This is a genomic window from Microbacterium sp. GCS4, from assembly GCF_001262495.1.
In the GTDB taxonomy this organism is placed as follows: Bacteria; Actinomycetota; Actinomycetes; order Actinomycetales; family Microbacteriaceae; genus Microbacterium.
Map to the genome: position 1 here is coordinate 1 of NZ_LGYE01000001.1, position 111,943 is coordinate 111,943.

Below are 111,943 nucleotides of genomic sequence, written 5' to 3' on the forward strand. Positions count from 1 at the left end.
ATGTGCGGACTCCCACCCCAGATGACCAAAGCCCACCACCTGCGATGGTGGCACCGCGACACCGGACCCACAGACCTCGACAACGGGGTACTGCTGTGCGAATCGTGTCACCACCGCATACACGACAACGGATGGGACATCCGCACCGACGGCACCGGAATCCGGGCGCGGGTGTGGCTCATCCCACCCGCCACGATCGACCCCACCCGCACCCCACGCCTCGGCGGACGCGCCCGCTACGACATCGCCGCCTGACCGCGCGCGGGAAGCCGCGCTGCCTGTCCGACGCCCCGGGTAGGCTGAGAGCATGGCTGCTCCGCGTTCTTCGTCCCGAGGAGGAGCCGCGTCGTCCAAGATCCCGCAGGTGTCCTGGCGCGACCCTCGTCCCGCACCGCTCGTGCTCGTCTCCGGTCCCGAAGAGGTCTGCGCCGAGCGGGCCATCGCGGGAGTCCGCGACTATCTTCGCGCCGAAGACCCGGCGCTCGAGGTGACCGACGTCCGGGCCGACGACTACGCCCCGGGCACACTGCTGTCGCTCACCTCGCCCTCCCTGTTCGGCGAGCCCCGCCTCGTCCGGGTCTCCGGGGTCGAGAAATGCTCGGACGCGTTCCTCCAAGAGGCGGTCTCCTACCTGGAGCACCCACAAGAGGGGGCGACCGTCATCCTCCGGCATACCGGCGCGAGCGTCCGCGGCAAGAAGCTGCTCGACGCTCTGCGGTCCGGCACCGGCGAAGGGATCGAGATCGCCTGCCCGGCGATCAAACGCGACGGTGACCGGGTCGATTTCGCCGCCGGAGAGTTCAAGGCCGCGAAGAAGCGCATCGCCCCGCCGGCCCTCCGCGCACTCGTCTCCGCCTTCGCTGACGACCTCACCGAGCTCGCCGCGGCGTGCCAGCAGCTCATCGGCGACGTCGAAGGCGACGTGACCGAAGAACTCATCACCAAGTACTACGGCGGCCGTGTCGAGGTCTCCGCCTTCGTGGTTGCCGACACCGCGATCGCGGGACGCTACGGAGAAGCCCTCGTCGCGCTGCGCCACGCCCTCGCCTCCGGCGCGGACCCCGTGCCGATGGTCGCCGCCTTCGCGATGAAGCTGCGTACCATGGCGCGCGTCGCCGGCAACCGCGAACCCAGCCGCCAGCTCGCTCAGCGGCTCGGCATGAAGGACTGGCAGGTCGACCGCGCGCGCCGCGACCTCGCAGGCTGGAACGAGTACTCCCTCGGCCTCGCCATCCAGGCCACCGCCCGCGCCGACGCCGAGGTCAAGGGCGCAGCACGCGACCCCATCTTCGCCCTCGAGCGGATGCTCACGGTCATCGCCACCCGCCAGCCCTTCGGAAGGGAACCATGAAGCTGCTGCTCATCCGCCACGGCCAGACCCCGAGCAACGTGATCGGCGCGCTCGACACGGCGCGCCCCGGACCTGGTCTCACCGGCCTCGGACACGCGCAGGCCGCTGCGATTCCAGCGGCGCTGCAGGGGGAGCGCATCGACGCGATCTACGCCTCGCCTCTTGTGCGCACGCAGCTCACCGCCGCCCCGCTCGCCGAGGACCGCTCTCTCGACGTCCAGGTGGTCGAAGGGCTGGAGGAGATCTCCGCCGGCGACTGGGAGATGCACAGCGATCGTGAAGCGGTCGAGGGCTACGTCCGCACGGCACGCCGATGGCTCACAGGCGACGTCGACGTCACGATCGAAGGCGGCGAGAGCGGTACGGAGTTCTTCGCACGCTACGACGCGGCGATCGACGCCATCGCCTCGAACCACCAGGACGGCGCAGTCGTGGTCGTCAGCCACGGCGCGGCGATCCGAGTGTGGGCGGCAGCCCGCCTGCAGGGGATCGACCTCGACGACGCCGCGCACTGGCGGCTGTACAACACCGGTATGGCCGTGCTCGACGGCGACCCGGACGCCGGCTGGCAGCTCGTGTCGTGGCACCAGGACCCGCTGGGAGGGGCTGATCTCGAAGACCCCGAGGCACTCGACGTTCCCGCCGAGCCCGTCGGTGAGCCCGGCGACCCCGTCGAGACTCCGACCGGCTGAGAAGCCGCGCAGGCGGCAGCCCGCATACCGCCAGAACGAAGACAGAAACAGGAAGGGCCCGTCTCGACGAGACGGGCCCTTCCTGTGTGATCTGAGCTCAGAGAGCGGCGACCTGCTTGGCGATGGCCGACTTGCGGTTCGCTGCCTGGTTCTGGTGGATGACGCCCTTGCTGACGGCCTTGTCGAGCTTGCGGGACGCGGTCTTCAGTGCGGCCTCGGCTGCGGCCTTGTCGCCCGAGGCGACGGCGGTGCGGGCGGCGCGGACGTGCGTCTTGAGCTCGCTCTTCACGGCCTTGTTGCGCTCGTGAGCCTTCTCGTTGGTCTTGTTGCGCTTGATCTGCGACTTGATGTTTGCCACGTGTGGACGCTTTCTGTACAGGGATTGTTCGGAATGCCGGCAGAAGAAGAGGGCTTCCGCACGGCGGTCGTGAGGGAAGAACCCACACGCAAGCCAAGAGTCGAGTCTACCAGCAGACGAGCCGTTCCCCCTAAACGGGGACCGACGGGTGCACAATCGACCTTATCCGCACCCCGCCGCGCCGCCCGCACGGCCCGATTCTCACGACGCCGATGTCAAGGAGTGCCATGACCGATCGCCCTGCAACGAGCGCGCACGACACCGCCTCCGCGCGCGTGGGCGCCCGATGGATGGCGGTGTTCACCCTCGCCTGGCTCGCCATCTGGACGGTCCAGCTCACCCCCGTGCAGCTGCTTCTCCCGCTGCAGCTCGACACCCCCGAGGACGACTGGATCCGCGGGGTCGTGTCCTCGGGGTTCGTCCTCGGACTCGGCGGGCTCGCCGGCATCGTCGCGGGCCCCGTCGCCGGGGCGCTGTCCGATCGCGCAGGTGCAGGCAGGCGACGTCGACGCCCCTGGGCGCTCGGAGGCGTGCTGCTCACCGCAGCATGCCTGGTCGTCACGGGGTTCTCGGAGGGACCGTGGGGCGTGGGACTCGCATGGCTCGGCGTCTCGGTGGGCGTCGCGGTCTCCTCCGCCGCGTTCACCGCGCTCATCGCCGACCAGCTCCCCGTGACGCAGCGTGGCGCCGCGTCCGCCGCGGTCGGATCGAGCCAGGCCGTCGGCATCGTGCTCGGCGTGGGGCTGGTCGTGCTCCTCGGTCTCGGCATCCGCGAGGGATACATCCTGCTGGCGCTGGTCATCGCCGTCGTCGGCGCGGCCGCCGCCCTGCTGCTGCCCGACCCGCCCGCGGAGGCCCGACTCGTGCCGGAGCGCCGACGCTCCCGGCATCCGCTCGCCTCTCTGCGCGACCGCGACTTCGCCTGGATGCTGTCGGGGCGACTGGTCACGAACATCGGCAACGCGCTCGGCACCGCGCTCTTCCTCTTCTACCTCCTGCACGGGCTCGACCAGGATTCGTCGACCGCACAGGACAACCTGCTCCTGCTGATCGTGGTCTACACGGTGTTCGTCGTGCTCGCGTCGGTCGTCACGGGGATCGTGTCGGATCGGACCGGGAACCGTCGCACGCTCACGGTCGCCGCGACGCTCGTGCAGGCTGCGTCCGGCGTCGTCATCGCCGTCATCCCGTCGTTCGAGGCGACGCTGATCGCCGCCGCACTGATGGGCCTCGGCTATGGAGCATTCTCGACCGTGGGGCTCGCGTTCGCCGCCGACCTGCTTCCCGACGAGAAGGATCACGCCCGAGATCTCGGCGTCGTCACGGTGACGGCCGCGTTGGGACAGCTGATCGGTCCGGTACTGGGAGCCGGGCTCGTCGCCCTCGCCGGCGGGTTCTGGCTCGTGTTCGTCGCTGCGGCCGTGCTCTCGGTCGTCGGAGGAGTCCTCACGTCGCGGGCGCGCCAGCGACGCTGACCCCACCGGCCTCGACCGTCGCGATGCCGAGCCGCAGTACGGAGTTGAACACGTCCGGCCGCATGGCGGTGACGAGGTGCGAGGTGCGCGGCACGACGATGAGCTCGGCGTGCGGCGCGAGCCGCTGGAACAGCGCCTCGTTGATGCGCAGCTGGTCGTACTGCCCGTTCACGAACCAGAGGGGGATCTCGATCCGCGCCACGGCGGTCGCGAGGTCGAGCGCCGAGAGCGCGGCGAGGGCGATGTCCTGCGTGTCGAGCGCATAGCCTCCGGCGGCGAAGTCGGGTCGGGTCTCGAGCGGGATCGTCGCCTCGAGGATGCGCTCGGTCAGCCACAGTCCGCGGTCCGGCAGTCGGTCGACCAGGCGGGCGATCGTCCGATAGGCGCGGAGACCGGCGCCGTGGGGGAGCGCGGTGCAGGAGGCCGCGATCAGCGCGGCGACCGGGGGCTTCTGCGCACCGCCCACATACGCGAGTGTGAGGAGACCGCCCATCGAGTGCCCGACGAGCAGCACCGGTCCCCGCGAGGCGGCGTCGCGGACGGCGGCGTCGATCGTGTGCAGCGCCTCGTGCAGTGTGAAGTCCTCCGCCATGCGCGTGCCGTGCCCAGGCAGGTCGACTGCGGCGACGGGGATACCGGCGGCTTCGAGGAACGCGACCTGAGACCGCCACATCGTCGCGGACGTGCGGATGCCGTGCACGAGGACGACCTGGACTGTCACGACTTCAGCCTAGAAGTGTCGAAGCTGAAAGCGGCGAGACGTGCAGGAATCTCGGAGCACCGGTATTCAGCTGAGTGATGCATTGTCGCAGCGAGCTGTGCCCAGAAGAATCGGATCTCAAGTCCCATCTGAACGACAAAACGCCGCATATGACTATTGCAGCGCGACCAGGGACAAACCGCTCCGGAGGCGAATCATGCGCGAGCGGTTGAGTGAACGGAGACGATCTGTGACCGAGTCGACACCTGTGGGCCCGGCCGCGGACGACGGGCAGAACGCCGAATCACGTCGGCGCCTGTGGGGCTCCCGCGAGTATCGGGCCTGGTTCGCCAGTGACTCTCTGAGCCAGATCGGGACGTTCGTGGGCGGCTTCGCCTTCACACTGCTGGGGTTCCACGTGACCGGCGACGTTCTCCTCGCGGGTGTCGTCGGGTCGATCGCCGCGCTTGCTCAGTGCCTCGCGCTGCTCCCCGGCGGCGTCCTCATCGACCGCGTCGACCGTCGGCGTCTGCTGCTCGTCTCCGGTGCGGTGGCCGCCGCCGTGTGGGCGATGACAGCGGCGCTGCTCCTCACGGGCGCCATGACCGCGGCCGTGCTCATGGTCCTGGCCGCGGCGTCCGGCCTAGTCACCGGAGCGTTGGAGAACCTCAGCGACGCCATGCTGCCGCAGGTCGTCCCCGGCGACCTGCTCCCCGCGGCGACGGCGGCGAACGAGGGCAGGGATGCCGGGCTCCAGCTCGGCGCCGCGCCCCTGTCCGGCCTGCTCTTCGGCGTGCATCCGGTCCTGCCGTTTGTGGTGTCCGCGGTCGCGCGCGTCGGGCAGTTCTTCGCCGCGTTGTCGCTGCGGGGCGACTACGCCGCGGAGCGCGGGCTGGACGGAACCCGCCGCTGGACGGCAGGGATCCGCTGGCTGATCCGCTGGGGTCAGCCGCGCACCCTCGTGCTGCTCGTCGCCGGAGTGAACGTCGCCCTGGCGATGTGCGGTACCGCGATCATCCTCAGCCAGCAGGCTCGCGGCACCGCGGCCTGGCAGATCGGCCTGATCCAGACCTTCCAGGGAGTCGGTGTGCTGCTCGGCGCGGTGCTGCTGATGGGAGTGATGCCGCGTCTCAGCGGAGCGTGGATCATCCGCTGTGCGGTCGTGGCCATGGGGATCGCGGTGGGAGCCGCGGCCTTCACACAGGACATGTGGACCATCGCCGTCATCGGGTTGCTCGCGTCGCTGCCCATAATCCCGCTCAACGCCGTGCAGGGGGCCTACGTCTCCCTACTGATACCCAACCGTCTGCGTGGTCGTGTGCTCGCCGCGACCGCGCTCGTGACCGCGGTGCTCGCAGCGCCCGCGTCAGCCCTCGCCGGCATCCTGCTGGAACTCTTCGGCTATCCGGCTGCGATCGTCACGGCTGCGGCGATACTCCTCGGCGTCGGGGCGATCGCGATCTGCTCCCGGTCGGTGGGCTCGGTTCCCCGTGCAAGCGACTTCGACGATTGCGTGCCCCTCGAAGAGACCGGCACCAAAGCCGATCCGTCCTGACATACGAAGCGGGGCCGGTGGTTGCCCACCGACCCCGCTCCCGTACTCAGGACGAGTGCTTACTTCTCGTAGCCCACGTTCTCCACCGGCGTGATGCCGAAGAGGTCGAGACCCACGTAGGGCTCGGGCGTGAGGTTGGCGAGGCCTTCCTTGACGGTCCAGATCTCCGGGCCGTTGAGGACCGGGATGATGCCCCAGGTCTTCGCGAAGATCTCGGACTCCATCTCCATGGCCTTCTTGGTCTGCTCCACGGGGTCGGAGATGGTCTCCAGCTCCTCGTGGATCATCTTGTCGATCTCCTCGGTGCCGGTGCCCGACAGGTTCAGGCCGCTGTCCGAGCAGTACAGCTGGCAGAACCAGGCAGCACCGAACGGGTCGGACGACGTGAAGTTCAGGAAGAAGATGTCACCGTTCTGCGTGGTGTAGTCCTCAGCGAAGTCGGCAGACGGACGGGTGTCGATCGTGACCTCCACGCCGACCTCCTTGAGCTGCGCCTGCACGGCCAACGAACGGGCGCGAGCGGTCTCCGTGTCGGAGTGCACCGGGAAGACGAGCGACAGGCGCACGCCGTCCTTCTCACGGATGCCGTCGGAACCGGGAACCCAGCCGGCCTCATCGAGGAGCTTGTTGGCGCCCTCGGTGTCGCCGTCCTTGCGGCCGGCCTCTTCCAGCGCGTTCACGTAGTTCGGCTGGAACGAGAACAGCGTGAGGGACCCGGCGGGCTCCTCGGTGTAGTTCAGGCCGTTGAAGACGATGTCCTTGACCTGCTCGATGCTGATCGCCTCGAAGACGGCCTTGCGGACCTCGAGCTCCGACAGGGCCGGGTTCGTCGAGTTCAGCGTGAAGATCGCGTTCGCGGTCGCCTGGCCCTTGTAGGTCTTGACGCCGTCGAGGCCCTCGACCTGGGCGAGCAGCTCGGCGCTGCCGGTCTCGGCCATGTCGACCTCGCCGTTGCGCAGAGCGTTGACCGCGGCGGTCGGCTCCATCTGGATGAAGGTCACCTTGTCGAGGAGCGGAGCGTTGCCCCACCACTTCTCGTTCGGGACCAGGGTGACGACGCCACCGGTCTTGTCGTAGTCCTCGACCGTGTAGGGGCCGGCTGCCCACTCCGGGTGCCAGTCACCGAGGAACGCGGTGTTGAAGAGCTCCGGGGTGTTGACGGCCGGGTGCAGAAGCTGCGAGTAGACCATCTCGGGCCAGGCGAACTCGCCCTTGAAGGTGACGATGACGTCGCGGTCGTTCTCGCCGGCCTCGACGGACTCGATCTCCTTCCAGCCGTCGGTCGCGTTCGGCTGGTACTCCTCGTTGGTGCCGTTGTTGGCTTCCCACGTGGCCTTGAACGCGGTGACGTCGATCGGCGTCCCGTCGTTCCAGACGGCCTTCTCGTTGACCTTGAAATGCAGGACGGTCTTGCCCTCCTCGACACCGAAGGAGTAGTCGTCGAGGTACGCGTCGTTCTTCTTGACAGTGCCGTCCGGATCCATGAGCAGGATCTGCGGGCGGAACCACGTGCCGATCTGCGTGACGCGCGCGTCGCCATCGCTGTGGAAGTAGTTCAGCTGCTCGGCGATGTTCGAGACGGGGATGCGGAGTTCCCCGCCCTCTGCGAGGTTCTCGCGCGGCTGCGGGTTGTAGTCCGCGCCTTCGACGGTCTGGGCCTCGCCCTGGTCGCCTGTGCTGCCACCGTTGCCTGCCGGCGCACAACCGCTCATGACGAGTGCGAAGGCGGCGCCGAGAGCAGCGATGCCCATCAGCTTCTGATGCCGTTTCATGGTACTCCTTAGTGCCTGTCGGCCTTACTTGGGATGAGGGCAGAATAACTCCGCGCCTCGCGGGCGAAAGCACTTGTGCACAGATTCGTTACCGGACTGTGCACAAGTGATTCATCGTTAACTGGCAGGGACGGCCTGCGCATCGAAGCCTTCGACGGGCAGGATGATCCGCTCGCGTGTGCGCTCGATGTCGGGGTCGGGGATCGGGATCGCCGACAGCAGCGCCTTCGTGTACGGATGCTGAGGGGCGTCGAACACCTGGTCCACGTCGCCGTGCTCCACGAATTCGCCCTTGTACATGACGGCGACGCGGTCGGCGATGTGCCGGACGACCGCGAGGTCGTGCGCGACGAAGAGGTACGACAGGCCCATCTTCGCCTTGAGTTCGTCGAGCAGGTTGATGACGCCGGCCTGGATCGACACGTCGAGCGCCGAGACGGGCTCGTCGAGCACGACGACCTTCGGGTTGGTCGACAGAGCGCGGGCGATGCCGATGCGCTGACGCTGACCGCCCGAGAACGCCTGGGGGAAGCGGTCGCTGTGCGCCGGATCGAGACCGACCAGGCCCATGAGCTCCTCGACCCGGTCGAACACGTCGTCGCGGCTCATTCCGATCGCGAACATGGGCTCGGCGATGATGTCCCACACGGTCATGCGCGGGTCAAGAGCGCCCATGGGGTCCTGGAACACGATCTGGAGGTCACGACGGAGCTTGCGCTCCTCGGCGCGGCTCTTGATGTCGGAGACGCTGGTCCCGCCGATGCGGATGTCACCGTCCTCCTGCTTCACGAGATCCATGATCTGCAGCAGCGTGGTCGTCTTGCCGCTGCCGGACTCGCCGACGATCGCGAGGGTCTCTCCCTGCCGCACGTCGAAGCTGATGCCCTTGACGGCGTGCACTTCCCCGACCTTGCGCTTGAACAGCGCACCCTTCATGAGGGGGAAGGTCTTGTTGAGGTTGATCGCCTGCAGCGTGATCGGGCGCTCCTCGCGGGGCACCTTGGTGAGACTGCTCTCGGGCACCTCGGGGGCGGGGAACACCGGCAGGCCGCCGATCGTGCCGTCGTCGTCGATGTCCTCGGCGCGGATGCACGCCACGGTGTGGTTCGCGTGACCCTCGGTCGAGATCGGGAGCAGCTCGGGCTCGCCCTGCCGGCACGCGTCGATCGCGATCGGGCACCGTGCCGCGAACGGGCACGCGTCCGGGAGGTTGATCAGCAGCGGGGGATTGCCCTTGATCGGGATCAGCGGCACCTTCTCCGTCTTGTCGACGCGAGGGATCGCGCCGAGCAGACCGATCGAGTACGGCATCCGCGTCCGGTAGAAGAGCTCGCGCACCGGCGCGTGCTCGACGGGCTTGCCCGCGTACATCACCAGCACGTCGTCGGCGGTCTTCGCGACCACGCCCATGTCGTGCGTGATCATGATCATGGCGGCGCCGGTCTCCTTCTGCGCCGTCGCCATCAGCTCGAGGATCTGCGCCTGGATCGTCACGTCGAGCGCCGTGGTGGGCTCGTCGGCGATGATCAGCTTGGGGTCGTTCGCCATCGCGATCGCGATCACGACACGCTGGCGCATGCCCCCGGAGAACTCGTGCGGGAAGGACTTCATGCGCCGCTCGGGCTCGGGGATGCCGACGAGCTTCAAGAGCTCGACGGAGCGGTCCCAGGCATCCTTGTTCGACAGCCGCCGGTGCACCGTGAGCGCTTCGATGAGCTGGTCGCCCACCGTGAAGACCGGGGTGAGGGAGGTCAGCGGGTCCTGGAAGACCATCGCCATGCCGTTGCCGCGGATGACGGAGAGCTGCTTGTCCGACTTGCCGATGAGCTCCTGGCCGTCGTAGACGATCGACCCGGTGACCTTGGCGTTCTCGTCGAGCAGGCCCATGATCGCGAGCGAGGTGACGGACTTGCCCGAGCCGGACTCGCCGACGATGCCGAGCGTCTTGCCGGCCTCGAGGTCGAAGGAGACGCCACGGACGGCATCCACTCGACCGGCCTCGGACGGGAAGCTGACCTTGAGGTCGCGGACGGAGAGGACAGTACTCATGCGCGACCTCCAGCCGCGGAGGTCGGGTCGAGGGCGTCGCGCAGACCGTCGGCGATGAGCGCCATCGACACGGTGAGCAGCGTGAGCGCCGCAGCGGGGAAGTAGAACAGCCAGGGCGCGCTCACGAGAGTGCTGGAGCCGTAGCCGATCAGCGCACCCAGGGACACGTCCGGCAGCTTCACACCGAAGCCGAGGAACGACAGTGCGGTCTCGGTCAGAACGGCCGACACGACGCCGAGGGTGAAGTTGATGACCAGCAGCGAGCCGATGTTCGGCAGCATATGCCGGATGACGACGCGCATGCCGGAGAGCCCCGCGTAACGAGCCGCGTGCACGTACTCACGCTCGCGGATCGACAGCGACAGCGTCCAGATGATGCGAGCGGGGAAGAACCACCCCACGATGAAGATCATCACGAGCGAGATCACGAGCCAGTTTCCGCCGGCGTCGTTCGAGATCATCGCGAGGATCAGGAAGTTCGGAACCACCATCATGAAGTGGATGATCGCGAGCATGATGCGCTCGTAGGCTCCGCCGAAGTAGGCGGCCGTGGTTCCGACGATGGCCGAGACCACGGTGGTCCCTACCGCGACGAGTGCGGCGATCATCATGGATCGCTGCAGCCCCACGGCGACCTGGGCGAAGTTGTCGTTGCCGGACCCGTTCGTACCGAACCAGTGCTCCGCCGACGGTCCCTTGCGCAGAGCCAGGAAGTCGAGGTCGGTGTGGCTGTACGGCGCGATCAGCGGACCGATCACGGCGAACAGCACAAGAAGGGCCAGGATGACGATGCCGATGACGGCGCCGCGGTTGCGCATGAAGCGTCGCGTGTAGAGCGACAGCATCGTGGTCCGCTTGCGGCTCCTCGGCTTCTCCGGCTTCTCCGCGATTTCGGGGGATACCCCGATGGTTTCCAGGGACATCAGCTCACCCGCACTCTCGGATCGAGGACGACGACGGCGACATCGGCGAGGATCGCGCCGATCGCGGTCATCAGGGCGCCGAAGGCCGCGACCGCGACGACGCCGTGAATGTCGTTGTTGTTGAGGGTCGTGATGAAGTACCGACCCATGCCGTTCCAGTTGAAGATCGTCTCCGTCAGGACCGCGCCCGTGAATACGGCCGGGATCGTGAAGGCGACCTGCGTCGTGACGGGGATGAGCGACGTGCGCAGTGCGTGCTTGCGGATCGCCTGCTGCTTCGTGAGGCCCTTCGCGCGCGCGGTGCGCACGTAGTCGGCCTTGATGTTGTCGAGCAGCAGCGACCGCTGCAGGAAGTGGATCTGCGCGTAGCCCGTGATCACGAGGCCCAAGGTCGGCAGGGCCAGATGCTGAAGCGCGTCGAGGAGAACGGGGAAGAAGCCTTGGACACCCGGACTGGACGACCCTGTCACGTAGAACACCGTGGTGCCCACGGCATTGTTGAACCCGATCGCGAGCAGCACGAGCGCGAAGCCCGCCACGACCGTCGGGATGTTCATCGTGATGATGCTCGTGCCCTGGCCGATGCGGTCCGCGAGCTTGTACTGCCGTGACGCCGTGTACACACCGAGCGCGATGCCGAGGACCGTCGTGAGGATCGTGGCACCGAGCACCAGCTCGGCACTGACCCAGACGCGGTAGGCGACCTGCTCGTTGACCGACTCGCCGGTCGGGCCCAGACCCCAGTCCCAGCGGAACAGGATGCCCGAGAACCAGGTCCACCAGCGCTCGATGAGCGGTACGGACTCGCTGAGGTTGCGCGGGCGCAGGAGGTTGTCGATCTGATCGGCGGAGAGCGGGGGCCGCCGTCCGACGTAGTTGTTCTCCGGATCGAGATACAGCCAGGCGAGGAAGTAGGTGATATTCGTCGCGATGACGATCATCATCAACCACCCCAGCAGGCGGCGCACGAGATACTTGATCAAGGTGTTGATTCTTTCTCTTTTACAGACGCGCGCGGGATCTGCCGACGCAACGCTGAGCCGGAAAGACAGTCAATCACCATCTGCCGATCTGCGCGACACGACACCTGCACCTTGTCTGTGACGGAGTCTTATCGCTCACGGGATCCGGTGTCACGGATTGCTCCCGGGCAACTTCGCGAGAATATCACCGGATCCGCCGAATCGGGCATTAGCCTCCCCTCACCGTAGAATCGTCGGGACATGTCACCACGCGCTCTCACTCCGCTTCAGCCTGCCGCGACGCCTGCGACGCAGATCCGCAACTTCTGCATCATCGCGCACATCGACCACGGCAAGTCGACCCTGGCCGACCGCATGCTCCAGATCACCGGCGTGGTCTCCGATCGCGACATGAGGGCCCAGTATCTGGACCGCATGGACATCGAGCGCGAGCGCGGTATCACCATCAAGAGCCAGGCCGTGCGGATGCCGTGGGAGCTGGAGGGTGAGACCTTCGCGCTCAACATGATCGACACCCCGGGGCACGTCGACTTCACGTACGAGGTGTCCCGCTCGCTCGCCGCATGCGAGGGCGCGATTCTGCTCGTCGATGCGGCGCAGGGCATCGAGGCCCAGACCCTCGCGAACCTCTACCTCGCTCTCGAGAACGATCTGCACATCATCCCCGTGCTCAACAAGATCGACCTCCCGGCGGCCGACCCCGACAAGTACGCCAAGGAGCTCGCCTCGCTGATCGGCGGCAAGCCGGAGGACGTCCTGCGCGTCTCCGGCAAGACCGGCGTCGGTGTGGAGGAGCTCCTCGACCGGCTCGTGCAGGAGATCCCCGCCCCGGTCGGCGATGCGGATGCTCCGGCCCGTGCCATGATCTTCGACTCGGTGTACGACGCCTACCGCGGTGTCGTCACCTACGTGCGCATGGTCGACGGCAGCCTGTCGCCGCGCGAGCGCATCCAGATGATGTCGACCGGCGCGAACCACGACGCTCTGGAGGTCGGCGTGTCGAGCCCCGAACCGATTCCCACGAAGGGGCTCGGCGTCGGCGAGGTGGGCTACCTCATCACCGGTGTGAAGGACGTGCGCCTGTCGAAGGTCGGCGACACCGTCACTGCAGCGCGCAAGCCGGCGACCGAGGCCCTCGCCGGTTACACCGACCCGAAGCCGATGGTGTTCTCGGGCATCTACCCGATCGACGGCAGCGACTACGCCGAGCTCCGTGAAGCGCTCGACAAGCTCAAGCTCTCCGACGCCTCGCTGCAGTACGAGCCCGAGACCTCGGTCGCCCTCGGCTTCGGCTTCCGCTGCGGCTTCCTGGGGCTCCTCCACCTGGAGATCATCACCGAGCGCCTGTCGCGCGAGTTCGGGCTCGACCTGATCACCACCGCGCCCAGCGTGATCTACGAGGTCCTCACGTCCGACACGGGTGAGACCGTCACCGTCACGAACCCCAGCGAGTACCCCGACGGCCGCATCGGCTCCGTCGCCGAGCCCATGGTGAAGACAGCGATCCTGCTGCCCAAGGACTACGTGGGCACGGTCATGGAGCTGTGCCAGTCTCGCCGTGGCTCTCTGCTCGGCATGGAGTACTTCTCCGAGGAGCGGGTCGAGCTGCGGTACATGATGCCGCTCGGTGAGATCGTGTTCGACTTCTTCGACCAGCTGAAGTCCAAGACCCAGGGCTACGCCTCGCTCGACTACGAGCCCGCAGGCCAGCAGGAGGCCGACCTCGTGAAGGTCGACATCCTGCTGCAGGGCGAGAAGGTCGACGCGTTCAGCTCGATCGTGCACCGCGACAAGGCCTACGCCTACGGCACGATGATGGCCGAGCGGCTGCGCAAGCTCATCCCTCGCCAGCAGTTCGAGGTGCCGATCCAGGCGGCCATCGGCGCGCGGATCATCGCGCGCGAGACCATCCGCGCGATCCGCAAGGACGTCCTCGCGAAGTGCTACGGCGGTGACATCACCCGCAAGCGAAAGCTCCTCGAGAAGCAGAAGGAGGGCAAGAAGCGCATGAAGATGGTGGGTCGCGTCGAGGTCCCCCAGGAGGCGTTCATCGCGGCGCTCTCCGGAGACGTCGAGGGCAAGGACAAGAAGTAGGTGGTCGGTCGACCGGGTGATCGTCCAGGCGACCACGGGTAGGCTGGACGGCATGCGGCGCGGGACTTTCCGAGACGACACGGTTGACTATGCGGCTGTGGGTGCGACCCATGCGCCCGACCTCATGCAGTATCCGCCGGAGCACAGCATCCCGGCGGAGAGTTCGTGGCGCATCGGCAGCGGATCCGAGCGCTTCGAGACCGCGGGCGAGTCGCTGCTCACGTGGACCGCGCAGCGCGCGTCCGGACTCGCCGTCGAGGACGTCCGTCCTGCGCCCGGCCCCGCCTATGCGGGCGTGAGCTTCGACGCGGAGGGCACCCCGATCGCGCCGAGCAAGAACGAGGTCGAGCAGCGCTTCGACGCCGAGGGCACGCCGTTCGCCGGCCCCGGGATGACCCTGCGGGTGCGCGGACGGGTCGGCAGCATGAGCGCCGATGCCGAGCTCCGCGTGATCTCCGTGACCGAGGAGAAGCGACGGGTCGGACTCGTGCTGGGAACGGTCGGCGGATCGGTCGTGCGCGGTGAGGAGTCCTTCGACGTGGAGTGGCGCGAGGACAACGACGAGGTGTGGTTCACGGTGCGCGCCTTCGACGCCCCGAACTCCCTGCTCTACCGCACGATCCCCGCGCTCGTGAAGCGTCGGCGGCGGGAGCTGTTCGCACGCTACCTCCGCGCGATCTCCCCGATGTACGCGACTCCCGTCTGAGATGGCGGGACCCCTTCCCCTCGGCGATCCGGCTCCGGCCGACGGACGGCTCCCCGGAGATCTGCCGATCGACGCGAACGCGCCGTTCTCGGCATACCTGCACGTCCCGTTCTGCAGCGTGCGCTGCGGATACTGCGACTTCAACACCTACACCTCGAACGAGCTGCGGGGCGCGAAGCAGGAGGACTACGCGTCGACGCTGATCACCGAGATCGACCTGGCTCGCCGTGTGCTGACGGATGCCGGGGCGCTGCGCCCCATGGACACGGTGTTCTTCGGCGGGGGCACCCCCACGCTGCTGCCCGCGGGCGACCTGGCCCGCATGCTGGCCGCCGCGACCGACGCGTTCGGCCTGGTGGACGGAGCCGAGGTCACCGTCGAGGCGAACCCCGACACGGTCACGCCCGAGGTCGCCCGAACACTCGCCGACGCGGGTGTGACGCGTCTGTCGATCGGCATGCAGTCGGCCGTGCCGCACGTCCTCGCCGCGCTCGACCGCACGCACCGTCCCGAGAACGTGCGCACCGCGGTGGCCGCGGCGAAGGATGCCGGGCTCGCCGTGAGCGTCGACCTGATCTACGGTGCGCCGAGGGAGTCCCTCGCCGACTGGGAGGCGTCTCTCGACGCCGCGCTCGCGCTGGACTCCGACCACATCTCCGCGTACGCGCTGATCATCGAGGACGGCACGAAGCTCGCGAGACAGATCCGTCGCGGAGAGGTCCCGACCCCCGACGACGACCTGCAGGCGGACATGTACGAGCTGGCGGACGCGCGACTGGCGGCCGCCGGGTACGAGTGGTACGAGGTCAGCAACTGGTCGAAGACCCTCGAGCAGCGGTCACAGCACAACCTCGCGTACTGGCGGGGGAGTGACTGGTGGGGCTTCGGCCCCGGGGCTCACAGCCACGTCGCGGGGCTGCGCTGGTGGAACGTCAAGCATCCGGCGGCGTACGCGCAACGACTTGCGGCCTCCGAGTCCCCGGCCGCGGGCACGGAGCGTCCCGACGAGGAATCGCGGATGCTGGAGCGCATCCTGCTGCTGAGTCGGATCCGCGAGGGCATCGTGACATCCGACCTGCCGGCGGACAAGCGCGGCCGCGTGGCCGGACTCATCGCCGACGGTCTCGTGGAGGGACAGGCCGCGATGCGCGGGCGGGTGCAGCTCACGCTCCGAGGTCGCCTGCTCGCCGACGCGGTCGTGCGCGAGCTCACCGACTGAGAGCGCGCCTCAGCGGCTCCGCGGCTTACGCTCTCGCAGGGACTCAGGGGAGCAGGTCGAGAGCTTCGGTGCGACGCTGCGGACCCGTGGAGCTCTCGGCGTCGAACACCCGGGTCGTGTGCTCCGGGCCGTAGGCCGGCCATCCCGGATCACCCGTCATGATGAACGAGATCCACGCCCGATGCATCTCGTCGGCGAGACGCTGAGGGGCCTCGGCACCGGCGAGACGTGTCGTCTCGGGGTCGTCGAGCCGGTCGAACACGAACCCCAGCTCGAGCGCGTGGGCCGCGCGGAGATCGCGGATCGGACTCGGCCACGCGAACTCGTACACGTAGGTCGGAGCGCGCCGCGCCCGCGCGACACGGGTCAGCGGCGCACGCAGCATGACGTCGGTCGCGAGCTGGCCGAAGATCTCGCCCGTCGACGCACCGGGGAAGGCCCTGCGGTAGGCCGCGACGGCTCGCGCCGGGATCCGCAGCGCCGACCGGGCGAGCAGGAGCTTCAGCCGACCGATGCCGGCGAGCGCATCCGGGGTGAACCACAGCCGATACTCGTCGGTGTTGCTGCCGATGAGCAGCGGTACGTCGATCTCCGGGATCACCACGTGCGGAGAGCGCGGGAGCGAGTCCTCGTCGATCGCGAACTGGAATCCGGGTGCGCCCCCGATCGGAGAGGACCCGGATGCCTGCTCCCGTCGTGCGTTGAGCAGTTGATCGGGGCTCACCCCGAGGAACGACGCGCGGTCCGGGGCGATGCCGAGACGTTTCGCGAGCTGTGCGGTGACGCGTCCCGCCTTCGATGGAGTCTGCGCTGCCAGCGGTCCCGACTCGATGATCGCGCGGGCGACCAACGCACGCGAGTCCGCCCGCGCGAGCAGACCGGCGACGATCGCGCCGCCCGCCGATTCGCCCATCAGGGTGATCTGCGACGGATCGCCGCCGAACGCGGCGATCTCGCGGTGCACCCACTCGAGGCCGGCCGCGGCGTCGAGCAGTCCGAGATTGCTCGGTGCTCCGTCGAGCACCGAGAAGCCCTCCGAACCCAGTCGGTAGTTGATCGAGGCGAACACGACCCCCGCGCGGGCGAACCTGGCCCCGTCGTAGAGCGACAGAGCCGCGGTACCGCGTTCGAGCGCACCGCCGTGGATCCAGAGGACGACCGGCGCTCCTGCAGCGCCCCTCGGCGCCCACACGTTCACGGAGAGGATGTCGTCGCCGGGGATCGCGACCGATCCCAGCAGCTCGCCGATCGCGGCGGGGTACGGATGCTGCGGAGCGGTGGGCCCGAAAGCGGTCGCCTCCCGCACACCGGACCAGGGCTCGCGGGATGCGGCGCCCGGAAGCGGAGATCGCCGAAGGGAGCAGCAGCGTAGGGGATGCCGAGGAAGCGGCGGACACCGTCCACGACTTCCCCGCGCACGATCCCGCTGGACAGGGTGGTGTCGGTGGCATCGCTCATGCTCGTCATCGTAGAGGCGTTCCGCGCATCCGCTCCGAGGGCGGGTAGAATTGGCACTCGAAGCCGGTGAGTGCCAGACCAAGGGTGCCCCGGCACGACGAGTTCAGACGAGGGGAGAGGCGATGGTCAGCGAGCGAGGCCTCCAGGTGCTGCGCGCGATCGTGCAGGACTACGTGGAGACCCACGAGCCCGTCGGCAGCCGCTCCATCGTCGACCGCTACTCGTTCGGCGTGTCGGCTGCCACGATCCGCAACGACATGGCGCTGCTCGAGGACGAGGAGCTGATCGCGGCACCGCACACCTCTTCGGGGCGCGTGCCCACCGACAAGGGCTACCGCGTGTTCGTCGACCACCTCGCCCAGCTGCGCCCGCTCTCGGTGGCGCAGCGCTCGGCGATCGAGTCCTTCCTCACGGACCCCGCGGATCTCGACGACCTCATGGCCCGGACGGTCCGCGTGCTCACGCAGCTCACGGGTCAGGTCGCTCTCGCGCAGTACCCCTCTTTCGCCCGCGCGCAGCTCACCCACATCGAGCTCGTCGCCCTCGCCCCGAACCGCCTGCTGATCGTGCTCGTCACGGACGCCGGCGGCGTGTCGCAGCGCATGGCGCAGCTGCCGTCCGACATCGACGAGGCCGACATGGGGCTGCTCCGGGCGCGCCTCTCAGCCCTGCTCACCGGCCGGGCCGTGAGCGATGCGGCCGAGCGGGTCCGGGCACTGCTCGACGGCGACGACCACGCGAACGACGCGGTGCTGCGCACGCTCGCGACCGTGATCGTGGAGGAGCTCGGCACCTTCCGGCAGGAGCGCCTGGTGATGGCGGGCGCGGCGACGCTCGCACGTCGTGAGCACGACTTCCGCGGCAGCATCCATCCGCTCCTGGAGGCGATCGAGGAGCAGGTGACCCTCATCCGCCTCATGAGCGAGATGGAGACCGACGCGCACGGTCTCGCGGCGAGCATCGGCGCTGAGAACGCGTCGTTCGGTCTCGACGAGGCGTCGATCGTCGCGAGCAACTACGCCGCGCGCAGCGGTACGGCGCGCGTCGGGGTCATGGGGCCGACGCGCATGGACTATCCGAGCAACCTCGCGGCGGCACGGGCCGTGGCCCGCTACCTGTCGCGGATGCTCGACGAGGACGAGGTGTCCCGCTGACGCGGACGCCCAGAGAACACACGCAGAAGGGCCATTTGTGGCGGACCACTACGAGGTACTGGGCGTCTCCCGCGACGCCTCCACCGACGAGATCAAGAAGGCGTACCGGCGACTCGCCCGGCAGCTGCACCCGGATGTGAACCCGGGTGAGGAGGCTGCCGAGAAGTTCAAGCTCGTGACGCATGCCTACGACGTGCTGAGCGATGACGACTCGCGCCGCCGCTACGACATGGGCGGCGGTGACGGCGCGTCGGGCAACTTCCAGGGCTTCGGCGGCTTCGGGGACATCTTCGAGACGTTCTTCGGCGCGGCCCAGGGCGGCGGACGCGGGGCCAGGCCCCGGTCGCGACGGGAGCGCGGACAGGATGCTCTCGTGCGCGTCACGCTCGACCTCGGGGATGTCGTCTTCGGCGCGCACCGCGACATCGAGGTCGACACGGCCGTGCTGTGCGAGACCTGCAACGGCTCCTGCTGCCAGGAGGGCACCTCGCCCGTCACCTGCGACATCTGCGGCGGCTCCGGGCACGTCCAGCGCCAGGTGCGCAGCCTCCTCGGCAACGTCGTCACCTCGCAGCCGTGCGGCACGTGCGAGGGCTACGGCACGACCATCCCGTACCCGTGCGGCACGTGCGGCGGCCAGGGCCGTGTGCGATCGCGTCGCACCGTGTCGCTGGACATCCCCGCGGGGGTCGAGACGGGTCTTCGTCTGCAGCTCCCCGGATCGGGCGAGGTCGGCAAGGCGGGCGGCCCGAACGGCGACCTGTACGTCGAGGTCACGGTGAACCCGCATCCCGCGTTCAGCCGCGACGGCGACGACCTGCTCGCGACGCTCGAGGTCGCGATGACCGATGCGATCCTCGGCACTGAGACGAAGATCCAGGGGCTGGACGGCGAGGTCGACCTCGAGATCCGGGCGGGAGTGCAGTCCGGCGACGTGCTCACGATCAAGGGTCGGGGGATCACCCCGCTGCGCGGCACCCAGCGCGGCGACCTGCGGGTCGGCGTGCAGGTTCTGACGCCGACGAAGATCGACTCCGCGCAGCGCGCGCTGATCGAGGACTTCGCGAAGAAGACCAAGGCGCCGGCTCCGCAGCTCGCCCAGTTCCAGCAGGGACTGTTCTCGAAGCTCCGCGACCGGTTCCGCTCGCACTGACCCGAAGGACGCCGTGGCCCTGCATTTCCTCGTCGAGACGTCCTCGGACGCCGTCGCCGGCGACCTCGTGTCGCTGACCGGTGCCGAGGCCAAGCACGCTGCCGTCGTGCGTCGCCTCCGTGTCGGCGAAGCGGTCACCGTCGGCGACGGTTCCGGGGTCTGGCTGACCGCGACGGCGGAGCACGTGTCGCCGTCGCTCGTCGACGTCCGGGTGTCGGACAGGCGGGTCGACCCGGCGCCGAGTCCGCGGCTCGTGCTCGTTCAGGCCCTCGCGAAAGGCGACCGCGACGAGCTCGCCGTGCAGGCCGCGTGCGAGCTCGGCGTGGACGAGATCGTGCCCTGGCAGGCGAGCCGCAGCGTGTCGCGCTGGGAGGGCCCGAAAGCCGTCAAGGGGCGGGAGCGCTGGGCGACCATCGTCCGCGAGGCGGCCAAGCAGGCCCACCGGTCCTGGGTACCCGAGGTCGCGGCTCCGGCATCCACCAAGGATCTCGCTGCCCGCGCGGCCACGCAGCGCGTGCTGCTGCTCGATCCGACTGCTCCTGACCGGTTGTCCGCGCTCGTGCCGGACGGACGCGACATCGTGCTCGTCGTCGGCCCGGAGGGCGGGATCGCGGATGCCGAGATCGAGGCGCTCGTCGCGGCGGGAGCGGAGCGCGTCCTGCTGGGCGACACCGTTCTGCGGACCTCGACCGCCGGGCCCGCCGCCGTCGCCGTGCTCTCGACCGCGCTGGGGCGCTGGTGACGGCTCTCCCGGCCCGGTCGGTGGACGATCGGTAGACTGGCAGCATGTCCGAACCCTCGATCTTCACGCGCATCCTCGACGGCGTCATCCCGGGTGAGATCCTGCTGGACACCGGCCGGGTGTTCGCGATCCGGGACATCGATCCGCAGGCGCCGCTGCATGCGCTCGTGATCCCCAAGACCGCGGAGTACCGCGACGTCACGGAGCTCGCCGCCGGCGACCCCGGTCTCCTGGCCGAGATGGTCGCCGCCGCGAAGCAGCTCGCGACCGAGCACGCCAACGGCGAGTACCGCCTGATCTTCAACAACGGCGCGAGCGCCGCCCAATCCGTCTTCCACGTGCACGCCCATGTGCTCGGCAACATCGAGGAGAACAAGCTCGTTGGCTTCTGACCACGACAACACACCCACCGACGGCGACGTCACCGAGCGGTTCTATGCCGACGGCGTCGCGATGGTGCAGCTGCTCGGTCCGCAGGATCGCCTGCTCCGGATGCTCGAGAAGGAGCACCCGGACGTCCAGGTGCTCGTGCGCGGCAACGAGATCACGCTCAGCGGCGCGGCGGATGCCGTGGCGCGGGCGAAGAACCTCGTCGACGAGCTGCTCACCATGACGAAGGCCGGGCACGACCTCGCTCCGAGCGACGTGTCCAGCTCTGCGCGGATGCTGCGCGCCGACGGCGGACCGCGGCCGAGCGAGGTGCTCGGCGAGGCGATCCTGTCGACCCGCGGCAAGGTCATCCGACCCAAGACGCTCGGGCAGAAGGAGTACGTCGACGCGATCGAGGAGAACACGATCGTGTTCGGCATCGGTCCCGCCGGTACCGGAAAGACCTACCTTGCGATGGCCAAGGCCGTCCAGGCGCTGCAGCGCAAGGAGGTCACCCGGATCATCCTCACGCGGCCCGCCGTGGAGGCGGGGGAGCGTCTGGGGTTCCTCCCCGGCACGTTGACCGACAAGATCGACCCGTACCTGCGACCGCTGTACGACGCGCTGAACGAGATGATGGACCCCGAGATCGTGCCGCGCCTGATGGCCACCGGCACGATCGAGGTGGCACCGCTGGCGTACATGCGCGGTCGGACGCTCAACGACTCCTTCGTCGTGCTCGACGAGGCGCAGAACACGACGCCCGAGCAGATGAAGATGTTCCTGACGCGTCTGGGCTTCGGAACGCGCATGGTGGTCACCGGCGACATCACGCAGGTCGACCTGCCGCAGGGGGCGTCGGGCCTGCGACTCGTCACGCGCGTGCTCGACGGCATCGACGACATCCACTTCTCCCGTCTCACGAGCGACGACGTCGTGCGCCATTCGCTCGTCGGCCGCATCGTCGACGCGTACAGCGAGTACGACGAGCGCCGCACGGCGCAGCGGCACGAGCGGGAGCAGGCGGCCGAGTTCGCCAACCGCGCCGAGCGCCGTGGCGCTCAGCGACCCGGACCTCGAGACCGGATGCCGAAGCGAGGCCTCTCCTGATGAAACGACCCCAGGTCCTGATGAAACGAGCCCACTCATGATCGAGATCAACAACGAGTCGGTCATCGACGTCGACGAGACGGTGCTGCAGCGACTCACCGACTTCAACCTCGCCCAGCTCCATGTGAGCCCGGACGCCGAGGTGGCGATCGTGCTCGTCGACGAGGGCGCGATGGAGGCTCTGCACGTGCAGTGGATGGATGAGCCGGGACCCACCGACGTCCTGAGCTTCCCCATGGACGAGCTCCGCCCCGGCACGGAGGACCGGCCCACGGCACCGGGACTGCTCGGCGACATCGTGCTCTGCCCGCAGGTGGCCGAGACGCAGGCGCAGGCCGCAGGGCACACCCTGATGGACGAGCTGATCCTGCTCACGACCCACGGGCTGCTGCATCTCCTCGGCTTCGACCACGCCGAGCCCGACGAGGAGCGTGAGATGTTCGGCCTGCAGAAGGAGCTCATCCAAGGCTTCGCGGCGGCCGAACGTCGGCGATGACCGCGGGTCTCCTGCTGGCGGGCGCCGTCCTGCTGGTCGCCTTCGGCGGCCTCATGGCGGCGATCGACGCCGCTTTCGGCGTCACCTCGCGCTCCGACATCGAGGAGATGTCCGCAGAGGGCCGCAACGCGCCTCAGCTCGCCCGCATCGCCGCCGACCCCGACGCGCACGTCAACTCGGTCGCCTTCATCCGCGTGCTCGCCGAAGTCACGGCCGCCGTGCTCGTCACGGTCGCGTTCACGATCCTGATCGAGAACAACTGGCTCGCGATGCTCGCGGCCGCGGTGCTCATGACCGGAATCACCTTCGTGCTCGTGGGGGCGAGTCCGCGGTCCTTCGGACGTCACCATGCCGACGGCATCCTCCGGGCCAACGCGCCCGTCGTGCGCGGCCTGCGCATCATCCTCGGCCCGCTCGCGCAGGGGCTCGTCCTGCTCGGCAACAAGGTGACCCCCGGCACGGGCCGCAGCTCGTTCACATCCGAGGAGCAGCTGCTCAGCATGGTCGACGAGGCCGCATCGAACGACCTCATCGAGGCCGACGACCGCGACCTCATCCACTCGGTCTTCGACTTCACCGACCAGTTCGTGCGCGCGGTGATGGTGCCGCGCACCGAGCTGGTGACAGTCGACGCCACGGCGACGACGGACGAGGCGATGACGCTGTTCCTGCAGCGCGGGGTCTCGCGTATGCCGGTGGTCGACGACGAGGCCGACGACGTCGTGGGGGTGCTCTACCTCAAAGACCTGGTGCAGTTCGCGTACCGCGACGACAACGCCTGGCGCGCGGCATCCATCCGTCCGATCTCGAGGCCGGCGACCTTCGTGCCCGAGTCCATGCGCGCCGAGACGCTGCTGCAGCAGATGAAGCGCGACGCGGTGCACGTGTGCCTGGTCATCGACGAGCACGGCGGGATCTCGGGCCTGGTCACGCTCGAGGACCTCATCGAGGAGCTCGTGGGCGAGATCGCCGACGAGTACGATCAGGTCTCGACGGAGGTCGTCGAGCTCGGCGAGGGAAAATTCCGCGTCAGCTCGCGACTGTCGTTGGAGGACGTGGGGGACCTGTTCGGTCTCGAGCTCGAGGACGAGGACGTCGATTCGATCGGCGGGCTCCTCGGGAAGACCCTCGGCCAGGTGCCGCAGCCGGGGGCCACAGCCACTGTCCACGGCCTCGCCCTCACTGGAGGAGCGTCCCGAGGACGCGGACGAGGGATCGCGACGGTGTTCGTCGAGAGGGCGGCACCGGAGCAGACAGCAGACCACGACAGGGAGCGGAACGATGACTGAGAACACGCGGAGCGGCTTCGTGACCTTCGTCGGACGGCCGAACGTCGGCAAGTCCACCCTGACGAACGCCCTGGTCGGCGAGAAGATCGCCATCACGAGCGAGAAGCCGCAGACGACTCGTCGGGCGATCCGCGGGATCGTCAACCGCCCGGACGGTCAGCTCGTGATCGTCGACACCCCCGGGATCCACAAGCCGCGCACGCTGCTCGGCGAGCGTCTGAACGACCTGGTGGAGCAGGTGCTGGGCGACGTCGACGTGATCGGATTCTGCGTGCCCGCGACCGAGAAAGTCGGCCCCGGCGACCGACGGATCGCCGCGTCGCTCGACGGCTACCCCCGAGCGAAGAAGATCGCGATCGTGACGAAGACGGATGCCGCGTCGCGCGACGAGATCACGGAGCGCCTCATGGAAGCGGATGCGCTGCGCGAGGACTGGGCCGCGGTGATCCCGTTGTCCGCCCTGACCCGCGACCAGCTCGAGGTGCTCACGGACGAGATCCTCACGCTGATGCCGAAAGGCCCCGCTCTGTACCCGGACGACGTGAAGACCGACGAGTCCGTGGAGGACCGCATCGCCGAGATGATCCGCGAGGCGGCGCTGCACGGGGTGCGCGATGAGCTGCCGCACTCGATCGCCGTGGTCGTCGACGACATCGCCCCCCGCGAGGACAGCGACCTCACCGACGTGCACGCCTCGATCGTCGTCGAGCGCGACAGTCAGAAGGCGATCATCATCGGACACAAGGGCAGTCGCCTGCGCGACGTCGGAGCCCGAGCGCGTTCAGGCATCGAGGAGCTCCTCGGCACCCGCGTGTTCCTCGGACTCCACGTGAAGGTCGCGAAGGAGTGGCAGCGCGACCCCAAGCAGCTCGGGCGTCTGGGGTTCTGAACCGATGCGCGCGCGGCAGTGGATCGCACCCACCGAGGGAACGCCGGAGACCTGGCGACTCGTCGAAGTCGAGGTGCCGGATCCCGGTGTCGGCGAGATCACGGTGCGGGTCCGGGCCGCGGGGGTGAACCCTGCGGATGCCAAGCACGTCGCGAACTCTCGTCCGGGCGTGAGCTTTCCCGTCCCGATCGGCTACGAGATCTCCGGCGAGGTCGTCGCGGTCGGCCCCGACACGCGCATCGGTTCCGGCGACGTCGCGATCGGCGACGAGGTCCTCGCGTTCCGGGTGCAGGGCGGCTACGCGACCGCGCTGACGTTTCCCGCGGAGAAGGCGTTCCACAAGCCCGATGCGCTGAGCCACGCCGAAGCGGCGAACCTTCTGCTTGCCGGCACGACGGCAGCCGAGATGCTCGCGGTCACGGGTGCATCCTCGGGGGAGACGATCCTGCTGCACGGCGCCTCCGGAGCGGTCGGCGTGAGCGTGCTGCAGCAGGCGGCGCTGCGCGGCATCCGTGTGATCGGCACGGCCAGCGAGGAGCGAGCCGAGGTCGTGCGCGAGTACGGCGGCGTGCCGGTGCGCTACGGCGCGGGACTCGTCGAGCGTGTCGAGCAGATCGCGGGCGGGTCGATCGCCGCCGCTCTGGATGCTGTCGGCACGGATGAAGCGGTCGATGCGTCGCTCGCCCTTGTGGCGGATCGCCGACGTATCGTGACGATCGCCGCCTTCGGACGAGCGTCTGCCGACGGCATCCTCGCGATCGCCGGATCCATGCCCGACAGCGCGCGATTCCGCGACGGCATCCGCGGCGAGCTCGTGGAATCGGCCGCGCGCGGTGATCTCGTGGTGCCCATGGCGCGCACGTTCCCGCTGGAAGAGGCGCCCGCGGCGCTCGACCTCGTGCTCGGCGGGCATCCCGGCGGCAAGGTCGCGCTGATCCCCTGAACTACGGACCGTTCTCGATCAGGTTCAGCTGCGTCCCGTCGGGGTCGATGAGGAATCCTGCGCGCTGCCCCCAGGGCTGATCTCGTACGGGGTGCAGTCGGGGACGGCCCACGGTCTTCTCGGCGACCCCGGTCGCACTGATCTGCCGATACAGCTCGTCGACATCGTCGACACGCACACTGCACATGGCGTCGCTCTCCTCGGGCACGAGGTCCGGGAACTCGAAGAACTCCAGCACGAGTTCTCCCCGCCGCAGGATCAGCCACCCCTCGTCCCGGTATACCTGCGCGAACCCGAATCCGCCGTAGAAGGCGATCGTCACCTCGAAGTCACGGGACGGGAGATTCGGCACCGCGTGATCGGTCATGCCGGAAGCATAGTCAGCCGGCCCTCTGCTTCCGTACGCCTCAGTCGACCTCGCGCAGCGCGGAGGTGACGATCACGACGTCGTCCCCGTAGACGCTGTCGATGGCATCCTGCAGCGTGCCGTCGTCCCAGACGACCTGAGACCAGACATACCCGCGGTTGGTGAAGATCGCGGAGACCCTGTCGCCGAGTGCCGTCGAGAGCTCGTCCTGGATGCGAGTCAGGTCGTCTGCCGGCGTCGAACCATCCACACCGCCGGTCGGATCCTCGGGGGCGACAGGGTCGAACAGAGCGAGCATGATCGGCGGTTCCGTCACGGTGAGATGCTCTCCGTCGTACATGCCGTAGACGGCATAGAATCCCCATGTCGTGTCGCCGCTGCGCTCGTACCCGTCGACGCCGTCCCAGATCCAGCCGACGAGGGGGAGGCCCGCGCACTGCGGCGGATACGACTCCATGATGGCACCGTCGCACAACCGCGCCTCGCCCGCGTCGTCGATCACCATGCCCACGCCGATCACTCGTCCGTCGGGCGGAGCCACATCGACCTCTCCCAGGGTGGGCGTGGAGGTGCTCGTCGGTGCGGGTGACGAGCCGGGTCCGGTCGCGCACGCCGACAGGACGAGGAGACCTGCCGTCAGACCGGCGGCGAAAGACGTGCGACGCTGCAGGGTGCTCATGACAGAGAGTGTCGGAGCCCCGCCGATCGTCTCAGATCCGGTCGAACCGCTCCGAGCATCCTGCTACCATGGCCGCATGCCTTTCGGCGGTCTGCTTCTTCTTAGCTGCCGCGACGAGTCCTGAGAGCTAGGGCCTTCCTCGTCGCGGCGCTCGTGTTGGCCCGAACACATTCCTGACGAGAGAAGAAGCCCCTCATGAAGAACACTCAGCGCCCGTCGGCGATGCCGATCCACAAGTACCGGCCTTTCCACGAGCAGATCTCGGTGCACCTGCCCGACCGCACCTGGCCCGAGGCCCGCATCACCGAGGCTCCGCGCTGGTGCGCGGTCGACCTCCGCGACGGCAACCAGGCTCTCATCGACCCCATGTCTCCCGAGCGCAAGCGCGTCATGTTCGAGCTGCTCGTCAGCATGGGCTACAAGGAGATCGAGGTCGGGTTCCCGTCGGCGAGCCAGACCGACTTCGACTTCGTGCGCCAGCTCATCGAGGAGAACCTGATCCCCGACGACGTCACGATCCAGGTCCTGACCCAGGCGCGTGAGCACCTGATCGAGCGCACCTACGAGTCGATCGCCGGCGCGAAGCAGGCCATCGTGCACCTGTACAACTCGACGAGCGTCCTGCAGCGCGAGGTCGTCTTCCGCACCGACAAGCAGGGCATCATCGACATCGCGCTCGAGGGTGCCCGCCTGTGCCGGAAGTTCGAGAAGACCATCCCCGACACGCAGGTGTACTACGAGTACTCGCCGGAGAGCTACACCGGCACCGAGCTCGAGTTCGCTGTCGACATCTGCAACCAGGTGATCGAGGTCTTCGAGCCGACCCCCGACCGCAAGGTCATCATCAACCTGCCGGCCACGGTCGAGATGGCCTCACCGAACGTCTACGCCGACTCGATCGAGTGGATGAGCCGTCACCTGGCGCACCGAGAGAACGTCATCCTGTCGCTGCACCCGCACAACGACCGCGGCACCGCGATCGCGGCAGCCGAGCTGGGCTACATGGCGGGCGCCGACCGCATCGAGGGATGCCTGTTCGGCAACGGCGAGCGCACGGGAAACGTCGACCTCGTCGCGCTGGGCATCAACATGTTCACGCAGGGCATCGACCCGCAGATCGACTTCAGCGACATCGACCAGGTGAAGCGCACGGTCGAGTATTGCAACCAGCTGCCGGTGCCCGAGCGCAGTCCCTGGGCAGGAGACCTCGTCTTCACCGCGTTCAGCGGCTCGCACCAGGACGCGATCAAGAAGGGCTTCGAGGCCATGGCGGCCACGGCCGAGGCCAAGGGCGTCACGGTCGACGAGATCGAATGGGCCGTGCCGTACCTGCCCGTCGACCCGAAGGACCTCGGACGTTCGTACGAGGCCGTCATCCGCGTGAACTCGCAGTCGGGCAAGGGCGGGGTCGCCTACCTGCTGAAGGCCGACCACGCGATCGACCTCCCGCGCAAGCTGCAGATCGAATTCTCCGGCGTCGTGCAGGCGAAGACGGATGCCGAGGGCGGAGAGGTCACGAGCGAGCAGATCTGGTCGGTCTTCAACGACGAGTACCTGCCCGCCGACGACTCGGCCGCCAAGTGGGGTCGTTTCGAGCTGCTGGCGACGCAGACCCGCAGCGACATGTCGGGCGACGTGGTGCTCGACGTCACGCTGCGAGACGACGACGAGCAGGTGTCGGTCACGGGCAACGGAAACGGACCGATCGCCGCGTTCATCGAGGTGCTGCGCGCGCAGGGCTTCGACATCACGCTGTACGACTACGTCGAGCACGCCCTCAGCTCGGGCGGCGACGCGCAGGCCGCGGCGTACGTCGAACTGCAGATCGGCGACCAGCGCCTGTGGGGCGTCGGCATCGACGGCGACATCTCGACGGCCTCGCTCAAGGCGATCGTCTCGGGTGTGAACCGCTCGATCCGCACGCGTCAGCACGAGCTCGCCGCCGTCTGACGCCGACGCGAGGCAACGCCTGCGCTCGGCGACGACTCGCCAGACGCTGACGCCCCCGCTGCGCTACGAGGCCCCTGCCCAGTCACGCAACTGAGCAGGGGCCTCGTAGCGCAACAGGGGCGTCGACGGGGCGGCGGGCATCGACGAGTGCGATGCCGAGCAGTGGGGCGAGGCGCGGTTGGCGCTGCGCCTCAGTCGAGGCCGGGCTTGACGATCGGGATGACCCCGGTCTCGGCGGCGACCTTGCGGCGGTAGAGGCGGCGCTGCTCGGGGAGCGACACGTCGAAGCTCACGGCGAGCACGCGGATGACGGCCGTCACGGCGATCCCGAGCACTGCCGCGAGCGGAATCCCCATGCCGAGGGCGTGCGCGATCACGATGAACGCCGACCCACCCCCGGCGGCCACCGCGTAGAGCGACCCCACGTGCATGATGGCCGTCGGCAGGCCCATGAGCATGTCGCGCAGGACGCTGCCGCCGACAGCGGCGCACACGCCGATGAACACCGCCGGAACCTCGGGGATGCCGAGCGCGAGCGCCTTGCTCGTGCCGAAGGCGCCGAACATGCCGATCACGATCGCGTCGAGCCCGACGATCACCTTGTTCAACCGCGTGAAGAGTCCGGCGAGCAGCATCCCGAACAGCGCGGCGCCGGTCGCGGTGACGAGATACCACTGGTTCTGCAGCGTCGCCGGGGTCTGGCCGAGCAGGATGTCGCGGATGAGACCGCCACCCATCCCGATCATGATCCCGATGATCGCGACGCCCAGCCAGTCGAGGCGGCGCTGCCCCTGGAATCCCGAGGCGAACAGTGCGCCCTGGACCCCGCCGAGTCCCACGCCGAGGAGATCCGCCCAGAACGGAATGATGAAGAGCGGTTCGGTCACCCGTCCATTGTCGCGCACGGAGGATAATCGAGGGGTGCCCACGTATCGAGACGAAGCAGTGATCCTGCGCACCCACAAACTGGGTGAGGCCGATCGCATCGTCACGATGCTGTCCCGGCGTCATGGCAAGGTGCGCGCGGTCGCGAAAGGCGTGCGACGGACCTCGTCGAAGTTCGGCTCGCGGCTCGAGCCGTTCATGGTCGCCGACGTGCAGCTGTATCAGGGTCGCTCGCTCGACATCGTGCAGCAGGCCGAGTCGCTCGGTGCGTACGGCGCCGATATCGCCTCGCACTACGACCGGTTCACCTCGGCGAGTGCGATGGTCGAGACGGCCGATCGGCTCAGCGACTCGGAGGCCACACCCGAGCAGTACCTCCTCCTGGTGGGCGGGCTGCGAGCGCTGTCCCGCGGAGAGCACGCGCCGCGCAGCATCCTCGACTCGTACCTTCTGCGCGTCATGGCGCTGTCGGGCTGGGCGCCCTCGCTCGGAGACTGCGCCCGCTGCGGAGCTCCGGGACCGCACACGACGTTCGTCGCCCAGCTGGGCGGCCTGGTGTGCCGTAACGACGCCCCGGCCGGCAGCCCGCGCATCGCCGACCGCACGCTCGAACTCCTCCGCTCGCTCATGGCGGGGGAGTGGGACGTGATCGACTCCGCATCCGTCGCCGAGACCTCCGCGGCCTCGGGCCTCATCGCCGCCTACGTCCAGTGGCACCTGGAGCGCGGCATCCGCTCGCTCGCGCATGTGAAAGACGACCCTCGAGAAGGAGCACGGTGAGTCCCAAGCCGTACACGCACAAGGATGCCGTGGCCTACCGCCCGCTCGACTGGACGGGCGTGTACCCGCCGACCTTCCCCGCCGTGCCCGAGCACGTCGCGATCGTCATGGACGGCAACGGCCGGTGGGCGAACCGCCGGGGACTCACCCGCATCGAGGGGCACAAGGCGGGCGAGGAGGTGCTGCTCGACGTCGTCGCGGGCGCCATCCAGGCCGGGGTGAAACATCTGTCGGTCTACGCGTTCTCGACCGAGAACTGGGCGCGGTCGCCCGAGGAGGTCCGCTTCCTCATGGGCTACAACCGCGACGTGCTGCACCGCCGCCGCGATCAGCTCAACGAGTGGAATGTGCGCATCCGCTGGGCCGGCCGCAAGCCGCGTCTGTGGGGCAGCGTGATCACCGAGCTGCAGCGCGCCGAGGAGCTGACGAAGAAGAACACCGGGCTGACGCTCACGATGTGCGTGAACTACGGCGGGCGGGTCGAGATCGTCGACGCGGTGCGCTCTATCGCCGCCGACGTGGCCGCGGGACGGGTCAGGCCGAACGCGATCACCGAGAAGATGATCCGCCGCCACCTCTACGTGCCGGACATGCCCGATGTCGACCTGTTCCTGCGCAGCTCCGGGGAGCAGCGCACCTCGAACTTCCTGCTCTGGGAGTCGGCCTACGCGGAGATGGTGTTCCTCGAGACCCTGTGGCCGGACTTCTCGCGAGAGGAGCTGTGGCGGGCGATCGGGATCTACCTGTCTCGCGACCGGCGGTTCGGCGGCGCGATCGACACCCCCGACGCCCCGGCCTGAGCCCGCAGCCACCGCTCGGTCTCGCGGGGGTGGCGCAGGCGCACGATCGTCAGGTGCGGGAACTCGACCTCGGCCTCCGGCATCCGCTCGGTCCATTTGTGGAGCGTCTTCGTCTGCCAGGCGAGGATGTTCTCCTCGGGGGCACCGCGGAACATCCTCCAGATCGGCTTCTCGACGTTGCCGTTGTACATCCTCGTGCGCAGGATGCTGCGGCTCAGCGTCCGCCGCAGCAGGCGGGAGCGCACCACCCGGTACGGGTAGTCGAGCCAGATCACCAGGTGCGCCCGGGGCGTGAGGATCAGATCGGTGCCCTTGCTCGTGTACTGCCACTCGGTGACCCAGCGGTCCTCGGCGGCGAACGCGCGCACGTCGTCGATGAACGTCGGCCGCGGCGTCCAGCCCTCCCCGTGGAACAGTCCGTCGATCTCGGTGTGGCGGAGACCCCACAGCGCGGCGATGCGACGCGAGAGCGTCGTCTTTCCGGAGCCGGTCACGCCCGCGACCAGCACGCGCTCGGGCACGCGCGGGAGCGGATCGTCGGCGGAGAGCATCCGAGAATCCTACCGACCGGAATAGGCCGGTCGGAGATGCGGTTGGATGACAGTGTGACTGACGCCATCTCCATCGACATCTGGTCCGACATCGCCTGCCCCTGGTGCTACATCGGCAAGCGCAACCTCGAGAAGGGCCTGGAAGCCGTCGCCGGCGACGATGACGCCCCTCAGGTGAACATCACCTTCCACTCGTTCGAGCTCTCTCCCGACACCCCCGTCGACTTCGACGGCGACGAGGTCGACTTCCTCGCCGGTCACAAGGGCATGCCGCGCGAGCAGGTCGAGCAGATGCTGTCGCACGTCACCGGCGTGGCCGAGAACGCCGGCCTGCAGTACCGTTTCGACCTGCTGCAGCACACGAACACGGTCAAGGCGCACGAGCTTCTGCACTTCGCGAAGGCGAACGACCTGCAGCACGAGATGGAGGAGCGGCTGATGTCCGCATACTTCACCGAGGGCAAGCACGTCGGTCGGGTCGACGACCTCGTGGAGCTCGCCGTCGAGGTGGGTCTGGATGCCGACGCAGCCCGCGAGGCCCTCGAGTCCTCCCGTCACCTGCAGGACGTCCGTCAGGATCAGGCGCAGGCTCAGGCCTACGGCATCCAGGGCGTCCCGTTCTTCGTGATCGACGGCCAGTACGGCATCAGCGGCGCCCAGCCGCCCGCCGCCTTCGAGAACGTCCTGCGCGACCTCTGGGCCAAGCGCGGCGCTCCCGAGGCCGAGCCGGAGACCGCCTCGGCCTGAGGACTGTTCACGCAGAGGGGCGTCGGGACTTCAGCTCCCGACGCCCCTCTGCTCGTCCGAGCGTCAGATCCTCTCCTGCTTCGGAGCCAGCGAAAGCGGCTCCATCGGCTGGTCGTCCGCGGTGAGGTCGATCCCGAGATCGCGGGCGTACACGACCCGCGTCGCGATCGCCACCGCGTCACCCGTCTCGGTGAGCTCGAACACTCGACCGCCCCGCATGCGATTGCGCTCGGCGCCGTCGAGGCCATACGCGCCGAACCCCGTGCCGGGTGCGTAGCCGAGCTTCACTCCGTAGTAATCGCCGACATAGTCGTTGACGTGATCGTGTCCGACGAAGACGCCCTTCACGTCGCCGCGCTCGAGGATCGCATTGAACATCCCCGAGTTGAACGGACCCGGGCACTCGTCCTCATTCCGTTCGCCGACGATCCCGTGGCGGGCGCGACCGCGCGCGGCGTCGGCCTCGGTGCGAGTGTCGACGCCGCCCCACCACATGAACCGGTGCTCCCATAGGGCGATATGCAGGAACATGAGCCCCGGCACCTTCGCTCCGCGCCGCTTCTCGAGCTCCTGCGACTGCTGGCGGTACCAGGCGACCTGATCCATGCGCACCCAATCCCAGGTGGGGTAGCCGGCGAAGTCCTGGCCGTTCAGTGCCTCGGGGGCGTAGCGGCCGGAGTCCATCAGCCACAGGGCGAAGGCCTCCCTGTTCTTCTTCGCGGAGGAGGCGATCGTCGCGATCGTGTTGCTGGTGCCGGTCACGCCGCGGGTGCTCTCGGCGTTCATGTTGTAGTCGTACGAGCGGTAGATCGCCAGCATCCCCGCCTCGTCGACCCCCGACTGAGGCAGGGAGTCCTCGTCGTGATTCCCGAAGGTAACGGCCCACGGGATCTGACGGGACTCCATCGGCCAGACGACGTTGTTGATCGCCTGCTTGACGGCGAGCCGGGTCTCGCATCCCCCGGTGATGACATCGCCGTTGATGACCACGAAGTCCGGCGTCTCCTGATCGAGCACCTTCTCGATGAGTTCCACCGTGCGACGGTCGGTGAGCTCGTCGTCCTGCGTGTCGTTGAACTGCACGACCTTGAAGGTTCCGTCGGTGCGGAACTGCAGCCGTCCGACCTTGCCCGGCTTCGTCGGCCGCGCAGACGACGAGGCGTCGGGGCTCGCAGAAGCGTTCTCCGGCGCGGCGCCGAGCGGGAGAGCGGTGCTGAGCGCACCGAGCGCGCCTGCGGTCAGGACGGTCCGTCGGCTGATCGGCATGGTGTCGGGCATGGTCGGTCTCCTTGTCGTCGAGCGGCTGTCGCCGCGGCGAGACTACGGAGGATGCATGGCCGTGAACCGACCGACAGGTGAACGCGGCTTCCGACCGTCGCCTGAGAGGCGGGATGCGCGGGTGACGCCCAGATGAACCGGGCGGTCGCCGCGTCGCCTAGCGGGTCAGCGCGGACTCGATCGCGCCGACGATCGCGGGGTCGTCCGGCTTCTGCTTGGGGCGGAAGCGGATGACGTCGCCGTCGGGCAGCACGAGGAACTTCTCGAAGTTCCACTCGACGCGACCGGCCTTGCCCCCGGCATCCTCGGTCTGCTTCAGCGCCTTGTAGAGGTCGGCGGCGTTCCGGCCGTTGACCTTGACCTTGTCGTTGATCGGGAAGGTCACGCCGTACGTCGTGGAGCAGAAGTCGAGGATCTGCTCCATCGACCCGGGCTCCTGACCGAAGAACTGGTTGCACGGGAACCCCACGACGCTGAATCCGCGGTCGCCGTAGAGGCGCTGCAGCTCCTCGAGCTGCTCGTACTGCGGGGTGAGTCCGCACTTCGAGGCGACGTTCACGACGAGCACCACATCGCCCAGATCGTCGAGCGTCTTCTCGTTGCCGTCGGCGTCGAGGAAGGGGATGGAACGCACTGCGGGATCGGTCATGTTCACAGCTTAGGTCGATGCGCCGCCACGGGCTCCGTGTCTGGGAGAATGGACGGGTCATGACTGTCGCAACCGCCCCCGTTCCCACCCTCCGCATCGGCCCGATCGCGCTCGACGTGCCCGTCGTCCTCGCGCCCATGGCGGGGATCACGAACACGGCGTTCCGTCGGCTCTGCCGCGAGTACGGCGCCGGCCTCTACGTGAGCGAGATGATCACGTCGCGCGCGCTCGTCGAACGCAACGAGACCACCATGCGCCTCATCCGCCATCACGAGTCCGAGACCCCGCGCTCGATCCAGCTGTACGGCGTCGACCCCAAGACGATCGCGGATGCCGTGCGCATCATCGTCGCCGAGGACCACGCCGACCACATCGACCTGAACTTCGGCTGCCCCGTGCCCAAGGTCACCCGCAAGGGCGGAGGCGCGGCTCTGCCGTGGAAGTCCTCGCTGTTCGCGGACATCGTGACCCAGGCCGTCAAGGCGGCGGGCGACATCCCGCTGACGGTCAAGATGCGCAAGGGCATCGACCCCGACCACCTGACGTTCCTCGATGCAGGACGCGCCGCGGAGGATGCGGGGGCCGCGGCGGTCGCACTGCACGCCCGCACCGCGAGCGAGTTCTACTCGGGCTTCGCCGACTGGAACGCGATCGGCGAGCTCAAGCAGGCCGTCACCAGCATCCCCGTGCTCGGCAACGGCGACATCTGGTCGGCCGACGACGCTGTGCGGATGATGGCGCAGACAGACTGCGACGGTGTTGTCGTCGGCCGAGGCTGCCTCGGGCGTCCCTGGCTGTTCGGTGAGCTCGCGAACGCGTTCGGCGGCGAGGGCAAGACCGTCGACGCGACGCTCGGGTTCGTCGCCGACGCGTTCAAGCGCCACGCCGAGCTGCTCGTCGAGTTCTTCGAGGACGAGGACCGCGGATGCCGCGACGTCCGCAAGCACGTCGCCTGGTACTTCAAGGGCTACCCGGTCGGCGGCGACATCCGCACCGGCCTCGCGACGGCATCCAGCCTCCAGGAGATCGACGACCTGCTCGGGCAGCTCGATCACTCGGCTCCCTACCCCGGTGCGGATGCCGAAGGCCAGCGCGGCCGGTCCGGGCGACCCAAGCGTCCCGCGCTGCCCGACAAGTGGTTGGAGTCGCGCGAGCTCGCGGCGTCGGCATCCGAGATGATGCGAGGTGCGGAGATCGAGAACAGTGGTGGCTGAGGCTCGGGCGTCTGCCCGGGCGGACGGCTACGACCAGCGCGACGCCGAGCGCTTCTTCGCGGAGACACATCGATCCGAGCGCGACGACTTCGCGCGCGACCGCGCCCGCGTCCTCCACTCCGCGGCGCTGCGCCGGCTGGCCGCCAAGACGCAGGTGCTCAGTCCCGCCAGCACCGCCGACTTCGCCCGCAACCGGCTCACGCACTCGCTCGAGGTCGCGCAGGTGGGGCGCGAGCTCGCCACCGCGCTCGGAGTCTCCGCAGACGTCGTCGACACCGCGTGCCTGAGCCACGACCTCGGTCATCCGCCGTTCGGCCACAACGGGGAGCGGGCGCTCAACGAGTGGGCAGAGCCCATCGGCGGTTTCGAGGGCAACGCGCAGTCGCTGCGCATCCTCACACGGCTCGAGGCCAAGGTGATCGACGACGACGGGCACTCCGTGGGGCTCAACCTCACCCGCGCGAGCCTCGACGCGACGTGCAAGTACCCGTGGACCGTCGACAGCCCCGTCCCCGATCCCGGAGGTCGTCTCAAGTTCGGCGTGTACCCCGACGACGAGGCGGTGTTCCGCTGGATGCGTGAGGGGGCGACCAAGCGCCTGCGCTGCATCGAGGCCGAGATCATGGACCTATCCGACGACATCGGCTACTCCGTGCACGACTTCGAGGACGCGATCGTCAACGGCTACGTCGACGTCGCACAGCTCTCCGACCCCCGCGCGCACGAGGCGCTGATCGACCGCATCCAGCAGTGGGTCGGCTACGACTTCACACGCGACGAACTCGCCGACGCCCTGTACCGCCTGTCGTCGCAGCCCATGTGGCTCACCTCGTTCGACCGCTCCCGCCGCGACCTCGCGAACCTCAAGAACCTGACGAGCGACCTGATCGGCCGCTTCGCCCGCGCCGCGGTCTCCGCGACCCGCGACGCGTACGCCGGACCGGTGCTCGTGCGCTACAACGCGCACGTGGTCGTGCCGCGCGTGGTCGAGGCCGAGATCGCGGTGCTCAAGGGCATCATGGGCCAGGCGATCGTGACGATCGAAGCGCGCAAGGGTGTTTACAAGGAGCAGCGTCGAGTGCTCACCCGTCTCGCCGACGCCCTGTGGTCGACGGATGCGCTGTGGTCGGCCGGCGCCGACGTGCTCGAACCGGCGTTCTCCGCCGACTTCCGCGCCGCGACGTCTGATGCCGAGCGCGCGCGCGTGGTCGTCGACCAGATCGCCAGCCTCACCGACCAGAGCGCGATCGACTGGCACAACCGACTCGTGGGAGAGATCGACCCAGCCGAGGTGGGCATCTGGACGCCGCGTCACGCACGCCCCGGCGCTCGCGTGCACACGCCTCCGGCCGCGGTCATCGAAGGCGCGCGCTGATGCCCCGCATCCGTCAGGCCGACGTCGATGAGGTGAAGGCCCGCACCAACATCGCCGACATCGTGGGGGAGCGGGTCGCGCTGAAGTCGGCCGGTGTCGGCTCGCTCAAGGGGCTCTGTCCCTTCCACGACGAGAAGAGCCCGAGCTTCCACGTGCGCCCGCAGGTCGGGTACTACCACTGCTTCGGCTGCGGCGAGTCCGGGGACGTGTACTCGTTCCTGCGCGAGATGGACCACGTGAGCTTCACGGAGGCCGTCGAGCGCCTCGCCGGCAGGATCGGCTACACGTTGCACTACGAAGACGGCGGCGCGGCGCCTGAGACCAGCGGACGGAGCCGCCTCTACGCCGCGAACACCGCGGCCGCCGAGTTCTTCCGCTCGCAGCTGCTGACGCCGGATGCCGAGGCGGGGCGTCGCTTCCTCGGCGAGCGGGGTTTCGACGCCGGGGCGGCCGCGCACTTCGGCGTGGGCTTCGCGCCGCGCGGCTGGGACGGAATGCTCAAGGCGCTCAGCGCCCAGGGTTTCACGCGCGAGGAGCTCCTGACCGCGGGGCTCGTGTCGCAGGGCCAGCGCGGGGTGTACGACCGGTTCCGCGGACGTCTGGTGTGGCCCATCCGCGACGTGTCCGGTCAGACCATCGGCTTCGGCGCCCGCAAGCTCTTCGACGACGACCAGGGCCCCAAGTACCTCAACACCCCCGAGACACCGATCTACAAGAAGGCCCAGGTCCTCTACGGACTCGACCTCGCCAAGCGCGACATCTCGCGCGGCGACCCCCGCCGCGTGGTCGTCGTGGAGGGCTACACCGACGTCATGGCCTGCCACCTCGCGGGCCTCACGACCGCGATCGCGACGTGCGGCACGGCGTTCGGCACCGACCACATCAAGGTGCTGCGGCGAGTGATGGGCGACGACAACGCCTCCGGCGAGGTCGTGTTCACGTTCGACGGCGATGAGGCCGGACAGAAGGCTGCGCTCCGCGCCTTCACCGAAGACGATCGCTTCAACGCCCAGACCTTTGTGGCCGTGGCGCCCGACGGCCTCGACCCGTGCGACCTGCGCCTGCAGCGTGGCGATGCCGCGGTCCGCTCCCTCATGGACTCCAAGCAGCCCATGTTCGAGTTCGCGATCGATCGCAAGCTCGGCGGGTTCGACCTCTCCACGGTGGAGGGGCGGGTCGGCGCCCTGCGCGCCGCGGCGCCGATCGTGGCTGAGATCAGGGACCGTCTGCTGCGCCCGGGGTACGAGCGCGTGCTCGCCCGTCGTCTCGGTATGGACCCCACCGAGGTGCACGGAGAGGTCGAGCGTGCGGCACGGAGCGGATCATCGTCGTCCCGATCCGAGGGCAACCGACACGAAGCCGTCTCCATCGAGTCGGTCCAGGGCGGATCGGGCTTTGCGCCCGTGACGCTCGCGAGCCTTCCCCGGAATCCCGATGTCGGCGTGGAACGCGATGCACTGATGGGCGTCATGCAGTACGGCCACCGCCTGGACCAGTCACTGGTCGCACGGGCCCTCGGGGCGCCGTTCCGCACGCCGGGTCTCGACGCGGTGCGCGAGGCCGTCGCCGCGGCTCCCGACCGCACCAGGGCCGGCTGGGTGACCGAGGCCGTCAATGCCGTGCGTGAGCCGTATCGTTCACTGGCGGGTGAGCTGCTCATGACCCCATTCCCCGCGCGCGACGAGGAGGGTGCGGTCGTCTCGGCCACCGACCTCGCGCGTCGACTGATCCTGCGCGGGCTCGAGCACGAGAAGCAGGAGCTCCTGGGGGCCGTGCAGCGCGTGCCGGCGGACTCCGACGGGGGGCGCGCTCTGCGGATGCGCCTGCGCGACATCGACGTGGAACGCCAGCGCTTCACCGAGTCGTAACGGCATCCCTCGCGACCCGCAGGGCAGGATGGATTCATGTTCTCTCGGCCCGAATCGACCCACGCGATCGACTGCTCCGACCTGGTCATCGATCGGGTCGGCCACAGCGGTCCGACCCGCGCGATCGACGGTGTCACGTTCGCCCTTCCGCCCGGGGAGCTGATCTGCGTCGCGGGGCCCACCGGCTCGGGCAAGTCCACGCTCGTCGCCGCGCTGGCGGGATCGACAGACCCGTCGGTGCGCGTGGTCGGAGGCAGCGCTCAGGTGTGCGGCGTCGACATCCGTCGCCCGGGGCGCCGCCACCGCCTGCTGACCTATCGCACGGGATTCGTGCCGCAGGGAGCGGGAGCGGACCTTCCTCCGCAACTGACGGTCAACGAGGTCATCGCCGAGCCGATTCTCATCCGGGAGAAGCGCGTCAACACCAAGGCGCTGTCGATACGAGTGGCCACTCTGCTCGACGAGCTGCACCTGCCGCTCGGGACGGCTGCGAAGTTCCCCTACGAGCTCAGCGCGGGCATGCGGCAGAGGGTCGCGATCGCGCGGTCGTTCATCCTGGAGCCGCGCGTGCTGATCGCCGACGAGATCCTCGCGAACCTCGACCTCGAGGTGCGTCCGGTCGTGTTCGACGCGATCACGCGTCGACGCAAGGAGCAGGGGATGGGCGCTCTCCTGGTCACGAACGACGCCGACTTCATCCGCGAACTGAACGCCGAGACCCTGATGCTCCGCGGCGGTCATGTCGTGGCCCGCGGGGTCGGCAAGGACCTGCTGTGGGCGCCCAATGCGGAGGCGGATTCGCAGCATTGAGGGCGGCGAGGTCGACACGCCCGATGTGCGGCCCGTGTCACGAGCACGGTCTGGAGTTTGCTAGGATTGACGAGTTGCCCGCGCAGCGGAGCACATTCCTCGGTAGCTCAATTGGCAGAGCAGCCGGCTGTTAACCGGCAGGTTCTTGGTTCGAGTCCAAGCCGGGGAGCCAATACCCCTGATTCTCCTGGAGAGTCAGGGGTTTTCCCTTTCCTGGGGTCTGATCGCGCGCGGCCTCCGCAGACGACGAGGGCCACGCCGGTCGGCGTGGCCCTCGTGGTATGCGGTGTCGAGATCAGCGCGCGGCACCCGCGAGCGAACCCGTGGTCTGACCGGCCGAGTCGAAGATGATGCACTGGATGACGCGGTCGTTGTACTCGTCCCAGGTGTCCTTGGTCGGCGTGATGGTGGTCACGTCGAGAGCGGAGTCCTGGTAGCCGATGCCCACGAAGCTCGTGTAGGCGTCGCCGATGCACTCCTGCGAGGCCGTGTCGATGTCGGTCTCCGAGAACTCGCCGTCGGGCATCGTGATCTCGTAGTAGACCTCCTGGTCGTGCGGCTCGGAGCACGGCACGACGTCGATGTCCTCGAGCAGCCCGGTGGGGCTGTCCATGGTGCAGTCGCCGACCTTCAGCGAGAAGATGTCGATGTTCGCGCTCTCGGTGACCTGTCCGGTGTCCTCGTCGCGGTCGGCATCGCCGGAACCCCCGCCGAGGATGCCGTTCAGTGCGCTACAGCCGGTCAGAGCGACCGAGAACGCCACCGCAGTGCCGGTGAGCGCCAGTGCGCGTCGCGTGCGCAGCTTCATCATGATTTCCCTCCCAGAAACGTCTGTGGTGTGGGATACCGATATATCCCCCCGGAGCACGCTAGCCGGGTCCGAGTCTGTGATGCAACTCCGAAGACACTGTGCTCCCGCTGGGAACGGCACGCCGTCGTCGGCGAGACGAATCAGCCTTCGAGATCGTCGACGCCCGGCATCCAGCTCGCGCCGGGGCGTCCCCACCCGCGCTTCCGCGCGATCTTCTGCACCGTCTTCCAGTCGCCGTCTGAGAGCCGATCGATGTAGAGGATGCCGTCGAGGTGGTCGAACTCGTGCTGCATGATCCGCGCACGCCAGCCGTCCACGGCGATCTCGACCGGGCTCCCGTCCAGGTCGGTGCCGGTCACCCGCACGCGCTCCGAGCGACGCAGCGCGAAGCGCTCTCCCGGGAAGGAGAGGCACCCCTCGGACTCGAGATCGTCATCCGGAGCGCCCGGCTCCAGGGGCACCATCCAGAGCTCTGGGTTGATGAGCACTCCTCGCCACGGCTGATCGTCCTCGTCGACGTAGGCGTAGGTGTAGATCCGCAGAGGAACCCCGACCTGGGGCGCAGCGAGGCCCACGCCGGGGGCGGTGTCCATGGTCTCGAACATGTCCGCCACGAGCGTGCGGATCTCGTCCGTGATCTCTTCGACGGGGGAGGCGGGGGAGTGCAGGACGGGGTCGCCCATGATGCGAATCGGAAGTACAGCCACGCCATAACCCTACTCGGCGCGGATCGGCGGGTAGGGTCGTGATGTGAGCATTGCGGTGTGGATGACTGGGGCTGAAGACATCACCGACCAGCTGGTCGGTGTCTTCCAGAACCCCAAGCTGCTCCTGGGCATCCCGCTCGCCCTCGCGGGTGCCGTGTTCATGTCCCTCGGTGCGCAGTACCAGCATCGGGGAGTGGAGAAGGTCGAGCGACTGAGCGGCGCTCAAGGCACGAACGGTCTCAGCGGCGGGCAGCTCAAAGCACTCCTCACGCGTCCGTCCTGGCTCATCGGCACGCTCATGCTCGGTCTCGCCATCGTCTGCCAGCTCGCCGCGCTCTCTCAGGCTCCGCTGATCGTGGTGCAGCCGCTCGGCGCGATCGCCCTCGTCATCACGACGCTGCTCAACGCGCGCATCTCCGGCCATTCGCCCACCCGGCAGTCGATCACGGCGATCGTCTGCTGCGTCGGCGGCATCTTCCTCTTCGTCTCCTTCGCCGCGCTCTTCGCGACCGAGAAGAAGATCGGCGACAGCGAGCTCTTCACGATCCTCGCGATCCTGCTGGTCGTCATCATCGTGCTCGGAGCCTGCTGGCTGATTCTGCGACGCCGCATGCGCGCGCTGTTCTACGTGATCGGCGCCGGCATCCTCTACGGCTTCGTCGCCACGCTCGCCAAGGCCATCATCAGCCGGATCGAGGCCGGCAACTTCGAGTGGATCACACTCGTCTGCCTGATCGCCCTGATCGCGGCCGGAGCCGTCGGCGCCTACTTCGTCCAGACCGCGTACAGCTCGGGCCCACCGGACCTCGTGATCGCAGGTCTCACGGTGGTCGACCCCCTCATCGCCGTGCTCATCGGCATGGTCGTGCTCGGCGAGGCTGCGGCCGCTCCGCCGTGGGTGCTCGTGATCTTCGGCGTCGCGGGAGCCATCGCCGTCTGGGGCGTCGTCGGCCTGGCGCGCTACCACCCGCAGGTTCTCAGCGAGAGCCAGGAGCTTCCGATCGTGCGGGGGAGCGACTCTGCGGACTCCTCCGACCGTCCGGCTGCCGCCGCCGACGGCGAGTCCTGATCGGCCGGACCTCGGCTGACCCCTGAGCGGGCCCGGTCGACGCGTCCCGGTCGACGTCCGTCAGTAGGCCGAGTCGATCAGATCCGGTGACACCTCGGACGCGGCCGCCTCATCGACGAAGAAGACGGTGCGCTTGCGCCCCTTCGCACCCGCGGCGGGCACGCTGGCATAGCTCGCACCCGCAAGCGCGAGGCCGAGAGCCGACGCCTTGTCGGCACCAGTGAGGACGAGCCAGACTCGCTTGGACGCGTTCAGCACCGGACGCGTGAGCGTCACGCGCTCGGGCGGCGGCTTGGGAGAGTTCCGCACGGGGAGTGCGGCGGCATCGGTCACCGTGACCTCGGGACGGTCGGGGAAGAGGGAGGCGATGTGCCCGTCCGGTCCGACCCCGAGGAAGCACACGGCGAAGGAGGGCCACGGATGCTCGTCCGTGCCGTAGCGTGCGAGTTCGGCCTCGTAGGCCGCGGCGGCCTCGTCGAGGGTCAGGCCCTCGTCGGCGGCCGCGACCTCGTGCACGTTCTCGGCGGGTACGTCGATGTGGTCCAGAAGCGCCGCACGGGACTGGACGGCGTTGCGGTCGGCGTGGTCGCGGGCGACGAAGCGCTCGTCGCCCCACCAGAAGTGCACGAGAGACCAGTCGATCGTCGCCGCACGCGGATGCTCGAGCGTGGCGCGCAGGACCGCACCGCCCATCGAGCCGCCGGTGAGGGCGACGTGGGCGATACGGCCGTTGCGCGTACGTGCACGGAGCCGTGTCAGGAAGCGGTCCGCGACCCGCTCGGCGACGGCGGCGGGAGTGGACTCGATCACGACCCGCTTCTCTGCGGACGCTGACTGCGACGACATCATGCTCCTGTCTCGGGCGGACCCAGCTTCTCCCAGCCCTCGGTGATCACTCGACCGTACAGGACGTCGGGATCGAGACGGCGGAGCTCCTCGGCGAGGCACTCGCGCAGGGTGCGTCGCGGCAGGTGCAGGTCGTGGTCGGGCTGGCCGGGCTGCGTGAGCACGGCGTCGCCCGGGGCCGGACGCTCGAGAAGGATGTCACCGGAGGCACGGGTGAGACGCACCGACTTGATGCCCTCCTCCCAGTTCTTCGGGTTCTCGTACGACCACTTCACCGGAACGTCGAGGGCCATCTGCAGCCAGGCGGCGAGGAGTGCCGTGGACGGCGACGCGGACGCTCCGCGGACCTCGACGCCTGTGACCTCCTCGTACGGCGGCTGGTCCAGCACGGCGGCGAGCTGCTCGCGCCAGTGCGTCAGACGCGTCCACGCGAGGTCGGTATCTCCGGGGGCATGCGTGCGGCCCAGGAGCGCCAGACGGTCGCGCACATCGGGCGAGGTCGCGGCATCCGTGATCCGGCGCTGAGCGATGCGTCCGAGCGGCGAGGTCGCGGGGGAGGTGGGAGCCTCCTCCGGCCACCAGGCGACCACGGGCGCATCGGGGAGCAGCAGACCGGTGAGGAGGCTCTCCTCGTTGCTGGCGGCCGCGCCGTAGGCGCGCAGCACCACGACCTCGCTCGCTCCGGCGTCGCCGCCGACGCGGATCTGCGCGTCGAGGCGGGCTTCGCCGTCGCCCGTGGTGAGCACGATGACACGCATCGGGTGCTCGCGCGAAGCGTCGTTGGCGGCGTCGATGGCGGCCTCGGCGACGCCGTTGCGCGCCGAGATCACGAGTGTGAGGACGCGTCCGAGGGCGACCGCGCCGCCCTCTTCGCGCACCTTGACGAGCTGCTTGGCGACCTGGCTGACGGTCGTGTCGGGAAGGTCGATGATCACGGTCGTCTCCAGACTCGTCCGTCGCGGGCCAGGAGGTCGTCGGCGGATGCCGGACCCCACGAACCGGGTGCGTACTGATCCACGGGGCCGCCTTCGGCCGCCCAGAACTTCTCCACCGGGTCGAGGATCTTCCAGGAGAGCTCGACCTCCTCGTGGCGCGGGAACAGGGGCGGGTCGCCGAGGAGCACGTCGAGGATGAGCCGCTCGTACGCCTCGGGGCTCGCCTCGGTGAACGCGTGGCCGTAACCGAAGTCCATGGTGACGTCGCGCACGTTCGTGCCGTTGCCCGGCACCTTCGATCCGAACCGGATGGTCACGCCCTCATCGGGCTGCACGCGGATAACGAGCGCGTTCTGGCCGAGCTCGGTGGTGTTGGACCGGCCGAACAGGTGCTCGGGAGCGCGCTTGAACACGACGGCGACCTCGGTCACGCGGCGGCCCAGGCGCTTACCCGTGCGCAGGTAGAACGGCACACCGGCCCAGCGGCGGGTGTCGATCTCGAGCTTGATCGCCGCGTAGGTCTCGGTCGCGGACTGCGGGTCCATGCCCTCCTCGTCGAGGAAGCCGGTGACCTGCTCGCCACCCTGCCATCCGCCGGCGTACTGACCGCGCGCCGTGGCGAGGGAGAGGTCGTCCGGCACGTGCACGGCCGCCAGCACCTTCTCCTTCTCGGCGCGCAGATGCTCGGCCGAGAGGCTGATGGGCTCCTCCATCGCCGTGAGGGCGAGGAGCTGCAGCAGGTGGTTCTGGATGACGTCGCGAGCCGCGCCGATGCCGTCGTAGTACCCGGCACGACCGCCGACGCCGATGTCCTCGGCCATCGTGATCTGCACGTGATCGACGTAGTTGCGGTTCCAGATCGGCTCGTACAGCTCGTTCGCGAAGCGCAGCGCCAGGATGTTCTGCACCGTCTCCTTGCCGAGGTAGTGGTCGATGCGGAAGATCGAGTCGGCGGGGAAGGCGACCTCGAGCGCCGCGTTCAGGGCGCGAGCGGAGTCCAGGTCGTGGCCGAACGGCTTCTCGATCACCACACGGCGCCAGTGCTCGTCGTCGTCCGCGTCCTCGCCGACGAGACCCGAGTCCTTGAGCTGCTTCGCGACGAGCGGGAAGTCCTTCGGCGGGATCGACAGGTAGTACGCGTGATTGCCCATCGTGCCGCGTTCGACGTCGAGCTTCTCGACGGTCTCACGGAGCTTGCGGAAGGACTCCGGGTTGTCGAACTCGCCCGACACGAACCGGATGCCCTGCAGCAGCTGCGCCCACGTCTCCTCGCGGAAAGGCGTGCGGGCGTGCTGCTTGACCGCGTCGTACACGACCTGCGCGAAGTCCTGGTCCTCCCAGTCGCGGCGGGCGAACCCGACGAGCGCGAACCCGGGCGGCAGCAGACCGCGGTTGGCCAGGTCGTATACGGCCGGCATGAGCTTCTTGCGGGAGAGGTCTCCGGTCACGCCGAAGATCACGAGGGCGCTGGGGCCTGCGATCCGGTTGAGACGACGATCGTCGGGGTCGCGCAGCGGGTTGTGCGCGCGCGAGATGGGAACGGACATCAGCGGGTGATTCTCCTGGGAGTTACTTCTGAGCTGCTTCGAAGAGGGTGAGCACGTCGGCCGACGAGTCGGTGATCGTCAGAGTGACGACAGGGCGGCCGTGCTCGGCGAGGACACCGGCGTCGCCGGCTGCCTGCGCCTCGATGAGCTGTCCGAATGTGAACGGACGCTCGGGGATCTCGAGATCCACGTCGGTGCGCTCCAGGATCTGGAGGTACACCCCCTGCGCAGGACCGCCCTTGTGGTACTGGCCGGTCGAGTGGAGGAAGCGCGGTCCCCAGCCGAACGTCGTCGGACGGCCGGAATCGGCGGCGACGAGTTCGCGTAGGCCCTGGAGCTGCGGGAGGTCGAGACGGTTCACATATGCCTGGATCGACACGTAGCCGTCGTCCGCGAGGCGCGCCCAGAGAGCATCCATCACTCCCTCGACCGTGCCGGACGCCGCCAGCGCGGGATCGGACACACGCACTTCGACGCCGTTCTCGACGAACACCGGGGCAGTGGGCTCGGGGCGTGCATCGAGCAGGCCGCGCGCGGCGACCTTCGCCGACTCGACGTCGGGCTGGTCGAACGGGTCGATGCCGAGCAGGTGACCGGCGATCGCGGTGGCGTACTCCCAGACGAGGAACTGCGCGCCGAGCGTGCCGCTCACGAGGATCTCGCCCGGGTGGCGCTCGCGGAGGTGGAACTCGTCCGCGTCGTCGACCAGCCGAACGATCTGCAGGTCTGCGGGAACGGAGTCGAGCTCGGGGGAGACCGGCAGCAGCACGACCGGGAGGATGCCGGTGGCGTCCTTGCCGGTCGACTCGGCGATCAGCTGCTCGATCCAGTCGGGCAGCCCCTTGATGTGGGTGCCGTCCGTGACCAGACCGAGCTTGTCGCGTCTCGGCGAGGTCGCGGCGATCGCGGCGGCCAGGCGCAGCGCGGGGTTCTCGGCCGAGTCGACCGCGACCTCGAGCAGCGACGCCTCGGCCTCGTTCAGGAGCTCGTCGATGTCGACGCCGGCCAGACCGGAGGGGACCAAGCCGAATGCGGTGAGCGCGGAGTAGCGGCCGCCCACGTTCGGGTCGGCGTTGAACACGCGATAGCCGGCTTCGCGGGCCGAGACGTCCAACGGCGATCCGGGGTCGGTGACGACGACGATGCGCGCGACGGGGTCGATGCCGAGATCGCGGAACGCGGCTTCGAACGTGCGGCGCTGCGAATCAGTCTCGATGGTGGAGCCGGACTTGGACGACACGACGAGCACCGTGTCCTGCAGGCCGTCGTCGAGCGCCGAGAGCACCTGGCCCGGGGCCGTGGAGTCGAGGATCGTCAACGGCACCCCGGCGGTCTGCGCGATGACCTCGGGAGCCAGCGACGATCCGCCCATGCCGGCGAGCACGACCCGGTTCACGCCCTGGGTGCGCAGCTCGTCGCGCAGCGCGACGATCTCCGGGACGAGGGGACGCGATACCGAGACCGCGTCGACCCATCCGAGCCTGATCGACGCCTCGGCCTCCGCGGCGGGACCCCACAGGGTGGAGTCGCCGCCGGTGAGGCGTGAGGCGACCAGATCACGGACGAGAGCCGGGACGGTCTCGTCGATCGCGACACGCGCCGGGCCCGACGCGTGGATCGCGAATGTCATCGCTGGGCCTCCAGCGCCTCGGTCACCTGACCGAGCAGATCGTGCCAGGAGTCGATGAACTTGGCGACGCCCTCGTCCTCGAGCACCTGGGTGACGTCGGTGAGGTCGATGCCGACGGCGGCGAGCTCGTCGAAGACCTTGTGGGCCTCGGCGTAGCCGCCGGTGATGGTGTCGCCGGTGATCTCACCGTGGTCGAACGTGGCGTCCAGCGTCTTCTCGGGCATCGTGTTGACGACGCCTGCGGCGACGAGCTCGGTCACGTACAGGGTGTCGGGGAGGTTCGGGTCCTTGACGCCGGTCGACGCCCAGAGCGGACGCTGCAGGTTCGCGCCTGCCGCGAGGAGCTCCTGCGCGCGCTTCTCGGCGAACGTCTTCTCGAACAGCTCGTAGGCGAGACGAGCGTTCGCGAGTCCTGCCTTGCCCTTGAGAGCCGCGGCCTCGTCGCTGCCGATGGCGTCGAGGCGCTTGTCGGTCTCGGTGTCGACGCGCGACACGAAGAACGACGCCACCGAGTGGATCGTGGAGAGGTCGATGCCGGCGGCCTTGGCGGTCTCGAGACCGGAGAGGTACGCCTCGATGACCTCGGCGTAGCGCTCGAGGCTGAAGATCAGCGTGACGTTGACGCTGATGCCGGCGCCGATGGCCTCGGCGATGGCCGGGAGGCCCGCCTTGGTCGCGGGGATCTTGACGAGCAGGTTCGGACGGTCGATCTTCTCCCACAGCTGCTTTGCCGAGGCGACCGTGCCCTCGGTGTCGTGCGCGAGGTCGGGGGAGACCTCGATCGAGACGCGGCCGTCGACGTGGTTCGTGGCCTCCCACACGGGGCGGAAGACATCGAGCGCGTCGGCGACGTCCTGCGTGGTCGCCGCGAAGACGGCATCCTCTGCGCTCGTGCCCGACGCGGCCAGCTCACTGAGCTGCGCGTCGTACGACGTGTCGTTCTTGTTCGTGATCGCGTTCGCGAAGATCGTCGGGTTCGTGGTGACGCCGACGACGTTCTTGGTGTCGATCAGCTGCTGCAGGTTGCCGGAGGAGATGCGCGTGCGCGACAGGTCGTCGAGCCAGATGCTGACGCCGGCGGCGGTGAGGTCTGCGGTGGGGGTGCTCATGAGTTCTCCTTGATCAGTTGGCGTTCTCGGCCAGGGTCTCGCGCGTGGCCGCGACGACGGCCTCGGTGGTGATCCCGAACTTCTCGAACAGGGTCTTGTAGTCGGCGGAGGCGCCGAAGTGGTCGATGCCGACCGAGCGGCCGCGATCGCCGACGATGCCGCGCCAGCTCAGCACGGAGCCGGCCTCGACGGAGACGCGCGCCGTGACGTTCTTCGGCAGGACGGACTCGCGGTAGGCGGCATCCTGCTCGTCGAACCACTCGAGCGAGGGAGCGGAGACGACGCGGACGTTGACGCCCTCCTTCGCGAGCTCGGCCCGCGCGTTGACCGCGAGCTGCACCTCGGAGCCCGTCGCGACGATGATCGCGTCGGGCGTGCCGGTCGGAGCCTCGGCGAGCACGTACGCGCCCTTCGAGACGTTGTCTGCCGAAGCGAACACGTCTCCGGATGCCGCGCCCTCGCCACGCTCGAACACCGGGATGTTCTGACGGGTCAGTGCGATGCCGGCGGGGCCCGCGGTGCGGCGCAGGATCTCGAGCCATGCGGCGGCGGTCTCGTTCGCGTCGGCCGGACGGACGAGCGTGAAGTTCGGGATCGCACGGAGCGTCGCGAGCTGCTCGATCGGCTGGTGCGTGGGGCCGTCCTCGCCGAGGGCGACGGAGTCGTGCGTCCAGACGAAGATGCTGGGGACGTTCATCAGAGCGGCGAGACGCACCGGCGGGCGCATGTAGTCGCTGAAGATGAGGAACGTGCCGCCGAACGCGCGGGTCTTGCCGTGCAGGACGATGCCGTTGACGATCGCGCCCATGGCGTGCTCGCGGATGCCGAAGTGCAGCACGCGTCCGTAGGGGCTGCCCGACCACTCGTGGGTCGACCACTCGGCGGGGATGAACGACTTGGCGTCCTTGATCGTCGTGAGGTTCGACTCGGCGAGGTCGGCCGATCCGCCCCAGAGCTCGGGGAGCTCAGCGGCGAGGGCGTTGATGACCTGGCCGGAGGCGGCGCGGGTCGAGACGTCCTTGCCGCTCTCGAACACGGGCAGTGCGGAGGCGATGCCCTCGGGCAGGTCGCCGGCCTCGAGGCGGTCGAGCAGAGCCTTGCGCTCGGGGTTCGCAGCCGCCCAGGCGTCGAACGACTTCTGCCAGGCGGCGCGCTCCTCGGCGGCACGGGCGGCCAGCCCGCGGGTGTGCTCGATCACGTCGTCGGCGACGACGAAGTTCTTCTCGGGGTCGAAGCCCAGGACCTCCTTCGTGGCGGCGAGCTCGTCGGCGCCGAGGGCGGAGCCGTGGATCTTGCCGGAGTTCTGCTTGCCGGGCGACGGCCAGCCGATGATGGTCTTGAGGATGATGAGCGACGGCTTGGAGGTCTCGCCCTTCGCGGCCTCGATCGCGGCGTAGAGCTCGGCGACGTCCTCGACGTACTCGCCGGTCTTCTTCCAGTCGATCGTCTGCACCTGCCAGCCGTAGGCCTCGTAGCGCTTCGCGACGTCCTCGGTGAACGCGACGTTCGTGTCGTCCTCGATGGAGATCTGGTTGGAGTCGTAGATCGCGATCAGGTTGCCGAGCTGCTGGTGGCCCGCGAGCGAACCCGCCTCGCTGGTCACGCCCTCCTGCAGGTCGCCGTCGCCCGCGACCACGTAGACGAAGTGGTCGAACGGGCTGGTGCCCTCGGCGGCCTCGGGGTCGAACAGGCCGCGCTCGTAGCGGGCGGCGTAGGCGAAGCCGACGGCCGAGGCGAGGCCCTGACCGAGCGGGCCGGTCGTGATCTCGACGCCCTTGGTGTGGCCGTACTCGGGGTGGCCCGGCGTGAGCGAGCCCCAGGTGCGCAGCGCCTCGAGGTCGCTGAGCTCCAGGCCGAAGCCGCCCAGGTAGAGCTGCACGTACTGCGTGAGCGAGGAGTGACCGGCGGACAGGATGAAGCGGTCGCGGCCGAGCCAGTCGACGTCGGTCGGGTCGTGACGGAGCACGCGCTGGTACAGCAGGTACGCGGCGGGAGCCAGGCTCATCGCGGTGCCGGGGTGGCCGTTGCCGACCTTCTCCACGGCGTCCGCAGCCAGCACGCGAGCGGTGTCCACCGCGCGCCGATCGATCTCATCCCACTGCAATTCCGACACGGTGAAGCCCTTCTTCAACAGTTCGATAGCGCCCTGGCCGCAGCATCGTTCCGCTTCGTCACGGAGAAAGGTGAATGTGCGCTGGGCGCGCGAGTCCCCCCAGCATAGCGCCGGGGGTCGACCCCGTTTCCTCCCTTTACAACGTGGGAGGAGTCGGGTAATTCCCTCTTGGAAGGGCGAAATCGGATGCCGTGGAATCGCGTCCCACGCGGGGTGGAACGCGATGCCTCAGCAGCCGGGGGCGCCCGGATTCTCCGCGCAGGTGTGCGCCACCAGCGCCGTCCGCGCCTCGAACACGCGGATGTCGCGGCCAGGCCCGTCGGTGCGGAGTTCTCCGGCCACCGGGAGCCAGCCGGTGCCGAGATCGACCTCGGCCGCATACCGCACGTCGACGTCGGCACGGTAGGTGCCCCGCTCCCGGTAGACGTGGCTCGTGGGCGTCGTCGTGAACTGCGCCTGGCCGAGTTCCGCCCAGGTGCGCCCGGGCGCGTCGCGCGTCGTCGCGGTGCCGTCGCCGTAGGTGTAGTCGTAGGCGACGGGCGTGAAGCGGACCGTGATCGGCATGCCGAACAGAGTGCCAGACACGGTCTGCGTAGACGCGGCGCTCACGAAGTTCGCGGGCATGCCGGCGATCGCGACGTCGCCGGGCTCGGCGGTCGTGGCGACCGGAGGCGGCGCGAACTGGGCGAGATCGGCGATCGTGACCGTCGGCAGTGACGGGGGAGCGGAGGGGACGTTCGGCCGATTGGGCATGAGCTCGAAGCACCGTGCGAACTCCCAGTCGTCGATGCACCGCTGCAACTCGGATCGCGGGTCGGCCGGGGCCGGGGCGGTGTCGCTCTTGCTTCGAGGTTTCCCCGCGGGCGGTGGCGTGCCGGGCTGCTGCTTCGTGCCCGAGATCGTGAGCGTGGACCCGTTGGTCGAACAAGAGTTGATAGTTGCTTGGAGCGCGGGAGAACAAGCGGTTGATGAAGACAGTGCTACCCACCCGGAGAAAGGTGCGACAACGAAGGCGGCGAGTAACGCTATGGTGCGCATGACTCATCTGTGCCTTCAGTCTCGTCTGTGATCAAAAACCTTTGCTCCTGGTGGCGCATCGTTACTATTTGCGCGATCACGCTTGGTCGTTCGACGGGGGTCACATCTGTTCCACCCTCGTCGAGCGCGCGGGTCGCGGACAGGTCGAGGCATACATGGGCCGTCAACTCGGTACTGGTTTCAAAATGGGCCTCGATGCTGGGCGCAAAGGACTTCACGAAGATTGAGCCTTCGAGGCGAACGCCGAGCGAATCGAGATACCGCTGAGCCTCAATGTCGCCTTCGAGGGCATTGCTGATGAGGAAGTCTTGGGGATCAGGGCTACTCAAGCCGGAGTTGCGCGCATTCACGGCGTCGTTGTACGCCCGGTACACCTCCTCCGCAGCCGCAAAAGCCTCCTCATCACTCGCGAAGGCGGGCGTCGGGCTCGGGGTCGGAGCGGGATCAGGGGCGCAGCCCCCGAGCATCCCTCCGAGGGCGAGCACGCCGAGGGCCACGAGGGGGAGACGGTGGCGGAGGAGCATCCGGTCACGGTAGTCGGATCGAGATGGTCGGCGTGCGCGTTATCCACAGGCCGAGACGCCGGATCTCGGGGCAGACCGGTGCCCGGACCGCCCTCCTGCGTGTCGTAGACTGGAAAAGCTGTCGTGACGTGTGTGGAGGAGGCGATCGAGATCTCGACGATGTCTGATCAGACCGTTGTGAAGAAGACCTTCGGTCGTACCGTGAAGGCGTACGTCGCCCTCACCAAGCCGCGCGTCCTCGAACTCCTGCTCGTGTCGACCGTACCGGTGATGTTCCTCGCACAGGGCGGCCTCCCGAACATGTGGCTCGTGCTCGCCACGGTCATCGGCGGTGCGATGAGCGCCGGATCCGCCGCGGCGTTCAACATGTACCTCGATCGCGACATCGACGCGCACATGCACCGCACGTCGAGCCGGCCCCTCGTGACGGGCGAGATCACCCCGCGCGGCGCCCTGGTCTTCTCCTGGACCCTGGCAATCCTGTCGACCGTGTGGCTCCTGGTCACGACCAACTGGCTGGCCGCATCGCTCTCGGCGTTCGCGATCTTCTTCTACGTCGTGATCTACACGATGATCCTCAAGCGGCGCACCGAGCAGAACATCATCTGGGGCGGCATCGCCGGATGCTTCCCCGTGCTGATCGGCTGGTCGGCCGTGACCGGCTCGCTCGACTGGCCCGCCTTCATTTTGTTCGCCCTGATCTTCCTGTGGACGCCGCCGCACTACTGGCCGCTGTCGATGAAGTACAAGGACGACTACGACGATGTCGACGTGCCCATGCTCGGCGTGACCCGCAACGCCTCGCAGGTCGGCCTCCAGGTCATCCTCTACGCCTGGGCGACCATCGCGTGCTCGCTGCTGCTGATCCCGATCGCGAACATGGGCCTCGTCTACACCGTCTCCGCTCTCGTATTCGGCGGATGGTTCATCTACGAGTCGCACCGCCTGTACAACCAGGCCGTGCGGGGGAACGAGGCGCGGCCCATGCGCGTGTTCCACGCCTCGATCACCTACTTGACGCTGATCTTCGTCGCGGTCGCGGTCGATCCGCTGCTGCCGTTCTGAGATCCCTCGTCGTCGGTCGTCTCGACGACCTCGTCCGTTGACGCCTCGACGTTCTCGGCATCCGTCTCTGCCATGACCGGTGCCTCCGTGCCCTCGGCGGGAGCGGGCTCTTCCGCGGTCCAGTCGATCGGCTCGACGACCACGGACGCCGCAGCGGGCAGCAGCGCCTGCACGGCGGTGAGTGCGACGGCGAGCAGGATGCCGATGATGCCGGCGCCCAGCAGCACCGATCCCACGACGATGAGTGACTGACCCACGTAGACGTCCACGCCCGTCGCGGTGTTGTCGAGCAGCGTGCTGGTCATCGAGCCGACCTGGCCGGCGACGAGCCAGCCGCCCACTCCCGCGGAGGCGAGCGAGAGCACGAGGAGGAGCCAGAAGCCGATGCTGCGTGTGAGTGACTTGTTCATGCCCGCCACGATGCAGGAGCGACTGATGAGGGGCTGATGCGCGCCCTATGCATCCCCTGTGCCCGGGCGGATCGGGTCGCCGCGTCCCGATCAGCGGGCGGCGGCCCGATCCGCTGATCGGATCCGGGTCATCGCCCCGCAGATCGGGACGGAGTCAGCTGATCGGGGCGTCGACCGCGGCCTTGGCCTTCTTGAGGTGCAGCACGACGAGCGTGTACGTCGCCGCCGACAGGGAGGCGAGCACCATGTGGATGCCGACCAGCAGCGGCGGAAGGCCCTCGCGAGCCTGCCACACGCCTACGCCGACCTGCACGACGATCGCGATCACGAGCACCAGCAGCCACTTCCGCGGCTCGAGCTTGAGCACCCAGGCCGAGACGGTCATCGCGAGGACGAGCGCCGCGAGGATGTAGCCCGGCCACGAGTGCACGTGAGCCAGAACGGTGGCGTCGAAGCCGTGACGCAGCACGTCGGCGTCCCCCGAATGCGGGCCGGATCCCGTGGTCAGCACGCCGAACACGATCGTGACCGCGAGCGCGAGACCGGTGACGTGGCTGAGGATCATGAACCAGGTCGGCACCACGCGCTCGCGCGGACCGGGCACGGCGTACAGGCGCGACAGGAACGCCGCCGTGACGCAGACCAGCAGCAGCGAGGACGTGTAGTGGAACCCGACGATGAACGGGTTCAGGCCGGTGAGCACCGTGACGCCGCCGACAAGCGCCTGAGCGACGACGCCGATCAGCACGATCCATGCGAGCGCGTAGAGGTCGCGGCGCTCCGGCGCCCTGCGCGTGGAGAAGACCGCGGCGGCGATCACGGCGAGCAGCAGGACGCCGGTCGCGACGGGGAACGCGTGCTCGAAGAACTGCGAGACCACGAGGTAGGCGCCGGCTGCGGCGGCGATCCCGCCGACCGCGAACCAGAGCGTGCGCACGAGCGTCCGGGCGCCGCCGAGCGTGTAGAGCACGAGCAGCACCACGGCGAGCGCGATCACGCCCACCACGCCCGTCATCAGCCGGTTCCCGAATTCGATCAGCCCGTGCACGCCCTGATCGGCGTAGATCGGGACGAGGGACTCGGGGGTGCACAGCGGCCACTCCGAGCATCCGAGGCCCGACCCGGTGAGGCGCACGGCACCGCCCGTGCCGATGATGATCGTCTCGGTGACGAACGACAGCCACGCGAGGATCCGCAGCATCCGCCCCCAGACGTCGGCGCGTGCGGACGCCGGTGCGAGCGCGGGGGAGGAGGACGCGATGGTGGTCTCGGGCATTGGTGTCTCCGAACCGCAGCGGACACGGCGGGCGGCCCTGTCGTCAGGCGGAACCTGTAGAATCGGATTGTTGCGATGAGCGCTGACCGCGCTGAGGCATCGACAACAGTTTAGGCGCGATGGAAGCGCCGGTGATGAGGGCCCACCAACGGCACCAGCTCCCGCAGACTCGACGGGGATCAGGTGTGCCGGGGCGGATGAACCGTTTTGGGACCTGTGAGGAGAGTGTGTGATGTCGGATGTGCTGATCGACCGCCCGGAGCTCGATGGTCTGGGGGTGTACGAATTCGGCTGGCACGATGAGGACGCCGCAGGCGCCGTCGCGCAGCGAGGGATCTCCGAGGAGGTCGTCCGAGGGATCTCGGCGCTCAAGAGCGAACCGGAATGGATGCTGAAGACCCGCCTCAAGGGGTATCAGCTCTTCGGTCGCAAGCCGATGCCGACGTGGGGCGCCGACCTCAGCGAGATCGACTTCGACAACATCAAGTACTTCGTGCGCTCGACCGAGAAGCAGGCGCAGTCGTGGGAGGACCTCCCCGAGGAGATCCGCGAGACCTACGAGCGCCTCGGCATCCCCGAGGCCGAGCGCCAGCGCCTGGTCGCCGGCGTCGCCGCGCAGTACGAGTCCGAGGTCGTCTACCACCAGATCCGCGAGGACCTGGAGGAGCAGGGCGTCATCTTCATGGACACCGACACGGCGCTGCGCGAGCACCCCGAGTTCTTCGAAGAGTACTTCGGCACCGTGATCCCTGCCGGCGACAACAAGTTCGCCGCGCTGAACACCGCTGTCTGGTCGGGCGGCTCCTTCGTGTACGTCCCCAAGGGCGTGCACGTGGAGATCCCGCTGCAGGCGTACTTCCGCATCAACACTGAGAACATGGGCCAGTTCGAGCGGACGCTGATCATCGCCGACGAGGACAGCTACGTCCACTACATCGAGGGCTGCACGGCCCCGATCTACAAGTCGGACTCGCTGCACTCGGCCGTCGTCGAGATCATCGTGAAGAAGAACGCCCGCGTGCGCTACACGACGATCCAGAACTGGTCGAACAACGTCTACAACCTCGTCACCAAGCGCGCCGTCGCGCACGAGGGCGCGACCATGGAGTGGGTCGACGGCAACATCGGCTCCAAGGTCACCATGAAGTACCCGTCGATCTACCTGATGGGCGAGCACGCCAAGGGCGAGACGCTCTCGGTCGCCTTCGCGGGTCCCGGTCAGCACCAGGACGCCGGCGCGAAGATGATCCACATGGCGCCGTACACGCAGTCGTCGATCGTCTCGAAGTCGATCGCCCGCGGCGGCGGCCGTGCAGGCTACCGCGGCGAGGTCCGCGTCGACGCGAACGCCCATCACTCGGCGAACACCGTGCGCTGCGACGCCCTGCTCGTCGACACCAAGTCGCGGTCGGACACCTACCCGGCGATCGACATCCGCGTCGACGACGTGCAACTCGGCCACGAGGCCACGGTCTCGAAGGTCAGCGAGGAGCAGCTCTTCTACCTGCAGTCCCGCGGCATGCCCGAGGACGAGGCGATGGCGATGATCGTGCGCGGCTTCATCGAGCCGATCGCGCGCGAGCTGCCCATGGAGTACGCGATGGAACTGAACAAGCTCATCGAGATGGGCATGGAAGGATCGGTCGGCTGAGATGACGACCCCCACGACGACGCCCACCGCGTCGCGCTCCTCCAGCGCGCACGTGGACCCCGCCGCCCAGGTCGCCGACGCCGGCTTCGTGCCGGTGCAGACGCGCTCGGAGCGCCCGCACTCGTTCGAGCCGGCCGACTTCGGCGCCCCCACCGGGCGCGAGGTCAACTGGAAGCACACGCCGGTCGCGAAGCTCTCGGGCCTCCTGACCGACGAGCCCGGAGACCCGGATGCCGTGACCTACGGTCTCGACGCCGTCGAGGCGCTCCTGCAGCCCGGCGAGGGAGACGCGTACGGCGAGTTCTTCCGCCCCGAGGATCTTCCGAGCGCGCTCGCATGGAAGCACGGTCCCCGCGGCCTGCACATCCAGGTGCCCGCTGAGGCGGAGCTCGACGAGCCCGTCCTCGTGCCGATCACGGGCGCCGGGGCCGACAAGCGCGCTTTCGGGCAGATCCTCATCGAGGCGCAGCCCCACTCGCGCGCGACGGTCGTGCTGGACCACTCCGGTTCGGTGCAGTACGCGCAGAACGTCGAGATCGTCGTCCGCGACGGCGCGACGCTCACCGTCATCAGCCTCCAGCGCTGGGACGATGACGCCGTGCACGCGGCCGCGCACCAGGCCACGGTCGGCGCCGACGCCACGCTCAAGCACTTCGTGGTCAGCTTCGGCGGCGGTGTCGTGCGCGTGAACCCGAGCCTCGAGCTCACCGGCGCAGGCTCCGAGGGCTACATGTACGGCCTCTCGTATGCGGATGCCGGGCAGCACCTCGAGAGCCAGGTCTATCTGCACCACAAGGGCGCGCACACCAAGGGCGACGTTCTCTACAAGGGCGCGCTGCAGGGCGAGAGCGCACACTCGGTGTGGATCGGCGACGTGCTGATCGGCCCGGATGCCACGGGCACCGACTCCTACGAGGCGAACCGCAACCTCGTGCTCACCGAGGGCGCGCGCGCCGACTCGATCCCGAACCTCGAGATCGAGACCGGCGACATCGTCGGCGCCGGCCACGCGAGCGCGACCGGTCGCTTCGACGACGAGCAGCTGTTCTACCTCCAGGCCCGAGGAATCACCGAGGAGGAGGCGCGCCGCCTGGTCGTGCTCGGCTTCCTCAGCGACATCGTGCAGCGCCTCGGCATCCCCGCTCTCGAGCAGGAGCTCCTCGCCGCGATCGAGACCGAACTCGCCGAGGTCCAGGCGTGAGCGCCGAGCGCGTGTGCGGCGTCGACGAGCTCGAGCTCGACACGCCGATCCGCGTCGAGCCGAACGGCGTGCCCATCACCGTGATCAAGGACTCCGAGGGCGTCATCCACGCCATCGGCGACACCTGCACGCACGGCGACATCTCCCTCTCCGAGGGGTTCGTCGAGGGTGACACGGTCGAGTGCTGGGCCCACGGCTCGGCGTTCTCCCTGCTCACCGGCAAGCCCCAGAACCTCCCCGCTTATGAGCCCGTTCCGGTCTACGTCGTCGAGATCGACGGCGACGACGTGCTCATCGACCCGACTGTGACGAAGGAAGTCTGAATGTCTGTTCTCGAAATCCGCGACCTGCACGTGACGGTCGAGACCGAGGCCGGGACCACCCCGATCCTCAACGGAATCACCCTCACCATGAAGACCGGTGAGACCCACGCGATCATGGGCCCCAACGGCTCGGGCAAGTCCACGCTCGCCTACACGATCGCCGGGCACCCGAAGTACACCGTGACCTCCGGCTCGATCACCTTCGACGGCGAGGACGTCCTCGAGATGAGCGTCGACGAGCGCGCCCGCGCGGGTCTGTTCCTCGCGATGCAGTACCCGGTCGAGATCCCCGGCGTGACGGTCACCAACTTCCTGCGCACCGCCAAGACCGCGCTCGACGGCGAGGCCCCCTCGATCCGTCAGTGGACCAAGGACGTCAAGGCGTCGATGGCGAACCTGCGCATGGACCCGAAGTTCGCGCAGCGCAACGTCAACGAGGGCTTCTCGGGCGGCGAGAAGAAGCGTCACGAGATCCTCCAGCTGGAGGTCCTGCAGCCGAAGTTCGCCGTGCTCGACGAGACCGACTCCGGTCTCGACGTCGACGCGCTCAAGATCGTCTCCGAGGGCGTCAACCGCGCCAAGGAGGCCACGGGCCTCGGCGTGCTGCTGATCACGCACTACACGCGCATCCTCCGCTACATCCGTCCCGACTTCGTGCACGTGGTCGTCGCGGGCAAGATCGTCGAGGAGGGCGGCCCCGAGCTCGCCGACCGGCTCGAGGACGAGGGATACGACCGTTTCCTCGACCCCGCAGCCCCCGTCGAGGCGTAGGCTGATCGCATGACAGCCACCCTCACCGACGCGAAGTACGACGAGGTCACCGAGGCTCTCAAAGACGTCATGGATCCCGAGCTCGGGATCAACGTCGTCGACCTCGGCCTCATCTACGATCTCGCGTGGGATGACGAGAACGATGCTCTCGTCATCCACATGACGCTCACCAGCGCCGGCTGCCCGCTCACGGACGTGCTCGAGGACCAGACCGCCCAGGCGCTGGACAAGGTCGTCGACCGCTTCCGCATCAACTGGGTGTGGATGCCGCCGTGGGGCCCGGAGCGGATCACGGACGACGGGCGCGACATGATGCGCGCGCTGGGCTTCGCGATCTGAGGATGCTCGAGGTCACCGCGCTCCCGCTGGACGAACTGCGGAAGCGCACCAGCGAGAAGTGGCGCGAGTACCCGGACGACGTCCTGCCTCTGTTCGTCGCCGAGACGGACTTCCCGCTCGCGCCGGAGGTCACGAAGGCGCTGCAGCGCGCGCTGGACGCGGGCGACACGGGGTACGTGGCGTCACGGACCCCGGTGGCGTCGTCGTACGCCGCTTTCGCCCAGCGACGATTCGGGTGGGACGTCGACCCGACGCGGGTACGCACCACGGCCGACGTGAGCATGGGGATCGTCGAGATCCTCCGTCGCGTCACGCAGCCGGGGGAGCGCGTCGTCGTGATGCCGCCGATCTACCCGCCTTTCTACGACCTCGTGGCGGAGGCGGGTGCGGAGGTCGTGCGCGTGCCGCTTCGCGACAGCGGTACCGCGTGGGAGATGGACCTCGACGGCATCCGCGCAGCGCTCGACGACGGCGCCACCGCCATCCTGCTCTGCAATCCGCACAATCCCACGGGCACGGTGCATCGAGGCGACGCCCTCACGGCGCTCGGCGAACTCGCCGAGGAGTTCGGGGTGGCGGTCGTCTCCGATGAGATCCACGCGCCGCTCGCGCAGCCGGGGACCGGCTTCACTCCGTTCCTCGATGCGGGAGACGCGGCGCGCCGCGTCGGCTATGCGGTGGTGAGCGCCAGCAAGGCGTTCAACCTCGCCGGCCTCAAGTGCGCGCTCATGGTCACTGCGGTCGACGAGACCAGTGCGGTGGTGCGCGGTCTCCCGGTCGAGGTGGAGTGGCGCACCGGCCAGTTCGGCCTCCTCGCCGCGGTCGCGGCGTTCTCCGAGGAGAGCGATCCGTGGCTCGACGGGCTGCTGCGCACGCTCGACGCCAACCGGGTGCTCGTCGAGGACCTCCTGGCCTCGCGCCTCCCGCAGGCGAAGTACCGCGTCCCGGATGCGGGCTACCTCGCGTGGATCGATCTCTCGGGTCTCGGCTGGGGCGACGCTCCCGCCCGGCGCATCCTCAAGGACGCGCGAGTCGCGCTCAGCGCCGGGTCGACGTTCGGAGCCGAGGGCGCCGGTCATGTGCGCCTGAACTTCGGGACGAGCCCGGAGATCATCACCGAGGCCGTCGAGCGCATCGCCGCGCTCGTCGGCCGATGAGCGGATCCTCCGTTCCCGCCTCCATCTGGGACCGGGAACGACTCTGGGTCACGGCCGGTTCCGTCGCGCTGATCTTCCTCGCCGCGATCGAGGCGCTCGCGGTCACCACGGTCATGCCGATCGTGAGCGACGCGCTCGACGGACGCGAGCTGTATGCGGTGGCGTTCGCCGGCACCCTGGCGACGAGCGTGATCGGCATGGTGGCGGCGGGCGCATGGTCGGATGCCCGCGGCCCCCGAGCCGCGCTCTACGTCGCCGTGTCGCTGTTCATCGTCGGCCTTCTGCTGTCGGGGTTCGCGATCACGATGCACCAGTTCCTGGTCGGTCGGCTCGTGCAAGGGCTCGGCGCCGGCGGGCAGACGGTCGCCCTGTACGTCGTGGTCGCCCGTCTCTACCCGCCGGACCTGCACGGACGCGTGTTCGCCGCTTTCGCCGCCGCGTGGATCGTCCCGTCGATGATCGGCCCGTTCCTGGCGGGCGCGGTCGCGGAGTACCTCGACTGGCGCTGGGCCTTCCTCGGTGTCGCGGTGCTCACGGCCGTCGCGTTCGCGATCATCGCGGTGCGCCTGCGTGCTCTCGACCTGGGGCACGGCGAACCGCAGGACCGTCGGTCCCTCGTCATCCGCCTCGCGCTGGCCGTCGTGGTGGCCGTCTTCGCCGTGGCCGTGGGGTTCAGCGCCGACATGCCGATCGCGATCGGCTGGCCGGTGGCGCTCGGGGCCATCGCGGTGATCGCGGTCGCCGTGCTGCCGTTGCTCCCGCGTCGCACTCTCCGGGCGGGCCGCGGCCTGCCGAGTGTCGTCCTGATGCGCGGCATCGCGGCGGGCACGTTCTTCGCCGCTGAGGCATACATCCCGTACCTGCTGATCGAGCGATACGGGTTCAGTGCGACCTGGGCGGGCGTCGCGCTCATGCTCGCGGCATTCGCGTGGGCGGGTGCCTCGCAGATGCAGGGCCGCTACGGCGATCGTCTCGGCAACACGCGGATCGCGTTCATCAGTCTGTCGTGCCTGCTCGTCGCGATGCTCGCGGTGCTGATCGCCGCGCTGGGCACCGTGTCGCCGGTGCTCGTGATCGTCGGCTGGGCGTTCGCGGGAGCGGGCATGGGGTTGCTGTATCCGCGACTCACCGTGCTCACGCTCGCGTATTCCAACGCGGGGAACCAGGGGTTCAACTCCTCGGCGCTCTCGATCTCGGACTCCACGGGAGCCGCGGTCGTGATCGCCCTCGCGGGACTCGCCGTCGCGACGCTCGGAGGAGGAGCGGATGCCTTCGCCGTCGTGTTCGCGTTCTGCGTCGCCCTCGTGCTCGTGGGGCTGGTCCCGGGACTGCGGCTCGGCCACGCCGCGGAACCCGCTCGCGACTGAGCCCCACGCGACTGATGCCGCTCGCGGTCGGCCGCCGACCAGCGCGGGACGGATCAGCGCGGTTGCACGGGGGAGCGCTGGATGCCGGAGAGCGCGGTCACTCCCAGGTCGAACACGCGGTCGAGTCCGGCTGTGACGTCGTGCGGACCGTCGTCGGGCAGTGCTCCGTGGCTGTCGGCATGCATGCGCTGCTGCACGAGGGTGGCGTGGCCGAGGACGAACTGCAGGAGCGCTGCGGCACGATCGTCGGGGTCGTCGGCGCCGGAGTCGCGGAGGGCGGCGGCGAGTGCGGTCTGCGCGCGCGAGGAGCCGAGGCGCAGGGCGTAGGTGCTGAGCACGAGTTCGGCGCCGTCTCGGTGGGCGAACAATGCGTCGCGGATCGTTCGCGCGGTCGTGAGCACATCGGTCCCGGAACCGTCGATCGTCGCGGTGATGCGGTCGCTGAGGTCGGCCAGGAGCTCCTGTTTGCTCGCGAAATGCCAATAGAGCGCGCTGGGCTGCACATCGAGGCGCGCGGCGATCCGGCGCATCGAGAGGTCTGGCAGACCGACCTCGTCGAGGAGGGCGAGCGCGATCCGCGCCACGCTGTCACGGTCGTGCCTGGTCGAGTTGTGCTCGGGGCTCATGCTCTGAGTATAGTGAACAGCGTTCAGGTGAACACTGTTCAGGAAGAAGGAACCATGACCTCGCATCGCAGCGACCTCGGGCGCGACCTCGCCCGCATCGCGGTCTTCGCCGCACTGATCGTCGTGCTGGGCACCGTGACCGTCCCGCTGCCGGGCGGTGTGCCGCTGACCGCGCAGACGCTCGGAGTCATGCTCGCCGGCATGGTGCTCGGACCGCGGCTCGCGCCGATGGCCGTGCTCCTCGTGCTCGTCCTCGCGGCGATCGGACTTCCCGTGCTCGCGGGCGGACGCGGGGGACTCGGCGTCTTCGTGGGACCCACTGCCGGCTACCTCATCGGATGGATCGCGGGCGCGATCGTCATCGGTGTCATCGCGCGCGGAGGCCGCATCACGTGGTGGCGCACCGCACTCGGCGCCGTGGTCGGCGGCATCCTCGTCGTCTACCTCTTCGGCATCCCCGTGCAGGCGCTCGTCCTCGGCGTCGAGCTCGCGCCGACGGCGCTCTCCAGCCTCGTGTTCCTGCCCGGCGACCTGCTCAAGGCCGCGGCCGCCACCGTGCTCACCCTCGCACTCCTGCGCGCGTACCCGCCGGCGTTCGGTCGACGGCCCGCACTCGGTGCGCCCGCCCGTGCGGTCTGACACGCGCACCCGGCACATCGCGCTCGACGGGGTGAGCGTCGAGCGCGACGGGCGCACAGTCCTGCGCGAGGTGAATCTCGGCCTCGACGCAGCGCGCATCGCAGTCGTCGGTGCCAACGGATCGGGCAAGTCGACCTTCGCGCGGCTGCTCAACGGCCTCGTCGCCCCGACGGCAGGTCGAGTCTCGGTGCACGGCCTCGACGTGCAGAAGGAGATCCGAGAGGTGCGCCGTCGCGTCGGCTTCGTGTTCACGGATCCGCAGGCGCAGATCCTCATGCCGACGCCGGCGGAGGACCTCGCGCTGTCGATCCGGGGCGTCTCGCGCGCCGAGACCGAGCGTCGGGTGCGGGAGGCGCTGGCCGCCCACGGGCTGCAGGATCACGCCGACGTCCCGGCATCCGCTCTCTCCGGCGGTCGCAAGCAGATGCTCGCCCTCGCATCCGTGCTCATCACCGCTCCCGCGGTCATCGTGGCGGATGAGCCGACCACGCTGCTCGACCTCCGCAACGCGCGGCGGATCGGCGATCTGCTGCTGACGCAGAATGCTCAGGTCGTGATCGTCACGCACGATCTCGAGCTCGCGGCGCGTTGTGACGAAGCCGTGCTCTTCGCCGACGGGCGCGTCATCGCGATCGACGAGCCGGCCGGGGTGATCGCCCACTACCGGAGGTCGTGCGTGTGATTCAGCTCCACCGACCGGGTACGAGTGTGCTGCACCGTCTTCCGGCGGGCATCAAGCTCGCCGCCCTCGCGGTCATCGCGATCGTGCTGTCGGCCTTCGCTCACGACGCCGTGTGCATCGCGGTGTCTCTCTGCGGGGTCGGGCTGCTGTTCCTCGTGGCCGGACTCCCGCTCCGGGTCCTCGGCACGGAGGTGTGGCGGCTGCGCTGGCTGGTCCTGGTGCTGGGACTCGCGCTGTGGATCTTCGTGTCCCCGCAGATCGCCTGGATCAACACCGGGCGCGTCGTCGCGTTGATCCTGCTCGCGAGTCTGCTCACGATCACGACGCGGATGAGCGAGCTGCTGGCGGTGCTGTGGACGATGCTGCAGCCGTTGCGACGGTGGATCGACACCGAGGCCGCCGCCATGACCGTGTCGCTCGCGATCTCGATGATCCCCGTGGTGTCGGGGTTCGCCGGCGACATCGCCGACGCGCAGCGTGCGCGAGGCACCCGTCTCGGCGTGCGCGCCGTCGTGCCGCTCATGGTGCGCACGCTACGACACGCGGACGACGTCGGAGACGCCCTCGCCGCGCGCGGGCTCGTGTGAGCGGCGCGCAAGGCGCAGTGCCACGACCGATCCGACCACCGCGAGGGCCGCGGTCACCACGGTCGTACCCACCACCAGCAGAAGCGCGATCGACGCGATTCCGAGGGCGACCGCCACGGTGAGCCTCCGAGGCGAGCTCGTGGACGCGGGTGCCGGCCGGTTCTCGAACCGCGTCAGGGACACTGCGACCACGGCGCTCAGCACGACGGCTGTCAGGAGCCACAGCGGGCGACCCGCCCACCATGCGGCGCTGCTCGGCGCGGGAAGGACCGCGCCGGTGGTGATCGAGAACAACGCCGCGGCCCCGGCCATCGTGAGCAGCACGGGCATGTGCCAGAGGTAGATCGTCATGGTGCGTCGATTGACGAAGTCGGAGAACGCAGCGGGCAACGGCCGACGGCTGAACCGCGCGATGCGGTCGCGGAGCAGCGACACGAGTGCCAGGTGCACGACTCCGACGAGCAGCAGCGCACCCGTGGGAGGGTTGATGTTCGCGACGAGGTCGGGGGAGTAGACGCCCGTCGCGACGCAGCCGATCAGAACCAGGAGCGCCAGACCCGCGCCGAGTCCGCGCGTGCGGCGGCTCAGGCGGTCGATCGTGCCGTCCGCGAGGAAGAACCCGAGCTGCTGGAGCGTCAGCCACACGAACGCGAGGTTCAGGAAGCCCAGTGCGTCGACTCCGGTATGGGCGCGCATGATGTCGACGAGGATCGCAGCCCCCGCGAGCATGCTCAGCGCGACGACCGGGGAACGCCGGTGCGCGGCGGCGAGCACCGGCAGCAGCGCCTGGCACAGCAGGAACACCCCGAGGAACCAGAGCGGCTGCGCGAAGCGGAACCCCGCGATCGCCACGAGATGACCGGGCACTCCGGAGAGGAGCAGCGCCGCCAGCAGTGCGCCGACGACGCCGATCACGAGCACGGCGGGCCGCAGCAGACGGTGGATGCGGGTGGCCACGAAGGCTGCATCCGTCTGCCCGCGCTCCCGACCCCGGCGGTGGGCGATGATGCCCGCGAATCCTCCGATGATGAAGAACAGGGGCATGACCTGCAGAGCCCAGCTCACCGGGAGGATCCACCACGTCCCGTCGCTCGCGTTCTCGAAGACCGGTCCCGCATCCGTCACCGTGACCCCGACCATGATCGCGTGCAGCAGTACCACGCCCAGCACGCAGAGCGCGCGGAGGAGGTCGATCGCGGTGTCGCGGGTGCTCGGCGCCGATGCGCGGGATGCGGATGCCGGTGGTGCCTCGACGGCGGCCATGTGTCCTCCTCGGTCAGGGTGTCCGAGGAGCGTATGGAGCGGGTGGCGGCCGAGGGATCACCCTGCGGGGCTGTTCGACCCCCTACCGCGGGGTGAGTCAGGAAGCAGGTTCGACGAGCCCGGTGTCGTAGGCGAGGATCACGGCGTGCACGCGATCGCGGAGGCCGAGCTTGGACAGCACCTTGCCGACGTGCGTCTTGACCGTCTGCTCGGCGATGAACAGCTCCGCCGCGATCTCGCTGTTCGAGCGGCCCCGGCCGATCTGCACGAGCACCTCGCGTTCACGCTCCGTCAGATCGGCCAGCACGGTCTGCGACCGCGGAGCGGCAGGTCGACGTCCCGCGAACTGCTCGATCATCCGTCGCGTGACGCTCGGCGCCAGCAGCGCGTCACCGCCCGCGACGACGCGCACCGCGTGCACGAGCTCCTCCGGCAGGGCATCCTTCAGCAGGAACCCGCTGGCACCCGCCTCGAGCGCGTCGTACACGTAGTCGTCGATGTCGAACGTGGTCAGCATGAGGATCCGCGGGATGTGCGCTGCGGAGTACCCGGGGCCGAGGATGCGTCTCGTGGCCTCGATGCCGTCGAGTTCCGGCATCCGCACGTCCATGAGGATCACGTCGGGGTCGAGACGCGCCGCGAGGGTCACGGCCTCCGCGCCGGTCGCCGCCTGCCCTGCCACCCGGATGCCGTCGTGGGCGTCGAGGAGCGCGGCGAAGCCGGCGCGGACCATGGCCTGGTCGTCCGCGATCAGCACGGAAATCGTCACGGGTTCTCCTCGGTGTCTGCTGTCGTATCGGCGGTCGCGTCGACGGCAGGCAGGGCGGTCGGAAGCGTCGCAGAGACCTCCCAGCCTCCGTCGGGGGTCGGAGACGCGGTGAAGGTCCCGCCGAGCAGCTCGACGCGCTCGCGCATGCCCCGCAGCCCGTGACCGCCGCTCCGGGGTTCATCGGCGGTGGCAGGACGGGCATTGCGCACCCGCAGACCGACACGGGCGGCATCTGCCTGGACCCGCACCGTGACGGCAGCGCCGTGCGCGTGCCGCACCGCATTGCTCAGAGCCTCCTGCGCGATCCGGTAGGTCGCGATCTGCACCGCGGTCGGCGCATCGGCGACCGGCCCGGTGATCTCCAGACCGACGGTGACGCCCGCGCGTCGGATCGTGTCGACCAGCGCGGGGATGTCATCGATGCGCTGCTGCGGTGCGAGATCGGCCGTCTGGTCCTCGGTGCGCAGCACCCCGAGCATCCGCCGCATCTCCGTCAGGGACGACCGCGCGGTCGCCGCGATGCTGTCGAACTCCTCCGCGGCGGTCGGGTCGATCTCGGGAAGCCGGTAGCGCGCGGTCGACGCCTGCACCTGGATCACCGACATGCTGTGCGCGATCACATCGTGCAGCTCGCGGGCGATCCGCGTGCGCTCCTCCACGAGCGCCCGCCGGGACTCCTCGAGTGCCGAGTGCTCTCGTTCCTTCGTGAGCTCTTCGGAGACCCGAAGGCGGCCGGCGGTCAGCGCTGCGATCAGATAGGTCGCGAGAACGACGGATGCGGTGACGATGAGGTTCGCCGTGACGTTCGCGGCGACGCCGGCGGGCGCGAGCACGTCCTGACGGAGCAACGGCAGCGCGAGCGACGCCAGGCTGCCGATCACGAGCGGGAACGCACCCAGGCGCGCACCGTGGCGGAACGTCACGACCCCGACGAGGAGCACGAAGGACAGCAGAGCCGGGACCGACCACGGCCACGGTGACGCGGCCACATCAGCGATCGAGACGAACAGCGGCGATGCGACCGCCGCCACGGCGAACAGTGCGATCGCGGTCCGCGGCCGGTTGACCGCCAGCAGCGGAGCCCCGCACACCGCGGCGCCGAGGATGAACGACAGCGGCAGCGGAGTGTCGAAGAGCACGGTCTGCAGGGGGACGAACACCGAGTAGAGCACGACGACCGCGGTGCCCAGGAGCGCGAACGCGACGGTGCGACGATCGACCCGGGACACCCGTTCGGTGCGCTGCCGTGATCGTGCCATGACAGTCATCCTGCCAGGTGCGGTACGGGGTCGCGGCGGCGCCGGGCTGCCGTGATGCGGTCGATCACGAGACCGAGGAGCAGCGCGACCGCGATCCCGATGCCCGCGCTGAGGAGCGGCTGATCCGTGATCCAGGCGCCGGCGAGGAGGCCGATCGCGAGGCTCAGAGCGCTCCAGCTCGTGCCGGCGACGAGACTCAGCGGCACGAAGCGACGCCAGGCGAAACCGAGAGCGCCCGCCGACATGTTCACCGCGACCCGCCCGACCGGGATGTACCGTGCGCCGAGGATCAGCGCGGCGCTGCGCCGATCGAGAGCGTGGTGCGCATGGGCGAACGCGGCGGAGACCCGCGGGCGCCGCATCCATGCCCAGCGTGTGGTGCCGACGCGACGCCCGATCGCGAAGGCGATGTTGTCGCCGATCGCCGCCCCGACCGCCGCGATGAGACCCAGCGGGAGCAGCATCCACAGCGCCCCTGTCGACGCCGCGACGGCAGCCGCCGCGACGAGCACCGTCTCGCTGGGCACGGGCGGGAAGAATCCGTCGATCACGGTCACGACGAACAGCACGAGGTACAGCCACGGCGACGCGACGGTCTGCAGAATGAGCTCGTTGATAACATCCACCCGAGAAGGCTAGGAAGCAGGAGGGTCGTGAAGCATCACCCCGGAGTATCGACCGCATCACTCCGCAGAGTGACTTCGCAGAGGTCCGCGCTGGTCGGCGAGACACTCGTGCTCGGTCTTCTGGTCGACGACGAGACGCGCTGCGAGCACTATCACGGCCCGCTCGACGTGATCGCCCTGCGCTTCGCGTGCTGCGGGGAGTGGTACCCGTGCCACGAGTGCCATGCGACGATCGCGGATCACCCCGCAGCGCAGTGGCCTGTGGAGGACCGTCACGAAGAAGCCGTGCTCTGCGGGGTCTGCGGGTCCCGCCTGCGGATCGACGCCTACCTCGACGCGGACGCCTGCCCGCAGTGCGCGGCGGGCTTCAACCCCGGATGCCGTCTGCACCACCGGCTGTACTTCGACTGAGCACCCAGCTGGGCGATCTATACTGGGAGGCTGGTCGCTCGACCTGCTTCCCCCTCTGACGAACGGACATCCGCTGTGCTCGCCGTGCACGAACTCGAGATCCGCGTGGGCGCACGCCTCCTCATGGAGAACGTGTCGTTCCGCGTCAACGACGGCGACAAGATCGGACTCGTCGGACGCAACGGAGCGGGCAAGACCACTCTGACCAAGGTGCTCGCCGGCGATGTGCTGCCCTCCGGCGGCAGCGTCACGCGGTCGGGCGAACTGGGCTACCTCCCGCAGGACCCGCGCTCCGGCGATCCGGAGATGCTCGCCCGCACCCGCATCCTCGACGCCCGCGGCCTCGGCAGCCTGGCGCTCGGGATGGCAGAGGCGACCGTCGCGATGGGATCGGACGACCCGGCCGTCGCCGATAAGGCGATGAAGCGCTACGCGCGCCTCACCGAGCAGTTCGAGGGCCAGGGCGGATACGCGGCCGAGGCCGAGGCCGCGTCGATCGCGAACAATCTGTCGCTTCCCGACCGCATCCTTGACCAGCCGCTCAAGACGCTCTCGGGGGGCCAGCGCCGCCGCATCGAGCTCGCCCGCATCCTGTTCTCGGATGCCGACACGATGATCCTCGATGAGCCGACGAACCACCTCGACGCCGACAGCGTCGTGTGGCTGCGCGAGTTCCTGAAGAACTACAAGGGCGGGCTGATCGTGATCAGCCACGACGTGGAGCTCGTCGGCGAGACCGTGAACCGGGTGTTCTACCTCGATGCGAACCGTCAGGTCATCGACGCGTACAACATGAACTGGAAGAACTACCTGCGTCAGCGCGCCGCCGACGAGGAGCGTCGCAAGAAGGAGCGCGCGAACGCCGAGAAGAAGGCGACCACCCTTCAGCAGCAGGCCGCGCGCTTCGGTGCCAAGGCCTCGAAGGCCGCCGCCGCGCACCAGATGATCGCGCGTGCAGAGAAGCTCCTCGCCGGACTCGACGATGTGCGCCAGGAGGATCGCGTCGCGAAGCTGCGGTTCCCGAAGCCCGCCGCGTGCGGCAAGACGCCGCTTATGGCATCCGGACTGTCGAAGTCCTACGGATCGCTCGAGATCTTCACGGACGTCGACCTCGCGATCGATCGCGGCTCCAAGGTCGTCGTGCTCGGACTCAACGGCGCCGGCAAGACCACCCTGCTGCGGATGCTCGCCGGAGTCGACAAGCCCGACACCGGCCAGCTCGAGCCGGGACACGGCCTCAAGGTCGGCTACTACGCGCAGGAGCACGAGAACCTCGACGTGAACCGGTCCGTTCTCGAGAACATGGTGTCGGCCGCCCCGCACATCACCGAGACCGAGGCTCGCAAGGTGCTCGGATCGTTCCTGTTCACGGGAGACGACGTCCTGAAGCCGGCCGGCGTGCTGTCGGGCGGGGAGAAGACGCGTCTGTCGCTCGCGACGCTCGTCGTTTCTTCCGCGAACCTGCTGCTCCTGGACGAGCCGACCAACAACCTCGACCCCGCTTCGCGCGAAGAGATCCTCGGTGCGCTCGCGCATTACGAGGGTGCCGTGGTGCTGGTGTCGCACGACCCGGGCGCCGTGCAGTCCCTCAACCCCGAGCGGGTGCTCATCCTGCCCGACGGCGTCGAGGACATCTGGAACCAGGAGTACCAGGAGCTGATCGAGCTCGCCTGACCGGCTCGGTCGTCGCGTGCACGCGTGTCCTAGGCTCGAACCGTGACGCACGACGACTCGACGCTCGACACCAGGCTCAACGACGGGTTGCGCGGCAGGCACGCCCTCACCGGTGACGCGCCCGAGTGGGATCTCGAAGCGCTGCCGGAGGACCCGGCAGTCCTCTTCGCCGAGTGGATGGAGGCGGCGGATGCCGCCGCGGTCCCCGAGCCGCACACGGCCACGCTCGCGACGGTGGATGCCGAGGGCGTGCCGGACGCGCGGACCCTCATCCTCAAGCGGGTCGACGAGCGCGGATGGGCGATCGCGAGCACCCGGTCGTCGCGGAAAGCTGCACAGCTCGCCGCCGCCCCGGCCGCGGCGCTGAACTTCTGGTGGCAGCCGCAGGTGCGCGCCGTGCGGGTGCGCGGTCGAATCGAAGAAGCGACTGCTCGAGAGAGCGCCGTCGATCTCGCGGCTCGGTCACGGGCCGCCCAGGCGCGCGTCGCCGACGGGGATTGGGTGCTCTGGCGCATCGTTCCCGATCGCATCGAGTTCTGGCAGGGATCGCGAGACCGCCGCCACACCCGTGTCGTCTATGTGCCGGCCGAGACCGGTTGGTCGCACACCGTCGCCGTCGACTGAGCGGGGATCCCCGACAGTCAACCGATCAGCGTGCGTCGAGCAGCTCGTCCTCGATGTCGGCATCCGCATCGCGTCGCCGCGGCTTCTTCTCGGGTGCCGGGCGGCCCTCGACCTCTTCGCGATGCTTCATGACCTCGGTGCGGATGATGTAGCCGATGAAGATGAAGCCCATGATCGCGAACAGGATCCACTGGATCGCATACGACAGATGCGGTCCCGGGTCGTCGGTGGGGGAGTCGAAGCCCCCGAGTGCGGCGTCAGGTGCCGGGTCCTCGCTCACGATCTGTCCATAGGCGCCGGTGACGACGTCCTCGCCCACGAGGTCTGCGATGGACGGCAGATGGATCGTGGGAACCTGTCCCTCGGGGGCACCGCGACCGGAGGCCGGGAGCTGTTCACCGGGTCGCAGACGCACGACGACCTCGACCTCGCCAGACGGCGGTGCGGGCACGGCATCCGGGGAGTCGCCGTCGCCCGGCGGGACCCACCCGCGGTCGACGATGAACACGCGCCCATCGACGTCCCGGAAGGGTACGAGCACCTCGAACGCGCTGGTGCCGCCGTGCGGACGATTGCGAACGAGGAGCTGCTCATCGGCGAGGTACTCGCCCTGGAGCAGGACGGGGTGCCACACGTCGCCGGCGTCGAGCTGCCCATCGGCGCCGATGAGGTCGGCGAGCGGCACGGGCTCGGCATCGTAGTTCTTCTCGACCAGGGCGATCTGCTCGGCTCGTGACTCGTTGCGCTCGAACTGCCAGTGCGACAGGAAGGCGCACGCGACGGCGAAGCCGATGGCGATGAGCACGTAGACGCTCCACCGCCGCAGGCGGGCGCTCATGAGAGAGCTCCGTCCGTCGCTGCCGCAGGAAGGTCGCGGACCGTCACCGGGAAGTCGCGTGCGGCGAGGTAGTCGCGGAGGAACGACACGTGCTCGGGGCACGCGAGCCAGATCTTCTCCCGATCAGCGGCGTGAATGCGCGGGTTGCGCCACACCACCTGGGATACGGCCGCGTCCCGGCATCCGGCACGCGAGCATTCGAGCCCGGTCACGCTCGATCCTGGCCGCTCTCATGGATCGTGATGATCCACGGGTCCGCGGTCTCCGACGTCCGGACGTCCTCGGACTCCGGACGCCGAGGAGCCTCGATCTCCTGCACGGGCGATTCGGCCGTCGTCTCGGTGCTGTCGCTGCCCGCATTCGCGAAGACCACGGCGATGTACGGCAGCACGGCGGCGGCGGACGCGAAGACCCACGTGTACCAGCCGTAAGGCTGCACGAACATCATGAGACCGAAGCAGACGATGCGGATCGTCATCGTCAGGGCGTAGCGGCGCACACGGTGATCACTCTCGGCCTGCGGCGACTGCGGCAGGGAGGTGACAGCGGGTGTCAGACGCTTGCTCTTCACGATGAGTCCAGCCTACGCCGCAATGAGGCGCGCGGCATGCCGATCCGGCGCGTTCACGCGGCCGCTCGCCGCGCCGTGTCGAGGTCTCAGGTGGCGAAGACGAAAGGCAGCGTGAAGGCGCCGACGAACAGGAAGCTGATGACGGTCATCACGATCCCGAGGAGGAGGAACCCGACCATGACGTAGCCCATGATGAGCCCTGCGAAGGCCATGCCGCGTCCACCGATCGCGGGGTTCGCCTTGGTCTGTCGAAGGGCCATATGTCCCGTGATCACCGCGACGATGGGGATCAGCAACGGCAGGATCAACCAGAAGAAGACGCCACCGAGGACGACGCCCGCGATGCCGCAGATGAGCGAGGTGATCGCGAGGCCGCTGTTCGGACGCTGCGCGGGATAGATCGTCGCGGGGTGTGCCGGGACCTGGTAGGCGCCGGGCTGGGCGTACGAACCTGCCGGGTACACCGGCTGCGCAGGGGCGCTGCCGTATGCCGGTGCGGGTGTGGGCGCCGCGCCCGGATACGCCTGGGTCGGAGACCCTGTCGGGTACGTCGGGTTCTGCGGGTACGGCGGATTCTGTGGGTACGACGCCGTCTGCGGGTACGTGGGCGCCGGTGGGTACGCGGGCGTGGCTTGGTACGGCGGAGCCAGCGGTGCGGCTGGAGGCGGCGGCGTTGGCCGCTGCCCGTCGGAGGAGGTGGGGATGCTGTTGTCGCTCACGCTCGTGCCTTTCGTCGCGTTCAGCGTTCCAGGCGTACCTGCATGCTGTCAAACATGAGTCGGGTGACGTCCCCTGGCCGACGACTAGGATCGATGGCGACCCGGCCGTCGACCCGTGCGGCCAGATCTGGAGTGGAAATGAGTTCTGAGCGCGTCGTCCTCGTCACCGGCGGCAACCGCGGCATCGGCCGGGCCATCGCCGAGCGCTTCGTCCGCGACGGCTACCGCGTGGCTGTCACCGCCCGCAGCGGCGAGGGACCCGACGGGACCCTGACCGTTCGCGCTGACGTGACCGACTCCGCGTCGCTCGACGCAGCCTTCACCGAGGTCGAGCAGCAGCTCGGGCCGGTCGAGGTCCTCGTCGCGAATGCGGGAATCACGAAGGACACGCTCCTCCTGCGCATGAGCGAGGACGACTTCGACAGCGTGGTCGCGACGAACCTCGGCGGAAGCTTCCGCGTCGTCAAGCGCGCGTCGAAGGGCATGCTCCGCGCACGCTTCGGCCGCATCATCCTCATCTCGAGCGTCGTCGGACTGTACGGCTCGGCCGGTCAGGCCAACTATGCGGCGTCCAAGAGCGCCCTGGTCGGCTTCGCGCGATCGATCACGCGCGAACTCGGCGGTCGAGGCATCACGGCCAACGTCGTCGCCCCCGGATTCATCGAGACCGACATGACCGCCGAACTCCCCGAGGAAACCCAGGCGCAGTACAAGGCGAACATCCCCGCCGGTCGCTTCGCGACGGCCGACGAGGTCGCAGGAGTCGTGACCTGGCTCGCGGGCGACGACGCGGGCTACATCTCCGGCGCCGTGATCCCGGTCGACGGCGGCCTCGGCATGGGGCACTGACCGCGCACGTTTCTCGTTGCCGGGATGACAGCCCCGGGTGACTCTTCCGCCGCTCAGGAGCGTCGGGAGACCGCCGAGTCGATGAGCTCCGCCAGACGGTCCGGAACCGAGAACTGCGGCCAGTGCCCGGAGCCGATCCGCACGACCTCCGTGTCGGCGATGTTACGGAACTCATCTCCGTAAGACCCCCACTGGTCGAGCTCCGACAGCAGCGTCTCGTGGTCGAGGCCGCCCATCAGCAGAGTCACTGGAACACGATGGCGGCCGCCGTCGAGGACCACCGGATCGGTCGGCACCCTCGCCGGGACGCTGCGGGTGAGCGGGACGGTGCGAGCCCTGGTCGCCTCGTCGAGGTCGTCGACGTCCTCCGCGGGGAAGAAATCCCACCCCGGGAACGGGATCACGCCGTCCACCACCTCGAACTCGCTGATCGCGGCACCCGAGGGCGGCGGCACGGTATCGACGAACACCACGCGGGCGACCGCGTCCGGGCGGGCGTCGGCGACGCCCCATGCCACGTTGCCGCCGCCGCTGTGTCCGACCACGGCGACCGGCCCGCCGATCGCGTCCACCGCGGCGACACCTGCGGCTACCCAATCGGCGATGCCGATCTCGGCGGAGTCCGCGGCCGAGGCTCCGACCCCGGGCATGGTGAGCGCGTGCACGGTGTGTCCCGCACGCTCGAGGTCGGGGGTCACGTCGTTCCAGCTGTCAGCGTCGAGCCACAGCCCGGGGATGAGGATGATGTCCATGGCCCGACGATAGACGGGGCCACCGACATCCGCTACGGCAGCAGCGGGATGACCTCGGACAGGTCCTGCGGCCCGATCACGAGGCTCGCGGCGGCGCGCACAGCGGGCTTGGCGTTGAACGCGAGGCCGAGCCCTGCGACGCCCATCATGAGGAGGTCGTTCGCGCCATCGCCGATCGCGATCGTCGCGCGCCGGGGGACGCCGAGCTCGCCCGCCCACTCCTGCAGCGACGCCGCCTTGGCCGCGGCATCCACGATGTCGCCGTCGACTCGTCCCGAGAGCGCGCCGTCCCGCACATCCAGGCGGTTGGCGCGCCAGCGGTCGACGCCGAGTCCCGGCGCGATGTGATCGAGGATCTCGTGGAAGCCGCCGGAGACGACGCCCACGACTCCGCCACGGGCATGGATCGCGGCGGTCAGCGCGTGCACGCCCGGTGTCGGCTCGACGCGGGCGCGCACGCGCTCCAACCCGGCGAGGGGGACACCGGCGAGAGCGGAGACCCGGGAGCGCAGGCTCGTCGCGAAATCGACCTCACCCCGCATCGCCGCCTCGGTCGCGGCCTGCACCTCGGCGCGGCGCCCGGCCTCGTCGGCGATCAACTCGATCACCTCGTTGCGGATCAGGGTGGAGTCTGCATCGAGGACGACGAGGAAGCGCGCGGAGGTCACCCGTCGAGCCTAGCGACCGGGACCGTCGCGCTCGGACGTCATGACACGCGCCGACCCGGCCCGGTCACGGCTCGATGAACACGCCCTTGCCGACGACCGTGATGCCGGACTCGGTCACGGTGAAGCCGCGCGCGAGGTCGCGTTCGCGATCCACGCCCACGGTCGCCCCGTCGGCGAGCACGACGTTCTTGTCGAGGATCGCGCGATGGACACGAGAGCCCGCCCCGACCTGCACATGGTCGAACAGCACGGAATCCGTGATCGTGGACCCGCCCCCCGCGAGAGTCCAGGGGCCCACGACGCTGCGCTCCAGATGGGTGCCGGAGAGCACGGAGCCCAGCGAGACGATCGAGTCGATCGCGTTGCCGATGCGGCCCACCGAATCGCGCACGAACTTCGCGGGCGGCGAGTTGACCGCCTGCGAGTGGATCGGCCACTCCATGTTGTAGAGGTTGAAGATAGGCAGGGTCGCGATGAGGTCGCGGTGCGCGTCGTAGAACGAGTCGATCGTCCCCACGTCCCGCCAGTACGAGCGGTCGCGCGGCGAGGAGCCGGGCACCTCGTTCTGCTTCATGTCGTAGTACCCGGCTTCGCCGCGGTCGACGAAGTAGGGCACGATGTCGCCGCCCATGTCGTGACCCGAAGTCGGTGACTCCCCATCGGCTTCGACGGCCGCGATCAGCGCATCGGCGTCGAAGATGTAGTTGCCCATCGAGGCGAGCACCTCGTGCGGGGAGTCCGAGAGGCCCTCGGCATCCGTCGGCTTCTCGAGGAACTGCCGGATGCGGCCGGACTCCGTGTCGGCGTCGATCACGCCGAACTGCGAGGCGAGCGCGAGAGGCTGACGGATGCCGGCGACCGTGGCCTTCGCCCCGGATTCGATGTGAGCCTCCAGCATCTGGCGGAAGTCCATCCGGTACACGTGGTCGGCGCCGATCACGACGACGATGTCGGGCTTTTCGTCATTCAGCAGGTTCATGCTCTGCAGGATCGCGTCGGCCGATCCGGAGAACCACCGCTTGCCGAGGCGCTGCTGGGCGGGGACGGACGCGACGTAGGAGTCGAGCAGCGCGGACATCCGCCAGGTCTGCGAGATGTGCCGGTCGAGGCTGTGGGACTTGTACTGGGTGAGCACCACGATCTGGCGTAGGCCGGAGTTTATGAGGTTCGAGATCGCGAAGTCGATCAACCGGTACTGCCCGCCGAACGGTACGGCGGGTTTGGCCCGGTCAGCGGTCAGAGGCATGAGCCGCTTGCCCTCGCCGCCGGCGAGGATGATACCGAAGACCTTCTTTGGTGCTGACATGACCCCACCTTAGATGCCGCGGCCCTCGCGGAACTAGCATCTGGACAAGCGAGTCACTAGCGTCTAAGAATGCGCGTCGAGATGATCACGAAGGAATACCCGCCGGAGATCTACGGAGGGGCCGGCGTGCACGTCGCCGAGCTCGTGTCGGCGCTCCGCGAGACGGTCGATGTGACAGTCCGGGCGTTCGGCGCGGAGCGCGACGAATCGGGCACCTTCGCGTATCGCACGCCCGCGGGTCTCGCGTCCGCGAACCCTGCCCTGCAGACGCTCGGCACCGATCTCGAGATCGTCGCGGCGATCTCCGATGCCGACCTCGTGCACAGCCACACCTGGTACGCGAACTTCGCCGGGCACCTCGCCTCGCAGCTGCACGGCATCCCGCACGTGCTCACCGCCCACAGCCTCGAGCCCCTGCGTCCGTGGAAGGCCGAGCAGCTCGGCGGAGGCTACGCGGTCTCGGGCGGCATCGAGAAGCTCGCCTATGAGAACGCCGCAGCCGTCATCGCGGTCAGTGCCGGCATGCGGGCGGACATCCTGCGCAGCTACCCGGCCGTCGACCCGACCAGGGTGCGGGTGATCCACAACGGGATCGATGTCGACAAGTGGCGACCCGTGCACGACGAGGCATTCCTGCGGTCCATCGGCATGGATCCGGCGCGGCCGTCGGTGGTGTTCGTCGGACGGATCACCAGGCAGAAGGGGCTGCCGTACCTGCTGCGGGCCGCGCGGCTGCTCCCGCCCGAGGTGCAGCTGATCCTCTGCGCGGGCGCGCCCGACACCCCCGAGATCATGGCGGAGGTGCAGGAGGGCGTCCGCCTTCTGCAGCAGACCCGCGACGGTGTGGTGTGGATCGAGCGGATGCTGCCGCGCGACGAGCTGTCCGCGATCCTCACCGCTGCGACGACGTTCGTGTGCCCCTCCGTGTACGAGCCGCTCGGGATCGTGAACCTCGAGGCGATGGCGTGCGGCGCGGCCGTCGTCGGCACGGCGACCGGCGGCATCCCCGAGGTCGTCGTCGACGGCGTCACGGGCAGACTGGTGCCGATCGAGCAGGTGCAGGACGGAACGGGCACACCCGTCGACCCCGACCGCTTCGTCTCGGACCTCGCGGCGGTGCTCACGGAGGTCGCCACGGATCCTGCCCGGGCGCGGGAGTACGGCGATGCCGGACGGGAACGCGCGCGCGACGACTTCAGCTGGGCGGCGATCGCCGACACCACGCGCGCGCTGTACGCGGAGCTGACCGCCTGAGCCGATAGGCTGGAGGGCATGTCGAGCGCTCTGGAATTCACCGACGTCGTCGTGCGCCGCGAGGGGCGCAACATCATCGATCACGTGACCTGGCGGGTCGACGACGATCAGCGCTGGGTCATCCTCGGGCCGAACGGCGCGGGAAAGACGACGCTGCTGCAGCTCGCCGACACGCTGATGCACCCGACCGCCGGCACCGTCACGGTACTGGGGGAGACGCTGGGCCGCACCGACGTCTTCGAGGTGCGCCCGCGCATCGGCTTCGCATCGTCGGCCATGGCCAAGCGCATCCCGCGCGACGAGACGGTGCTGAACACCGTGCTCACGGCCGCGTACTCGGTGCTCGGCCGCTGGAACGAGAGCTACGAGGACATCGACGAGCGGCGCGCGCTGCGGGTGCTCGGCGACTGGCGGCTCGAGCATCTCGCCGACCGCACGTTCGGCACGCTGAGCGACGGTGAGCAGAAGCGCGTCCAGATCGCCCGAGCCGTCATGACGGACCCCGAGCTCCTGCTGCTCGACGAGCCGACCGCCTCGCTCGACCTGGGCTCGCGCGAGGAGCTCCTGGCGCTGCTCAGCGGCTACGCCTCGGCGCCGACCACGCCGGCGATGCTCATGGTCACGCATCACGTCGAGGAGATCCCGGTCGGGTTCACCCACGTCCTGCTGATCCGCGACGGCGGCATCGTCGCAGCGGGTCCGATCGCCGAGACTCTCACCGCCGAGGCGCTGGGGGAGACCTTCGGAATGCCGATCTCGCTCACGAGCGAGGGCGGCCGCTACGCCGCTCGAGCCGCGTCCTGAGCTCTCGCGCGGACTGCGAGAATCGATCTGATAGAATCGATCCTTGGTGCATTCGCACCGCAGACTTCCCTCGTCCCTGGCACAATCCAGGGCAGTAGCTAAGGAATCCCATGAAGACTGACATCCACCCCGAGTACAAGGCCGTCGTGTTCCGCGACCTGGGTTCGGGAGAGACCTTCCTCACCCGTTCGACCGTCACCGGCGACAAGACCATCGAGCTGGACGGTGTCGAGTACCCGGTGATCGACGTCGAGATCTCCTCGGCCTCGCACCCGTTCTACACGGGCAAGCAGCGCATCATGGACTCGGCCGGTCGTGTCGAGAAGTTCAACCAGCGCTTCAAGGGCTTCGGCGGCTCCTCCAAGTAAGGACTCCGCACAGCGAAGGCCCCGGTTCCTCGGAACCGGGGCCTTCGTCGTATCTCCCGCCCCCTTCCCCGCCCGTCCCCAGCCCGTCTATTTCTGCCGAACGGCGCGAATAGACGAACGGTTTGCGCCATATGACGCAAATAGACGGGCTTGGGGGCGGCTCAGAGATCGAGGGTGATGCGGTCGCCGCGGATGCCGTTCGGCGGATCCCCCGCGACGGGAGCGGGTGCCGTGCGCTTCGTCTGCCGGTCGCGCTCCATGCCGGCACCGTGCGCCGACGGCATCCAGACGGCCTCGAAGGAGCCGCCCAGCCCGCCGCCCGGGCCCTCGTACTTGCGCTCGAGCGGCAGCCGCGAGTACACCGCGACGATCACGACGACGACCGCGATCACCACCACGAGCACGATCGCGATCGTCAGGAGCATTCCCACGGTCTCGGCCATGACACCCAGGCTACGGGGAGGCCGCAGCGATCGCGTCCCCCCACGGGATGACGTTCAGCGGATGCGGCGACCGTGCGCGAGATCGATGAGGCGCGTGAGCACGCCTCCGGAGCGGAGTCCGTTGTGCTCGTGCTCGCTCGTCACCCACAGGTCGACGCCGGGCAGCAGGCTCGCGGTCTCGAGCGAGAATTCCACGGGCACGTAGACGTCGTTCACGTACACCGCGGCAGCGCCCGTGGCCCCGGAGGCCGCGATCGCGGTGGCGTCGTACACGCGCGGCCATTCGAACTCTGCGAGTTCCAGGGCCACGTCGCGCCACGGCTGGAACGCCGGGACCGTCTCGGTCCATTCCCGGCGGATGTGCTCGCCCGTGAAGAGCGTCACATCGTCGCGGAAGTCGTCGGGCTCCACGCGCTCGGCCGACCAGCGAGTCGCCTGACCGTCGGCGTAGCTCGACTCGTGGAACGCGAAGTACATCGGGTTGCGCCCGTCGAACGGCATCGCGTGCTGCAGGTCGTACCGGAACGCGTTCGACGACGGGTCGCGCTCCAGCAGCGACCACACGGTCTGCCAGCCGTCGTCCGTGCCGAGCGCGGACCCCACCGACCTCAGCCGCGAGGGGGAGACCACCTCTCCGTCGGGCAGGATGATCTCGCCTGAGCCCGCGAGATCGACGAGCCGGCGCATCCGGTCGCGGTGCGCGGGGAAGCGGCGGTAGTAGCGCGCCGAGGCCGAGCGCATCTTGTCATAGCAGAGGGCGTAGACCTCGTCGGGGTGGCGACCGACCGTGCTGAGGCCTCCGGTGATGTAGACGTCCGCGAGCGAGTCGGCGTGCGTGGACAGGTAGGCGAGGGTCGTGAACCCGCCGAACGACTGCCCGAGGACGCTCCAGGTGATGGCGCCCAGGTGCTCGCGGAACGCCTCGCAGTCGCGCACGATCGAGTCGGCGCGCAGGTGTGTGAGGTACTCGGCGACGGCTGCGGACCCCTGCGCGAGAGCGTCATCGCCCACAGGACTCGACAGCCCCGTGCCGCGCTGGTCGAGCAGCACGAGCCGGTAGTGCGCGAGGGCCTCGTCGAGCCACGTCGGCGCCGTGGAGGCGTGGAACGGTCGCGGCGCCTCGTGGCCCGGCCCGCCCTGCAGGAACACGAGGTAGGGGAGATGGTCGCCCCCGTCGCGCGTCACCACGCGGGCGAAGACGTCGATCGTGCGAGGGTCGGCGGGATCGTCCCACACGAGAGGCAGCGTCAGGGTGTGCTCCTCGATCGCGAGATCGAGGAGGCGGTGGATGCTGGTGGTGCCTGTCATGTCACATCACATTCCCGATATAGGAGTACTTCACGAAGACCTCGGAGGCGATGCCCGCCTCGTCAAGGACGCCCTGCACCGCGTTCATCATGTAGTTCGAGTCCCAGCCCATGTACAGATGGTGCGTGTCATCGAGCCGGTCCCACTGGCCCTTCCACGCGGTCGCGTCGTAGATCGGCCCGCCGTGCGCTGTGCAGTAGGTGACGGCGGCGTCGCGCGTGTCGGTCCAGGCGCGCCGAAACACCCGGTTGAACATATGCTTGACGTCGTAGACCTCCCAGCGCTCGCCCCGGTACTCGACGTACTCGAACTCGCGCTCCCAGCCGGCGGGCCAGCCGCGGCGGCGCACCGCGTCGAGCACGGGAGTCAGGCCGTCGTCGTCGATCTCGGGCAGCGCCGGCCGTGCCCAGATGCGGAGGAGATCGGCAGTCAGGCGGATGGTCCGCGCCGAGATCGCCGCGGTGCCCCAGGTCGGGGTCTCTGCGAGCGCAGCGGTCTCTGCGACGGAGCTGCGGGCGTAGGCGGACGACCGTTTGACGTCGTAGGACTCGCCGAACCAGCGCTCCGCGAGATCCTGCTCGAGCAGCGTCAGGTTGCCCAGCGTCGGAGCGAGGGCGCGATGGGCGTTGCGCTCGTCGTCGGAGTAGTCGATCCAGGGCCGCTGCCCGTCGCCCGACCAGCTGTCGCTCGGCACCGTCGGGACGATGTGCTCCACGTCGTAGTGGGTCGTGTCCTCGACCCCCTCGATGCGCCCGAGGACGTAGGCGGGGTGGGGGAGCTCGCTGTACTTCAGCACGGCGCTCACCCGCTCGTCGGAGGGCGTGATGCGTGCGAAGGCCCGCGCGAGGGCGTCGCGGCCGTTCGCGCGCGCACGGCACAGGCGGGCGACGAGACGTTCGTTCGGAAGGCTGACGAGAGTGCGGCGAAGGTACATCGCCTGGATCCACTCGAGAGTCTGCAGCAGCTCCGCGCGCTCGATCAGGCCCCGTGCATGATCGCTGTACACGCTGAGCACGAGCGGGTAGGCGGCGCGACCGAACGTGTTCACACCCCGGAGCTGCGCGGCGATCTCGGGATCGGTCTCGAGTGAGGGATCGAGCAGGATGCCGTAGATCTCGGCGTAATGGCGCCAGACCTCGGCATCCGCCTGAAGGTGCTTGACGTCCACACGGGGAAAGGAGTGCCGGAAGGCGCTGTACACGCCGTGCTCGCCGTTCGCGGCGACCTCGCGACCTGTCGTCATGACGAGGTAGTGCCGCCAGAACGCGCCGATCGTCTCACCCGTGTGGCGTTCGATCGGCAGCCAGAAGCGCGCCTCGACGTCGAGCTGCTCGGAGTGCGTCAGCCCCATGAGGATGTAGTTGTGGATGAGCTCGTGATCGCGCAGCGGCTCACCCGTGGAGTTCAGGCTCTCGAAGATCTGCTGCGCGTTGGCCTCGGCGCCGAGCGTGATCGAGACGTGCTCGAGCCTGCGCAGGCCGCGCCAGATCGACGCCGCCTCGTCGGCGTGCACCTGGCTGCGGAAGAACGCGTAGTTGTCGTCGAAGCGCGATTCCCGGTCGCCGTGATCGTCGCGCTCGAGCACAACCGACTCGTACAGCTCGGCCCAGGCGTCGTGCGGGCGCAGCTTGGTGCGGGCGGAATCGTCCGGACGCACGAGCACGCGCGAGAGCTCGGCGGCGAGGTCGGGGTCGCTGTCGCGCACTGCGTGCTGGAGGGCGGCGACGAGCAGCATGAGCGTCGTGATCCGCTGCTGGCCGTCGATCAGGACGAGGTCCGTGTCGGCATCCGAGTCGTCCGCGGCGGACAGGATCGAGCCGATGAAATGGCGGTGGGAGTAATCCTCGCGTGCGACCGCCCGCACATCGGCGAGGAGCTGTTCGCAGCCCCCGATGTCCCACCGGTACTGCCTCTGATACACCGGAACGACGATGGTCGTGGAGTCTGCTGCGAGCCAATCGATCGTGTTGACGGCTGTCGCCTCGACGTTGGTCGCAGTGCTCATACTGGTGTCTCGTCCTCCCGTACCGCAGCGCGCCGGGGAGTCGCCCTGGCGCTCGATTCAGTCTATTCGCTTATTCACGGCGGCCCCCCGCGGCGCTCCCAGCGCCCGCTGTTAGGCTTGCCTTATCAGGGCCTGTTAAAACGTGCTGGCCCCCGATGAAAGGACATGACCTCGATCATGGGATACATCACCTCGAAGGCGCTCGAAGACAAGGGATTCGTCGTACTCGACAGCTACAACCAGGAGCTCGACCCCAAGGAGTGGCTCGACATCGAGTACAACGACTGGAAGTCCTCGGGCGACACGCGCTTCGCTCCGCTTGCGAGCGCGAAGGGCGAGATCGAGTGCAACGGCTTCTGGAACCACAAGCCGCCGCGCACCGACAAGGACGGCGTCTGGATCGACTCGCAGACCGCCAAGGCGCCGAACCTCACGCGTCGCGCGCAGGAGCCCGGTGCGAACGTCGGCCGTTGCCGCGTGATCGAGCTGCAGCCGACTCCCTACGGCGAGTGCCTCTACAACCTCCACCAGGACGACAACAACCGTCTGAACCCTGACGGCACCGGCTGGGTGGTGCGCGGCTTCTTCAACCTCACCGACGACAAGGACAGCTTCTTCGTCCTGCGTGAGAACCGCACCGACCCGAGCATCGAGTACCGCATCGCTCTGCCGGCCGGCGCTCAGCTCATCGTCGACACGCAGCGTCTGTGGCACGCGGCCACGCACGTCGGCACCGAGCCGCGCTACTGCCTCATCACCTCGTGGACCTCGGGTCCCGAGCTCGACGCCTACATCGAGAAGTACAACGGCACCCAGGACGTGCCGAACGTCGAGGTCCCGCAGGATGTGCTCGAGGCCGGTTACGCCGAGCAGGCGCGTCGCGACGCCGCCCGTGCCGCGTACTACGCAGCCAAGGGCCAGCAGGTCAAGCAGGCCATGAGCGAGGCCTGAGCGCCCCCTCACACGGAGAGCCCCGGTCGTCTGCGGCCGGGGCTCTTCGCGTCCCCGAATCACACGCTTGTGATTTCCTCGTCCCTGGGCGAGAATGGGCGCATAACCGCATATCTCGCCGGATCCCGTGGTTCAGGTCGTTGGGGAAGACGCACCTGATGAAACGGAGAGATCATGGCGACGGCTTACGCACGCGGAGTGGTGTTCATCCACTCTGCACCTCGCGCGCTCTGCCCGCACCTGGAATGGGCGGTCGGACGCGCTATCGGTCGCGCCGTCAGCTTCGACTGGAGCGACCAGCCCGTGCTCGATGGCGCCCGCCGTGCCGAGTTCTACTGGGATGGTCCCGTCGGAACCGGCGCCGCGCTCGCGACGGCCATCCGGGGCTGGGAGCACCTCCGCTTCGAGGTCACAGAGGATCCCACGCCGCGCAGCGACGGCGGTCGCTGGCTGCACACCCCGGATCTCGGCATCCACTACGCGCAGACGGACGCTGCGGGCAACATCGTGATCGGCGAGGACCGCATCCGCTACGCGATGGAGATTGCGGCCGGCAGTGCCGTCGAGCTGCAGCGCGAACTCGACATCGCCCTCGGCTCGGCATGGGATGAGGAGCTGGAGCCGTTCCGGCACGCGAGCGACGACGCGCGAGTCGTGTGGCTGCACAAGGTCGGCTGAGCACTTCCGGAGACGTGGAGCGGGGAGGCGCGAGTATCGGATGCCGGTGATCCGTCCCGGACGCTGAGAAAGCGAATCCCCCTCCAGATGACGAGGACCCCGCCCCTGCGAAGGGGTGGGGTCCTCGTCTGCGCGACGATCAGATGACCGCGGCGTGAGGGATCTCCTCGGTGCGGGGCGTGTCACCGGCATGGACGTCGTCCCACGCCAGCCGCAGGCGTTCCATGGCCTGTGCTGTTCGTTCCGGCGGCAGCGTGATGGGGATCCGCACCCGCCGCTCCAGCACCCCTCCCGTCGCGAACCGCGGGCCGGGCGGCAGCACGAGGCCGCGGTCGCGCGCCGCGAGCGAGACGGCGGTCGAGATCGGAGCCCCGAGGTCGAGCCATGTGGACAGCCCGCCGGGCGTCGGCGGCATCTCGACACCGTCGATGCCGCCGAGCCCCGCCGCCACGGCATCCCGCCCCAGACGCAGCCGGGAGGCGACATGAGTCGTGAGCGCAGGCATGTCCTGCAGGAGTTCGATAGCGATGCACTGCTCCAGCAGCGCCGTGCCGAGCTCGAACGTCGGGCGAGCGGCGAGCAGCCGGGCCACGAGCGCGCGATCGGCTCGGATCCACCCGATGCGCAGGCCTCCCCAGGCGATCTTCGACATCGAGCCGACCGTGATGACCTCCGGGCTGAACGCCGCGAACGGACGGGGAGACCATCCGCGGTCGATGTCGAGCTCCGAGGTCGTCTCGTCCACGATCACGTGGGTGCCGACGTTGCGGGCGGTGGTGGCGATCCGGGCGCGGGACGAGTCGGGGAGCGTCGCGCCGGTGGGGTTGTGGAAGTCGGGGATCAGGTACGCGACATGCGGTCGATCGCGCAGCAGGGTGTCGGTCACGTGTCGCTCGTCCCAGCCCTCGATGTCGACCGGGGTGGGGAGCATGCGGTATCCGTGGTGGTGCAGTGCTTCACGCGCGTGCGGGAATGTGGGCTGCTCCACCAGGGCGCGTTCTCCGCGACGCCCCAGAGTCGCGAGCACGAGGTTCAGGGCGTTGAGCGCGCCCGAGGTGATGACGATCTGATCCGCGTCGGTGGGGGCGCCGCGCTCGCGGAAGCGGCGGGCCACCGCTTCGCGCAGCTCGGGGAGACCGCGCAGGGAGTACCCGCTCGTGCCGCGGAGTGCGGCAAGACGCGGCAGCGACCTCACGGTCGCGTCGTACAGTCCGGGCGTCGAGTCCATGGAGGCGATCGAGAGGTCGATCATCGACTCGTCGTCCGCCTCGATCGAGGCGGACGACGCATGGGGGAGCGCGACCCTGGTGCTGCCGCCGTGCACGCGCGACACGTAGCCGTCCTGGTCGAGGAGGTCGTACACCCGGGTCGTGGTCGAGCGCGAGCGGTGCAGCTCGAGTGCGAGCGCTCGCTCGCTCGGGAGACGCTCGCCGACGGTCAGCCGTCCGTCGAGGATCAGTGCGCGGATGCGGTCGGCGAGTTCGACGGCCGTGGCGCCGGCGACGTTCTGCGGTCCGAGGTGCTCGACGAGTCGGGAGGTCATGCATCCAGCATGCCGGAAAGTGGACTGGAATCGTCAGGCCACTTTCTTCTCACTGGCCTCGACGGGAACAGGGGCCTCCGCGCCACGATGGAGGGATGCAGCTCCGCTCCCCGTTCCTCCCGGTCACCGCGACCAGTGGACGCGATCTCGCCGAGCGTCTCGCGCAGCTCGTGATCGGCCTCTTCCTGTACGGCGTCGCCCTCGGCTTCATGGTGCGCGGGGGGATCGGTGTCGCCCCGTGGGACGTCCTGGCCCTGGGAGTGTCCGAGCAGTTCGGTCTGGGCTACGGTCTCGTGACCGTGCTGGTGTCGATCGTCGTGCTGCTGCTGTGGATTCCCCTGCGCCAACGCGTGGGGATCGGCACCGTGCTCAACGCCCTCCTGATCGGACCCAGCGCCGACCTCACTCTCACGGTCGTCCCCGCCCCGCCGTCGGTGTGGATCGGTGCGCCGATGTTCGTCGCCGGTCTCGTCCTGCTCGCCTTCGCGACCGGCCTGTACATCGCGGCGGACTTCGGACCCGGACCGCGCGACGGCCTGATGACCGGTCTCGTGGCCCGAACCGGATGGCGCGTCTGGATCGTCCGCACGTTGATCGAGGGCAGCGTCCTCGTGATCGGGTTCGTGCTCGGCGGACCGGTCGGCGTGGGCACGGTGCTCTTCGCGTTCGGCGTCGGCCCGCTGGTCGGAGTGTTCCTGCCCTGGGCCACCCGGATGCGCGCGGCGCGGTCGCAGCAGCTCGCCCGGACGTCGCGGGTGTAGTCCCGCGCCCGGAGACGAAAGGGGCCGCCCCGGGGATCATCCCCGGGGCGGCCCCTTCTTCGTGCGGGTCAGAGCTCGTTCGCGAACACGGCGACGGCGTTGTGGCCACCGAAGCCGAAGGAGTTGCTGATCGCGATCTGCGGGCCGTCGCCGAGCGGTTGGGCCTCGCCCGAGAGCTTGAAGGGCACTGCAGGGTCGGGCTCCGTCATGTTGATGGTCGGCGGCGCGACGCGGTCGCGGAGCGCCAGCAGCGAGAAGATCGCCTCGAGCGCGCCGGTGCCGCCGAGCAGGTGGCCCGTCGACGCCTTGGTCGCCGAGACGGGGATCTCGTCGATGCGGTCGCCGAAGACCTTGCGCAGCGCGACGTACTCGTTCGGGTCGCCCACCGGCGTCGACGTGGCGTGCGCGTTGATGTGCGTGACCTGGTCGGCCGTGATGCCCGCGCCTTCGAGCGCCTGGGTCACGGCGCGCGCCGCTCCGTTGCCCTCGGGGTCGTTGCCGGTGATGTGGTAGGCGTCCGCCGTGACGGAGCCGCCCAGCACGTAGCCGTAGATCTTCGCGCCGCGCGCCTTCGCGTGCTCCTCGGTCTCGAGGATCAGCGCAGCCGCACCCTCTCCCATCACGAAGCCGTCGCGGTCGATCGCGCCCGGACGGGATGCCGACGCGGGGTCGTCGTTGCGGCGCGAGAGCGCCTGAGCCGAGGCGAAGGATGCCATCGTGATCGGGTGGATCGCCGACTCGGTGCCGCCCGCGATCACGACGTCCGCGACGCCCTCCTGCAGGTGGTCGTAGGCGTGGATGATCGACTCGGTGCTGGAGGCGCAGGCGCTCACCACGGTCTGGGCGTAGGCGCGGGCCTCGAACTGCAGCGAGAGGTTGCCCGCCGCGGCGTTCGGCATGAGCATCGGAACGGTGAGGGGCATCACACGGCGCGGGCCCTTCTCGCGCAGCGTGTCCCACGCGTCGAGGAGAGTCCAGAGGCCGCCGATGCCGGTCGCGAAGTCGACGCCGAGGCGCTCAGGGGCGACCTCGGGCGAGCCGGCATCCGCCCAGGCCTCCCGTGCCGCGATCAGGGCGAACTGCGAGGACGGATCGAGGCGCTTCGCCTCGTGGCGCGGAAGGACCTCTTCGGGACGGACGATCGCCTCGGCCGCGAAGGTCACGGGGAGCTGATACTGCTCCACCCAATCGTGCTCGAGGGTGCGAGCGCCGGAGACTCCGGCGAGGAGGTTGGTCCAGTTCTCGGGGGCGGTCCCGCCGATGGCGGACGTGGCGCCGATGCCGGTGACGACGATGCGCTTGGTCATGTGTGGTTCCTTGTCAGGCGGGTCGAGCGGAGGGCGGGCAAGGCAGAGGATGCCACGCCCCGCGGATGCGGGGGTGGCATCCTGGCTGGATTACTCCTGGCCTGCGACGATGAAGTCGACGGCGTCGCCGACCGTCTTGAGGTTCTTGACCTCGTCGTCCGGGATGGTGACGCCGAACTTCTCCTCGGCGTTGACGACGATCGTCATCATCGAGATCGAGTCGATGTCGAGGTCATCGGTGAACGACTTCTCGAGGGCGACCTCGGAGGCGTTGATGCCGGTCTCGTCGGTGATCAGCTCTGCGAGGCCGGAGAGGACCTCATCCTTGGTGAAAGCCATTGTGGTCTTCCTTTTCTTACGGGGTTGATTTCGGAACCGTGGAACAGTCTAGGGAAGGTCGGGGCGTTCTCAGGGGAGGACGACGACCTGGGCGGCGAAGACGAGCCCCGCGCCGAAGCCGATCTGCAGGGCCAGGCCGCCGGAGAGCTCGGGGCGCTCGGCCATCAGACGGTGGCTGGCGAGCGGGATCGACGCCGCCGAGGTGTTCCCCGTGGTCTCGATGTCGCGCGCGATCACGGTCGACTCCGGCAGGCCGAGCTGCTTGGCGAACTCGTCGATGATGCGCATGTTGGCCTGATGCGGGATGAATGCCGCGATGTCGGCAGGCTCGACGCCCGCCTTGTCGAGAGCCTCGCGTGCGACCTTCGCCATCTCCCACACGGCCCAGCGGAAGACCGTCTGACCCTCCTGCCGCAGCGTCGGCCACGGCACCTCGCCGTCGCGGAACTCGGTCAGGGTGCTGTTCATGCCCACGGCATCGGCCTTCGAGCCGTCGGATCCCCATACTGCGGGAGCGATGCCCGGGACGTCGCTGGGGCCGATCAGTGCGGCCCCCGCACCGTCGCCGAGCAGGAACGAGATGCTCCGGTCGGTCGGGTCGACGATGTCGGAGAGCTTCTCGGTGCCGATGACGAGCGCATAGCGCGCGGCGCCGGCCTTGATGAGGGCGTCGGCCTGGGTGACCGCATAGGCGTAGCCGGCACAGGCGGCGTTCACGTCGTAGGCGGCCGCGGGGTTCGCACCGACACGATCGGCGACGATCGCCGAGACCGAGGGCGTCTGCTTGGGGTTGCTGATCGTGGCGACGATCACGAGGTCGACCTGGTCGGCGGGCACGCCGGACTTCTCGATGGCCTCGGCCGCAGCGGCGGCCGCGAGGTCGATCGCGTCGGTGTCCTTGTCGGCGCGCACACGCGTGACGATGCCGGTGCGCTGTCGGATCCACTCGTCGCTCGAGTCGATCGGCCCCACGAGGTCGTCGTTCGGCACGGCGTTCTCGCCGCGCGCGGCACCGTACGAATAGATGCGCGTGTAGGCGGGACCCGAGACCTGGTTCAGGGCGGCGGTCATGCTGCTTCTCCGTTCAGCAGCGCGACGGCTGCGTCGAGGTCTTCGGGGGTCTTCACGGCGACGGTGGGCACGCCGCGCAGGCCGCGCTTGGCGAGCCCGGTCAGGGCACCGGCGGGCGCCAGCTCGATCAGGCCGGTGATTCCCTGGTCGGCGAACGACGTCATGCAGAGGTCCCAGCGCACGGGGGAGGAGACCTGGTCGACGAGGTACGACAGCGCGGTAGCCCCGTCGGAGACCACGGAGCCGTCGCGGTTGGTCCACAGCGTGATGGTGGGGTCCGACGGGGTCACGGTCGCGACGGCATCGCGCAGCGCATCGACAGCCGACGACATGTAGGACGTGTGGAACGCACCGGCGACCTGGAGGGGGATGACGCGGGTGCCCTTGACCGGCTCGCTCGCGAGGGCGTCGAGGCCTGCGAGCTCGCCGGCGACCACGATCTGGCCGCCGCCGTTGAAGTTCGCGGGGGACAGCCCGAGGTCCGTGAGACGGGCGAGGAGCGTCTCCTCGTCGCCGCCGAGCACGGCACTCATACCGGTCGGGGTCTGCGCCGCGGCATCCGCCATCGCGCGACCACGGATGCCCACGAGACGCATGCCGGTCTCGGCATCGATCACGCCGCTGTCCACGAGTGCGGCGATCTCGCCGACCGAGTGTCCGGCGACGCCGTCGGCGCGGCGGCCCGCGCGGGACTCCAGTGCGGTCGCGGCGACGAGCGACGCGGCGACGATCAGCGGCTGCGCGATGCGCGTGTCGCGGATCGTGTCGGCATCCGACACGGTGCCGTGCTGCGCGAGGTCGACCTGCGCGGCCTCGGAGTAGGCGGCGATGCTCTCAGCCGCACCGTCCAGCTCGAGCCAGGGGGAGAGGAAACCGGGGGTCTGCGAGCCCTGTCCTGGGCATACGACGACAATCACATCCCCAAGTCTGCCAACGATCGGGCGGAAGCGGTGGATGATCCATCACAAGTTTCGGAAGATCCCTTGTGTATGGCGTACAGTCTCGGCGTGTCGCGGACGTCAGCGCGTCGGCCGACGCAGAGGCGCACGCCTGCGGACCTGATCCGCTGCGCCGATCGACCCGAGGATGAGCGCGGTCTGCAGGATCAGCGCTTCGCGCGGACCCGTGGCATCCCAGCCGATGACCTCGCTCACGCGCTTGAGGCGGTAGCGCACCGTGTTCGGATGCACGAACAGCTCGCGCGCGGTCGCCTCGAGCGAGCGTCCGTTGTCGAGATAGCTCCACAGCGTCGTCACGAGATCGGTCGAGTGCGCCTGCAGCGGGCGGTAGATGCGTTCTATCAGCGTCTGCTTGGCAAGCGGATCGCCCGCCAGAGCACGCTCAGGGAGGAGGTCGTCGGCATCGACGGGGCGCGGCGCGCTGCGCCAGGCCCGCGCGACGGCGAAACCCGCGAGCGCGGCGCGCGCGCTCTGGCTCGCGTCGACGAGCGCTGCCACGGCCGGCCCGAGGACGACGTAGCCGGGTCCGAACGACGGCTCGAGCCGGGAGGCGATCTCGTCGAAGCCCAGCTCCGGCTCCTCGCCCTCCTGGCCCGGAACGCGGGCGCGGCCGATCACGAGCACGAGCCGGGAGCCCTGCACGCCGATCAGCACGTCGATCGAGAGCTTGCGTGCCGTGCGGCGCACGAGATCGACGTCGAACTGCGGGGGAGTCGTGCCGACGAGCACCGCGACCTCGCCGTGGCCGTGCCACCCGAGCGCGGCGATCCGACTGGGGAGCTCCTCGTCGGCCTCGCCCGTGAGGATCGAGTCGACGACCAGTGCCTCCAGACGGGCATCCCACAGGCCTCGGGCTTCGGCGGCACGGGCGTAGACGTCGGCGGCCGCGAAGGCGAGGTCGCGTGAGTACAGCAGGATCGCCTCGCGGAGATCCTCTCCGCGCCCGGCGACGCGCTCCTCCGTGACCTCGACGGTGACGCGGATGAGCTGCAGCGTCTGCTGCAGGCTGACGCTGCGCAGCAGCTCTCGCGGAGCCGCCGCGAAGATGTCGGCGGCGATCCACGGGGTCGACGTCGGATCGTCGTACCACTGGATGAACGAGGTGATGCCGGCCTGAGCCACCAGCCCGACCGCAGAGCGGCGGGCCGGTGGCATGTCGGCGTACCAGGGGAGCGTGTCCTCCAGCCGCTTGATCGTCACCGAGGCGATGTCACCGGAGATCCGGCGCAACCAGGTGAGCGTCGCGGCCTTGTCCATTCCGCGTGCAGACGATGCTGTCACCGATGGCTCAGCTTTCGCCGCCCGCGTTGCCGCTCGTGCCCGCGTTCACATCGTGGAGGCGGTACTTCTCGATGGCCTGTGCGGCCAGCGAGCGGTCGACCGTACCCTCCTCGGCGAGTGCCTGCAGAGTGCGGACGACGAGCGAGGGACCGTCGATCTTGAAGTAACGACGAGCCGCGGCACGCGTGTCGGAGAAGCCGAAGTCGTCGGCGCCGAGCGTGGCGTAGCGGTTCGGGACCCACGGACGGATCTGGTCCTGCACGGCGTGCATGAAGTCGCTCACCGCGACGACCGGACCCTCGGCGCCCTGCAGCTTCTGGGTGAGGTAGGCCGTGCGCGGCTCCTCCTCCGGGTGCAGGAAGTTGTGCTCGTCGGCGGCGAGGCCGTCACGGCGCAGCTCGGTCCAGGACGTGACGGACCAGACATCCGCCGCGACGTTCCAGTCGTTCTTCAGGAGCTCCTGCGCGTCCAGTGCCCACGGCAGGCCGACGCCCGACGCGAAGAGTTGGGCGCGGGGGCCGTCGCCCTCGCCGACCGAGATGCGGTGGATGCCGCGGATGATGCCGTCGACGTCCACGTCCTCCGGCTCCTTGGGCTGCACGTAGGGCTCGTTGTAGAGCGTCATGTAGTACATGACGTTCGGGTCCTCGTGCTTCCCGCCATACATGCGCTCGATGCCGTCGCGCACGATGTGGGCGATCTCGTAGCCGTAGGCAGGGTCGTACGAGATCGTCGCGGGGTTGGTCGAAGCCAGCAGGTGGGAGTGGCCGTCCGCGTGCTGCAGGCCCTCTCCCGTGAGGGTCGTGCGCCCGGCGGTTGCTCCCATGATGAAGCCGCGAGCCATCTGGTCTCCCGCTGCCCACTGGGCGTCGCCCGTGCGCTGGAAGCCGAACATCGAGTAGAAGATATAGATCGGGATGAGGGGCTCGCCGTGCGTGGCATACGAGGTTCCGATGCCCGTGAACGCGGCCAGGGCGCCGGCCTCGTTGATGCCGACGTGGACGATCTGGCCCTGCGGGCTCTCCTTGTAGGCCAGGAGCAGCTCGCGATCGACCGACGTGTAGTGCTGGCCGTTCGGGTTGTAGATCTTCGCCGTCGGGAAGTAGGCGTCCATGCCGAACGTGCGCGCCTCATCGGGGATGATCGGCACGATGCGGTGGCCGAAGTCCTTGGTGCGCAGCAGGTCCTTCAGGAGGCGGACGAACGCCATGGTCGTGGCGATCTCCTGCGTGCCGGAGCCCTTCTTGGGCAGCGCGTAGGCGGCATCGTCGGGCAGCGAGAGCCCCACGTGCGTCGAGCGGCGCTCCGGGAGGAAGCCGCCGAGTGCCCGGCGGCGCTCGAGCATGTACTGGATCGTCTCGTCCTGGGGTCCCGGGTTGTAGTACGGGGGCAGGTACGGGTTCTCCTCGAGCTGCGCGTCCGTGATAGGGATGTGCATGGTGTCGCGGAACGTCTTGAGGTTGTCCAGCGTCATCTTCTTCATCTGGTGGGTCGCGTTGCGACCCTCGAAGTGCGGGCCGAGGCCGTAGCCCTTGACCGTCTTCGCCAGGATGACCGTCGGCTGGCCCTTGTGCTCGGCCGCCGCCTTGAAGGCCGCGTAGACCTTGCGGTAGTCGTGGCCGCCGCGCTTGAGGTGCCAGACCTGGTCGTCGGTGTAGTCCGACACCAGGGCTGCGGCACGCTCGTCCTTGCCGAAGAAGTGCTCGCGGACGTACGCGCCGGACTCGGCCTTGTACGTCTGGTAGTCGCCGTCCGGCGTCTGGTTCATGATGTTGAGCAGCGCGCCCTCGGTGTCGCGGGCGAGCAGGTCGTCCCACTCGCGGCCCCAGACGACCTTGATGACGTTCCAGCCGGCGCCCCGGAAGTACGACTCCAGCTCCTGGATGATCTTGCCGTTTCCGCGGACGGGGCCGTCCAGGCGCTGCAGGTTGCAGTTGATCACGAAGTTGAGGTTGTCGAGGCCCTCGTTGGCGGCGACCTGGAGCTGGCCGCGGCTCTCGATCTCGTCCATCTCGCCGTCGCCGAGGAAGGCCCACACCTGCGAGGACGACGTGTCCTTAATGCCGCGGTTCTCGAGGTACTTGTTCGACATGGCCTGGTAGATCGCGTTGATCGGGCCGAGGCCCATCGACACGGTCGGGAACTGCCAGTAGTCCTGCATCTGGCGCGGGTGCGGGTAGGACGGGATGCCGAACGGCGCCTGCGACTGCTCCTGACGGAAGCCGTCGAGGTGCTGCTCGCTCAGACGGCCCTCGAGGAACGACCGGGCGTAGATGCCGGGGGAGGCGTGTCCCTGGATGAAGATCTGGTCGGCGCCGCCCGGGTTGTCGGCACCGCGGAAGAAGTGGTTGAAGCCGACCTCGTACAGCGCTGCCGAGGACGCATAGGTCGAGATGTGGCCGCCGACGCCGATGCCGGGGCGCTGTGCGCGGTGCACCGTGACGGCCGCGTTCCAGCGGATCCACGCGCGGTAGCGGCGCTCGATCTCCTCGTCACCGGGGAACTCGGGCTCGTTCTCGACCGCGATCGTGTTGATGTAGTCGGTGGTCGGGACCATCGGCACGCTCAGGTGCAGCTCCTTGGAGCGCTTGAGCAGGCTCAGCATGATCTCGCGTCCGCGGCCGTGCCCCTTCGCCTCGACGAGCTCGTCGAGCGACTGCTGCCACTCGCCCGTCTCTTCCGGATCGCTGTCGAGGTTGCCCTGGGAGTACGGATCCTGGTCGTGCACAGTCACGGGGGAGCCTTTCGTCATGCTGGCAGGTCATGCCAAGGAAACGGGAAGCGACGCGGGCAGCCTTGTCGGCTGTGCACAACGCGTGCCGCCCTCAGCCTATCCCTCTTCCACGACATGGGTGCGCATCGGGTCGTCTGTAGACTGGACGCACCAGGGCCTTTAGCTCAGCTGGTAGAGCGCCACGTTTACACCGTGGATGTCGTCGGTTCGATCCCGGCAGGGCCCACAGGATTCTCCGGCGCGACTCCGGTCTCGAGCCAGGACACCGGGTAGCCGGTCGCCAGGGCGAACGCGACAAGGTCGCGACGACGCGGCTTGTGCCGCCCGTTGATCCAGCTCGATACGGCGTTGCGCGAGACCTGGATGCGCTCCGCGAGCTCAGCGACTCCCATGCCCGAGTGACGAACGGCCTTCGTCATGCGGTCGGACAGGTCGAGTTCGAAGCGCGGATCGGTCAGTGGATTCATCGACATATGCACAGTCTTATGCATACGCGCCAACTTGTGCAAGTAGCAGACGCGCGCGTTCCGCTAATTGACAGCATGCGCTAAGTAGTGCAATGTTGCACTCGTGACAAACGACCTGATTGGGACGGCGGAGGCGGCGAAGATGCTGCGCATAGACCGCAGCTCACTCGTTCGCCGAGTGCGCGCCGGCACGGTCGACACCGTCCAGAAGCTCCCCGCCGCCACTGGCGCATACCTGTTCGATCGCGCAGTCATCGAGCAGCTGGCGGGAGACCAGTCGTGAGCGTTGAGTCAATGGCGATTGCGCTGCACCATTCCCGCGCGAAGGGCACGGCGAAGCTGGTGCTCCTCGGCATCGCGAACCATGACGGCGACGGCGGTGCGTGGCCCGCTGTGAAGCAGCTTGCGAAGTACGCCGGCGTCGACCCTCGCAACGTGCAGCGCGCGATCGATCAGCTCGAGAAGCTGCACGAGATCCGTCGGCACGTGCAGGCCGGCGGCGATCACCGGTTCGCCGCGCATGAGCGCCCGAATCGGTACTCATTCCTGCTCCGATGCCCCCTCGACTGCGACCGGACGGCGCAGCACCGGATGCCGAAGGACAGTCCCGCCTTCCTCGAGATCGACGCCCCGGAGGGGGTGGCGGAGGCGTCACCCCCTGACGCTCCCGCCAGGGGAGGGGTGGCGGAGGCGTCACCCAAACCGTCCCTTAACCATCCCAATACCTCGAAGAAGAAATCTCACGTTGGTAACCGCGCGAGCCGCGGAGCCTGTGGTCACGACCTCATCGACGAACGTCACTGCGAGCGCGGATGCGCGACCGCCCGAGTCCAGGAGACAGCATGACCACCCTCGACCCACACGCACCCACGAACACCGACCGCATCGCGCTCAGCAACGAACTCTACGAACTCGCCGAGTCGTTCCTGTTGGAAGCACAGCAGTGGACCTCCACCGACGCACAGCAGCAGTGCGCACGCTCCGGACGCACCACCGCCGAGATCGCACGACAGCTCCTCAGCGGACGAGCCGACTACGCGAAGGCCACGGCCTACGCCGAGGCGGGGCGGCTGATCCTCGCCAACGTCGTCGCATGCCGGCGGTTCTTCACATCCATGCTCACCCCGCCTTCGAGGGGGAGCCTGACGTGATCGACAACATCGAGCCCGTGCCCGCGATCATCACCGGCATCGTCCTGTGGACGCTGCTCGTCACCCTCTGGATCGGAGACAGGAAACGCCGTGTCGAAGCATCACCGCGACAGCAAGCACACATCGGGCACCTACCACCTGCGACCCGAGATCGAGGCACGTCTGCCCTTGCCCTGCACCGAGTGCGGTCGACCCGTCGAGAAGGGGCAGAAGTGGCACGTCGCACACCTGATCCCCGCATCGAAAGGCGGACGCACTACACGACAGAACACGGGAGCTGCGCACGCGATGTGCAACCTACGAGCGGGCGGGAAGCTCGGAGCCAAGACCACCAACGGACGCAGGCGCAGCAGCGCCGGAGCGCGTGAAGGAATCAGACCATGGTGAACCACAACAAAGGAGAAGCAGTCATGAGCACGCCCACCATCACCCTCGAATCCGGCGGACACCGCACACCCGAGGCTGGCATGTGCCTCCTCGAAGCAGCATCGTTCGTCGCCGGGGAACCGTTCAGCGACCACCCCGAATGCGTCTCGCCCGTGCTCGGAGCGTACGGCCGCGCACTCAACGACGTGCTGCCCGACGACAAGCGTCAGGAGCTCGTCCCGCTCATCCCACGCATCATCGGCACCCGCGGAGACGACCGCGACGAGCGCCGTTCCTACATCGCCCTCGACTGGCTGATTCGAACCTACCTGCCTGCCTTCCTCGACCTCGCGGTGCCCGAGCACGCACAGCACGTTCGTGCCCTCGCACCCATCATCGACATGCCCACAGCCGAAGCAGCGGGCCCGGTCGTGCGCGCAGCATGGGACGCAGCAGGGGCCGCAGCAGGGGCCGCAGCAGGGGCCGCAGCAGGGGCCGCAGCAGGGGCCGCAGCAGGGGCCGCAGCAGGGGCCGCAGCATGGGACGCAGCACGGGCCGCAGCAGGGGTCGCAGCAGGGGCCGCAGCATGGGACGCAGCAGGGGTCGCAGCATGGGACGCAGCAGGGGCCGCAGCAGGGGACGCAGCACGGGCCGCAGCACGGGCCGCAGCACGGGCCGCAGCACGGGCCGCAGCACGGGCCGCAGCATGGGCCGCAGCACGGGCCGCAGCACGGGCCGCAGCACGGGCCGCAGCACGGGCCGCAGCACGGGCCGCAGCACGGGCCGCAGCACGGGCCGCAGCACGGGCCGCAGCACGGGCCGCAGCACGGGACGCAGCACGGGAGTTCCTCGCACCCACCGTCGCCACCCTCCAGGCTGATGCGATTCGACTGCTCTCCGAGCAGCTCATCGATGTGCCCTGACCTGCTCGATCTACTCGATCAAGACGAACTGGACGCCGTGGACTGGTCACCCGGTGCACGGGTCCGGTTCGTCCCCACCGACCAACTGGAGGACTGATGTCGAACGCGATGGTTTTTGAGAGCTCGTCTGTACCTCCGCTAGCGGGCAGCACAACTTTTTCTCCCCAGGAGCGCGCGACGTGGAACAAGCTGCGCGACCGCGCGCTCGAGCCGACGTGGGTCGGCAAGCTCGATGACAGCGACGAGCTCCGCGCCGAGTTCCTCGCCGGAGCTGCGCTCATGGGCTATGTGCTCGTCGATCTCGACGACGAGCCCGCCGTCGCCGCGGCGCGCGCTTCCGACCCGCAGCTCGAGCCGCTCCGAGAGCACCAGCTGCTCCTGGCCGACGCACTCAACAGCGACGACCCGCGAGCCGCCGTCGAGATCCCGCGACGCGGCACCAAGACCACGACCATCCTGTCGTGGTGCCTGGGCCGGTGCGTGTCGCGTCCGCGCTACAAGGTGACGTTCTCCGCGCAGACCGGCATGGCCGGCGTCTCGGCTCTCGACGAGTGGGCTCGCGACGGCCTCGACCGGATCTCGCCCCCGGACGACGAGGGCGTGCCGCCGTGGCTCCGCGGCGTGAAGCGGAAGCCCGCCGCGCAGGTTCGCCACGAAGCGCTGTTCGGCATGGACGCTATCCCGCACGCCGAGCCCGAGACGTACGGGCGCGGGTTCCGGGTTCTCCGCGGCAACACGAAGGCCGGTGTGTACTTCGACAACGGCTCAAGCTTCCAGGTCGTGCGACCCGAGGCGAAGGCCTACCGAGGCAAGGCCGCAGACGTGTCATGGATCGACGAGGCGCAGGAGATCGAACCCGACGACGGCGCCGCGCTCCTCGCCGGCATCCTGCCCCTCCAGGACACCCGCCCGGACTCCAAGATCATCGTGTCCGGCACCGCCGGCGAGCAGCGCGCCGGCGTCCTCTGGACCTTCCTCGAGCAGCTCCGCGCCGGGAAATCCGGCATGGGCGGACTCGACTACGCCGCACCCGAGGACACCCCGTGGTCGATCGTCGAGGACGTGGATGCCGCGATGGAGCTGCTCGAGACCGTGCACCCCGGCGTCGGAACGCTCACGACCATCGAGACGATGCGCGAGCGCTGGCACGGCATCCCGCGCCCCGAGTGGGCTCGCGAGTACCTGTCGCTCTGGCCTGAGACGTACGGCGAGCGTGCCGTCCCCGGTGAGTGGTGGACGCGCACTGAGCGCGGCAAGCGCCCTCCCCTCCCGCGCCGTGTCGCGTTCGGCATCGCCGTCAAGCCCGGTGGCGGCGTCGCCGCGATCGTCGCCGCGTACCGCGACAACAAGAAGCGCGCAATCATCGAGGTCGTCGACCACCGCACCGGTACGCTCTGGCTCCCCAAGCGGATGCAGGAGCTATCGCGGAAGTACCCCGGCTGCTCGATCGCGTTCGACGACATCGCCGAAGGCAAGGCCACCGCGACCGAGGCGCAGCGGCTCCGGCCGAAGCCGCGACTCCGGATGCAGACCTACCGCGAGACCGCCGCAGGCTGCATCCAGTTCCTCCGCGACCTCGAGCGCGGCACGCTCATCCACTTCACCGGACAGACCGGCCTCGACGTGGCCGTGGAGCGCGCCGCGAAACGCGAGACTCGCAACGACCAGGGAGTCTGGCTGTTCACACCCATGGAGCGCGGCGACGACATCACCTGCCTTGACGCCGCCGTGCGAGCGCTCCGCAACTGGGACCAGCACTACGACTCCAAGGCCGGCGGCGACGCGACCGGGATCGTCGCAGCATGAGCGCCGCATCCGTCGCACCGAAGATCCGTCGCGAGGTAACGCGCGACGGCAGCACCGTTCGCTACGTCTACTCGTTCTGCACCGCATGCGCGTACTGGCATGCATTCGAGTGGTCTGTCGAGAAGGCCTACGAGCAGGGCGAGCGACACCTCATCAACGTCCACGGCATCGAGCCGCGCGTCGCCATGGCATCCCGCCACAAAGCCGCCGAGCGCGCCCGAGCGCGGAGAACCAGCATCGAGATCGGTCCGGCCTACGACGGAGGCCCGACCGCGATCCTCGAGTACGAGTAGTCCGCAGGGGAAGCGGGTAGGTGCACGGTCTGGGGACGATGCGCCGGCGACGGGCGGTGAGCTGGGGCTCCCGCCCGTTTTGCTGCCCGCGACACACCCGACACGCCGGTGCGCACCGGGTTAGTCAGACCGCATCCGGATAGTCGTGCTCGTGAAACTCACTCCACACGTCAGCCTGATCGAGCGTCTCCAGCGCGGTCGGCTCACCCCGCTCAAGGGATCGACGACGACGGGCATCGTGTCCCCGTGGAGTGACGGCAAGCTCGACTCTCTCGTCTGGACCGACATTCTCGGTATCGATCACGCGCCGGTCACCCGCTCGGAGGCGATGAGCGTGCCGGCGATCGCCGCAGCTCGCAACCGCATCGTGCAGATCGCTGACCGACCGCTCCGCGCGCTCAACGGCTCGACCGACGTGACGACCGAATCGCCGTGGCTGTACCGCACGGATGTCGACGAGACCGCGTGGGAGCGCACCGCTCGCATTCTCGACGACTGGATCTTCTACCCGTGGTCGCTGCTGCTCGTCGCACGCGAGGGCGAGACCATGGCCGGCACCAGCTTCCAGAAGATCGCGGACGCGCAGCATGTGCCCTACGACCGGTGGGACATCGACGACGAAGGCCGCATGACGGTCGACGGCGACGTGATCCCCGAGGGCGGCTACCTGCTCCTCCGCGGCCCGTTCGACGGTCTGCTCTCCGTGGCTCGCGACACCATCCGCGCCGCGAAGTCTCTCGAGCGGGCTTGGGCGACCCGCGTCCGCAACCCCACGCCGACGATCATCCTCGAGGAGCGGGAAGAGGGATCGTTCACCAAGAAGGAAGCGAAGGCCTACGTCAAGGCCGTGTCCGACGCGACCCGCGACCCGGACGGCGCGGTGATCTTCGCACCCCACAAGGTGAACCTGCGCCTCGAGGGAGACGCCGCCGTGAACGTGCTCACCGAGGCCCGGAACGCGGTCCGCATCGACATCGCGAACTTTCTCAACCTCAACGCATCCGCGCTCGACGGAGCGAAGCCCCAGGCGTCGCTCACGTACGAGACGCAGCAGACCGAGACGCAGGAACTCCAGGACCGCATGGCGTTCTGGACGGCCCCGCTCGAGTACCGGCTCTCGCAGGACGACGCGGTGCCCTCCGGCGTCCGCGTCCGCTTCGACTTCGCCAGCAGCACCCCGGCACAGACCGGCACACCCACGGAGGACTGACATGCCAGACATCGAGATCAGGGGCGGCGAGATCCTCGCCAACCTCGAGGAGCGCACCATCACCGGTCTGCTCATCCCGTACAACGAGATCGGCCACACCAACGTCGGACAGTTCCAGGTCGAGGCGGGCGTCATCACGCTCCCCGCCGACCCGTCCGTCGTGTCGCTGAACCTCGACCACGACCGATACCAGCCGGTCGGACGCGCGACACGAGTGTGGGAGGAGCCCGCCGGCATCATGGCGACGTTCTCGCTCGCCCGCACCCCGGAGGGTGACGCCGCTCTCGCGGACGCGACCAGCCCGAGCGGGAAGCGCCGCCGCTTGTCGGGCGAGTTCAAGACCGGCATCAAAGCGGGCAAGGCCACCGGCGGACCGCTCGCCGCGGGTGCACTCGTCGAGATGGGCGCATTCGCATCCGCGATGGTCCTCGCCGCCGACGCGAGCGCAGACGACGACGCCCCGGTCGTGATCGACGCGAACGACACCAGCGGCACGACCGTCGCCGAGGACCACACCGAGACCGTCTACACCGACGAGGACGGCAAAAAGTACACGCGCCGCTACGACAGCGAGACCACCGAGACGCCGATCGACGGCGGCACCGAGACCACCATCAGCACCACCATCACCGAGCAGGAAACGACCCAGTCCGAGGAGGACGACATGACCACCACCGACGTTCAGGCCGCGAAGGTCGGACTCAACACCGGAACCCCCGCTGGCAAGACCGCAGCGCGCGAGCCCGACAAGCACGAGATCATCGCCGCGATCGCCACCTACCGCAAGAACCCCTTCGACCAGGGTTCGCTCGAGGTGCTCGCCGCTCTCTCCGACATCAAGATCAGCGGCACCGGCGCTCTGCCCGCTGCCGGGGTCATCCAGCAGAACTGGCTCGGACGCACCGACCTGGGCGTGCCGTTCGTCCGCGAGATCATCACCCTGTTCAAGAACGGCACTGACATCACCGCCGGCGGCAAGAAGGACTTCAAGTTCCTCCGTGGCACCGCGCAGAACCCGACGTGGGGCGACGGCACCTGGGCCGGTAACAAGACCGAGATCAACTCGGGAGTGGGCCGCACCGTGACCAACGAGTCGACCCTCGACCGCTACGCCCGTGGCGCGGACATCGGACGCGAGTTCTTCGACCTCCCCGGAGGCTCCGAGGTCATCGAGGCATTCCTCGCCGAGCTCGAGCTGGACTACTACCAGTGGTCGGACGAGAAGGCCCGCGCCCTCGCCGTCGCCACCGCCGGCGCACCGATCGCACCCGCGGCGTACCCCGGCGTCGACGGCCACGACTACGCCGGCGCGATGGGGCAGCTCCTGCAGGGCATCCTCGCGATCCGCCGCAAGAAGGCCGACGGACGCCGCGACATCGCCACACTCGCGATCGCGAACGACATCGCCTTCGAGGAGATGTTCTACACGCCGAAGGATCTGATCCCCGAGTTCGTCGAGTTCGTCGTCAACCCCGACGGCACCGCGACCGCCACCGGTCGCAACGGCGGCAAAGTGCAGGTCGTCCAGGCCGACACCGGCGTCGAGGACACGGCATCCGTCATCGTCGGGGCCGACTACGCGCTCGAGTTCGACGAGCTGCCCGGCGGTCCGCTGCACGTCAACGCGCTCGAAATCGCCAAGGGCGGCATCGACGAGGCCGTGCACGGCTACCTCCAGAAGATGGTTCGCCGCGCCGAGGCGCTCGTCCACATCGGCACCGCCGACGCATAACCGACCGGTGCGGCCCGGTGGAGCCCCCCAGCATCCCACCCGCCGGGCCGCACCCGACCACCTACCTAGACGAGAGGACGAGCCGTGGCCGTCGACTGGATCACCCCCGACGAACTCCCCGACCTGTGGGACACCGCCGAGGGCATCGACGAGGATCTCCGCGCCGACATGCTCGACGCGGCGCAGGACGCCTGCGAGGCATGGGTGCCCGAGGTCGGCGACCCAGAGCGTCCCCGCGATCGCACGATCCGGCTCGCGCAGCTCACGCTCGTCCGCGGTCTGTGGAACGACGCGATCGCGGACGAGGGCGGATCAATCGGCGGCGACGGGTTCGATTTCAACCCGCCGTGGCTCGCTCGCGAAGCACGACGCATGATGCGGCCACCGCGCGGGGGAGCACCGGCCACCGGCCACGAGCCCGATCCTGAGCCGATCCCGGAGTCGGTCTGATGGTCGGCTACGCGGAGCTGCGCGCCCGCCTCGAGAACGATCTTCTCGCGGAGATCCCCGCCGGCACGTTCCAGTTTGTCCCGGTCCAGAAGAACATCGACCGGCCCTCGAAGCCGACGCTCATGCTCAAGCTCTCGAGCGTCTCCCGGCACGTCGCCGCGCAGGGCGTGCTCATGCCGACTTTCGTCCTCACCGTGATCTCGGAGAAGACCGATCCCGGGCAGGCCGACCAGCACCTCGACGAGCTGCTCGACATCCTCCTCGCGCCGATCCAGAGGCTCCGGTGGGTCGCGTTCCGCGGGGCCGACAAGGTCTCATTCCAGTCCAAGTACACCGCCTACGACATCCAGCTCGAGGCGCTCACCGCAATCAAGAAAGCAGAGTGACCATGTTCAACCCGCTCTACATGACCGAGTCCAAGATCACGATCGGTGGGACCGCCTATGAGGCGGAGATCTCCGGTGTGCGGCTCACCCCGACCTCGAGCACGGCGACGTGGAAGGGGCTCAAGAAGGGCTCCAGCTTCACGAAGGGCGGGCTCGCGACGTGGGTCGCCGGCATCAACTTCGGTCAGGACCACGAGGCCGCGAACAGCCTCTCCACATTCCTGTTCGAGCACGAGGGCGAGGAGTTCCCGTTCGTCATCGAGCCGATCGATGGCGGGACGGGGTTCTCCGGGACGCTCATCGCTCAGGCCGGCGAGATCGGAGGCGACGTCGACACCTTCGGCGCGGCATCCGTCACGCTCCCCGTGCAGGGCAAGCCCACCCGCACGCCCGCCGCGTAGGTCGCAGGGGTTCCGGTGCTCCGCGTCAGCGCGTACAGCAGCAGTGAGCTGCTCACCGTGCTCCGCGGGCTCCGGAACCTCGACCGGGAAACCAAAAAGCAGCTACGCCGCAACCTCAAGCAGATCGCGGAGCAGGCGTGGAAGCAGACTCTCGCGCAGCACGCGAGCACGAAGCTCGAGCGGGCCGTGCTCGCCGACTCCGGGCGAGTGCGCGTCTCCGACCAGAACGTGCGGCTCACGTCCGCGTCCCTGTCCCGAAGCCTCGTCGGCGGTCTCAAACCGTCAGAGAGCTTCGGGCCGGTCGAGTTCGGCGCGAACCCGCGTCCCGGATCGACCGAGACCGTGAGGTCACGGCGCGGTAACGAGTTCTCTCGCAAACGAGACCCGAACCGCCCGTTCAAAGCACCGAACCGGCGCGGGTACGTCGTCTACCCGTCCGCGGCATCCGTCATCCCCCGCATCCTCGCGATGTACGTGCAGACGTTCGTCCGCGCGATCCACGAAGCCCTCGAAGGGAAGAGCAGCTAATGGCGAAAGGTATCGATCTCGCGATCGCCGCAGACACGCGCTCCGCGATGTCCGCTATCAACCGCGGCGTGCTCGAGCCCCTCGAGGACGTGTCCGAGCAGCTTGAGCAGCTCGGTGACGACAGCAAGTCCGCCACGGACGACCTCGAGCGCGGGATGCGCGACGCGCAGCGACGCACAGACGACGCCGCCGACGAGATCCGCAAGCTGCGTGACGAGCTGAACAAGGCAGGGCGCCAGGGCAAGAACACCGGCGACGACATCGACGACGGATTCAGCCGAGCCAAGCAAGGTGCGGAGGAGTTCAAGGACGAAGCGAACCAGACCGCCCGCGAGGCAGCGGCATCGTTCGACGGCAGCGCCGAGTCGATCGGTGACGTTTTCCAGGAACTCGCCGCAAACGCCTTCGGCGGGTTCGGTCCCGCCGGCGCAGTGGCCGGCATCGCCGCCGCAGCCGGTATTGGTCTCGCGATCTCCGGTTTCACTCAGATCGGCGAGGCGTCGGAGGAATCGAAGCAGCGTGCCGCGGAGTGGGCGCAGGCGTACGTGGACGCCGGCGGCAAGGTGCTCACCACCGCGATCACCACCGCGAAGGTGATGGATATCGCGACCGACGCGGACAAGTACGCGAAGGCCGCGGAGAACGCCAAGAACTGGGGCGTGGACGTGTCCACGGCGATCAACGCCATGGCGGGGGAGTCGTGGGCGCTGAACGCGGTGAATGACAGCCTCGCCACGTCTGCGGAGAAGATCAACGACGAGATGCGCGAAGTCGGCCTTCAGTACGACTGGACAGGCGAGTCGATGACGGATCTCTCGACCCGCACGGCGAACGGGCAGCGCGCATTCGATGAGCTCACTAGCGAGATGAAGCGAGGCGCGGAGCAGGCCGACGCGCTCTCACAGTCGCTCGTCAACACCGCGGAGAACACCGAAGGCGCGAGCACAGTGGTCGATGAGTTCGGAGACAAGGTGACCACTCTGCCCGGCGGCACGACGATCTACATCGACGCGGAGACAGGTCAGGCGACCATCGACCTCGACCTGATCGAGCGGAAGGTCTACGCGATGCCCTCCGACAAGGAAATCACCGCCCGGATCAAGTCCGATGTCGCCGCAGCGCAACGAGACCTCGACGGCTTCTTTGTGCGCAACGGAGGCCGCGAGATCAAGATCAAGGGCAAGATCGTCACCGACGGGACGTGGCAGTAATGACCACCATCACCCACAGCGCGGGCGTCATCACTCCGACGATCGTGGATGGATACCGCGCGTCGCGCGCAGCCAGGACGATCGTGCATCGGATCATCGGTCGACCCGACCCCGACGTGTCGTATCGGCCCGCGTCTCTCCGTTCAGGGCAGCTCACGTGCGTGTTCGCGGTCGAGGCTGACGCGCACGCCGCAGAGGCGGTGTTCTCCGTTCCTCAGCCTCTCACCCTCAACGACACCGATGTGTCGATCGGCATGACGTTCATCGTTCCCGAGGGCGGTTCGATCGAGGTAGAGCTCGACGACGAGACACGCGACGTGTGGCTCGTGCGCGTCGACTTCGAAGAGGTCGTGCCGTGACGACGTTCTCCGAGCACACCTACGCGGCATCCGTCGATGATCAGCCGCTTCGCGCGCGCGGTGGCTCGATCGGTTTCGACGTGGCGCGCGCGCCGCACGTGGAGGGCCGTCTGGAGATCGCGATCCCGGATGCTGAGCTGCTCGAGCTGCTCGACCCGCGTATCGCACAGCGCGTGCTCATCGAGGTCGCGGCGCAGTTCTCGAACGCCCCGGACCAGTCGCGCACGTTCGACCTGTCGCTGAGATCCCGCACCGTCTCGCAGGACAACGCCACGGTCGAGTTGATGCTCGCGAGCGACGAGGCCCTACTCGGCGACTATGCGCCGCTCCAGGACGATCTCGGCGCGCTCCCGCATCAGCGGAGCCTGCGAGCGGTCATCAACTACGTTCTCGGCAAGGTGCTCGGCGCGTCGCTGGAGGCCTCCCCACCCCATGACGAAGACGTGCGCGTGCTGCTCCCCGCGACCAACCTGTCACCCAACAGCGGTTTCCGCACCAACACCGCAGGATGGATCGGTTCGGGCGGTGCCCTCACGCGCGTCGCCGGTGGCCCGGAGGGTTCACCGTTCTACGTGCGCGCAGCGGTAGGCGGCAACGCCGGCGGCGTGTTCAACCAGGGAGGCGAGACAGCGGGCGTCACCGCCGTCACCGTCGTCGGAGGGCAGCGATACCGCGCCACGCTGTGGGTGCGCGCGTCCGTCGCCGCCACGGTCTCGCTGAACATCGAATGGGTGAACGCCTCGAGCGGCTTCATCGCTGCGACGATCGGCCCCGCCGTCAATCTCGTCGCGAACGTCTGGACCCGCGTCGAGCTGACGGCTACCGCGCCGGCGAACGCCGTGCGCGCCGGCACCTACTGCTACCGCACCGCGGGCTCGTGGCCGGCAGGCGCAACCTTCGATGCCGCAGCACACAGGTTCTCCGCGTCTCCCGTGGACGACGCCGACACTCTCTTCGAGTGGTTCGACGGAGACAAGCCCGACACCGACCTCTACGGCTTCGCATGGACGGGCACCGCGTCTCAGAGCACCTCGAGTCGCATCGTGCTGATCAGCAGGTCGCCCGACCTCCTGCGCTGGCAGGCGGGCCGCTCCGCGCTCGACTTCCTCCGACCGATCGTCCAGTCGTTCGGATACCGGCTCGTGTGCGACGAGCTGCGACGCTGGACGCTCCGTGACGAGCACTACGAGGCCGGCGGGAGCCTCAGCGTCCTCCAGGGCGTGAACATCATCTCCGCATCAGACACCCTCGACCGCGCCTCCGAGGAGACCTTCGACGCGGCGGTGACCGTCTACACGTGGAAGGACGCTGACGGCAACGAGCAGCGCGAAGTGGAATCGTTCGCCCTCACTGACCCGCCCAAGCAGGTTCGACGGTTCGAACGCACCGACACCCCGTACCCAGGACCGGGATTCAGCGCCTACGCCGTGCGACGCGCTCAGGGCCGAGGGCGCACCCTCACCGTCACCAGCGTCGCTGACTGGCGATCCCAGGCCGAGCAGATCGTCATCGCCCGCGTCGAGGGCGCTCCGACCCTCGCGGGCTCGATCCAAGCGCTCGAGTATGACCTCGACCGGGACGAGATGACCCTCACCACCCGCACCGTCGATCTCCCCGAGGGCGCGATCGCGCTCCTGCCGGGAACCATTAACGCCCTGCCCGGCACCATCAACTCGCTCTAGGAGGAACCATGCCCATCGTCCCCACCCCCGGCGCTGACGCCGTCGCCGCCGGCATGGATCTCGTCCCCGGCGGCGGATACGCGAGCGACATCGACGAGTACATTAACCAGACCCGCGACTACATCGCGCAGCGCACGAGCACCGTGACCCCCGTGGCGAAGGGCGGCACCGGCGCGAGCACCGCCGCGGGCGCTCGAACGAATCTCGACGTGAACTCGAAGCAGGAGGACGCCGACGCGCTCAAGACGCGCGTCGTGAACCTATCATCGGCGACCAACGCCGTGCAGTTGCAGTGGATCGGTGGACGCCTACGAATGATCATCGACGCTTCCAACGTCGGCGACATCGCCAACACCGTCGATGTGGGCGCGAAGCTAGATGCCGCCGGCGGAACGATCACGGGCGGGCTCGTCGTCAACGGGAACCTCGTGCTCCCTTTCGCTGCACCCGCCGTCAGTGGCTACACGATCGCCTATATCAACGGTGACGGGCGTGTGTCCAAGGGTGCGTCGTCCGAGCGCTACAAGAAGTACATCTCCAAGATCGACCCCGCCTCGCTCGGCGACCTGTTCCCCGGTCTGTGGCGCTTCCAGATGCGCACCGGCGACGGCACGTGGAAGTACGGCGACATCGCCGAACGCCTCGCCGAGAACCCCGCCACAGAGCCATTCGTCGTCTACAACGACCAGGGACAGGCGGAGTCCGTCGACTTCATCGGCATCCTCAACGCCCGCGTCGCGCAGCTCCATCAGACAGTCGAAGCGCAGCGCGCCGAGATCGAGGAACTCCACACCGCCGTCGACCTCATCTCGCAGCGCCTCGAAGCGGTGGAGGGACGATGACTCTCTGGCCGAACGGCACACCCATCAAGCCGTACGTCTCCAGCGGCTTCGGCCCACGCCGCGCGCCGATCCCTGGCGCGTCGACCTACCACCGCGGCACGGACTTCTCACACACGTTCGACCTGATCCACGCCGTCGAGCCCGGACGCGTCGTCGCGATCAACGCCTGGCCCGCTCTCGGCTACTCCGTGTGGGTCCAGCACGACGGCTTCTTCTCCAAGTCCGGGCACATGAAGAACAAGCCCGCCGTGCACTTCGGAGAGACGCTCGACGAGGGCCGCATCCTCGGCGTCATGGGAAAGACCGGCACCGCGACCGACACACACCTGCACTTCGAGATCACCCCCGGCACCTTCCACACCATGAACACCGACCAGATCGACCCGGTGCCATTCCTGACCGCCCGCATCGGCGGCACAGCCGCAGGAGGCGGAGCACGACCCGTCCCACCCCAACAGAAAGAAGAGGACGACGACATGATCTTCATCTGCGAGACCCCGATCAACGGGAAGGACGCCACAGGCGGCGTGTACAGGTGGATCTGCGATCCCGCCGCCGGCACCATGCGCAACATCGACTTCGACGAGTACAAGTTCTACCGCGACGGGCTCAAGATGCGCGAGCTCCAGGGCCTCCAATCGCCCGCCGTCACCAACCGCTACCGCCAGACCAACTAGGAGCACACCATGAACAAGACCCTGATCTTCATCATCATCGCCGTGATCGCGACGCTCGGCACGATCGGCGTATTCGTGCTCCAGCTCACCCGCCCGGACGCCACGGCCACGCTCGTCAACTTCCTGTTCCAACTCCTCGCTCTGCTCGGCGGCTTCGGCGGACTCGCCTACATGCAGGGACAGCAAAACAAGGAGATCGAGACGATCAAGACCAACACGAACGGCACCCTCTCCCGCAAGGACGACGAGATCGCCGAGCTGCGCTCACAGCTCGCGAAGCACGCCCCCCAGGCGCTCGTGGAGTCCGCAGAGACCGGACCGATTGACGTGAGTGACAGGCTGCGAAAAGATCTCAGCTAGCGCTTGTCGGCCTTCATCTTCGCGATCTTCGCCTGGAAGAGACGATCCTCGTGGAGAGCGTTCTTGATAGCGCTCTTCACGACGAAGTAGAGCAGTCCGAGACCGACGAGCGTTGTGATCGCGGTCACGAGGATGAAGGCCGTCAGGTCGATGATCATGCCGCGATCTTAACGGAACCTCTGCCGGATGTCGCGAGCACCTCGCGGCCCGCGAGCGTGCGAATGCCCTCATCCTTCCGCCGCTCGCTGACCTGGGTGTAGATCTGGGTCGTCGAGAGGTGCTCGTGCGCGAGCAGCTCCTGCACGACGCGGATGTCGACGCCCTCCTCGACGAGATCGGTCGCGAAGGCGTGGCGGAGCGAGTGCGGCGTGAGCTTCCGCTCCGCGATCCCGGCGCGCTTCTTCGCCCTCGTGATGATGTTCGTCACGGAGGCCGCTAGGATGTGCCCTTCGCGGCCGCCACGGGCCGGAAACCAGTAGTCGTGGTCGGGCATCGTGTCGGCGAGTTCCGCGATCACCGGGTGCAGCGGAAACCACACCTCCTTCCGGCCCTTCACGACCGACCGGATGCGCCCGGTCAGGCGGTCGATGTCGTCCCCGTGCACGGGCGCGATCGACGAGGCCCGGAAGCCTTGGTAGTAGCCGAGGAGGATCATCGCTCGAGTCCGGGTGTACGCGCCGGTGGTGAGCAGGGCGTCGATCTGCTCGGCGGTGAACGGGCGCGGCTTGCCCTTCGGCACGCGGATCACGGGGAGCTTCAGCGCCGGGTTGTCGGCGCGGAGTCCCTCGTCGTGCAGGAACGTGTAGAACGCGGTCAGCGCGCCGCGCTCGGTGCGTCGCGTGCCGGCGGTGATCGGGGCGTCACGTCCGATGTAGCGGCGGAGCGTGAACGGGTCGCAGTCGACGAGCGTGCCCGCCCACCGGGCGAACGTGGTCAGGATGCTTCGCCGGTTAGTGATCGTGGTCGCGGCGAGGTTCTGCGCGCGCTGGTAGTCGATGAACATCGCGAGAGCGTCGCGGTCGTGGTCGTGCATGGTGTGTCCCCTCCGTTGAATGCCTGTTCGAGCATGTGTCTCGACCGTATGGATGCACGCGAATAGGCCGCGACGACCGACGCGCCCAGGAATCCGGGGGACTCACTGGGCGCGTCGTTCACGCGGACGGTCGGCATCTACCGTGTAGCGAACCTCCGGCGGCGTGCTCGCTGACGCTCGATCAGAACGTCGAGAGAGTGGCCCGTCTCGAAGTCGTGAGTGCGTCCCCACCGCGGAAGGTCCTCGATCGCGCCGCATTCGTGGCAGAGGAACCACGCGCCTTCGCGGCCAGCGCCGCCGCGGTCGTGATTGACCTTGCCCCCGCAGTCTCGGCAGCGCGCGGCCGCGAGATACGCCTTGTGCTCGTCCATCGTGCTCAACGTGCCGCCGCCGGACGGCAGGTAGATCGGCGTCCAGTTGGGCTCACCGCTCCACTCGCCGCCGAGCAAGTCGAGCAGGTCGCTCATGATGCGATCCGGTCGCGGATGTCAGTGATGGTGGCGAACCGTCCGGACTCCACCGTGGATGTCGTCGGTTCGATCCCGGCAGGGCCCACCGTAGTCGTGCGGATCCCGCAGTCGTGCGGATCAGGGGCGCACCGGCGGCAGCATCCGGTGCGAGAGCGCACGGACCGAGCGCAGACGCCGACCGTGGCGCAGGAACAGCGCGATGGCGGCCAGTCGGCGCCGCAAGCCCCACCAGGTGACGAGCGAGAGCGACTCGGCCACGATCGACCCGCTCATCTTGGACTCGCCGTGCTCGCGCTCGACGAACGTGATGGGGACCTCGACCACGCGCAGGCCGCGCTCGAGCGCACGCCACAGCAGGTCGACCTGGAAGCAGTAGCCCTGCGAGGCCACGTGCAGGAGGTCGATGCGGCGCAGCGCCGCGGCGCTGAACACGCGATAGCCGCCGGTCGAGTCGCGCACGTCGATGCCCAGCGCGAGCCGCGCGTACAGGTTGCCGCCGCGGCTGAGGAGTTCCCGACGGCGGGGCCAGTTGACGACCTTCCCCCCGGGAACCCAGCGCGATCCGAGCACCAGATCGTGGTCGATGAGCTGTTCCACGAGCCGCGGCAGCTCCTCGGGGCGATGCGAGCCGTCGGCATCCATCTCGACGAGCGCCCAGTAGTCGTGCTCCAGACCCCAGGCGAAGCCCGCGAGGTACGCCCCGCCCAACCCGTCCTTCACCTCGCGGTGCAGCACATGCACCTCGGGATGCCGGGCGGCGAGGTCGTCGGCGAGCTCGCCCGTGCCGTCCGGCGAGGCATCGTCCACGACGAGGATGTCGGCGTCGACGGACGCCAGCACGCGCCCCACGATCGACTCGAGGTTCTCGATCTCGTTGAAGGTGGGGATGATGACGAGCGTCTCGTTCATGGCTGGGCCTTTCGGGTCAGGCGCGGAGTTCCGCGAAGACGATGAGGTTGTCGAGATAGTGGCCGGTGGAGGCGTCGAACACGCCGCCGCAGGTGATGAGACGGAGCTCGGGGGTCGGGACGTTGCTGTACACGGAGTCGGTGGGGAACTCGGCCTTGGCCGACTGGATCGATCCGCTCACCGCGAAGGTGAGGTCGGAGCCGTCGGAGAGGGTGACGACGATCTCGTCTCCCGCCGTCAGCGCGCCGATCTGCGCGAAGACGGCCGGCGCGCTGGGGGAGTCCACGTGACCGGCGATGATCGCGGGACCGACGGCCCCGGGCACCACTCCGTCCGCGTACCAGCCCGCCAGGTCGTAGTCGACGGGAGCGCCGAGACGCCCGGTGGGATCGAGCGCGAGGTCCTCGAGGGCCGAGTCGACGCCGATCGCCGGGATCCGCACGTGCGTCGGCACGGCGTCGCCCGCGGTCTCGGCCGGGACGGAGGGATCCTGCAGACCTTCGGCGGAGAAGCCGTCCGGTCGTGCCGACGATGAGGCGTCGGCGGCGGGACCGGCGGCGGCGCCGCACGCCGCCAGGAACAGTGCGAGAACCAGGGCCCCCGCCGCTCCTAGCGCGCGCACGCCGCCGCCGCCGATCCGCATGGTCATGATGCGCTCGCCCCGCACCCACCGAGGGAGTCGTCGGTGAGCATGGC

The 111,943-nt window shown here is 68.7% G+C and carries 119 protein-coding genes, 2 tRNA genes and 1 pseudogene (1 of these 122 cut by a window edge); 67 read left to right on the forward strand and 55 right to left on the reverse strand.

Going from position 1 to position 111,943, the window contains the following annotated elements; translation table 11 throughout:
* From AKH00_RS00005 to AKH00_RS00015, 3 genes are all read left to right on the forward strand, one after another.
* A partial coding sequence (locus AKH00_RS00005) for an HNH endonuclease (protein ID WP_050720696.1) occupies positions 1-255 on the forward strand: 255 nt, incomplete at its 5' end.
* A 52-nt stretch (positions 256-307) separates the two neighbouring features.
* Positions 308-1,351: a DNA polymerase III subunit delta gene (holA, locus tag AKH00_RS00010; RefSeq protein WP_050720697.1), complete on the forward strand. Its 1,044-nt coding sequence runs from the start codon at positions 308-310 to the stop codon at positions 1,349-1,351.
* Complete coding sequence (locus tag AKH00_RS00015) at positions 1,348-2,043, forward strand: histidine phosphatase family protein (RefSeq protein WP_050720698.1); 696 nt, start codon at positions 1,348-1,350, stop codon at positions 2,041-2,043. Before holA ends, AKH00_RS00015 begins: the two co-directional genes overlap by 4 nt.
* 97 nt (positions 2,044-2,140) lie before the next feature.
* Here AKH00_RS00015 and rpsT read toward each other — a convergent pair whose 3' ends face one another.
* On the reverse strand, positions 2,141-2,401 hold the full coding sequence (rpsT, locus tag AKH00_RS00020) for a 30S ribosomal protein S20 (RefSeq protein ID WP_050720699.1): 261 nt from the start codon (positions 2,399-2,401) through the stop codon (positions 2,141-2,143).
* 227 nt (positions 2,402-2,628) lie between these two features.
* Here rpsT and AKH00_RS00025 point away from each other — a divergent pair, with 227 nt between their 5' ends.
* Positions 2,629-3,876: an MFS transporter gene (locus AKH00_RS00025; RefSeq protein WP_050720700.1), complete on the forward strand. Its 1,248-nt coding sequence runs from the start codon at positions 2,629-2,631 to the stop codon at positions 3,874-3,876.
* On the opposite strand, the gene AKH00_RS00030 is transcribed toward AKH00_RS00025, so the two are convergent.
* Positions 3,848-4,597: an alpha/beta fold hydrolase gene (locus AKH00_RS00030; RefSeq protein ID WP_050720701.1), complete on the reverse strand. Its 750-nt coding sequence runs from the start codon at positions 4,595-4,597 to the stop codon at positions 3,848-3,850. The two genes, AKH00_RS00025 and AKH00_RS00030, sit on opposite strands and share 29 nt — an antisense overlap.
* A gap of 229 nt (positions 4,598-4,826) precedes the next feature.
* Here AKH00_RS00030 and AKH00_RS00035 point away from each other — a divergent pair, with 229 nt between their 5' ends.
* Positions 4,827-6,131 (forward strand): MFS transporter, encoded by a 1,305-nt coding sequence (locus AKH00_RS00035; protein ID WP_161804366.1) that lies wholly within the window; start codon positions 4,827-4,829, stop codon positions 6,129-6,131.
* A 59-nt stretch (positions 6,132-6,190) separates the two neighbouring features.
* On the opposite strand, the gene AKH00_RS00040 is transcribed toward AKH00_RS00035, so the two are convergent.
* The 4 genes from AKH00_RS00040 to AKH00_RS00055 all read right to left on the reverse strand — a co-directional run bounded on the left by AKH00_RS00040 (position 6,191) and on the right by AKH00_RS00055 (position 11,858).
* Entirely contained in the window at positions 6,191-7,903 is a 1,713-nt protein-coding gene (locus AKH00_RS00040) for an ABC transporter family substrate-binding protein (RefSeq protein ID WP_050720703.1), read from the reverse strand.
* Positions 7,904-8,020: 117 nt separating this feature from the next.
* Positions 8,021-9,952, reverse strand: a complete 1,932-nt coding sequence (locus AKH00_RS00045) for an ABC transporter ATP-binding protein (RefSeq protein WP_050720704.1) — start codon at positions 9,950-9,952, stop codon at positions 8,021-8,023.
* Entirely contained in the window at positions 9,949-10,875 is a 927-nt protein-coding gene (locus tag AKH00_RS00050) for an ABC transporter permease (protein ID WP_050720705.1), read from the reverse strand. Before AKH00_RS00050 ends, AKH00_RS00045 begins: the two co-directional genes overlap by 4 nt.
* Positions 10,875-11,858, reverse strand: coding sequence for an ABC transporter permease (locus AKH00_RS00055; protein WP_050720706.1), 984 nt, complete (start codon positions 11,856-11,858; stop codon positions 10,875-10,877). The genes AKH00_RS00050 and AKH00_RS00055 overlap by 1 nt, the downstream gene beginning before the upstream one ends.
* Positions 11,859-12,098: 240 nt before the next feature.
* Between AKH00_RS00055 and lepA the strand changes: the two genes are divergently transcribed.
* From lepA to hemW, 3 genes are read left to right on the forward strand one after another with little or no spacing between them, the layout of a single operon-like run.
* Positions 12,099-13,952, forward strand: a complete 1,854-nt coding sequence (gene lepA / locus AKH00_RS00060) for a translation elongation factor 4 (protein WP_050720707.1) — start codon at positions 12,099-12,101, stop codon at positions 13,950-13,952.
* A 52-nt stretch (positions 13,953-14,004) separates the two neighbouring features.
* Positions 14,005-14,658 carry a DUF1990 family protein gene (locus AKH00_RS00065; protein ID WP_050721952.1) on the forward strand — a complete coding sequence of 218 codons (654 nt, stop codon included), beginning with the start codon at positions 14,005-14,007 and terminating at the stop codon, positions 14,656-14,658.
* A 1-nt stretch (position 14,659) separates the two neighbouring features.
* Positions 14,660-15,877: a radical SAM family heme chaperone HemW gene (gene hemW / locus AKH00_RS00070; RefSeq protein ID WP_050720708.1), complete on the forward strand. Its 1,218-nt coding sequence runs from the start codon at positions 14,660-14,662 to the stop codon at positions 15,875-15,877.
* Positions 15,878-15,920: 43 nt separating this feature from the next.
* Here the strand turns inward: hemW and AKH00_RS00075 are convergent.
* A pseudogene (locus AKH00_RS00075) lies at positions 15,921-17,344 on the reverse strand (carboxylesterase/lipase family protein).
* 113 nt (positions 17,345-17,457) lie between these two features.
* Between AKH00_RS00075 and hrcA the strand changes: the two are divergent.
* From hrcA to AKH00_RS00120, 9 genes are all read left to right on the forward strand, one after another.
* Complete coding sequence (gene hrcA / locus AKH00_RS00080; protein WP_050720709.1) at positions 17,458-18,489, forward strand: heat-inducible transcriptional repressor HrcA; 1,032 nt, start codon at positions 17,458-17,460, stop codon at positions 18,487-18,489.
* A gap of 37 nt (positions 18,490-18,526) precedes the next feature.
* Positions 18,527-19,642 (forward strand): molecular chaperone DnaJ, encoded by a 1,116-nt coding sequence (dnaJ, locus tag AKH00_RS00085; protein ID WP_050720710.1) that lies wholly within the window; start codon positions 18,527-18,529, stop codon positions 19,640-19,642.
* Between the two features lie 13 nt (positions 19,643-19,655).
* Positions 19,656-20,384 carry a 16S rRNA (uracil(1498)-N(3))-methyltransferase gene (locus AKH00_RS00090; RefSeq protein ID WP_050720711.1) on the forward strand — a complete coding sequence of 243 codons (729 nt, stop codon included), beginning with the start codon at positions 19,656-19,658 and terminating at the stop codon, positions 20,382-20,384.
* 44 nt (positions 20,385-20,428) lie between these two features.
* Positions 20,429-20,776 carry an HIT domain-containing protein gene (locus AKH00_RS00095; protein ID WP_050720712.1) on the forward strand — a complete coding sequence of 116 codons (348 nt, stop codon included), beginning with the start codon at positions 20,429-20,431 and terminating at the stop codon, positions 20,774-20,776.
* Between the two features lie 61 nt (positions 20,777-20,837).
* Complete coding sequence (locus tag AKH00_RS00100; RefSeq protein ID WP_082297447.1) at positions 20,838-21,863, forward strand: PhoH family protein; 1,026 nt, start codon at positions 20,838-20,840, stop codon at positions 21,861-21,863.
* Positions 21,864-21,900: 37 nt separating this feature from the next.
* On the forward strand, positions 21,901-22,359 hold the full coding sequence (gene ybeY / locus AKH00_RS00105; RefSeq protein WP_050720714.1) for an rRNA maturation RNase YbeY: 459 nt from the start codon (positions 21,901-21,903) through the stop codon (positions 22,357-22,359).
* The gene (locus AKH00_RS00110) at positions 22,356-23,648 is read left to right on the forward strand and encodes a hemolysin family protein (RefSeq protein ID WP_050720715.1); all 1,293 of its coding nucleotides are present in this window, start codon (positions 22,356-22,358) and stop codon (positions 23,646-23,648) included. The genes ybeY and AKH00_RS00110 overlap by 4 nt, the downstream gene beginning before the upstream one ends.
* Positions 23,641-24,537: a GTPase Era gene (era, locus tag AKH00_RS00115; protein ID WP_050720716.1), complete on the forward strand. Its 897-nt coding sequence runs from the start codon at positions 23,641-23,643 to the stop codon at positions 24,535-24,537. Before AKH00_RS00110 ends, era begins: the two co-directional genes overlap by 8 nt.
* Before the next feature lie 4 nt (positions 24,538-24,541).
* Positions 24,542-25,480 carry a quinone oxidoreductase family protein gene (locus AKH00_RS00120; protein WP_050720717.1) on the forward strand — a complete coding sequence of 313 codons (939 nt, stop codon included), beginning with the start codon at positions 24,542-24,544 and terminating at the stop codon, positions 25,478-25,480.
* Position 25,481: 1 nt separating this feature from the next.
* On the opposite strand, the gene AKH00_RS00125 is transcribed toward AKH00_RS00120, so the two are convergent.
* Both AKH00_RS00125 and AKH00_RS00130 read right to left on the reverse strand, forming a co-directional pair.
* The gene (locus tag AKH00_RS00125; protein ID WP_050720718.1) at positions 25,482-25,847 is read right to left on the reverse strand and encodes a bleomycin resistance protein; all 366 of its coding nucleotides are present in this window, start codon (positions 25,845-25,847) and stop codon (positions 25,482-25,484) included.
* A 40-nt stretch (positions 25,848-25,887) separates the two neighbouring features.
* On the reverse strand, positions 25,888-26,526 hold the full coding sequence (locus AKH00_RS00130) for a hypothetical protein (RefSeq protein WP_050720719.1): 639 nt from the start codon (positions 26,524-26,526) through the stop codon (positions 25,888-25,890).
* A 195-nt stretch (positions 26,527-26,721) separates the two neighbouring features.
* Here AKH00_RS00130 and leuA point away from each other — a divergent pair, with 195 nt between their 5' ends.
* Positions 26,722-28,476: a 2-isopropylmalate synthase gene (leuA, locus tag AKH00_RS00135; protein ID WP_050720720.1), complete on the forward strand. Its 1,755-nt coding sequence runs from the start codon at positions 26,722-26,724 to the stop codon at positions 28,474-28,476.
* A 191-nt stretch (positions 28,477-28,667) separates the two neighbouring features.
* Here the strand turns inward: leuA and AKH00_RS00140 are convergent, their stop codons facing one another.
* Positions 28,668-29,363 (reverse strand): trimeric intracellular cation channel family protein, encoded by a 696-nt coding sequence (locus AKH00_RS00140; protein ID WP_050720721.1) that lies wholly within the window; start codon positions 29,361-29,363, stop codon positions 28,668-28,670.
* A 34-nt stretch (positions 29,364-29,397) separates the two neighbouring features.
* Here AKH00_RS00140 and recO point away from each other — a divergent pair, with 34 nt between their 5' ends.
* Both recO and AKH00_RS00150 read left to right on the forward strand, forming a co-directional pair.
* Positions 29,398-30,141 carry a DNA repair protein RecO gene (gene recO, locus AKH00_RS00145; RefSeq protein ID WP_050720722.1) on the forward strand — a complete coding sequence of 248 codons (744 nt, stop codon included), beginning with the start codon at positions 29,398-29,400 and terminating at the stop codon, positions 30,139-30,141.
* Positions 30,138-30,941, forward strand: a complete 804-nt coding sequence (locus tag AKH00_RS00150) for an isoprenyl transferase (protein ID WP_050720723.1) — start codon at positions 30,138-30,140, stop codon at positions 30,939-30,941. Before recO ends, AKH00_RS00150 begins: the two co-directional genes overlap by 4 nt.
* Here the strand turns inward: AKH00_RS00150 and AKH00_RS00155 are convergent.
* Positions 30,881-31,492 (reverse strand): AAA family ATPase, encoded by a 612-nt coding sequence (locus tag AKH00_RS00155; protein ID WP_050720724.1) that lies wholly within the window; start codon positions 31,490-31,492, stop codon positions 30,881-30,883. The two genes, AKH00_RS00150 and AKH00_RS00155, sit on opposite strands and share 61 nt — an antisense overlap.
* A gap of 54 nt (positions 31,493-31,546) precedes the next feature.
* Between AKH00_RS00155 and AKH00_RS00160 the strand changes: the two genes are divergently transcribed.
* On the forward strand, positions 31,547-32,239 hold the full coding sequence (locus tag AKH00_RS00160; RefSeq protein ID WP_050720725.1) for a DsbA family oxidoreductase: 693 nt from the start codon (positions 31,547-31,549) through the stop codon (positions 32,237-32,239).
* Between the two features lie 63 nt (positions 32,240-32,302).
* Here AKH00_RS00160 and AKH00_RS00165 read toward each other — a convergent pair whose 3' ends face one another.
* Both AKH00_RS00165 and AKH00_RS00170 read right to left on the reverse strand, forming a co-directional pair.
* The gene (locus tag AKH00_RS00165; protein ID WP_050720726.1) at positions 32,303-33,517 is read right to left on the reverse strand and encodes a metallophosphoesterase family protein; all 1,215 of its coding nucleotides are present in this window, start codon (positions 33,515-33,517) and stop codon (positions 32,303-32,305) included.
* A gap of 157 nt (positions 33,518-33,674) precedes the next feature.
* On the reverse strand, positions 33,675-34,166 hold the full coding sequence (locus tag AKH00_RS00170; protein WP_050720727.1) for a glutathione peroxidase: 492 nt from the start codon (positions 34,164-34,166) through the stop codon (positions 33,675-33,677).
* A gap of 59 nt (positions 34,167-34,225) precedes the next feature.
* On the opposite strand from AKH00_RS00170, the gene dusB reads away from it, so the two are divergent.
* The 5 genes from dusB to AKH00_RS00195 all read left to right on the forward strand — a co-directional run bounded on the left by dusB (position 34,226) and on the right by AKH00_RS00195 (position 39,605).
* Complete coding sequence (gene dusB, locus AKH00_RS00175) at positions 34,226-35,380, forward strand: tRNA dihydrouridine synthase DusB (RefSeq protein WP_050720728.1); 1,155 nt, start codon at positions 34,226-34,228, stop codon at positions 35,378-35,380.
* The gene (locus AKH00_RS00180) at positions 35,370-36,755 is read left to right on the forward strand and encodes a deoxyguanosinetriphosphate triphosphohydrolase (RefSeq protein ID WP_050720729.1); all 1,386 of its coding nucleotides are present in this window, start codon (positions 35,370-35,372) and stop codon (positions 36,753-36,755) included. The genes dusB and AKH00_RS00180 overlap by 11 nt, the downstream gene beginning before the upstream one ends.
* Positions 36,755-38,623, forward strand: coding sequence for a DNA primase (gene dnaG, locus AKH00_RS00185; RefSeq protein WP_050720730.1), 1,869 nt, complete (start codon positions 36,755-36,757; stop codon positions 38,621-38,623). Before AKH00_RS00180 ends, dnaG begins: the two co-directional genes overlap by 1 nt.
* 36 nt (positions 38,624-38,659) lie before the next feature.
* Entirely contained in the window at positions 38,660-39,433 is a 774-nt protein-coding gene (locus tag AKH00_RS00190; RefSeq protein ID WP_050720731.1) for an ATP-binding cassette domain-containing protein, read from the forward strand.
* Between the two features lie 96 nt (positions 39,434-39,529).
* Positions 39,530-39,605: transfer RNA gene (locus AKH00_RS00195), tRNA-Asn, on the forward strand.
* Positions 39,606-39,728: 123 nt separating this feature from the next.
* Here AKH00_RS00195 and AKH00_RS00200 read toward each other — a convergent pair.
* Positions 39,729-40,244 carry a hypothetical protein gene (locus AKH00_RS00200; protein ID WP_050720732.1) on the reverse strand — a complete coding sequence of 172 codons (516 nt, stop codon included), beginning with the start codon at positions 40,242-40,244 and terminating at the stop codon, positions 39,729-39,731.
* A 140-nt stretch (positions 40,245-40,384) separates the two neighbouring features.
* Positions 40,385-40,951: a peptide deformylase gene (gene def, locus AKH00_RS00205; protein WP_082297324.1), complete on the reverse strand. Its 567-nt coding sequence runs from the start codon at positions 40,949-40,951 to the stop codon at positions 40,385-40,387.
* Positions 40,952-41,012: 61 nt separating this feature from the next.
* On the opposite strand from def, the gene AKH00_RS00210 reads away from it, so the two are divergent.
* Positions 41,013-42,020: a DMT family transporter gene (locus AKH00_RS00210; protein ID WP_050721953.1), complete on the forward strand. Its 1,008-nt coding sequence runs from the start codon at positions 41,013-41,015 to the stop codon at positions 42,018-42,020.
* A gap of 60 nt (positions 42,021-42,080) precedes the next feature.
* On the opposite strand, the gene pgl is transcribed toward AKH00_RS00210, so the two are convergent.
* The 8 genes from pgl to AKH00_RS18050 all read right to left on the reverse strand — a co-directional run bounded on the left by pgl (position 42,081) and on the right by AKH00_RS18050 (position 51,762).
* Positions 42,081-42,866, reverse strand: coding sequence for a 6-phosphogluconolactonase (gene pgl, locus AKH00_RS00215; RefSeq protein WP_200903774.1), 786 nt, complete (start codon positions 42,864-42,866; stop codon positions 42,081-42,083).
* The gene (locus AKH00_RS00220) at positions 42,866-43,801 is read right to left on the reverse strand and encodes a glucose-6-phosphate dehydrogenase assembly protein OpcA (protein ID WP_050720735.1); all 936 of its coding nucleotides are present in this window, start codon (positions 43,799-43,801) and stop codon (positions 42,866-42,868) included. Before AKH00_RS00220 ends, pgl begins: the two co-directional genes overlap by 1 nt.
* On the reverse strand, positions 43,798-45,348 hold the full coding sequence (gene zwf, locus AKH00_RS00225) for a glucose-6-phosphate dehydrogenase (RefSeq protein ID WP_050720736.1): 1,551 nt from the start codon (positions 45,346-45,348) through the stop codon (positions 43,798-43,800). Before zwf ends, AKH00_RS00220 begins: the two co-directional genes overlap by 4 nt.
* A 22-nt stretch (positions 45,349-45,370) precedes the next feature.
* Positions 45,371-46,978 carry a glucose-6-phosphate isomerase gene (locus AKH00_RS00230; RefSeq protein WP_050720737.1) on the reverse strand — a complete coding sequence of 536 codons (1,608 nt, stop codon included), beginning with the start codon at positions 46,976-46,978 and terminating at the stop codon, positions 45,371-45,373.
* The gene (tal, locus tag AKH00_RS00235) at positions 46,975-48,087 is read right to left on the reverse strand and encodes a transaldolase (RefSeq protein ID WP_050720738.1); all 1,113 of its coding nucleotides are present in this window, start codon (positions 48,085-48,087) and stop codon (positions 46,975-46,977) included. Before tal ends, AKH00_RS00230 begins: the two co-directional genes overlap by 4 nt.
* A 13-nt stretch (positions 48,088-48,100) precedes the next feature.
* The gene (gene tkt, locus AKH00_RS00240) at positions 48,101-50,200 is read right to left on the reverse strand and encodes a transketolase (protein WP_050721954.1); all 2,100 of its coding nucleotides are present in this window, start codon (positions 50,198-50,200) and stop codon (positions 48,101-48,103) included.
* A 228-nt stretch (positions 50,201-50,428) separates the two neighbouring features.
* Positions 50,429-50,953 (reverse strand): hypothetical protein, encoded by a 525-nt coding sequence (locus AKH00_RS00245; protein ID WP_235556636.1) that lies wholly within the window; start codon positions 50,951-50,953, stop codon positions 50,429-50,431.
* A 272-nt stretch (positions 50,954-51,225) separates the two neighbouring features.
* A complete protein-coding gene (locus AKH00_RS18050) occupies positions 51,226-51,762 on the reverse strand; it encodes a hypothetical protein (RefSeq protein ID WP_050720739.1) in 537 nt (178 codons plus the stop codon).
* A gap of 150 nt (positions 51,763-51,912) precedes the next feature.
* Between AKH00_RS18050 and AKH00_RS00255 the strand changes: the two genes are divergently transcribed.
* Positions 51,913-52,827: a heme o synthase gene (locus AKH00_RS00255; protein WP_414685154.1), complete on the forward strand. Its 915-nt coding sequence runs from the start codon at positions 51,913-51,915 to the stop codon at positions 52,825-52,827.
* Here the strand turns inward: AKH00_RS00255 and AKH00_RS00260 are convergent.
* Positions 52,773-53,237 (reverse strand): hypothetical protein, encoded by a 465-nt coding sequence (locus tag AKH00_RS00260; RefSeq protein ID WP_152926073.1) that lies wholly within the window; start codon positions 53,235-53,237, stop codon positions 52,773-52,775. The genes AKH00_RS00255 and AKH00_RS00260 overlap by 55 nt on opposite strands.
* Positions 53,238-53,391: 154 nt before the next feature.
* Entirely contained in the window at positions 53,392-54,513 is a 1,122-nt protein-coding gene (locus AKH00_RS00265) for a COX15/CtaA family protein (RefSeq protein ID WP_082297325.1), read from the reverse strand.
* Between the two features lie 232 nt (positions 54,514-54,745).
* Between AKH00_RS00265 and sufB the strand changes: the two genes are divergently transcribed.
* The 7 genes from sufB to AKH00_RS00300 are packed head-to-tail and all read left to right on the forward strand — an operon-like array spanning position 54,746 to position 61,322.
* Entirely contained in the window at positions 54,746-56,164 is a 1,419-nt protein-coding gene (sufB, locus tag AKH00_RS00270) for a Fe-S cluster assembly protein SufB (protein ID WP_050720740.1), read from the forward strand.
* A gap of 1 nt (position 56,165) precedes the next feature.
* A complete protein-coding gene (gene sufD, locus AKH00_RS00275) occupies positions 56,166-57,365 on the forward strand; it encodes a Fe-S cluster assembly protein SufD (RefSeq protein ID WP_050720741.1) in 1,200 nt (399 codons plus the stop codon).
* Complete coding sequence (locus AKH00_RS00280; RefSeq protein ID WP_050720742.1) at positions 57,362-57,688, forward strand: non-heme iron oxygenase ferredoxin subunit; 327 nt, start codon at positions 57,362-57,364, stop codon at positions 57,686-57,688. The genes sufD and AKH00_RS00280 overlap by 4 nt, the downstream gene beginning before the upstream one ends.
* Positions 57,689-58,459, forward strand: coding sequence for a Fe-S cluster assembly ATPase SufC (gene sufC / locus AKH00_RS00285; protein WP_050720743.1), 771 nt, complete (start codon positions 57,689-57,691; stop codon positions 58,457-58,459).
* A 9-nt stretch (positions 58,460-58,468) separates the two neighbouring features.
* Positions 58,469-58,798, forward strand: coding sequence for a metal-sulfur cluster assembly factor (locus AKH00_RS00290; protein WP_050720744.1), 330 nt, complete (start codon positions 58,469-58,471; stop codon positions 58,796-58,798).
* A gap of 2 nt (positions 58,799-58,800) precedes the next feature.
* A complete protein-coding gene (locus tag AKH00_RS00295) occupies positions 58,801-59,955 on the forward strand; it encodes a MalY/PatB family protein (RefSeq protein WP_050720745.1) in 1,155 nt (384 codons plus the stop codon).
* Positions 59,952-61,322, forward strand: a complete 1,371-nt coding sequence (locus AKH00_RS00300; protein WP_050720746.1) for an MFS transporter — start codon at positions 59,952-59,954, stop codon at positions 61,320-61,322. Before AKH00_RS00295 ends, AKH00_RS00300 begins: the two co-directional genes overlap by 4 nt.
* Before the next feature lie 53 nt (positions 61,323-61,375).
* On the opposite strand, the gene AKH00_RS00305 is transcribed toward AKH00_RS00300, so the two are convergent.
* Positions 61,376-61,948 carry a TetR family transcriptional regulator gene (locus AKH00_RS00305; RefSeq protein WP_050720747.1) on the reverse strand — a complete coding sequence of 191 codons (573 nt, stop codon included), beginning with the start codon at positions 61,946-61,948 and terminating at the stop codon, positions 61,376-61,378.
* A gap of 54 nt (positions 61,949-62,002) precedes the next feature.
* Between AKH00_RS00305 and AKH00_RS00310 the strand changes: the two genes are divergently transcribed.
* The 3 genes from AKH00_RS00310 to AKH00_RS00320 are packed head-to-tail and all read left to right on the forward strand — an operon-like array spanning position 62,003 to position 63,856.
* Positions 62,003-62,587, forward strand: a complete 585-nt coding sequence (locus AKH00_RS00310) for a biotin transporter BioY (protein WP_050720748.1) — start codon at positions 62,003-62,005, stop codon at positions 62,585-62,587.
* Positions 62,577-63,269, forward strand: a complete 693-nt coding sequence (locus tag AKH00_RS00315) for an energy-coupling factor ABC transporter ATP-binding protein (protein WP_082297450.1) — start codon at positions 62,577-62,579, stop codon at positions 63,267-63,269. Before AKH00_RS00310 ends, AKH00_RS00315 begins: the two co-directional genes overlap by 11 nt.
* Positions 63,266-63,856 (forward strand): energy-coupling factor transporter transmembrane component T family protein, encoded by a 591-nt coding sequence (locus AKH00_RS00320; RefSeq protein ID WP_050720749.1) that lies wholly within the window; start codon positions 63,266-63,268, stop codon positions 63,854-63,856. Before AKH00_RS00315 ends, AKH00_RS00320 begins: the two co-directional genes overlap by 4 nt.
* Here AKH00_RS00320 and AKH00_RS00325 read toward each other — a convergent pair.
* The 4 genes from AKH00_RS00325 to AKH00_RS00340 form a co-directional block, all read right to left on the reverse strand.
* The gene (locus AKH00_RS00325) at positions 63,803-65,119 is read right to left on the reverse strand and encodes an acyltransferase family protein (protein WP_050720750.1); all 1,317 of its coding nucleotides are present in this window, start codon (positions 65,117-65,119) and stop codon (positions 63,803-63,805) included. The genes AKH00_RS00320 and AKH00_RS00325 overlap by 54 nt on opposite strands.
* Before the next feature lie 97 nt (positions 65,120-65,216).
* A complete protein-coding gene (locus AKH00_RS00330) occupies positions 65,217-65,888 on the reverse strand; it encodes a response regulator (protein ID WP_050720751.1) in 672 nt (223 codons plus the stop codon).
* Positions 65,885-67,147 carry a sensor histidine kinase gene (locus AKH00_RS00335; protein WP_050720752.1) on the reverse strand — a complete coding sequence of 421 codons (1,263 nt, stop codon included), beginning with the start codon at positions 67,145-67,147 and terminating at the stop codon, positions 65,885-65,887. Before AKH00_RS00335 ends, AKH00_RS00330 begins: the two co-directional genes overlap by 4 nt.
* 5 nt (positions 67,148-67,152) lie before the next feature.
* Positions 67,153-67,773 carry a DedA family protein gene (locus AKH00_RS00340; RefSeq protein WP_050720753.1) on the reverse strand — a complete coding sequence of 207 codons (621 nt, stop codon included), beginning with the start codon at positions 67,771-67,773 and terminating at the stop codon, positions 67,153-67,155.
* Positions 67,774-67,842: 69 nt separating this feature from the next.
* Between AKH00_RS00340 and AKH00_RS00345 the strand changes: the two genes are divergently transcribed.
* The 3 genes from AKH00_RS00345 (at position 67,843) to AKH00_RS00355 (ending at position 70,482) form a co-directional block, all read left to right on the forward strand.
* A complete protein-coding gene (locus tag AKH00_RS00345) occupies positions 67,843-68,184 on the forward strand; it encodes a CHY zinc finger protein (protein ID WP_235556637.1) in 342 nt (113 codons plus the stop codon).
* 75 nt (positions 68,185-68,259) lie between these two features.
* Positions 68,260-69,858, forward strand: coding sequence for an ABC-F family ATP-binding cassette domain-containing protein (locus AKH00_RS00350; RefSeq protein ID WP_050720754.1), 1,599 nt, complete (start codon positions 68,260-68,262; stop codon positions 69,856-69,858).
* Between the two features lie 42 nt (positions 69,859-69,900).
* Positions 69,901-70,482 (forward strand): pyridoxamine 5'-phosphate oxidase family protein, encoded by a 582-nt coding sequence (locus tag AKH00_RS00355; RefSeq protein WP_235556638.1) that lies wholly within the window; start codon positions 69,901-69,903, stop codon positions 70,480-70,482.
* Between the two features lie 25 nt (positions 70,483-70,507).
* On the opposite strand, the gene AKH00_RS00360 is transcribed toward AKH00_RS00355, so the two are convergent.
* From AKH00_RS00360 to AKH00_RS17515, 4 genes are all read right to left on the reverse strand, one after another.
* On the reverse strand, positions 70,508-71,320 hold the full coding sequence (locus tag AKH00_RS00360) for an SURF1 family cytochrome oxidase biogenesis protein (RefSeq protein WP_050720755.1): 813 nt from the start codon (positions 71,318-71,320) through the stop codon (positions 70,508-70,510).
* On the reverse strand, positions 71,317-71,532 hold the full coding sequence (locus AKH00_RS00365; protein WP_050720756.1) for a hypothetical protein: 216 nt from the start codon (positions 71,530-71,532) through the stop codon (positions 71,317-71,319). Before AKH00_RS00365 ends, AKH00_RS00360 begins: the two co-directional genes overlap by 4 nt.
* On the reverse strand, positions 71,529-71,891 hold the full coding sequence (locus AKH00_RS00370; protein ID WP_050720757.1) for a DUF3099 domain-containing protein: 363 nt from the start codon (positions 71,889-71,891) through the stop codon (positions 71,529-71,531). The genes AKH00_RS00365 and AKH00_RS00370 overlap by 4 nt, the downstream gene beginning before the upstream one ends.
* Before the next feature lie 86 nt (positions 71,892-71,977).
* Complete coding sequence (locus AKH00_RS17515; protein WP_200903775.1) at positions 71,978-72,610, reverse strand: DUF4190 domain-containing protein; 633 nt, start codon at positions 72,608-72,610, stop codon at positions 71,978-71,980.
* A 138-nt stretch (positions 72,611-72,748) separates the two neighbouring features.
* Between AKH00_RS17515 and AKH00_RS00380 the strand changes: the two genes are divergently transcribed.
* Entirely contained in the window at positions 72,749-73,459 is a 711-nt protein-coding gene (locus AKH00_RS00380) for a beta-ketoacyl-ACP reductase (protein WP_050720759.1), read from the forward strand.
* Positions 73,460-73,512: 53 nt separating this feature from the next.
* Here AKH00_RS00380 and AKH00_RS00385 read toward each other — a convergent pair whose 3' ends face one another.
* The 3 genes from AKH00_RS00385 to AKH00_RS00395 all read right to left on the reverse strand — a co-directional run bounded on the left by AKH00_RS00385 (position 73,513) and on the right by AKH00_RS00395 (position 76,185).
* A complete protein-coding gene (locus AKH00_RS00385; RefSeq protein ID WP_050720760.1) occupies positions 73,513-74,211 on the reverse strand; it encodes an alpha/beta fold hydrolase in 699 nt (232 codons plus the stop codon).
* Positions 74,212-74,243: 32 nt separating this feature from the next.
* The gene (gene serB / locus AKH00_RS00390; protein WP_050720761.1) at positions 74,244-74,879 is read right to left on the reverse strand and encodes a phosphoserine phosphatase SerB; all 636 of its coding nucleotides are present in this window, start codon (positions 74,877-74,879) and stop codon (positions 74,244-74,246) included.
* A gap of 64 nt (positions 74,880-74,943) precedes the next feature.
* Positions 74,944-76,185 (reverse strand): glucose-1-phosphate adenylyltransferase, encoded by a 1,242-nt coding sequence (locus tag AKH00_RS00395; RefSeq protein WP_050720762.1) that lies wholly within the window; start codon positions 76,183-76,185, stop codon positions 74,944-74,946.
* Positions 76,186-76,254: 69 nt separating this feature from the next.
* Between AKH00_RS00395 and glgA the strand changes: the two genes are divergently transcribed.
* The 3 genes from glgA to AKH00_RS00410 all read left to right on the forward strand — a co-directional run bounded on the left by glgA (position 76,255) and on the right by AKH00_RS00410 (position 78,611).
* Positions 76,255-77,439 (forward strand): glycogen synthase, encoded by a 1,185-nt coding sequence (glgA, locus tag AKH00_RS00400; RefSeq protein WP_050720763.1) that lies wholly within the window; start codon positions 76,255-76,257, stop codon positions 77,437-77,439.
* 18 nt (positions 77,440-77,457) lie between these two features.
* The gene (locus AKH00_RS00405; RefSeq protein WP_050720764.1) at positions 77,458-78,243 is read left to right on the forward strand and encodes an ABC transporter ATP-binding protein; all 786 of its coding nucleotides are present in this window, start codon (positions 77,458-77,460) and stop codon (positions 78,241-78,243) included.
* 110 nt (positions 78,244-78,353) lie between these two features.
* Positions 78,354-78,611, forward strand: a complete 258-nt coding sequence (locus tag AKH00_RS00410) for a type B 50S ribosomal protein L31 (protein ID WP_028501712.1) — start codon at positions 78,354-78,356, stop codon at positions 78,609-78,611.
* Between the two features lie 161 nt (positions 78,612-78,772).
* Here AKH00_RS00410 and AKH00_RS00415 read toward each other — a convergent pair whose 3' ends face one another.
* The 3 genes from AKH00_RS00415 to AKH00_RS00425 are packed head-to-tail and all read right to left on the reverse strand — an operon-like array spanning position 78,773 to position 82,367.
* Complete coding sequence (locus tag AKH00_RS00415; protein ID WP_050720765.1) at positions 78,773-79,054, reverse strand: hypothetical protein; 282 nt, start codon at positions 79,052-79,054, stop codon at positions 78,773-78,775.
* A 54-nt stretch (positions 79,055-79,108) separates the two neighbouring features.
* A complete protein-coding gene (locus tag AKH00_RS00420; RefSeq protein ID WP_050720766.1) occupies positions 79,109-80,362 on the reverse strand; it encodes an alpha/beta fold hydrolase in 1,254 nt (417 codons plus the stop codon).
* 1 nt (position 80,363) lies between these two features.
* Positions 80,364-82,367, reverse strand: a complete 2,004-nt coding sequence (locus AKH00_RS00425; protein ID WP_050720767.1) for a DUF262 domain-containing protein — start codon at positions 82,365-82,367, stop codon at positions 80,364-80,366.
* Between the two features lie 177 nt (positions 82,368-82,544).
* On the opposite strand from AKH00_RS00425, the gene AKH00_RS00430 reads away from it, so the two are divergent.
* A complete protein-coding gene (locus tag AKH00_RS00430) occupies positions 82,545-83,318 on the forward strand; it encodes a hypothetical protein (RefSeq protein ID WP_050721962.1) in 774 nt (257 codons plus the stop codon).
* Between the two features lie 174 nt (positions 83,319-83,492).
* A complete protein-coding gene (locus tag AKH00_RS00435) occupies positions 83,493-83,996 on the forward strand; it encodes a DUF3145 domain-containing protein (protein WP_050720768.1) in 504 nt (167 codons plus the stop codon).
* A gap of 139 nt (positions 83,997-84,135) precedes the next feature.
* Here AKH00_RS00435 and yczR read toward each other — a convergent pair whose 3' ends face one another.
* Entirely contained in the window at positions 84,136-85,539 is a 1,404-nt protein-coding gene (gene yczR / locus AKH00_RS00440) for a MocR-like transcription factor YczR (protein ID WP_050720769.1), read from the reverse strand.
* Positions 85,540-85,634: 95 nt separating this feature from the next.
* Here yczR and yczE point away from each other — a divergent pair, with 95 nt between their 5' ends.
* Positions 85,635-86,300 (forward strand): membrane protein YczE, encoded by a 666-nt coding sequence (yczE, locus tag AKH00_RS00445; protein WP_050720770.1) that lies wholly within the window; start codon positions 85,635-85,637, stop codon positions 86,298-86,300.
* A gap of 68 nt (positions 86,301-86,368) precedes the next feature.
* Here the strand turns inward: yczE and AKH00_RS00450 are convergent, their stop codons facing one another.
* From AKH00_RS00450 to aceE, 6 genes are all read right to left on the reverse strand, one after another.
* Entirely contained in the window at positions 86,369-87,607 is a 1,239-nt protein-coding gene (locus tag AKH00_RS00450; RefSeq protein WP_050720771.1) for a beta-ketoacyl-[acyl-carrier-protein] synthase family protein, read from the reverse strand.
* Between the two features lie 90 nt (positions 87,608-87,697).
* Positions 87,698-87,946: an acyl carrier protein gene (locus AKH00_RS00455; RefSeq protein ID WP_050720772.1), complete on the reverse strand. Its 249-nt coding sequence runs from the start codon at positions 87,944-87,946 to the stop codon at positions 87,698-87,700.
* 69 nt (positions 87,947-88,015) lie between these two features.
* A complete protein-coding gene (locus tag AKH00_RS00460; RefSeq protein ID WP_050720773.1) occupies positions 88,016-89,017 on the reverse strand; it encodes a beta-ketoacyl-ACP synthase III in 1,002 nt (333 codons plus the stop codon).
* Complete coding sequence (locus tag AKH00_RS00465) at positions 89,014-89,934, reverse strand: ACP S-malonyltransferase (RefSeq protein WP_050720774.1); 921 nt, start codon at positions 89,932-89,934, stop codon at positions 89,014-89,016. The genes AKH00_RS00460 and AKH00_RS00465 overlap by 4 nt, the downstream gene beginning before the upstream one ends.
* A 102-nt stretch (positions 89,935-90,036) precedes the next feature.
* On the reverse strand, positions 90,037-91,233 hold the full coding sequence (locus AKH00_RS00470) for a PucR family transcriptional regulator (protein ID WP_050720775.1): 1,197 nt from the start codon (positions 91,231-91,233) through the stop codon (positions 90,037-90,039).
* Positions 91,234-91,264: 31 nt separating this feature from the next.
* Positions 91,265-93,991 (reverse strand): pyruvate dehydrogenase (acetyl-transferring), homodimeric type, encoded by a 2,727-nt coding sequence (gene aceE / locus AKH00_RS00475; protein ID WP_050720776.1) that lies wholly within the window; start codon positions 93,989-93,991, stop codon positions 91,265-91,267.
* Positions 93,992-94,144: 153 nt separating this feature from the next.
* On the opposite strand from aceE, the gene AKH00_RS00480 reads away from it, so the two are divergent.
* Positions 94,145-94,217, forward strand: a tRNA-Val gene (locus AKH00_RS00480).
* Here the strand turns inward: AKH00_RS00480 and AKH00_RS18470 are convergent.
* A complete protein-coding gene (locus AKH00_RS18470; RefSeq protein WP_082297454.1) occupies positions 94,177-94,482 on the reverse strand; it encodes a helix-turn-helix domain-containing protein in 306 nt (101 codons plus the stop codon). The genes AKH00_RS00480 and AKH00_RS18470 overlap by 41 nt on opposite strands.
* A 79-nt stretch (positions 94,483-94,561) precedes the next feature.
* Here AKH00_RS18470 and AKH00_RS17745 point away from each other — a divergent pair, with 79 nt between their 5' ends.
* From AKH00_RS17745 to AKH00_RS18475, 4 genes are all read left to right on the forward strand, one after another.
* Complete coding sequence (locus AKH00_RS17745; RefSeq protein WP_152926074.1) at positions 94,562-94,741, forward strand: hypothetical protein; 180 nt, start codon at positions 94,562-94,564, stop codon at positions 94,739-94,741.
* Between the two features lie 11 nt (positions 94,742-94,752).
* Positions 94,753-95,304 (forward strand): helix-turn-helix domain-containing protein, encoded by a 552-nt coding sequence (locus tag AKH00_RS17525; protein ID WP_082297327.1) that lies wholly within the window; start codon positions 94,753-94,755, stop codon positions 95,302-95,304.
* The gene (locus AKH00_RS00490) at positions 95,301-95,609 is read left to right on the forward strand and encodes a hypothetical protein (RefSeq protein WP_050720778.1); all 309 of its coding nucleotides are present in this window, start codon (positions 95,301-95,303) and stop codon (positions 95,607-95,609) included. Before AKH00_RS17525 ends, AKH00_RS00490 begins: the two co-directional genes overlap by 4 nt.
* A 90-nt stretch (positions 95,610-95,699) precedes the next feature.
* Positions 95,700-95,996, forward strand: a complete 297-nt coding sequence (locus AKH00_RS18475; RefSeq protein WP_082297328.1) for an HNH endonuclease — start codon at positions 95,700-95,702, stop codon at positions 95,994-95,996.
* Positions 95,997-96,368: 372 nt separating this feature from the next.
* On the opposite strand, the gene AKH00_RS18055 is transcribed toward AKH00_RS18475, so the two are convergent.
* Complete coding sequence (locus AKH00_RS18055; protein ID WP_050720779.1) at positions 96,369-96,815, reverse strand: hypothetical protein; 447 nt, start codon at positions 96,813-96,815, stop codon at positions 96,369-96,371.
* Between the two features lie 179 nt (positions 96,816-96,994).
* Between AKH00_RS18055 and AKH00_RS00500 the strand changes: the two genes are divergently transcribed.
* From AKH00_RS00500 to AKH00_RS00565, 14 genes are all read left to right on the forward strand, one after another.
* Positions 96,995-98,704: a hypothetical protein gene (locus tag AKH00_RS00500; RefSeq protein ID WP_050720780.1), complete on the forward strand. Its 1,710-nt coding sequence runs from the start codon at positions 96,995-96,997 to the stop codon at positions 98,702-98,704.
* On the forward strand, positions 98,701-98,997 hold the full coding sequence (locus tag AKH00_RS00505; RefSeq protein ID WP_050720781.1) for a hypothetical protein: 297 nt from the start codon (positions 98,701-98,703) through the stop codon (positions 98,995-98,997). Before AKH00_RS00500 ends, AKH00_RS00505 begins: the two co-directional genes overlap by 4 nt.
* 151 nt (positions 98,998-99,148) lie before the next feature.
* Positions 99,149-100,207 (forward strand): hypothetical protein, encoded by a 1,059-nt coding sequence (locus tag AKH00_RS00510; protein ID WP_152926076.1) that lies wholly within the window; start codon positions 99,149-99,151, stop codon positions 100,205-100,207.
* Between the two features lies 1 nt (position 100,208).
* Positions 100,209-101,939: a hypothetical protein gene (locus tag AKH00_RS00515; RefSeq protein ID WP_050720783.1), complete on the forward strand. Its 1,731-nt coding sequence runs from the start codon at positions 100,209-100,211 to the stop codon at positions 101,937-101,939.
* An 84-nt stretch (positions 101,940-102,023) separates the two neighbouring features.
* On the forward strand, positions 102,024-102,389 hold the full coding sequence (locus AKH00_RS00520) for a hypothetical protein (RefSeq protein WP_050720784.1): 366 nt from the start codon (positions 102,024-102,026) through the stop codon (positions 102,387-102,389).
* Complete coding sequence (locus AKH00_RS00525) at positions 102,389-102,775, forward strand: hypothetical protein (RefSeq protein WP_050720785.1); 387 nt, start codon at positions 102,389-102,391, stop codon at positions 102,773-102,775. The genes AKH00_RS00520 and AKH00_RS00525 overlap by 1 nt, the downstream gene beginning before the upstream one ends.
* On the forward strand, positions 102,772-103,176 hold the full coding sequence (locus tag AKH00_RS00530; protein WP_152926077.1) for a hypothetical protein: 405 nt from the start codon (positions 102,772-102,774) through the stop codon (positions 103,174-103,176). Before AKH00_RS00525 ends, AKH00_RS00530 begins: the two co-directional genes overlap by 4 nt.
* 15 nt (positions 103,177-103,191) lie before the next feature.
* Entirely contained in the window at positions 103,192-103,704 is a 513-nt protein-coding gene (locus AKH00_RS00535) for a hypothetical protein (protein WP_050720787.1), read from the forward strand.
* Positions 103,704-104,915 carry a hypothetical protein gene (locus tag AKH00_RS00540; RefSeq protein WP_050720788.1) on the forward strand — a complete coding sequence of 404 codons (1,212 nt, stop codon included), beginning with the start codon at positions 103,704-103,706 and terminating at the stop codon, positions 104,913-104,915. Before AKH00_RS00535 ends, AKH00_RS00540 begins: the two co-directional genes overlap by 1 nt.
* Positions 104,915-105,274: a hypothetical protein gene (locus AKH00_RS00545; RefSeq protein ID WP_050720789.1), complete on the forward strand. Its 360-nt coding sequence runs from the start codon at positions 104,915-104,917 to the stop codon at positions 105,272-105,274. Before AKH00_RS00540 ends, AKH00_RS00545 begins: the two co-directional genes overlap by 1 nt.
* Positions 105,271-106,956 carry a hypothetical protein gene (locus AKH00_RS00550; RefSeq protein WP_050720790.1) on the forward strand — a complete coding sequence of 562 codons (1,686 nt, stop codon included), beginning with the start codon at positions 105,271-105,273 and terminating at the stop codon, positions 106,954-106,956. The genes AKH00_RS00545 and AKH00_RS00550 overlap by 4 nt, the downstream gene beginning before the upstream one ends.
* Before the next feature lie 8 nt (positions 106,957-106,964).
* The gene (locus AKH00_RS00555; RefSeq protein WP_050720791.1) at positions 106,965-107,798 is read left to right on the forward strand and encodes a hypothetical protein; all 834 of its coding nucleotides are present in this window, start codon (positions 106,965-106,967) and stop codon (positions 107,796-107,798) included.
* On the forward strand, positions 107,795-108,475 hold the full coding sequence (locus tag AKH00_RS00560; protein ID WP_050720792.1) for a M23 family metallopeptidase: 681 nt from the start codon (positions 107,795-107,797) through the stop codon (positions 108,473-108,475). The genes AKH00_RS00555 and AKH00_RS00560 overlap by 4 nt, the downstream gene beginning before the upstream one ends.
* A gap of 9 nt (positions 108,476-108,484) precedes the next feature.
* Complete coding sequence (locus AKH00_RS00565; protein ID WP_050720793.1) at positions 108,485-108,835, forward strand: hypothetical protein; 351 nt, start codon at positions 108,485-108,487, stop codon at positions 108,833-108,835.
* Here AKH00_RS00565 and AKH00_RS17925 read toward each other — a convergent pair.
* The 6 genes from AKH00_RS17925 to AKH00_RS00590 all read right to left on the reverse strand — a co-directional run.
* Positions 108,832-108,993 (reverse strand): hypothetical protein, encoded by a 162-nt coding sequence (locus tag AKH00_RS17925; RefSeq protein ID WP_161804367.1) that lies wholly within the window; start codon positions 108,991-108,993, stop codon positions 108,832-108,834. The two genes, AKH00_RS00565 and AKH00_RS17925, sit on opposite strands and share 4 nt — an antisense overlap.
* The gene (locus AKH00_RS00570; RefSeq protein WP_050720794.1) at positions 108,990-109,868 is read right to left on the reverse strand and encodes a tyrosine-type recombinase/integrase; all 879 of its coding nucleotides are present in this window, start codon (positions 109,866-109,868) and stop codon (positions 108,990-108,992) included. Before AKH00_RS00570 ends, AKH00_RS17925 begins: the two co-directional genes overlap by 4 nt.
* 137 nt (positions 109,869-110,005) lie before the next feature.
* Positions 110,006-110,335 carry a hypothetical protein gene (locus tag AKH00_RS00575; protein ID WP_050720795.1) on the reverse strand — a complete coding sequence of 110 codons (330 nt, stop codon included), beginning with the start codon at positions 110,333-110,335 and terminating at the stop codon, positions 110,006-110,008.
* A gap of 120 nt (positions 110,336-110,455) precedes the next feature.
* On the reverse strand, positions 110,456-111,247 hold the full coding sequence (locus AKH00_RS00580; RefSeq protein WP_050720796.1) for a polyprenol monophosphomannose synthase: 792 nt from the start codon (positions 111,245-111,247) through the stop codon (positions 110,456-110,458).
* Positions 111,248-111,263: 16 nt separating this feature from the next.
* Positions 111,264-111,896, reverse strand: coding sequence for a class F sortase (locus AKH00_RS00585; RefSeq protein WP_152926078.1), 633 nt, complete (start codon positions 111,894-111,896; stop codon positions 111,264-111,266).
* On the reverse strand, positions 111,893-111,943 hold the 3' portion of the coding sequence (locus AKH00_RS00590) for a glycosyl hydrolase family 8 (protein ID WP_050720798.1). 1,107 nt of this gene lie beyond the right edge of the window; the window shows 51 of its 1,158 coding nt (coding positions 1,108-1,158); the start codon falls outside the window, past its right edge — the gene reads right to left on this strand; its stop codon occupies positions 111,893-111,895. Before AKH00_RS00590 ends, AKH00_RS00585 begins: the two co-directional genes overlap by 4 nt.

Coding starts and splice junctions, on each gene's coding strand:
- AKH00_RS00380 (WP_050720759.1), top strand. CDS start 72,749: ATGAGTTCTGAGCGCGTCGTCCTCGTCACCGGCGGCAACCGCGGCATC.
- ybeY (WP_050720714.1), top strand. CDS start 21,901: ATGATCGAGATCAACAACGAGTCGGTCATCGACGTCGACGAGACGGTG.
- AKH00_RS00300 (WP_050720746.1), top strand. CDS start 59,952: ATGAGCGGATCCTCCGTTCCCGCCTCCATCTGGGACCGGGAACGACTC.
- AKH00_RS00545 (WP_050720789.1), top strand. CDS start 104,915: ATGACCACCATCACCCACAGCGCGGGCGTCATCACTCCGACGATCGTG.
- AKH00_RS18470 (WP_082297454.1), bottom strand. CDS start 94,482: ATGCATAAGACTGTGCATATGTCGATGAATCCACTGACCGATCCGCGC.
- AKH00_RS00050 (WP_050720705.1), bottom strand. CDS start 10,875: ATGTCCCTGGAAACCATCGGGGTATCCCCCGAAATCGCGGAGAAGCCG.
- AKH00_RS00110 (WP_050720715.1), top strand. CDS start 22,356: ATGACCGCGGGTCTCCTGCTGGCGGGCGCCGTCCTGCTGGTCGCCTTC.
- AKH00_RS00335 (WP_050720752.1), bottom strand. CDS start 67,147: ATGGCACGATCACGGCAGCGCACCGAACGGGTGTCCCGGGTCGATCGT.
- AKH00_RS00435 (WP_050720768.1), top strand. CDS start 83,493: ATGGCGACGGCTTACGCACGCGGAGTGGTGTTCATCCACTCTGCACCT.
- AKH00_RS00575 (WP_050720795.1), bottom strand. CDS start 110,335: ATGAGCGACCTGCTCGACTTGCTCGGCGGCGAGTGGAGCGGTGAGCCC.
- AKH00_RS00540 (WP_050720788.1), top strand. CDS start 103,704: ATGGCGAAAGGTATCGATCTCGCGATCGCCGCAGACACGCGCTCCGCG.
- zwf (WP_050720736.1), bottom strand. CDS start 45,348: ATGTCCGTTCCCATCTCGCGCGCGCACAACCCGCTGCGCGACCCCGAC.
- AKH00_RS17525 (WP_082297327.1), top strand. CDS start 94,753: ATGGCGATTGCGCTGCACCATTCCCGCGCGAAGGGCACGGCGAAGCTG.
- holA (WP_050720697.1), top strand. CDS start 308: ATGGCTGCTCCGCGTTCTTCGTCCCGAGGAGGAGCCGCGTCGTCCAAG.
- hemW (WP_050720708.1), top strand. CDS start 14,660: ATGGCGGGACCCCTTCCCCTCGGCGATCCGGCTCCGGCCGACGGACGG.
- AKH00_RS00505 (WP_050720781.1), top strand. CDS start 98,701: ATGAGCGCCGCATCCGTCGCACCGAAGATCCGTCGCGAGGTAACGCGC.
- AKH00_RS00460 (WP_050720773.1), bottom strand. CDS start 89,017: ATGACCGCCGCCCTGAACCAGGTCTCGGGTCCCGCCTACACGCGCATC.
- lepA (WP_050720707.1), top strand. CDS start 12,099: ATGTCACCACGCGCTCTCACTCCGCTTCAGCCTGCCGCGACGCCTGCG.
- AKH00_RS00245 (WP_235556636.1), bottom strand. CDS start 50,953: ATGCCCAATCGGCCGAACGTCCCCTCCGCTCCCCCGTCACTGCCGACG.
- AKH00_RS00045 (WP_050720704.1), bottom strand. CDS start 9,952: ATGAGTACTGTCCTCTCCGTCCGCGACCTCAAGGTCAGCTTCCCGTCC.
- era (WP_050720716.1), top strand. CDS start 23,641: ATGACTGAGAACACGCGGAGCGGCTTCGTGACCTTCGTCGGACGGCCG.
- leuA (WP_050720720.1), top strand. CDS start 26,722: ATGAAGAACACTCAGCGCCCGTCGGCGATGCCGATCCACAAGTACCGG.
- tal (WP_050720738.1), bottom strand. CDS start 48,087: ATGAGCACCCCCACCGCAGACCTCACCGCCGCCGGCGTCAGCATCTGG.
- AKH00_RS18050 (WP_050720739.1), bottom strand. CDS start 51,762: ATGCTCCTCCGCCACCGTCTCCCCCTCGTGGCCCTCGGCGTGCTCGCC.
- AKH00_RS00170 (WP_050720727.1), bottom strand. CDS start 34,166: ATGACCGATCCCGCAGTGCGTTCCATCCCCTTCCTCGACGCCGACGGC.
- AKH00_RS00155 (WP_050720724.1), bottom strand. CDS start 31,492: ATGCTCTCCGCCGACGATCCGCTCCCGCGCGTGCCCGAGCGCGTGCTG.
- AKH00_RS00585 (WP_152926078.1), bottom strand. CDS start 111,896: ATGACCATGCGGATCGGCGGCGGCGGCGTGCGCGCGCTAGGAGCGGCG.
- AKH00_RS00420 (WP_050720766.1), bottom strand. CDS start 80,362: ATGACAGGCACCACCAGCATCCACCGCCTCCTCGATCTCGCGATCGAG.
- AKH00_RS00165 (WP_050720726.1), bottom strand. CDS start 33,517: ATGCCCGACACCATGCCGATCAGCCGACGGACCGTCCTGACCGCAGGC.
- AKH00_RS00325 (WP_050720750.1), bottom strand. CDS start 65,119: ATGGCCGCCGTCGAGGCACCACCGGCATCCGCATCCCGCGCATCGGCG.
- AKH00_RS00025 (WP_050720700.1), top strand. CDS start 2,629: ATGACCGATCGCCCTGCAACGAGCGCGCACGACACCGCCTCCGCGCGC.
- AKH00_RS00065 (WP_050721952.1), top strand. CDS start 14,005: ATGCGGCGCGGGACTTTCCGAGACGACACGGTTGACTATGCGGCTGTG.
- sufD (WP_050720741.1), top strand. CDS start 56,166: ATGACGACCCCCACGACGACGCCCACCGCGTCGCGCTCCTCCAGCGCG.
- AKH00_RS00120 (WP_050720717.1), top strand. CDS start 24,542: ATGCGCGCGCGGCAGTGGATCGCACCCACCGAGGGAACGCCGGAGACC.
- AKH00_RS00260 (WP_152926073.1), bottom strand. CDS start 53,237: ATGAACAAGTCACTCACACGCAGCATCGGCTTCTGGCTCCTCCTCGTG.
- AKH00_RS00295 (WP_050720745.1), top strand. CDS start 58,801: ATGCTCGAGGTCACCGCGCTCCCGCTGGACGAACTGCGGAAGCGCACC.
- AKH00_RS00470 (WP_050720775.1), bottom strand. CDS start 91,233: ATGGACAAGGCCGCGACGCTCACCTGGTTGCGCCGGATCTCCGGTGAC.
- hrcA (WP_050720709.1), top strand. CDS start 17,458: ATGGTCAGCGAGCGAGGCCTCCAGGTGCTGCGCGCGATCGTGCAGGAC.
- AKH00_RS00555 (WP_050720791.1), top strand. CDS start 106,965: ATGCCCATCGTCCCCACCCCCGGCGCTGACGCCGTCGCCGCCGGCATG.
- AKH00_RS00455 (WP_050720772.1), bottom strand. CDS start 87,946: ATGGCTTTCACCAAGGATGAGGTCCTCTCCGGCCTCGCAGAGCTGATC.
- pgl (WP_200903774.1), bottom strand. CDS start 42,866: ATGTCGTCGCAGTCAGCGTCCGCAGAGAAGCGGGTCGTGATCGAGTCC.
- AKH00_RS00190 (WP_050720731.1), top strand. CDS start 38,660: ATGTTCTCTCGGCCCGAATCGACCCACGCGATCGACTGCTCCGACCTG.
- AKH00_RS00100 (WP_082297447.1), top strand. CDS start 20,838: ATGGTGCAGCTGCTCGGTCCGCAGGATCGCCTGCTCCGGATGCTCGAG.
- AKH00_RS17925 (WP_161804367.1), bottom strand. CDS start 108,993: ATGATCATCGACCTGACGGCCTTCATCCTCGTGACCGCGATCACAACG.
- AKH00_RS00490 (WP_050720778.1), top strand. CDS start 95,301: ATGACCACCCTCGACCCACACGCACCCACGAACACCGACCGCATCGCG.
- AKH00_RS00450 (WP_050720771.1), bottom strand. CDS start 87,607: ATGACCAAGCGCATCGTCGTCACCGGCATCGGCGCCACGTCCGCCATC.
- AKH00_RS00430 (WP_050721962.1), top strand. CDS start 82,545: ATGGGATACATCACCTCGAAGGCGCTCGAAGACAAGGGATTCGTCGTA.
- AKH00_RS00095 (WP_050720712.1), top strand. CDS start 20,429: ATGTCCGAACCCTCGATCTTCACGCGCATCCTCGACGGCGTCATCCCG.
- AKH00_RS00290 (WP_050720744.1), top strand. CDS start 58,469: ATGACAGCCACCCTCACCGACGCGAAGTACGACGAGGTCACCGAGGCT.
- AKH00_RS00580 (WP_050720796.1), bottom strand. CDS start 111,247: ATGAACGAGACGCTCGTCATCATCCCCACCTTCAACGAGATCGAGAAC.
- sufC (WP_050720743.1), top strand. CDS start 57,689: ATGTCTGTTCTCGAAATCCGCGACCTGCACGTGACGGTCGAGACCGAG.
- AKH00_RS00395 (WP_050720762.1), bottom strand. CDS start 76,185: ATGTCAGCACCAAAGAAGGTCTTCGGTATCATCCTCGCCGGCGGCGAG.
- AKH00_RS00570 (WP_050720794.1), bottom strand. CDS start 109,868: ATGCACGACCACGACCGCGACGCTCTCGCGATGTTCATCGACTACCAG.
- AKH00_RS00040 (WP_050720703.1), bottom strand. CDS start 7,903: ATGAAACGGCATCAGAAGCTGATGGGCATCGCTGCTCTCGGCGCCGCC.
- AKH00_RS00265 (WP_082297325.1), bottom strand. CDS start 54,513: ATGCCCGAGACCACCATCGCGTCCTCCTCCCCCGCGCTCGCACCGGCG.
- AKH00_RS00525 (WP_050720785.1), top strand. CDS start 102,389: ATGGTCGGCTACGCGGAGCTGCGCGCCCGCCTCGAGAACGATCTTCTC.
- AKH00_RS00130 (WP_050720719.1), bottom strand. CDS start 26,526: ATGAGCACCCTGCAGCGTCGCACGTCTTTCGCCGCCGGTCTGACGGCA.
- AKH00_RS00405 (WP_050720764.1), top strand. CDS start 77,458: ATGTCGAGCGCTCTGGAATTCACCGACGTCGTCGTGCGCCGCGAGGGG.
- glgA (WP_050720763.1), top strand. CDS start 76,255: ATGCGCGTCGAGATGATCACGAAGGAATACCCGCCGGAGATCTACGGA.
- AKH00_RS00125 (WP_050720718.1), bottom strand. CDS start 25,847: ATGACCGATCACGCGGTGCCGAATCTCCCGTCCCGTGACTTCGAGGTG.
- AKH00_RS00425 (WP_050720767.1), bottom strand. CDS start 82,367: ATGAGCACTGCGACCAACGTCGAGGCGACAGCCGTCAACACGATCGAT.
- AKH00_RS00385 (WP_050720760.1), bottom strand. CDS start 74,211: ATGGACATCATCCTCATCCCCGGGCTGTGGCTCGACGCTGACAGCTGG.
- AKH00_RS00015 (WP_050720698.1), top strand. CDS start 1,348: ATGAAGCTGCTGCTCATCCGCCACGGCCAGACCCCGAGCAACGTGATC.
- AKH00_RS00500 (WP_050720780.1), top strand. CDS start 96,995: ATGTCGAACGCGATGGTTTTTGAGAGCTCGTCTGTACCTCCGCTAGCG.
- sufB (WP_050720740.1), top strand. CDS start 54,746: ATGTCGGATGTGCTGATCGACCGCCCGGAGCTCGATGGTCTGGGGGTG.
- yczR (WP_050720769.1), bottom strand. CDS start 85,539: ATGACCTCCCGACTCGTCGAGCACCTCGGACCGCAGAACGTCGCCGGC.
- AKH00_RS00415 (WP_050720765.1), bottom strand. CDS start 79,054: ATGGCCGAGACCGTGGGAATGCTCCTGACGATCGCGATCGTGCTCGTG.
- AKH00_RS00310 (WP_050720748.1), top strand. CDS start 62,003: ATGACCTCGCATCGCAGCGACCTCGGGCGCGACCTCGCCCGCATCGCG.
- AKH00_RS00200 (WP_050720732.1), bottom strand. CDS start 40,244: ATGATGAAGCTGCGCACGCGACGCGCACTGGCGCTCACCGGCACTGCG.
- AKH00_RS00360 (WP_050720755.1), bottom strand. CDS start 71,320: ATGAGCGCCCGCCTGCGGCGGTGGAGCGTCTACGTGCTCATCGCCATC.
- AKH00_RS00565 (WP_050720793.1), top strand. CDS start 108,485: ATGAACAAGACCCTGATCTTCATCATCATCGCCGTGATCGCGACGCTC.
- AKH00_RS00410 (WP_028501712.1), top strand. CDS start 78,354: ATGAAGACTGACATCCACCCCGAGTACAAGGCCGTCGTGTTCCGCGAC.
- AKH00_RS00515 (WP_050720783.1), top strand. CDS start 100,209: ATGCCAGACATCGAGATCAGGGGCGGCGAGATCCTCGCCAACCTCGAG.
- dnaG (WP_050720730.1), top strand. CDS start 36,755: ATGCCCCGCATCCGTCAGGCCGACGTCGATGAGGTGAAGGCCCGCACC.
- AKH00_RS00560 (WP_050720792.1), top strand. CDS start 107,795: ATGACTCTCTGGCCGAACGGCACACCCATCAAGCCGTACGTCTCCAGC.
- yczE (WP_050720770.1), top strand. CDS start 85,635: ATGCAGCTCCGCTCCCCGTTCCTCCCGGTCACCGCGACCAGTGGACGC.
- AKH00_RS00305 (WP_050720747.1), bottom strand. CDS start 61,948: ATGAGCCCCGAGCACAACTCGACCAGGCACGACCGTGACAGCGTGGCG.
- AKH00_RS00230 (WP_050720737.1), bottom strand. CDS start 46,978: ATGACATTCGCGATCCACGCGTCGGGCCCGGCGCGTGTCGCGATCGAC.
- AKH00_RS00210 (WP_050721953.1), top strand. CDS start 41,013: ATGACTGGGGCTGAAGACATCACCGACCAGCTGGTCGGTGTCTTCCAG.
- dusB (WP_050720728.1), top strand. CDS start 34,226: ATGACTGTCGCAACCGCCCCCGTTCCCACCCTCCGCATCGGCCCGATC.